At 71.2% G+C, this 115,343-nt stretch carries 94 protein-coding genes and 1 pseudogene (2 of these 95 cut by a window edge); 32 read left to right on the plus strand and 63 right to left on the minus strand.

Going from position 1 to position 115,343, the window contains the following annotated elements; translation table 11 throughout:
• Window positions 1-43 carry the start of a DHA2 family efflux MFS transporter permease subunit gene (locus ACO0E1_RS05225; RefSeq protein WP_422873220.1) on the minus strand. 1,592 nt of this gene lie to the left of the window's left edge, so 43 of the gene's 1,635 nt are visible here — the first part of the coding sequence; the start codon lies at window positions 41-43; its stop codon lies beyond the left edge, outside the window.
• Entirely contained in the window at window positions 40-651 is a 612-nt protein-coding gene (locus ACO0E1_RS05230) for a PadR family transcriptional regulator (protein WP_422873221.1), read from the minus strand. The genes ACO0E1_RS05225 and ACO0E1_RS05230 overlap by 4 nt, the downstream gene beginning before the upstream one ends.
• 145 nt (window positions 652-796) lie before the next feature.
• Between ACO0E1_RS05230 and purS the strand changes: the two genes are divergently transcribed.
• Genes purS through ACO0E1_RS05250 form a run of 4 tightly spaced genes read left to right on the plus strand, consistent with a single transcriptional unit; the run spans window position 797 to window position 5,154 of the window.
• Complete coding sequence (gene purS, locus ACO0E1_RS05235) at window positions 797-1,051, plus strand: phosphoribosylformylglycinamidine synthase subunit PurS (RefSeq protein WP_123654421.1); 255 nt, start codon at window positions 797-799, stop codon at window positions 1,049-1,051.
• A 5-nt stretch (window positions 1,052-1,056) separates the two neighbouring features.
• Window positions 1,057-1,752, plus strand: a complete 696-nt coding sequence (gene purQ, locus ACO0E1_RS05240; protein WP_422873222.1) for a phosphoribosylformylglycinamidine synthase subunit PurQ — start codon at window positions 1,057-1,059, stop codon at window positions 1,750-1,752.
• A 50-nt stretch (window positions 1,753-1,802) separates the two neighbouring features.
• Window positions 1,803-4,184, plus strand: a complete 2,382-nt coding sequence (gene purL, locus ACO0E1_RS05245; protein WP_422873458.1) for a phosphoribosylformylglycinamidine synthase subunit PurL — start codon at window positions 1,803-1,805, stop codon at window positions 4,182-4,184.
• 10 nt (window positions 4,185-4,194) lie between these two features.
• Window positions 4,195-5,154, plus strand: coding sequence for a 2-hydroxyacid dehydrogenase (locus tag ACO0E1_RS05250; RefSeq protein WP_422873223.1), 960 nt, complete (start codon window positions 4,195-4,197; stop codon window positions 5,152-5,154).
• Between the two features lie 15 nt (window positions 5,155-5,169).
• Here the strand turns inward: ACO0E1_RS05250 and ACO0E1_RS05255 are convergent, their stop codons facing one another.
• Together ACO0E1_RS05255 and ACO0E1_RS05260 are read right to left on the minus strand one after the other, a co-directional pair.
• Window positions 5,170-6,249 carry a lactonase family protein gene (locus ACO0E1_RS05255; protein WP_422873224.1) on the minus strand — a complete coding sequence of 360 codons (1,080 nt, stop codon included), beginning with the start codon at window positions 6,247-6,249 and terminating at the stop codon, window positions 5,170-5,172.
• Entirely contained in the window at window positions 6,246-6,551 is a 306-nt protein-coding gene (locus ACO0E1_RS05260) for a chorismate mutase (RefSeq protein WP_422873225.1), read from the minus strand. The genes ACO0E1_RS05255 and ACO0E1_RS05260 overlap by 4 nt, the downstream gene beginning before the upstream one ends.
• Window positions 6,552-6,629: 78 nt before the next feature.
• On the opposite strand from ACO0E1_RS05260, the gene ACO0E1_RS05265 reads away from it, so the two are divergent.
• A complete protein-coding gene (locus ACO0E1_RS05265) occupies window positions 6,630-7,034 on the plus strand; it encodes a DUF1304 domain-containing protein (RefSeq protein ID WP_422873226.1) in 405 nt (134 codons plus the stop codon).
• A 183-nt stretch (window positions 7,035-7,217) separates the two neighbouring features.
• Here the strand turns inward: ACO0E1_RS05265 and ACO0E1_RS05270 are convergent, their stop codons facing one another.
• The gene (locus ACO0E1_RS05270; RefSeq protein ID WP_422873227.1) at window positions 7,218-8,231 is read right to left on the minus strand and encodes an iron-siderophore ABC transporter substrate-binding protein; all 1,014 of its coding nucleotides are present in this window, start codon (window positions 8,229-8,231) and stop codon (window positions 7,218-7,220) included.
• Window positions 8,232-8,275: 44 nt separating this feature from the next.
• On the opposite strand from ACO0E1_RS05270, the gene ACO0E1_RS05275 reads away from it, so the two are divergent.
• Window positions 8,276-9,151, plus strand: coding sequence for a shikimate dehydrogenase family protein (locus ACO0E1_RS05275; RefSeq protein WP_422873228.1), 876 nt, complete (start codon window positions 8,276-8,278; stop codon window positions 9,149-9,151).
• Here the strand turns inward: ACO0E1_RS05275 and ACO0E1_RS05280 are convergent.
• Both ACO0E1_RS05280 and ACO0E1_RS05285 read right to left on the minus strand, forming a co-directional pair.
• Window positions 9,148-9,534 (minus strand): YchJ family protein, encoded by a 387-nt coding sequence (locus ACO0E1_RS05280; RefSeq protein WP_422873229.1) that lies wholly within the window; start codon window positions 9,532-9,534, stop codon window positions 9,148-9,150. The two genes, ACO0E1_RS05275 and ACO0E1_RS05280, sit on opposite strands and share 4 nt — an antisense overlap.
• A gap of 1 nt (window position 9,535) precedes the next feature.
• Complete coding sequence (locus ACO0E1_RS05285) at window positions 9,536-9,961, minus strand: organic hydroperoxide resistance protein (protein ID WP_422873230.1); 426 nt, start codon at window positions 9,959-9,961, stop codon at window positions 9,536-9,538.
• 131 nt (window positions 9,962-10,092) lie between these two features.
• Here ACO0E1_RS05285 and ACO0E1_RS05290 point away from each other — a divergent pair, with 131 nt between their 5' ends.
• The 3 genes from ACO0E1_RS05290 to ACO0E1_RS05300 all read left to right on the plus strand — a co-directional run bounded on the left by ACO0E1_RS05290 (window position 10,093) and on the right by ACO0E1_RS05300 (window position 12,295).
• Entirely contained in the window at window positions 10,093-10,707 is a 615-nt protein-coding gene (locus ACO0E1_RS05290; protein ID WP_422873231.1) for a hypothetical protein, read from the plus strand.
• A complete protein-coding gene (locus ACO0E1_RS05295) occupies window positions 10,704-11,375 on the plus strand; it encodes a hypothetical protein (protein WP_422873232.1) in 672 nt (223 codons plus the stop codon). Before ACO0E1_RS05290 ends, ACO0E1_RS05295 begins: the two co-directional genes overlap by 4 nt.
• Window positions 11,376-11,563: 188 nt before the next feature.
• Window positions 11,564-12,295 (plus strand): SOS response-associated peptidase, encoded by a 732-nt coding sequence (locus tag ACO0E1_RS05300; protein WP_422873233.1) that lies wholly within the window; start codon window positions 11,564-11,566, stop codon window positions 12,293-12,295.
• A 100-nt stretch (window positions 12,296-12,395) separates the two neighbouring features.
• On the opposite strand, the gene ACO0E1_RS05305 is transcribed toward ACO0E1_RS05300, so the two are convergent.
• Window positions 12,396-17,855 carry a beta strand repeat-containing protein gene (locus ACO0E1_RS05305; RefSeq protein WP_422873234.1) on the minus strand — a complete coding sequence of 1,820 codons (5,460 nt, stop codon included), beginning with the start codon at window positions 17,853-17,855 and terminating at the stop codon, window positions 12,396-12,398.
• A gap of 198 nt (window positions 17,856-18,053) precedes the next feature.
• Between ACO0E1_RS05305 and ACO0E1_RS05310 the strand changes: the two genes are divergently transcribed.
• Complete coding sequence (locus tag ACO0E1_RS05310) at window positions 18,054-18,920, plus strand: VanZ family protein (protein ID WP_422873235.1); 867 nt, start codon at window positions 18,054-18,056, stop codon at window positions 18,918-18,920.
• 234 nt (window positions 18,921-19,154) lie between these two features.
• On the opposite strand, the gene ACO0E1_RS05315 is transcribed toward ACO0E1_RS05310, so the two are convergent.
• The 12 genes from ACO0E1_RS05315 to ACO0E1_RS05370 all read right to left on the minus strand — a co-directional run bounded on the left by ACO0E1_RS05315 (window position 19,155) and on the right by ACO0E1_RS05370 (window position 33,472).
• Complete coding sequence (locus ACO0E1_RS05315; protein ID WP_422873236.1) at window positions 19,155-20,348, minus strand: acyltransferase family protein; 1,194 nt, start codon at window positions 20,346-20,348, stop codon at window positions 19,155-19,157.
• Window positions 20,349-20,451: 103 nt separating this feature from the next.
• Window positions 20,452-20,997: a sortase gene (locus ACO0E1_RS05320; protein ID WP_422873237.1), complete on the minus strand. Its 546-nt coding sequence runs from the start codon at window positions 20,995-20,997 to the stop codon at window positions 20,452-20,454.
• 79 nt (window positions 20,998-21,076) lie between these two features.
• Window positions 21,077-22,891: a DUF4012 domain-containing protein gene (locus ACO0E1_RS05325; RefSeq protein ID WP_422873238.1), complete on the minus strand. Its 1,815-nt coding sequence runs from the start codon at window positions 22,889-22,891 to the stop codon at window positions 21,077-21,079.
• Between the two features lie 9 nt (window positions 22,892-22,900).
• Entirely contained in the window at window positions 22,901-23,842 is a 942-nt protein-coding gene (locus tag ACO0E1_RS05330) for a hypothetical protein (protein WP_422873239.1), read from the minus strand.
• Window positions 23,843-24,138: 296 nt separating this feature from the next.
• Window positions 24,139-25,062 (minus strand): glycosyltransferase, encoded by a 924-nt coding sequence (locus ACO0E1_RS05335; protein ID WP_422873240.1) that lies wholly within the window; start codon window positions 25,060-25,062, stop codon window positions 24,139-24,141.
• Window positions 25,062-26,270, minus strand: coding sequence for a hypothetical protein (locus tag ACO0E1_RS05340; protein WP_422873241.1), 1,209 nt, complete (start codon window positions 26,268-26,270; stop codon window positions 25,062-25,064). Before ACO0E1_RS05340 ends, ACO0E1_RS05335 begins: the two co-directional genes overlap by 1 nt.
• Window positions 26,270-27,640 carry an oligosaccharide repeat unit polymerase gene (locus ACO0E1_RS05345; RefSeq protein WP_422873242.1) on the minus strand — a complete coding sequence of 457 codons (1,371 nt, stop codon included), beginning with the start codon at window positions 27,638-27,640 and terminating at the stop codon, window positions 26,270-26,272. The genes ACO0E1_RS05340 and ACO0E1_RS05345 overlap by 1 nt, the downstream gene beginning before the upstream one ends.
• The gene (locus ACO0E1_RS05350; protein ID WP_422873243.1) at window positions 27,532-28,497 is read right to left on the minus strand and encodes a glycosyltransferase family 4 protein; all 966 of its coding nucleotides are present in this window, start codon (window positions 28,495-28,497) and stop codon (window positions 27,532-27,534) included. Before ACO0E1_RS05350 ends, ACO0E1_RS05345 begins: the two co-directional genes overlap by 109 nt.
• A complete protein-coding gene (locus ACO0E1_RS05355) occupies window positions 28,494-29,603 on the minus strand; it encodes a glycosyltransferase (RefSeq protein WP_422873244.1) in 1,110 nt (369 codons plus the stop codon). Before ACO0E1_RS05355 ends, ACO0E1_RS05350 begins: the two co-directional genes overlap by 4 nt.
• Window positions 29,603-31,063, minus strand: coding sequence for a sugar transferase (locus ACO0E1_RS05360; RefSeq protein WP_422873459.1), 1,461 nt, complete (start codon window positions 31,061-31,063; stop codon window positions 29,603-29,605). The genes ACO0E1_RS05355 and ACO0E1_RS05360 overlap by 1 nt, the downstream gene beginning before the upstream one ends.
• Before the next feature lie 2 nt (window positions 31,064-31,065).
• Window positions 31,066-32,019, minus strand: coding sequence for a WD40/YVTN/BNR-like repeat-containing protein (locus tag ACO0E1_RS05365; RefSeq protein WP_422873245.1), 954 nt, complete (start codon window positions 32,017-32,019; stop codon window positions 31,066-31,068).
• A gap of 13 nt (window positions 32,020-32,032) precedes the next feature.
• Window positions 32,033-33,472: a tyrosine-protein kinase domain-containing protein gene (locus ACO0E1_RS05370; RefSeq protein WP_422873246.1), complete on the minus strand. Its 1,440-nt coding sequence runs from the start codon at window positions 33,470-33,472 to the stop codon at window positions 32,033-32,035.
• Window positions 33,473-33,632: 160 nt separating this feature from the next.
• Here ACO0E1_RS05370 and ACO0E1_RS05375 point away from each other — a divergent pair, with 160 nt between their 5' ends.
• On the plus strand, window positions 33,633-34,337 hold the full coding sequence (locus ACO0E1_RS05375) for a CPBP family intramembrane glutamic endopeptidase (protein ID WP_422873247.1): 705 nt from the start codon (window positions 33,633-33,635) through the stop codon (window positions 34,335-34,337).
• A 133-nt stretch (window positions 34,338-34,470) separates the two neighbouring features.
• Window positions 34,471-35,778 (plus strand): PP2C family protein-serine/threonine phosphatase, encoded by a 1,308-nt coding sequence (locus ACO0E1_RS05380; protein WP_422873248.1) that lies wholly within the window; start codon window positions 34,471-34,473, stop codon window positions 35,776-35,778.
• Between the two features lie 73 nt (window positions 35,779-35,851).
• On the opposite strand, the gene ACO0E1_RS05385 is transcribed toward ACO0E1_RS05380, so the two are convergent.
• The 4 genes from ACO0E1_RS05385 to ACO0E1_RS05400 all read right to left on the minus strand — a co-directional run bounded on the left by ACO0E1_RS05385 (window position 35,852) and on the right by ACO0E1_RS05400 (window position 38,006).
• Window positions 35,852-36,181, minus strand: coding sequence for a hypothetical protein (locus tag ACO0E1_RS05385; RefSeq protein WP_422873249.1), 330 nt, complete (start codon window positions 36,179-36,181; stop codon window positions 35,852-35,854).
• A gap of 41 nt (window positions 36,182-36,222) precedes the next feature.
• On the minus strand, window positions 36,223-36,555 hold the full coding sequence (locus ACO0E1_RS05390) for a hypothetical protein (protein ID WP_422873250.1): 333 nt from the start codon (window positions 36,553-36,555) through the stop codon (window positions 36,223-36,225).
• A 237-nt stretch (window positions 36,556-36,792) separates the two neighbouring features.
• A complete protein-coding gene (locus ACO0E1_RS05395; RefSeq protein WP_422873251.1) occupies window positions 36,793-37,218 on the minus strand; it encodes a hypothetical protein in 426 nt (141 codons plus the stop codon).
• Window positions 37,215-38,006 carry an AraC family transcriptional regulator gene (locus ACO0E1_RS05400; RefSeq protein ID WP_422873252.1) on the minus strand — a complete coding sequence of 264 codons (792 nt, stop codon included), beginning with the start codon at window positions 38,004-38,006 and terminating at the stop codon, window positions 37,215-37,217. Before ACO0E1_RS05400 ends, ACO0E1_RS05395 begins: the two co-directional genes overlap by 4 nt.
• Window positions 38,007-38,060: 54 nt before the next feature.
• Here ACO0E1_RS05400 and ACO0E1_RS05405 point away from each other — a divergent pair, with 54 nt between their 5' ends.
• Window positions 38,061-39,329, plus strand: a complete 1,269-nt coding sequence (locus ACO0E1_RS05405) for an MFS transporter (protein ID WP_422873253.1) — start codon at window positions 38,061-38,063, stop codon at window positions 39,327-39,329.
• Window positions 39,330-39,492: 163 nt separating this feature from the next.
• Here the strand turns inward: ACO0E1_RS05405 and ACO0E1_RS05410 are convergent, their stop codons facing one another.
• The 4 genes from ACO0E1_RS05410 to ACO0E1_RS05425 form a co-directional block, all read right to left on the minus strand.
• The gene (locus ACO0E1_RS05410; protein WP_422873254.1) at window positions 39,493-40,050 is read right to left on the minus strand and encodes an arsenate reductase/protein-tyrosine-phosphatase family protein; all 558 of its coding nucleotides are present in this window, start codon (window positions 40,048-40,050) and stop codon (window positions 39,493-39,495) included.
• Window positions 40,051-40,052: 2 nt separating this feature from the next.
• On the minus strand, window positions 40,053-41,351 hold the full coding sequence (locus ACO0E1_RS05415) for an adenylosuccinate synthase (protein ID WP_413602887.1): 1,299 nt from the start codon (window positions 41,349-41,351) through the stop codon (window positions 40,053-40,055).
• Window positions 41,352-41,597: 246 nt separating this feature from the next.
• Complete coding sequence (locus tag ACO0E1_RS05420) at window positions 41,598-41,762, minus strand: hypothetical protein (RefSeq protein ID WP_281266854.1); 165 nt, start codon at window positions 41,760-41,762, stop codon at window positions 41,598-41,600.
• A 145-nt stretch (window positions 41,763-41,907) separates the two neighbouring features.
• The gene (locus ACO0E1_RS05425) at window positions 41,908-45,450 is read right to left on the minus strand and encodes a S8 family serine peptidase (RefSeq protein ID WP_422873255.1); all 3,543 of its coding nucleotides are present in this window, start codon (window positions 45,448-45,450) and stop codon (window positions 41,908-41,910) included.
• Between the two features lie 206 nt (window positions 45,451-45,656).
• On the opposite strand from ACO0E1_RS05425, the gene ACO0E1_RS05430 reads away from it, so the two are divergent.
• The 3 genes from ACO0E1_RS05430 to ACO0E1_RS05440 are packed head-to-tail and all read left to right on the plus strand — an operon-like array spanning window position 45,657 to window position 49,089.
• Window positions 45,657-46,298, plus strand: coding sequence for a TetR/AcrR family transcriptional regulator (locus tag ACO0E1_RS05430; protein WP_422873256.1), 642 nt, complete (start codon window positions 45,657-45,659; stop codon window positions 46,296-46,298).
• Window positions 46,295-47,023, plus strand: a complete 729-nt coding sequence (locus ACO0E1_RS05435) for a P-loop NTPase family protein (protein ID WP_422873257.1) — start codon at window positions 46,295-46,297, stop codon at window positions 47,021-47,023. Before ACO0E1_RS05430 ends, ACO0E1_RS05435 begins: the two co-directional genes overlap by 4 nt.
• Entirely contained in the window at window positions 47,020-49,089 is a 2,070-nt protein-coding gene (locus ACO0E1_RS05440; protein WP_422873258.1) for a YhgE/Pip family protein, read from the plus strand. Before ACO0E1_RS05435 ends, ACO0E1_RS05440 begins: the two co-directional genes overlap by 4 nt.
• A 160-nt stretch (window positions 49,090-49,249) precedes the next feature.
• Here ACO0E1_RS05440 and ACO0E1_RS05445 read toward each other — a convergent pair whose 3' ends face one another.
• Together ACO0E1_RS05445 and ACO0E1_RS05450 are read right to left on the minus strand one after the other, a co-directional pair.
• Window positions 49,250-50,053: an NAD-dependent epimerase/dehydratase family protein gene (locus tag ACO0E1_RS05445; RefSeq protein WP_422873259.1), complete on the minus strand. Its 804-nt coding sequence runs from the start codon at window positions 50,051-50,053 to the stop codon at window positions 49,250-49,252.
• Window positions 50,054-50,063: 10 nt separating this feature from the next.
• Window positions 50,064-50,591 carry an endonuclease domain-containing protein gene (locus tag ACO0E1_RS05450; RefSeq protein WP_422873260.1) on the minus strand — a complete coding sequence of 176 codons (528 nt, stop codon included), beginning with the start codon at window positions 50,589-50,591 and terminating at the stop codon, window positions 50,064-50,066.
• 634 nt (window positions 50,592-51,225) lie between these two features.
• On the opposite strand from ACO0E1_RS05450, the gene ACO0E1_RS05455 reads away from it, so the two are divergent.
• Window positions 51,226-52,215, plus strand: a complete 990-nt coding sequence (locus tag ACO0E1_RS05455; protein WP_422873261.1) for a LacI family DNA-binding transcriptional regulator — start codon at window positions 51,226-51,228, stop codon at window positions 52,213-52,215.
• A 143-nt stretch (window positions 52,216-52,358) separates the two neighbouring features.
• Here the strand turns inward: ACO0E1_RS05455 and ACO0E1_RS05460 are convergent, their stop codons facing one another.
• The 6 genes from ACO0E1_RS05460 to ACO0E1_RS05485 all read right to left on the minus strand — a co-directional run bounded on the left by ACO0E1_RS05460 (window position 52,359) and on the right by ACO0E1_RS05485 (window position 73,301).
• The gene (locus ACO0E1_RS05460; RefSeq protein ID WP_422873262.1) at window positions 52,359-54,848 is read right to left on the minus strand and encodes a LuxR C-terminal-related transcriptional regulator; all 2,490 of its coding nucleotides are present in this window, start codon (window positions 54,846-54,848) and stop codon (window positions 52,359-52,361) included.
• A gap of 4 nt (window positions 54,849-54,852) precedes the next feature.
• Complete coding sequence (locus tag ACO0E1_RS05465; RefSeq protein ID WP_422873263.1) at window positions 54,853-55,317, minus strand: hypothetical protein; 465 nt, start codon at window positions 55,315-55,317, stop codon at window positions 54,853-54,855.
• A complete protein-coding gene (locus tag ACO0E1_RS05470; RefSeq protein ID WP_422873264.1) occupies window positions 55,314-70,418 on the minus strand; it encodes a DUF7507 domain-containing protein in 15,105 nt (5,034 codons plus the stop codon). Before ACO0E1_RS05470 ends, ACO0E1_RS05465 begins: the two co-directional genes overlap by 4 nt.
• Before the next feature lie 548 nt (window positions 70,419-70,966).
• Window positions 70,967-71,605 (minus strand): TrmH family RNA methyltransferase, encoded by a 639-nt coding sequence (locus ACO0E1_RS05475; RefSeq protein WP_422873265.1) that lies wholly within the window; start codon window positions 71,603-71,605, stop codon window positions 70,967-70,969.
• Window positions 71,606-71,630: 25 nt separating this feature from the next.
• Window positions 71,631-72,497, minus strand: a complete 867-nt coding sequence (locus ACO0E1_RS05480) for a hypothetical protein (protein WP_422873266.1) — start codon at window positions 72,495-72,497, stop codon at window positions 71,631-71,633.
• Window positions 72,498-72,623: 126 nt separating this feature from the next.
• Entirely contained in the window at window positions 72,624-73,301 is a 678-nt protein-coding gene (locus tag ACO0E1_RS05485; RefSeq protein WP_422873267.1) for a TetR/AcrR family transcriptional regulator, read from the minus strand.
• Between the two features lie 186 nt (window positions 73,302-73,487).
• Between ACO0E1_RS05485 and ACO0E1_RS05490 the strand changes: the two genes are divergently transcribed.
• Both ACO0E1_RS05490 and ACO0E1_RS05495 read left to right on the plus strand, forming a co-directional pair.
• Window positions 73,488-74,285 (plus strand): HAD-IIA family hydrolase, encoded by a 798-nt coding sequence (locus ACO0E1_RS05490; RefSeq protein WP_144756338.1) that lies wholly within the window; start codon window positions 73,488-73,490, stop codon window positions 74,283-74,285.
• Window positions 74,285-75,073 (plus strand): trans-aconitate 2-methyltransferase, encoded by a 789-nt coding sequence (locus ACO0E1_RS05495; RefSeq protein WP_422873268.1) that lies wholly within the window; start codon window positions 74,285-74,287, stop codon window positions 75,071-75,073. Before ACO0E1_RS05490 ends, ACO0E1_RS05495 begins: the two co-directional genes overlap by 1 nt.
• A gap of 25 nt (window positions 75,074-75,098) precedes the next feature.
• On the opposite strand, the gene ACO0E1_RS05500 is transcribed toward ACO0E1_RS05495, so the two are convergent.
• The 3 genes from ACO0E1_RS05500 to ACO0E1_RS05510 form a co-directional block, all read right to left on the minus strand.
• The gene (locus ACO0E1_RS05500) at window positions 75,099-75,965 is read right to left on the minus strand and encodes a L,D-transpeptidase (protein WP_422873269.1); all 867 of its coding nucleotides are present in this window, start codon (window positions 75,963-75,965) and stop codon (window positions 75,099-75,101) included.
• A 77-nt stretch (window positions 75,966-76,042) separates the two neighbouring features.
• Entirely contained in the window at window positions 76,043-77,827 is a 1,785-nt protein-coding gene (locus tag ACO0E1_RS05505) for a phosphatase PAP2 family protein (RefSeq protein WP_422873270.1), read from the minus strand.
• Window positions 77,828-77,944: 117 nt separating this feature from the next.
• Window positions 77,945-78,844, minus strand: coding sequence for a CPBP family glutamic-type intramembrane protease (locus ACO0E1_RS05510; RefSeq protein ID WP_422873271.1), 900 nt, complete (start codon window positions 78,842-78,844; stop codon window positions 77,945-77,947).
• 21 nt (window positions 78,845-78,865) lie between these two features.
• On the opposite strand from ACO0E1_RS05510, the gene ACO0E1_RS05515 reads away from it, so the two are divergent.
• On the plus strand, window positions 78,866-79,555 hold the full coding sequence (locus ACO0E1_RS05515) for a metal-dependent transcriptional regulator (RefSeq protein ID WP_422873272.1): 690 nt from the start codon (window positions 78,866-78,868) through the stop codon (window positions 79,553-79,555).
• A 15-nt stretch (window positions 79,556-79,570) separates the two neighbouring features.
• Here ACO0E1_RS05515 and ACO0E1_RS05520 read toward each other — a convergent pair whose 3' ends face one another.
• Window positions 79,571-80,863: a sodium:proton exchanger gene (locus ACO0E1_RS05520; RefSeq protein ID WP_422873273.1), complete on the minus strand. Its 1,293-nt coding sequence runs from the start codon at window positions 80,861-80,863 to the stop codon at window positions 79,571-79,573.
• A gap of 272 nt (window positions 80,864-81,135) precedes the next feature.
• Complete coding sequence (locus ACO0E1_RS05525; RefSeq protein WP_422873274.1) at window positions 81,136-81,777, minus strand: HEAT repeat domain-containing protein; 642 nt, start codon at window positions 81,775-81,777, stop codon at window positions 81,136-81,138.
• Between the two features lie 103 nt (window positions 81,778-81,880).
• Here ACO0E1_RS05525 and ACO0E1_RS05530 point away from each other — a divergent pair, with 103 nt between their 5' ends.
• Window positions 81,881-82,834 (plus strand): aldo/keto reductase, encoded by a 954-nt coding sequence (locus tag ACO0E1_RS05530; RefSeq protein ID WP_422873275.1) that lies wholly within the window; start codon window positions 81,881-81,883, stop codon window positions 82,832-82,834.
• A gap of 72 nt (window positions 82,835-82,906) precedes the next feature.
• Here ACO0E1_RS05530 and ACO0E1_RS05535 read toward each other — a convergent pair whose 3' ends face one another.
• Window positions 82,907-84,883 (minus strand): septum formation family protein, encoded by a 1,977-nt coding sequence (locus tag ACO0E1_RS05535; protein WP_422873276.1) that lies wholly within the window; start codon window positions 84,881-84,883, stop codon window positions 82,907-82,909.
• Window positions 84,880-85,431: an orotate phosphoribosyltransferase gene (gene pyrE / locus ACO0E1_RS05540; RefSeq protein ID WP_281266830.1), complete on the minus strand. Its 552-nt coding sequence runs from the start codon at window positions 85,429-85,431 to the stop codon at window positions 84,880-84,882. The genes ACO0E1_RS05535 and pyrE overlap by 4 nt, the downstream gene beginning before the upstream one ends.
• 105 nt (window positions 85,432-85,536) lie before the next feature.
• On the opposite strand from pyrE, the gene ACO0E1_RS05545 reads away from it, so the two are divergent.
• Both ACO0E1_RS05545 and ACO0E1_RS05550 read left to right on the plus strand, forming a co-directional pair.
• Window positions 85,537-87,192: a hypothetical protein gene (locus ACO0E1_RS05545; protein ID WP_422873277.1), complete on the plus strand. Its 1,656-nt coding sequence runs from the start codon at window positions 85,537-85,539 to the stop codon at window positions 87,190-87,192.
• A 67-nt stretch (window positions 87,193-87,259) separates the two neighbouring features.
• On the plus strand, window positions 87,260-88,606 hold the full coding sequence (locus ACO0E1_RS05550; protein ID WP_422873278.1) for a peptidoglycan DD-metalloendopeptidase family protein: 1,347 nt from the start codon (window positions 87,260-87,262) through the stop codon (window positions 88,604-88,606).
• 19 nt (window positions 88,607-88,625) lie between these two features.
• Here the strand turns inward: ACO0E1_RS05550 and ACO0E1_RS05555 are convergent, their stop codons facing one another.
• From ACO0E1_RS05555 to ACO0E1_RS05580, 6 genes are read right to left on the minus strand one after another with little or no spacing between them, the layout of a single operon-like run.
• On the minus strand, window positions 88,626-89,396 hold the full coding sequence (locus ACO0E1_RS05555) for a phosphotransferase (RefSeq protein WP_422873279.1): 771 nt from the start codon (window positions 89,394-89,396) through the stop codon (window positions 88,626-88,628).
• 2 nt (window positions 89,397-89,398) lie between these two features.
• Window positions 89,399-89,995, minus strand: a complete 597-nt coding sequence (locus tag ACO0E1_RS05560; RefSeq protein WP_422873280.1) for a hypothetical protein — start codon at window positions 89,993-89,995, stop codon at window positions 89,399-89,401.
• Entirely contained in the window at window positions 89,992-90,636 is a 645-nt protein-coding gene (locus tag ACO0E1_RS05565; protein ID WP_422873281.1) for a hypothetical protein, read from the minus strand. Before ACO0E1_RS05565 ends, ACO0E1_RS05560 begins: the two co-directional genes overlap by 4 nt.
• Entirely contained in the window at window positions 90,633-91,034 is a 402-nt protein-coding gene (locus ACO0E1_RS05570; RefSeq protein ID WP_422873282.1) for a hypothetical protein, read from the minus strand. The genes ACO0E1_RS05565 and ACO0E1_RS05570 overlap by 4 nt, the downstream gene beginning before the upstream one ends.
• Window positions 91,031-91,222: a DUF2273 domain-containing protein gene (locus ACO0E1_RS05575; protein ID WP_422873283.1), complete on the minus strand. Its 192-nt coding sequence runs from the start codon at window positions 91,220-91,222 to the stop codon at window positions 91,031-91,033. The genes ACO0E1_RS05570 and ACO0E1_RS05575 overlap by 4 nt, the downstream gene beginning before the upstream one ends.
• Window positions 91,219-91,665 carry an Asp23/Gls24 family envelope stress response protein gene (locus ACO0E1_RS05580; protein WP_422873284.1) on the minus strand — a complete coding sequence of 149 codons (447 nt, stop codon included), beginning with the start codon at window positions 91,663-91,665 and terminating at the stop codon, window positions 91,219-91,221. Before ACO0E1_RS05580 ends, ACO0E1_RS05575 begins: the two co-directional genes overlap by 4 nt.
• A gap of 166 nt (window positions 91,666-91,831) precedes the next feature.
• Between ACO0E1_RS05580 and ACO0E1_RS05585 the strand changes: the two genes are divergently transcribed.
• The gene (locus tag ACO0E1_RS05585) at window positions 91,832-92,668 is read left to right on the plus strand and encodes an exodeoxyribonuclease III (protein WP_422873285.1); all 837 of its coding nucleotides are present in this window, start codon (window positions 91,832-91,834) and stop codon (window positions 92,666-92,668) included.
• 200 nt (window positions 92,669-92,868) lie between these two features.
• On the opposite strand, the gene ACO0E1_RS05590 is transcribed toward ACO0E1_RS05585, so the two are convergent.
• Window positions 92,869-93,792 (minus strand): AEC family transporter, encoded by a 924-nt coding sequence (locus ACO0E1_RS05590; RefSeq protein ID WP_422873286.1) that lies wholly within the window; start codon window positions 93,790-93,792, stop codon window positions 92,869-92,871.
• Window positions 93,793-93,915: 123 nt separating this feature from the next.
• Here ACO0E1_RS05590 and ACO0E1_RS05595 point away from each other — a divergent pair, with 123 nt between their 5' ends.
• The 3 genes from ACO0E1_RS05595 to ACO0E1_RS05605 all read left to right on the plus strand — a co-directional run bounded on the left by ACO0E1_RS05595 (window position 93,916) and on the right by ACO0E1_RS05605 (window position 95,804).
• A complete protein-coding gene (locus tag ACO0E1_RS05595) occupies window positions 93,916-94,506 on the plus strand; it encodes a nitroreductase family protein (RefSeq protein ID WP_422873287.1) in 591 nt (196 codons plus the stop codon).
• A gap of 66 nt (window positions 94,507-94,572) precedes the next feature.
• On the plus strand, window positions 94,573-94,983 hold the full coding sequence (locus tag ACO0E1_RS05600) for an acyl-CoA thioesterase (RefSeq protein ID WP_422873288.1): 411 nt from the start codon (window positions 94,573-94,575) through the stop codon (window positions 94,981-94,983).
• 50 nt (window positions 94,984-95,033) lie between these two features.
• Entirely contained in the window at window positions 95,034-95,804 is a 771-nt protein-coding gene (locus ACO0E1_RS05605) for an HAD-IIB family hydrolase (RefSeq protein WP_422873289.1), read from the plus strand.
• Window positions 95,805-95,850: 46 nt separating this feature from the next.
• Here the strand turns inward: ACO0E1_RS05605 and ACO0E1_RS05610 are convergent, their stop codons facing one another.
• Both ACO0E1_RS05610 and ACO0E1_RS05615 read right to left on the minus strand, forming a co-directional pair.
• Window positions 95,851-96,474, minus strand: coding sequence for a phosphoribosylanthranilate isomerase (locus ACO0E1_RS05610; RefSeq protein ID WP_422873290.1), 624 nt, complete (start codon window positions 96,472-96,474; stop codon window positions 95,851-95,853).
• A gap of 49 nt (window positions 96,475-96,523) precedes the next feature.
• Entirely contained in the window at window positions 96,524-97,576 is a 1,053-nt protein-coding gene (locus ACO0E1_RS05615; RefSeq protein ID WP_422873291.1) for a serine/threonine-protein kinase, read from the minus strand.
• A 189-nt stretch (window positions 97,577-97,765) separates the two neighbouring features.
• On the opposite strand from ACO0E1_RS05615, the gene ACO0E1_RS05620 reads away from it, so the two are divergent.
• Complete coding sequence (locus ACO0E1_RS05620) at window positions 97,766-97,969, plus strand: hypervirulence associated TUDOR domain-containing protein (RefSeq protein WP_422873292.1); 204 nt, start codon at window positions 97,766-97,768, stop codon at window positions 97,967-97,969.
• A 6-nt stretch (window positions 97,970-97,975) separates the two neighbouring features.
• Here the strand turns inward: ACO0E1_RS05620 and ACO0E1_RS05625 are convergent, their stop codons facing one another.
• Complete coding sequence (locus ACO0E1_RS05625) at window positions 97,976-98,680, minus strand: DedA family protein (RefSeq protein WP_422873293.1); 705 nt, start codon at window positions 98,678-98,680, stop codon at window positions 97,976-97,978.
• Window positions 98,681-98,759: 79 nt separating this feature from the next.
• The gene (locus tag ACO0E1_RS05630) at window positions 98,760-99,884 is read right to left on the minus strand and encodes an ROK family transcriptional regulator (protein ID WP_422873294.1); all 1,125 of its coding nucleotides are present in this window, start codon (window positions 99,882-99,884) and stop codon (window positions 98,760-98,762) included.
• Between the two features lie 35 nt (window positions 99,885-99,919).
• Between ACO0E1_RS05630 and ACO0E1_RS05635 the strand changes: the two genes are divergently transcribed.
• Both ACO0E1_RS05635 and ACO0E1_RS05640 read left to right on the plus strand, forming a co-directional pair.
• Window positions 99,920-101,641 (plus strand): beta-N-acetylhexosaminidase, encoded by a 1,722-nt coding sequence (locus tag ACO0E1_RS05635; protein ID WP_422873295.1) that lies wholly within the window; start codon window positions 99,920-99,922, stop codon window positions 101,639-101,641.
• 78 nt (window positions 101,642-101,719) lie between these two features.
• Window positions 101,720-102,709 (plus strand): annotated as a pseudogene (locus ACO0E1_RS05640) (UDP-N-acetylglucosamine 4,6-dehydratase family protein); the annotation flags it as partial.
• A gap of 200 nt (window positions 102,710-102,909) precedes the next feature.
• Here ACO0E1_RS05640 and ACO0E1_RS05645 read toward each other — a convergent pair.
• From ACO0E1_RS05645 to ACO0E1_RS05670, 6 genes are all read right to left on the minus strand, one after another.
• On the minus strand, window positions 102,910-105,000 hold the full coding sequence (locus tag ACO0E1_RS05645) for a PTS fructose transporter subunit IIABC (RefSeq protein WP_422873296.1): 2,091 nt from the start codon (window positions 104,998-105,000) through the stop codon (window positions 102,910-102,912).
• A 95-nt stretch (window positions 105,001-105,095) separates the two neighbouring features.
• Window positions 105,096-106,097, minus strand: coding sequence for a 1-phosphofructokinase family hexose kinase (locus tag ACO0E1_RS05650; RefSeq protein ID WP_422873297.1), 1,002 nt, complete (start codon window positions 106,095-106,097; stop codon window positions 105,096-105,098).
• A complete protein-coding gene (locus ACO0E1_RS05655) occupies window positions 106,094-106,882 on the minus strand; it encodes a DeoR/GlpR family DNA-binding transcription regulator (RefSeq protein WP_422873298.1) in 789 nt (262 codons plus the stop codon). Before ACO0E1_RS05655 ends, ACO0E1_RS05650 begins: the two co-directional genes overlap by 4 nt.
• A gap of 210 nt (window positions 106,883-107,092) precedes the next feature.
• Window positions 107,093-107,926: a carbohydrate ABC transporter permease gene (locus tag ACO0E1_RS05660; RefSeq protein ID WP_422873299.1), complete on the minus strand. Its 834-nt coding sequence runs from the start codon at window positions 107,924-107,926 to the stop codon at window positions 107,093-107,095.
• Window positions 107,927-107,958: 32 nt separating this feature from the next.
• The gene (locus tag ACO0E1_RS05665) at window positions 107,959-108,996 is read right to left on the minus strand and encodes a carbohydrate ABC transporter permease (protein WP_422873300.1); all 1,038 of its coding nucleotides are present in this window, start codon (window positions 108,994-108,996) and stop codon (window positions 107,959-107,961) included.
• Between the two features lie 3 nt (window positions 108,997-108,999).
• Window positions 109,000-110,325, minus strand: coding sequence for a sugar ABC transporter substrate-binding protein (locus tag ACO0E1_RS05670; RefSeq protein ID WP_422873301.1), 1,326 nt, complete (start codon window positions 110,323-110,325; stop codon window positions 109,000-109,002).
• 233 nt (window positions 110,326-110,558) lie between these two features.
• Here ACO0E1_RS05670 and ACO0E1_RS05675 point away from each other — a divergent pair, with 233 nt between their 5' ends.
• Entirely contained in the window at window positions 110,559-111,314 is a 756-nt protein-coding gene (locus tag ACO0E1_RS05675; RefSeq protein WP_422873302.1) for a DUF2071 domain-containing protein, read from the plus strand.
• 96 nt (window positions 111,315-111,410) lie between these two features.
• Window positions 111,411-112,349 (plus strand): SGNH/GDSL hydrolase family protein, encoded by a 939-nt coding sequence (locus ACO0E1_RS05680; protein WP_422873303.1) that lies wholly within the window; start codon window positions 111,411-111,413, stop codon window positions 112,347-112,349.
• An 83-nt stretch (window positions 112,350-112,432) separates the two neighbouring features.
• Here the strand turns inward: ACO0E1_RS05680 and ACO0E1_RS05685 are convergent, their stop codons facing one another.
• The 3 genes in view from ACO0E1_RS05685 to ACO0E1_RS05695 are tightly spaced (each overlapping or abutting the next) and all read right to left on the minus strand, a layout consistent with a single transcriptional unit that may run on beyond the window.
• Window positions 112,433-113,623 (minus strand): ABC transporter permease, encoded by a 1,191-nt coding sequence (locus ACO0E1_RS05685; protein WP_422873304.1) that lies wholly within the window; start codon window positions 113,621-113,623, stop codon window positions 112,433-112,435.
• A complete protein-coding gene (locus ACO0E1_RS05690; protein ID WP_422873305.1) occupies window positions 113,620-114,342 on the minus strand; it encodes an ABC transporter ATP-binding protein in 723 nt (240 codons plus the stop codon). The genes ACO0E1_RS05685 and ACO0E1_RS05690 overlap by 4 nt, the downstream gene beginning before the upstream one ends.
• Window positions 114,339-115,343: the 3' portion of a peptidoglycan-binding protein gene (locus ACO0E1_RS05695; protein WP_422873306.1), read on the minus strand. Its footprint extends 51 nt past the window's final position; only the last 1,005 of its 1,056 coding nucleotides appear in the window; its start codon lies off the right edge, out of view; it ends in the stop codon at window positions 114,339-114,341. Before ACO0E1_RS05695 ends, ACO0E1_RS05690 begins: the two co-directional genes overlap by 4 nt.

Raw genomic sequence — 115,343 nt, forward strand, 5'->3', positions numbered from 1 at the left:
AGGGCTTCTTCTCGGTCGTGGGCGGGTTCGTTGCGGTGGTCATGCGGAGGGTTCCTTGCTGTGGGGGGAAGTCGTGTCGTCGGGATGGGCAGGGCCGTCCCAGGGGATGTCACCGCTCGCGATGCGTTCGACGGTGGCGGAGAGCCACTCGATCTGCGCGGTGAGCATGGCATGGACGTACGACACGTCCAGCCAGTAGCGCTCGGCCAGTTCACGTCCGTGGACGCGGGCGAGTGCCGTGTCGATGTCGTCGCGCTCGCGTTCGAGGGCGACGACACGGGCCCGCACGGCATCGACCGCCTCCGGGACCGGGAGGTTCTCGAGCTCGGCGAGCGCGAGGTGGAACTCCGGGTACTCGTCCGCGGGCTCCGCCACCATCTGCCGGAGTGATTCGGCGAGCGCGGCGCGGCCGGCGTCGGTGATGGCGTACGTGGTGCGCTCCGGACGGTTGCCCTCGCGCTCGGTCCCGACGGCCTCGGCGTAGCCGAGGTCGGTCAGTCGGCCGACCTGGTGGTAGAGGGTGCCGGGCCGGACCTTCACGTTCCGCTCGTCACCGCGGAAGGTCATGGTCTGGAACATCTCGTAGGGGTGCATCGGCCCCTCGTTGAGGAGCCCGAGCGCGGCGAACGCGAGGGGCGTGAGCGACGGCATCCGAGCCTCCAGACCGGTGTTCCATGCGGACTATTCGACTTGGAATATACGCCTTGGAGGAGTTCTCCACAACCCGGTCCGGCGCGCCGCGCGCGCCGCATAGACTGGTCGGGTCCCACCCGACCCCCCGTGCTGGAGTGAACACGTGCCAACGATCGTCGTCGAGGTCATGCCGAAGGCCGAGATCCTCGACCCCCAGGGCAAGGCGGTGGGCAACGCCCTCGCCCGCCTCGGCAAGAACGACCTCACCAACGTCCGCATCGGCAAGCGATTCGAGGTGACCGTCGACGGCCCCGTCGACGACGCCAAGCTCGCCGAGGTCCGCGAGATCGCGGCCGACATCTTCTCGAACGCCGTGATCGAAGACGTCGTCTCGGTCAGCGTCGCCGACGCGGAGTGACCTCCATGCGCATCGGAGTCATCACGTTCCCCGGTTCGCTCGACGACCGCGACGCCCAGCGCGCGGTCCGTCTCGCCGGAGCCGACCCCGTCGCGCTCTGGCACGGCGACCACGACCTGCAGGGCGTCGACGCCATCGTGCTCCCCGGCGGGTTCTCGTACGGCGACTACCTCCGTGCCGGCGCGATCGCGGCGAAGGCCCCGATCATGGCCGAGGTCATCGACGCCGCCGGCAAGGGCATGCCCGTGCTCGGCATCTGCAACGGCTTCCAGATGCTCGCCGAGGCCCGCCTGGTCCCCGGCGCGCACACGCGCAACGCGCACCAGCAGTTCATCCGTCGCGACCAGAAGCTCCGCGTCGTGAACGCGGACACCGCGTGGACGTCCGGCTTCGCCGCGCAGCAGGAGATCACCATCCCGCTGAAGAACGCCGACGGCCGCTTCGTCGCCGACGCCGACGAGATCAAGCGCATCGAGGACAACGGCCAGGTCGTGTTCCGCTACGTCGGCGTCAACCCGAACGGGTCCATCGACGACATCGCGGGCGTCTCCAACGAGCGCGGCAACGTCGTCGGCCTGATGCCCCACCCCGAGCACGCGGCGGAGCCCGGGTTCGGCCCGGACACCCCCGCGGCGATGGCCTCCGGCACGGACGGCCTCACCTTCTTCACCTCCGTGATCGAGTCGACGCTCGTCAAGTGACGGCACCGACCGACGTGACCGACTCCACTGCAGCAGGGAACGACAACACCGTGACGACCTTCGTGCGCCCCAAGCCCGACACCGTCCAGAACGCCGCCGCGACGCCGGACAAGGACCAGCCGTACGAGGCCCTCGGGCTCAAGGCGGACGAGTACGCCAAGATCCGCGAGATCCTCGGCCGCCGCCCCACCTCGGGTGAGCTGGCGATGTACTCCGTGATGTGGTCGGAGCACTGCTCGTACAAGTCGAGCAAGAACTACCTCCGGCAGTTCGGCAAGAAGGTCACGCCGGAGATGACCAAGAACCTGATGGTCGGCATGGGCGAGAACGCCGGGGTCGTCGACGTGGGCAACGGCTGGGCGGTGACCTTCAAGGTCGAGTCGCACAACCACCCGTCCTACGTGGAGCCCTACCAGGGCGCTGCCACCGGTGTCGGCGGCATCGTCCGCGACATCATCTCGATGGGTGCCCGTCCGGTCGCCGTCATGGACCAGCTCCGCTTCGGAGCCATCGAGCACGAGGACACGGCGCGCGTCGTGCACGGCGTCGTCGGCGGTATCTCGTTCTACGGCAACTGCCTCGGCCTGCCGAACATCGGCGGCGAGACCTACTTCGACTCCGTGTACCAGGGCAACCCGCTCGTCAACGCCCTCGCGGTCGGCGTCCTCCGGCACGAGGACCTGCACCTCGCGAACGCGTCGGGTGCCGGCAACAAGGTCGTCCTATTCGGTGCCCGCACGGGTGGCGACGGCATCGGCGGCGCGTCGATCCTGGCGTCCGACACCTTCACCGAGGGCGGTCCGACGAAGCGTCCGGCGGTCCAGGTGGGGGACCCGTTCGCCGAGAAGGTCCTCATCGAGTGCTGCCTCGAGCTGTTCCAGAAGGAGCTCGTCGAGGGCATCCAGGACCTCGGCGCCGCGGGCATCTCGTGCGCCACGTCCGAACTCGCCAGCAACGGCGACGGCGGCATGCACATCTCGCTCGACGACGTCCTGCTCCGCGACCCCACGCTCACGGCAGAGGAGATCCTCATGTCGGAGAGCCAGGAGCGCATGATGGCGGTCGTGACCCCCGAGAAGCTCGACGCCTTCCTGGCGGTCGTGGACAAGTGGGAGGTCGAGACCAGCGTCCTCGGCGAGGTCACCGGCACCGGCCGCCTGGTCATCGACTGGCAGGGCCAGGAGATCGTCAACGTCGACCCGCGCACCGTCGCGGTCGACGGCCCGGTCTACGACCGCCCGGTCGCGTACCCGACCTGGATCGACGCGCTGCAGGCCGACTCGGCGTCCGCGCTCGACCGCCCGGACACCGGGCCCGCGCTGAAGGCCCAGTTCCTGCAGCTCCTCGGCTCGCCGAACCTGTCCTCGAAGAACTGGGTCACCAACCAGTACGACACCTACGTGCTCGGCAACACCGCGCTCTCCTTCCCCGACGACGGTGGCATGATCCGCGTCGACGAGGAGACCGGGCTCGGTGTGGCCATCGCGACGGACGCCAACGGCCGCTACTGCCAGCTCGACCCGAAGCAGGGCGCCCGTCTGGCCCTCGCCGAGGCGTACCGGAACGTCGCGGTCACCGGCGCGGTGCCTGCTGCCGTCACCGACTGCCTGAACTTCGGCTCCCCGGAGAACCCCGAGGTCATGTGGCAGTTCTCCGAGGCGGTGGAGGGCCTGGCCGACGGCTGCATGGAGCTCGGCATCCCGGTCACCGGCGGCAACGTCTCGTTCTACAACCAGACCGGCACCACCCCGATCCACCCGACCCCGGTCGTCGGTGTCCTCGGGATCATCGACGACGTCGCGCTCCGCGTGCCGTCCGGCTGGCAGGACGACGGTCACAACATCTACCTGCTCGGCACCACGAGCCTCGAGCTCGACGGCTCCGCGTGGGCCGGCACGGTGCACGGACACCTCGGCGGACGTCCCCCCGCGGTCGACCTCGGCCGCGAGAAGGCCCTCGCCGAGCTCCTCCGCGCCGCCTCGGACGAGCAGCTGCTCACGAGCGCGCACGACCTGGCGGACGGCGGCCTCGGCCAGTCCCTCGCCGAGTCGGTGCTCCGCTTCGGCGTCGGTGCCCGGGTCGTGCTCGACGAGCTGCAGGAGCGCGACGGGGTCGACACCGCGACGGCGCTGTTCTCGGAGTCGACCGGTCGCGTCATCGTGACCGTCCGGCGCGAGGACGACGTCCGCTTCCAGGGCCTCTGCAACGGTCGGGGCTTCCCGGTCCTGCGCATCGGCGTGACGGACGGCGCCTCGCAGTCGCTCGAGGTCCAGGGCGCGTTCGAGGCTTCCGTGGACGAGCTCCGCGGCACGCACGGTGCGACCCTGCCGACCCGCTTCGGCGACGTGATCGAGGAGACCGTGACCGAAGGCGTCCTGGGCCGCGGCCCACTGGCGTCCGACGGCACCTTCTCGCCGCGCACCGACGGCTGATCCGCACGCCGTGAGCGCCGATCCGCACGCCGAGCACGCCGTACCCGGCAACCGCATCGTCACGCTGCCCTTCGCCGAGCTCGTCGACCGCTTCGGCCCCGTGCCGGACGGCATCGAGCTGGACGTGTGGGACCTGGAAGCGCCGTACCCCCGCGCGGACGAGGTCGCCATCACGTTCCTGCCGTTCTACTTCCAGGGACGGCACCGGTGGCAGTACGTCCACGACCTGCCGAACCTCGAACTGCTGCAGCTGCCGAGCGCCGGGTACGAGCACGCCGTGCCACACGTGCCCGGCCATGCCCTGCTGGCGAACGGTCGCGGGATCCACGACGACGAGACGGCAGAGCTCGCCGTCGGGCTGGCGCTGACGGCCCTGCGGGAGATCGGGCAGTTCCAGTTCGACCGCGCCAACGGCGTCTGGGACGCCCGGCAGACGCGGTCGTTGGCAGATCGACGCGTGACGGTCGTCGGCTACGGCGCCATCGGCAGCGCGATCGCGACCCGCTTCGAGGCGTTCAAGACCGACGTCACGGTGGTCGCCCGCACCGCCCGCGAGCAGGACGGCCGGCAGGTGCACGCCTTCGGCGACCTGCCGGAGATCGCCAGGACCACCGACGTCCTCGTGCTCATCGCCCCGCTGACCGACGAGACCGAACGGCTCGTCGACGCCGACCTGCTCGCAGCACTGCCGGACGGTGCACTCGTGGTCAACGTGGCACGGGGCAAGGTCGTCGACACCGACGCGCTGGTCGCCGAGCTCACGAGCGGCCGGCTGTCCGCCGGACTCGACGTCACCGACCCCGAGCCACTCCCCGAGGGGCACGCGCTCTGGACGACGCCGAACACGGTCCTCACGCCGCACGTCGGAGGCAACACGGACCTCAGCGTGCCGCGGTCGATCGAGCTCATGCGCCGTCAGGTGGCAGCGCTGGCCGAGGGCCGCACGTTCGAGAACCTCATCGAGGTCTGAGGCGCGGAGCGAGCGCTACAGCGGGATGATGCACGCGGGGCTGCCGACGGCGATCTGACCGGCGGGCTCCCCCACGACGCCGTCGTCGCCGAGTGGCAGGACGGCGATCGCGTCGGACATCTGGTTGGCGACGAGCAGGTACCCGGGCACCCGGGCGAAGTGTCGCGGCCAGACTCCGCCGCACGACCCCGACCCCACGACGGACAGGCCTCCGTCCGCCGCGGACAGCGTGACGATCAGGTCACGCCCGCGGACGGCGACGAGCACGAGACCCGACTCGTCGACCTCGATGTGGCTGAGGAGCGACTCCCCCACGTCCCCCTCGAACGTCGCGGCCGAGGCGATCACGCGGAACGACCCGGACTCGTCACGGCGCAGCCGGTGCACCGACGCGTCGAGCTCTCCGGCGACGATGAGGTCGCCGTCGTACCAGGCCATGTGCCGCGGGCCGACGCCGGGCGCCACGTGGTGCACCCGCACCAGATCCAGCGACAAGGAGGCGGACGCAGCCACCACCCGGAACTCGTGCAGGGCGTCCCCGCCGAGATCCGCGACGAGCAGCGTGCCGTCCGGCGTCGCGACCGACTGGTGGGCGTGCGGCCCTTCCTGGCGGTCCTCGACGGGCCCCGTGACGTCGGGCAGCACTGCGGTCGCGACGGCAGCGGACGGCACGACGACGGTGTCACCGGCTCCGTGGACCGCCGTCCCGACGACCCCGTCGCTCGCGAGCACGGACGCGGCGAGCGACTCGGCCGCGGCCAGGGACACCGCGGTCACGGTGCCGGAGACGTAGTTCGTGACGACGAGCGCACCGGACGGGTCGACCCGCACGTGGCACGGCGCGTCGCCACCGGACGGCGCGTCCCAGAGGTGCTCGAGCGTGCTCCCGGCGCGACGGAACGCACTGACGGACCCGTCGGCGGTCTCGGACACGGCGTAGACCCGGTCCCCCGAGACGGCGAGGAACGACGGGTCGTCGAGCACGGCGACGGTCGACGCCACACCGGACTCGACGAACGAGATCCCGGTCGCGGTGCCACCCCCGGTTGCCGTGTACGAGCCGACCAGCAGTGACGGGAGTCCGGGGACCGTCACGCCTCTTCCCCGGCGATCTGCTCGTGGTGGTGGATGACCTCGGCGACGATGAAGTTCAGGAACTTCTCCGCGAAGGCCGGGTCGAGGTGCGACTCCGCCGCGAGCGACCGCAGTCGTGCGACCTGGATCTGCTCGCGCGCCGGGTCGGCCGCCGGCATGCCGGCGCTGGCCTTGAGGTACCCCACGCGCTGCGTGTACTTGAAGCGTTCGGCGAGCATGTGGATGACGGCGGCGTCGATGTTGTCGATGCTCTGCCGGATGCTCTGCAGTTCAGCCACGGCCGCTTCGTCGTACTCGCTCATGTCCCGAGCCTAACGGCCGGACCCTGGCCACCAGGTGTCGGTTACGTCGGGAGCGCGGAGACTGGGACAATGGAGTCCATGTCGGTCCTCCTCGTCATCTCGTGCGTGTTCGCGATCCTCGCCGGACTGCTCCACGTCTACATCTTCTTCATGGAGTCGATCGCCTGGACGAGCCCCCGCGTCCGCAAGACGTTCGGCATCGCCTCGGACGCCGAGGCCCGGGCCACCCGCTCCCTCGCCTTCAACCAGGGCTTCTACAACCTGTTCCTGGCGATCGGCGCGATCCTCGGTGTCGTCTTCGCGTTCGCGGGCAACGACTCGACCGGGTGGACGCTCATCGTGTTCGCGACCGCGAGCATGCTCGGCGCCGCGGTGGTCCTCGTCGGGACCGGCCGCCGCTACCTCAACTCCGCGTTCGTGCAAGGGTCCTTCCCGCTCATCGCCCTGCTCTTCGCCTTCCTCGGCTCGATGTTCGCCGGCTGACCCCAGCAGCACCGGTCCGGCTGCCCCCAGCAGCGCCGGTCCGCCTGCCCCCGGCAGCACCGGTCCGGCAGACCGCCGGCCGCAACGCACTGGAGGCCCGACCCGCCATCCGCGGACCGCATGCGGTCTCGAGGTGGCGAGTCGGGCCTCCAGTCCGCTCGGCGCGGAGGCGCCAGCGGGAGATCAGCCCAGCTTTGACTCGAACTGGTCCGGCAGCCGCTTGAGCGCCCACTCGATGGCTGCGGTGGTCCCCATCGAGAACGCCGACGACACGTCCTTGTCGTCGAAGACGATGTAATGCCCGGCCTCGACCGACGGCACCTTCTGGAACAGCGGGTCGGACTCGGCAGCGGAGGCCTCGACGTAGATCGGCAGGATCACGGTCAGGTCGGCGTCGAGCAGGTCGAGGTTCTCGTTCGACAGGTGCACCGAGAACTCCTTGCCGGCTTCCTTGTCGATGCGGGCCGGGATCGTGAACCCGAGCTCCTGCATGAACTGCGCGCGGCTGTCGGCCGAGGCGTAGGCGCCGAAGCCCTCGGACGTGTACGCGCCGATGACGGCGGTCTTGCCCGCGAAGTCGGGGTGGGCCTTGCGTGCGGCGGCGTAGGCGGAGTCGACGCCGGCGAGCAGCTTCTTGCCCTCGGCCTCCTTGCCGAGCGCCTTCGCGATCATCGTGGTCTGCTGCTTGGTCGACGCCAGGTAGTTCGACGCGCCCTTCGGGATCGCCACGGTCGGCGCGATCGCGGACAGCTTGTCATACCGGTCCTTGTCGCCCGAGGACTTCACGTCGAGGATCACGTCCGGCTTGAGCTTGAGGATGTCCTCGTAGCTCGGCTCCAGCGTGTTGATGATCTTCGGGGACTTGTCGTACGCGCCCTTGAGCCACGGCCCGACACCGTCGCCGCCGAACGCCAGCCAGTCGCTCGCGCCGACGGGCTGCACGCCGAGCTCGAGTGCTGTCTCCGCGTCGCCCCAGCCGAGGGCGACGACGCGCTTCGGCTGCGACGTGATGGTCGTCGTGCCGAGGCCGGTCGTGATCGACACCGGGAAGGCGCCGTCGCCGGACGAGCCGGAGGAGGACGAGTCGGACGGGCTGCCGCCGGCGCATCCGGCGAGGACGAGCGAGGCGGCCACGACGGCACCGGCCGCGGCGAGGACGCGACGGAAGCGCTGCTTGGGGAGGGAGGATCGGATCACGTAGGTAAGGCTACCCTAATACGGCGCGACACTAGGCTGGCGATGTGGCTCTCTCGTTCCCCGACCCCGCCCGCACGCACCTCGCGGTGCTCGGCTCGCCGATCGCGCACTCCCTCTCGCCCACGTTGCACACAGCGGCCTACGACGTGCTCGGGGTGCCGTTCACGTACGGGAGGCACGAGGTCACGTCCGGCGGACTGGACGCGTTCGTCGCGGGGCTGGGTCCGGAGCAGCGCGGGCTGAGCCTGACGATGCCCCTCAAGCGCGAGGTCCTGCCGATGCTCGATCGCACGACGGCGCTCGTCGACGAGCTCGGCGTGGCGAACACCCTGGCGTTCCGGGAGGAGGGCGGCCGGGTCGTCCGCGCGGGTGCGAACACCGACGTCGAGGGGATCGTCCGCCCGGTCGAGGCGCTCGGGCACGTCCCCGGCGAGGCCACGATCCTCGGCGGCGGCGCCACCGCTGCGAGTGCGCTCACGGCGTCGTTGCGACTCGGTGCCCGGCTCGTCCGGGTGTTCCTCCGCGACACCGCAAGGGCGCGGGACCTCGTGGGACTCGCCACGCGACTCGGTGTCTCGCTCGAGGTCCACCCCCTGGCAGACCTGGACCAGGCGGGGCCGCTCGGCTTCGTCGTGTCGACGCTTCCCGGCGGTGCCGCGGATTCGTTGCCGCTCGTGCCGTCCGGTCCCGACGCGCTGCTGTTCGACGTCGCGTATGAGCCGTGGCCGACCGCTGCCGCGTCGCGCTGGGAGGCCGCCGGCGGTCGTGTGCTGAACGGCCTCGACATGCTGACGGAGCAGGCCATCGGCCAGATCCGGTTCTTCCTGACCGGGGACGAGGACGAGCTCCTGCCGTCCGAGGCACTCGTCCGGCGAGCGATGCGCACGGCGGTGGGCCTGCCGTCGACGATCGGGGCCTAGCCCCCGGCGATCACGCCGTCCACGTAGAACCAGCGGCCCTGCTCACGGACGAAGTCGCTGGCTTCCTCGAGCGTCCCGCGCTCGTGCTCGGAACGCCACCACGCGCGAAAGGTGACCTGTCCGCGGGAGTCGAACGGGCCTCCGTCCCGGGTCGACAGGATGTCGAGCCTGGTCCACCGCTGGTCCTCGTCGAGCTCGAGCGATCCCGGACGTGTGCTCGGGTGCCACGACAGGAGCAGGTACTCCGGCAGCCCGAGCGCGAAGGCGGAGAAGCGCGAGCGCATGAGTCGCTCGGCCGTCGGCGCTGCTGCACCTGCGTGCAGGGGTCCGCAGCACTCGCCGTAGGGGTTGCCGCTCAGGCACGGGCAGCGCGACTCATCCATGTCAGTCGACGAGGGAGAGCGTCACGGTGATGTTGCCGCGGGTGGCGTTCGAGTACGGGCAGATCTCGTGCGCCCGCTCCGCCAGTCGCTGCCGCGCGGCGCCGTCGACCGCCGGCGCGTAGATGTCGAGCTCCACCGCGAGCCCGAACCCGCCGCTCCCGTTCCCGCCGATGCCGACCTCGGCCGAGACCTCGGCGTCCGTGGTGTCGAGCGACAGCTCGCGACCCGCCGCGTGCAGCGCACCGAGGAAGCACGCCGCGTACCCGGCGGCGAAGAGCTGCTCCGGGTTGGTGCCCTCGCCGCTGCCGCCCATCTCCTTCGGCGGACGCGTGTCCAGGTCGAGCCGGTCGTCCTCGCTGCGGACGTGCCCGTCGCGGCCGCCCCCGGAGGCGTGGGCGACGGCGGTGTAGACGATGTCGAGACTCATGGCAGCAGGTGACCGCTCCAGTCTGGACGATTCCTGACGAGCGGCTCCACTCCGGGGACCGCACCCGTCGAGCGCGCGCCGACTCGGGCGTGTCCGAGCGATCCTCGGGGGCACCGAGTAGAACGGACGGCGTGTTCCGACTCGGATGGCAGGCTTACCGCGCCCACTTCGGTGACGCCGTGTCCGTCGTCAAGGTCCGTCGGGCGCTCGTGCTCGGTGCCGTCTCCACGGTCGTCGCCGCCGCGGTGATGACCGGGCTCGATCTCGCGTTCGACTGGACCGGCCCCGGTGCTGGTCGCGCGACGCTGGCTGTCGCGCTGCTGTCCCTCGGCGTCGGACTCGTCGCCGTAACCTGCTGCCCGATCGGCCGGCCGCTCGACCCCGCCGCGACGATCAACGGCCGGCAGGTCCGACCGGACACCGCTCGCACGGTCCGCGGCAGCGTCCAGCGGTACCTCGTCCGGACGATGCCCGCGATGCGTCCGGAGGACCGGGAGGCGGTGCTCACCGACACGCTGCTGTACCGCCGTGGCGTGATCAAGGACGTCGCCCAGTGGACACCGCTCGTCGTCATCGGGCTGCTCGCGAGCCTCGCTGCACTGCTGCTCGGGACGTTCTCCGAGGTCGTCCCGCTGTGGTTCGTCCTCTACGCGAGCAACATCGCCACTTGGCTGCACCGGCTGGGACGCGCCGAGCGTGCACGCGCGGTCGCCGAGACGCTCGCCCCGACCCGCGAGCCCGCATGAGCCCGCACTCCCTCGGGTGGTCGGTCTTCCGAGCGAACGTCGGTCGGGCGATCCCCGCGGACCGCCGCCGCCGGATGGTGCTCGTCGGCGTGCTGACCGCTGTGGCCGCATCGGCCGTGCTCGTCGTCGTCGGCTCGGTCGTCCCGTGGCCGAACCTCCACGGACCTCTTGCCTGGGTCGGCGCAGCGCTGCTCGCCCTCGCGGCAGGTGCCGTCGGCGCGGCAGTCGTCCCGCTCCGACCCCGAGCGGCCGACGGCACGCGCCTGTACTGGTCGGGGTCGCAGATGGCGGCTCCGGACCCGATCGAGCGGTACTTCCGCGCGAAGAGCGCTCCGACGATCGACCCGCGTGACCGGGACGGCGTGCTCCGTGACGCCGAGGCGGTGCGCGCCGGGATGGTGCCCGATGTGTTCCGCGGCCTGGTCCTCACGGCGGTGGCGGTGCTCGTGTTCGGAGCGCTCCTCCTGCTGGACGCCGCGGTGGTCTTCCCCGTCTGGCTCGGTGTCCTCAGCGCTGGCCGCACCGTGGCGAACGTCATCCGGCTCGGCAGGGTCGAGCGGGCCAGGGCCCTCGCGGCGACCCTCCCCGATGCCCCGCCCACCCCGGCGAAGCCGGCAGAGCGCCGACGCGCCCCGAACGGCTCGAAGATCCGTCTGCCCGGCGACTGACGTCCGCGGACGCAGGCATCGAGGGAACAGAAATCGTCGGGTGGGCGCGCCCGACCCGACGATTTCTGTTCCCTCGATGGGGAGGAGGGCGTGGGCGTGGGGGCGTGGGGGCGCGTGGGCGTGGGCGTGGGGGCGTGGGGGCGCGTGGGCGCGGGCGCACTGTCGGGGGCGCGGGGCAGACTGGGCGCATGTGTGGCCGCTTCGTCGTCTCCGACACCACCGCCGACCTGCTCCCCGAGCTCATCGGTGAGCTCGCCGATCGCACCGAACACGTCGACGAGGACACGGGCGTCGTCAGCACCGGGCTCGTCCCGAGCTGGAACGTCGCCCCGACCGACCCGGTCTTCGCGGTCCGGCAGCGCCACGGCGAACGCGAACTCCCGCAGATCAGCTGGGGCTTCGTGCCGAGCTGGGCGAAGGACTTCGTCAAGCAGCGCCCGAAGCCGATCAACGCCCGCATCGAGACGGTGGCGACGAGCGGGATGTTCAAGCGGGCGTTCGCCACGAACCGGTGCATCGTCCCCGCGCAGGGCTACTACGAGTGGGTCGTACGCGAGGACGGCAAGGAACCCCACTTCGTGCACGAACCCGGTGGCGCGCTGGCGATGGCCGGTGTCGTGAGCGCCTGGCCGGACCCGACCAAGCCCGAGGGCGACCCGGACAAGTGGAGGCTATCGCTGGCGATCATCACGCGGGACGCCCACGTGGCTCCTGGCGAGGTGCACGACCGCATGCCGGCGTTCCTCACGCCCGACGGCTACGACGACTGGCTCGGTGGCGACCTGCACACCGACGACCTGCTGTCGCTGCTCGACCACGAGTCGCTCGCGGTCGCGGCGGGCCTCGAGCAGTACGAGGTCTCGCGCACGGTCAACAGCGTGAAGAACAACGGCCCGGAGCTCATCGAGCCCGTCGCCTGACCGCAGCCGTCGCGCCCGGCGCGACCACGGACCACGCAACGGGAGGCCCGGATCACGTCCGCCGTGTGGCGGACGCGACCCGGGCCTCCCGTCCGGTGCGTCAGTCGGTTCCGCGGATCCGGCGGCGGACGATCAGCAGGACACCTGCCAGCAGCAGCGCGAGCGCTGCGAGCGACAGCCCGACCAGGCCGGTGGTGCCGGTGAAGGCGAGCTCGGCCGCGTGGACCTTCGCCGCGAGTCCGACCGGGTAGACCCCGGTGATCGTCGCGAGGACCTGCTGGCCGTCGCTGTCGACGATGCTGTAGCCGACCTGCACGGTGCCGGTGAAGCCCTCCACCGGGGTGAAGACGACCTTGCCGTCCCGGATCGTCCAGGTTCCCTTGCCGTCGACCGTGATGCTGTCGACGAGCGCGCCCTCCGGGTCGACCAGGTGGAGCGTGCCGCGGTCGAACGTCGCTCCGCTGGTCGGCTTGTCGTTCGTGAGCGGGTCGATCGTCACCGGCGTGTTCGCGGTGCCGGTGGCCTTGTCGTCCGTGGCGACGGCGTGGGCGAGGACGGTGATGGTCATGGTCATGGTCGCCGTCTGGCCGTCGGCGTCCGTCACGACGGCGGTGAACCGGTCGACCCCGGTGAAACCAGCCGCCGGGATGTAGGTCCAGGAGCCGTCCTTCCCCATGGTGACGCTGCCGTGAGCCGGCTTCTGACCCGCCTTCGTCCAGAGGCCGACGCCGCGGGCCCCGACCAGCGCACCGTTCGCGGCGTCACGGCCGACCGGAGTACCGGCCATCGTGGTCGCCGCGCCGTCCTTCGCCGTGACGCCCACGGTGATGGTGACCGTCGCGCTGGTGCGCTGCCCCGATGCGTCCTGCACCGTGTAGGTGACGTGGTCGGTGCCGGAGAAACCGGCGACCGGGGTGTAGACGAACGTGCCGTCGGCGGCGATCGTCGCGGTGCCGTGCTCGGGGGTGCCGGAGCCGACGACCGTGAGCTTCGTGCCGTGGTCGTTGCCGAGGACGCCGGGGCCCTTGACGGTGACGGTCTTGCCGGCCGGGGTGCTGGTCTTGTCGTCACCCGCGGTCGGGGTGACCGTGATCGTCACGACTCCCGTGGCGGTGTTGCCGTCGGTGTCCGTCGCCGTGTAGGTGAAGGTGTCCGTGCCCGACCAGTCCTTCGTCGGCGTGTAGGTGTAGCCACCCTTCGCGCCGAGCTCGACGTCGCCGTGCGTCGGCTTCCGGTCGAGCGTCGCCGTGAGACCGGTTCCGAGGTCGTTGCCGAGGACGCCGTTCGCCGTGGTCACGGTGAGCGTGCCGTTCGTCGTGGTCGTCCCGGAGTCCGGCGTGGCGACCGCACCGACGATGACGATGACCGTCGAGGTCGTCGTCTGGCCGCTGCTGTCGGTGGCCGTGTACGGGAACTCGTCCGTGCCGGAGAAGCCGGGCGCCGGCGTGTAGACGAGGCCGCCGTCGGTGCCGGTGGTCACGGCACCGTGCGCCGCGTCACCGTGACCGGTCACGGTGAGGCCGGAGCCGTCGTCGTTGGCCGTCAAGGTGGCGCTCGCGATCGGCAGCGGGGTGCCGGCCGGGGTCGTGACGAGGTCCTGCTTCGCGGTCGGGGACACCGTCACGGTGACCGTCGTGGGCTGCGTGCTGCCGCCCGTCGGGTCCTTCGCCGTGTAGGTGAACGTGTCCGTTCCGGAGAAGCCGTCCTTCGGCGTGTACGTCACCGTGCCGGGGCCGGTGATGACGACGGTGCCGTTCGTGCCGTTCGTGACGGTCGCCACGGTGAGCGTCGTGCCCGAGTCGTTCTTCGTGACGGGGACGTCGACCGGGGTGGAGGCCGGGGTCGAGGCGACGTCGGCGACGCCCTTCGGCAGGACCGTGATCGTCACGGTACCGGTGGCCGTGTTGCCGTCCTGGTCGGTCACCGTGTAGTCGAACGAGTCGGGGCCGGAGTAGCCGGGCTTCGGCGTGTAGGTGTAGCCACCCTTCTCGTCGACGGTCGCGTCGCCGTGCTGGGGCTGCGTGTTGCCGGTGACCTGCAAGCCGGTGCCGTCGGAGTCCTTCAGGACGCCGTCCTCGTCCGAGACCGTGACGGGTTCGTCCGTGGTGGCCGAGCCGGTGCTCGCCGCGACGACGGGGGGGACCGTCACGGTGACGGTGCCGGTGGCCTCGTTGCCGTGGGCATCGACGACCGTGTACGTGAAGGTGTCCGTGCCGGAGAACCCGGTGTGCGGCGTGTAGGTGACGGTGCCGTCGTCGGCGACCGACAGGTCACCGTCGGTGGCTCCCTGGGCGCCGATGACCTTCAGGCCGTCGCCGTGGTCGTTCTTCGTCAGCTCGCCCGAGGTCACGGAGACGGGCTGGCCCGCCTTCGTCGAGATCGCGTCCTTCTCGGTGCCCGGGTTCACCGTGATGGTGACGGTGCCCGTGGAGGTCCGGCCGGAGCCGTCCGTCAGCGTGTACGTGAAGGTGTCGGTCCCGGAGAAGCCGTCCTTCGGCGTGTAGGTGTACGAACCGTCGGTCGCGAGGTCGAGGTCGCCGTTCGCCGGCTTCTGGTCGACCGCGGCCTGCTTGTCCGTGCCCTTGTCGTTCGCGAGCACGCCGTCGTCCTTCGAGACGGTCAGGGTCTCGCCGGCCGTCGCGGTGGCGGTGTCCGGCGTGGCGGTCGGACCGACCACGATCGTGACGACGCCGGTGCTCTTCTGGCCGGAGGCGTCCGTGACCTCGTAGGTCACGGTGTCGGTGCCGGAGAAGCCGTCCTTCGGCGTGTAGGTCACGTCGCCGGTGGTCGGGTCGACCGAGACGTCGCCGTTCTTCGTGCTCGTCGCACCGGTGACCTCGAGCGTGGAGCCGACGTCGTTGCTGGTCAGGTCCGTCGCCGGGATGGTCAGCGTGTCGCCGGCCTTCGTGTTCGCCGTGTCCGGGTTCGCGACCGGGGTCACGGAGACGGTCACGGTCGCCGGCTGCGAGGTCTTGCCGGAGCCGTCCGTCACCGTGTAGGTGAAGGTGTCAGTCCCGGAGAAGCCGTCCTTCGGCATGTACTGCACGGTGCCGTCCGGCTGCGGGACGGCGCTGCCGTTCGCGGGCGTCGTCACGACGGTGGTGCCGAGGTCGGACCCGTGGTCGTTGTGCTGCACGTCGACCGTCACCGGGGTGTTCGCGGGCGTGGTCGCGGTGTCGTCGGCCACGGTCGGGGTGACCGTGATCCGCACGGTGGCGGTCGTCGGGTTCCCGGCCTCGTCCGTCGCCGTGTAGGTGAAGGAGTCCGAGCCCGAGAACCCGGCGTTCGGGGTGTACGAGTACGTCCCCGTCGCCTTGTCCACGGTCAGCGTGCCGTTCGTCGGCGCGGTGGTGCTGGTGATGGTGAGGCCGGTCCCGAGGTCGTTGCCGAGCAGCCCGGCCTCGCGGGTGGTCGTGGTCGCCGTGGAGCCCGCGCCGACCGTGATGGTGTCGTCGACGGCCTTCGGCAGCACGGTCACCGTGACCGTCACGGTGTCGGACTTCCCCGTGCCGTCGCCGTCGGTGACGGTGTAGTCGAAGGAGTCCTGGCCGGAGTACCCGGTCGTGGGCGTGTACGTGTACGAGCCGTCCGGGTTCACGGTGACGTCACCGTGCGCGGGCTTCGTGTTCCCGGTGACGACCAGGTCGGAGCCGAGGTCGTTGCCGAGCAGACCGGGGGCGGTCGCGCTCGTCGAGGAGCCGGAGGTCGCGGTGATCGTCTCGGTCTTCGCCGTCGGCAGGACCGTGATGGTCACGGTGCCCGTGATGGTCGAGCCCGCGGTGTCCTTCGCGGTGTAGGTGAACGAGTCCCCGCCCGAGAAGCCCGGCTCGGGCGTGTACGAGTAGGTGCCGTCCGCGTTCAGCGTCAGGGTGCCGTTCGTCGGGTCGGTGTGCTTCGTGACCGTCAGGCCGGTGCCGCGGTCGTTGCCGAGGACGCCGGTCTGCTTCGTCGTGGTGGTCGCGGTCGAGCCGGCGTGCACGCTGAACGCGTCGTCGACGGCCTTCGGCGCGACGGTGATCGTCACGGTGCTCGTCGAGGTCCGGCCACCGCCGTCCGTCGCGGTGTAGGTGAACTGGTCCGTGCCGGAGAAGCCGTCGTTCGGGACGTACGAGAAGCTCCCGTCCTTCGCGGTCATCGTGAGGGTGCCGTTCGCGGGGTCGGTGTGGCTCGTGACCGAGAGGCCGTCGCCGGTGTCGTTCGCGAGGACACCGGGGGCCGCAACGTCGAGCTTCGTGTCGACCGGGGTGGAGTACGTGTCCGCTGTCGTCGCGACGTGGACGCGCTGCAGCACGTTGGCGAAGGTCACGACGACGTCGGTGCCGTCGGAGGAGGTGGCGGTCGGGAACGTGAAGGTCGCGGTGTTCCCCGTACCCTTCGCGACCTCGGCACCGCTGTTGACGTTCACCGCCCGCCACGTGGTGGCGTAGTTCGCGAGGTTCGTGGTGCCCGCAGCGGTCTGGGTGACGGTGTAGTCCTTGCCCGGCGTGGTGAGCACGGCGCCGGCCTGCTGGTCCTGCACGCCGTTCTTCGAACCGCTGGTGGTCGCGGTGGTGCCGCTGTTGGTCGAGGAGATGCCGCCGCCGGTGACGGCGAGGCCGAACTGGTCGCCGGAGTTCCACCGGTCGTCGACGCTCGAGGCGCCGGTCACCGTGTCGGCGTAGTTGCAGGTCGCGAGGTCGCTCGCCCGGAAGGTGGCGTTGACGGCGAAGTTCCTGACCGGCTGCCCCGTCGTCGGGTCGAGCTGGTAGAGCGTCGTCGACTGGACCGACGTGTCCGCCGGCGACGACGAGAGGTAGAGGTAGCCGTCGGACGAGAACGCGATGCCGGGGCTGTTCGTGCCGCTCGGCAGCGTCGCGATCGCCGTCGTCGTGAGCGCCGTCGTCCCGGAGGCCGTCGGCAGCGTGGGGGTGTTCACGCGGTAGACGGTGTCGGCCGCGACGACGAAGAGCAGACCGCGCGAGCTGAACGCGAAGTCGCCGTTGCCCGCCTTGAGACCGTTGATCTGACCGACCTGACCGAGGTACTGCTTGGTGTTCGGGTTGTACGCGCCGAGCCAGCCGGTGTTGTCGCCGTAGTAGTAGATGCCGGTCGTCGGGTCCACCGCGCCTCGGATGACGGTGCGGGTCTTGTCCGTCGTGACGGTCGTCGAGGTCTCGGCGACGCCGTCCTTCGCCGGGACGTACTCCTTCAGCGTCGCGCTGTTGCCGTTCGACGTGGCGTACATCTTCAGGCCCTCGCGGGAGATACCGAGGCCGTTGTTCGCACCTGCGCCGAGGTTCGTGACGTCGGCCGTCGTGCCTGCGGTCGACGTCCCGTCCGCAGCGGGCTTCGTCACGTCGATCGCGATGACCTTGCCGGTCGAGTCCGTTGCGTAGACCGTGTTCTGGTCGCAGATGAACGCACCGTTCGCGGTCGCCGTGACGGCCGAGGCGGGAGCGGCGGTGACGACCGCGATGGTCGCGGTGATGCCGGCGCCCACGAGGAGCGTGGCGCCCACCATTGCGACGAGTCGGAGCCCCTGGCGGGCTCGGGGCACACGGGTGTCCAGGGAATGGCGCATCGGTCTCTTTCGGGTCGGGACGTGCTCGGCGACGGGACGCGCACCGCGCTCCGGTTGCGAGCTCGGGCGTCCTCCGCCGTCTCCGATACTGGCAGTTCGCCGCATGCCGATGGGGACATCGCGGTCCCCAATAGGGGGGACCCTCCCCGAACTGGTGTCACACAGCGGGAACGGTCCGGCACGGTAACGTCGGCCGACATGACCTCGGCATTCCGCACGGCGTCGGCGCGGACCTCGTTCGCCCGTGCGGTGCTGGCCGTCGGTACCGCGGTGCTGATCGCCCTGGCGTCGCTGCCGTGGGTCGCGATCGCGGCGGTGGAGGCGTTCCGCGCGGTGGTGGTCGTGCTCCGGGGAGCCGGACACGGCCTCCTGTCCGTCGAGGACGGCTTCGTCACGGCGATGGCCGTGACGGCGGTGACCATCCCGTTGCCCGCGCTCGTCGCCTCCGCGGTACCCACCGATGCCCGGCGGGCGACGGGCTGGGCTGCACTCGGATCGGCGGTGTTCGGTGGACTCCTGGCGCTCCGGTCCCCGGCACCAGGTGCGACGTGGGTGTCGGTCGTGGTCGTGCTTGTCGTCGGGCTGGCGCTCGGGTGGCTCGTGCTCGCCGCGGTGCGGGCGCCGCTCGTGCCGGCGACGCCGCGCAGCCGTCGGATCGCGGCGTGGGTGATCGGCGTCTACGGCGTCGGGGTGCTGTTCGTGGGGTTCGCCGGCTCCCCGGTGGACGCCGGGGCGCATCCGCTCATCATCCGGGTGCTCGACGCTGCGCACCGGGTCGGGGTGCCGGGGTGGTTCGGGTACGGGGCGCTCGAGTTCAGCGCGAACGTCGTCTTCTTCGTGCCGCTCGGGCTGCTCGTGGTGTTGCTCGTCGGCGCGCGACGGTGGTGGGTCGGCGCTGTGGCCGGGCTCGTCGTCAGCGCGTGCATCGAGACCGGGCAGGCGGTGTTCCTGCCGGCGCGGTTCGCGTCGTTGGACGACGTGCTGTCGAACACGAGTGGGGCGGTGATCGGCGCGCTGGTGGGGGTCGTGGTGTTCGGGTGGGTTGGGCGGCGCCGCGCTCGCTGAGGGTGCAGCACTGGGTGGTGGTGCCGGCCGCGCTGGGCGTGGTGGTGCCGGCCGACTTCGAACGACGGACTCGTTGTCGTACGACAGCGAGTCTGTCGCTGGCACGCGCGTGCAACTGTTGCAGGCGCGTTCGAACGACAGAACCGCTGTCGTACGACATCGACTTTGTCGCGTGCCCGGCCGGTGCCATGACGCCAGCGGGCATCAACCACCCGCCCGCGCGCGCAGAGCGGCTCAGCGCGAGGGGACGATGCGCGCCACCCACCGTGCCAGCTTGTGGCTCGGACGCTCGACCACCCAGAAGAACGCCGTCGCGATGGCGAGCGACACCGGGATGCCGACGAGGAAATCGATCGCCCGACTACCACCGAGGTAGTCGATCATCGCGATGATCGGGTCGTGCACGAGGTAGAGGCTGAACGACACGGTCCCGAGCAGCAGGACCACTCTGGCCTCCAAGGCGTGACGCAATCGTCGATCGAAGGTCACGACGAAGACCAGTCCGGCCGCACCGACGAGTTGCACCGTGTCGGTCATGTCGAGGAGGTGCTTGTTGCCAGTCGTGAGGAGCGCGAACCAGTAAGCGCAGAGACCGAGAAGACTGACCGCGAGGACGAGGGTCCAGACCAGGTTCGGTCGCCTGCTGCGGGCGATCTGTTCGGCCAGAGTCCGGAGGTCGTCGAGATGAGCCGCCATGAGGACCCCGACTGCGAACATCGACATGAAGAGGAGCAGGTTCCCGATCGGTGGGTGGGAACTGCGCAGGTAGGCGCCGACGGTCGTTGCGGCGAGGGATGCGGCGAGCTTCCAGCCCCAACCGATCCGGAACCGGACGATCACCAGGATGTACAGCGGAAGCAGCAGGGAGAAGAGCACCTCCCACACGATCGACCACAGCGGTCCGTTGTAGAAGTTCGAGTCGTGGAGGAAGATCGACCGCTCGATGAGCTGTCTGACGTCGATGGTCGTGCCACGTTCGCTGGTCCATGCCGCGCCCGCGGCAGGATCGATCGACCGGGTCAACAGGAACAAGCTCAATGCCCACGCGATCGCGACCCACACGGGCAGGTAGAGCCGAATGAGCCGTGCTGGGTAGTAGGCGATCCAGCGGAACCTCGCCGACCGGAGGACGGGGAGCGTCAGCACGAGGCCGCTCAACACGAAGAATACAAACACGGCCTCTCCTCCGGCCCACACGAGGTGGAGCGGCGTGTGCACCATCAGCCATGCAAGCGGATGGCCCGAAGGGACGGCTGCGGGCTCCGAGTAGGTGGACGTGTAGATCGGGAAGCGGAGCATGCAGTGATGGATCACGACGACCAGTGCGGCGATGCCTCGCAGCCCGAGCAACGAAGTGATACGTCCCGTGGTCGAGGGCATGCTCACGTCGGACAGCACGCCGTCTGGTGGCGAAGTGGTGTTGGTCATCGCCGCTCGTTTCGGTTGGGCAGGGCAGGCCACATGCGATCGTGATGACACCACAAGACCCCCGGAGCGGACGCTCCGAGGGCCTTGTGGTGTCGAGCAGAGATCAGGCAGCCGTGCGCTGGCGACGCACCGAGGTACGCACCGCGAGGAGGCCACCACCGAGGACGACAGCGCCACCGGCGACCCAGAGGGCGAGCGCGGAGATGGTGCCACCGGTGAAGGCGAGCGTGCCGTTGCCCGAGGCAGCGGTCGCAGCAGCGCCGTCGGCCGGGACGACCGTGAGCGCCGTGGTCGCGACGTTGCCGGAGGTGGCGCCGGTGGCGGTGAGCGAGTAGGTGCCCGAAGCGCCGGCCGGGAGCGTCACGCGGACGTTCGCCGCACCGGTCGAAGAGGCCACGTAGGTCTTCGAGACTGTCGTGGTCGGCAGCGCACCGAGCGTGGCAGCGCCAGCACCCGTGACGGAGACCGTGACGGTCTCGTCGGCGATGAAGGAGCCAGCTGCGAAGCCGACGGTCGCGGTGCCACCGGCGACGGCGGAACCGGAGACCGAGACGTTCGAGGCCGGGACGTAACCCGCAGCATTGGCGGCGGCCGGCGTGGCGATCAGGGCTGCCGAGGCAAGCACGATCGCAGCGATGATCTTCTTCATGGAGCTCCCCTGGTGACTGTGGCTTCGCAGAACGGTCGCAGCCTGCGTGGTGATTGCAGTCGCTATTGGCGAAGTTGTCTCAACCTACCGGGTCTTCACAGCCAATTGCCACGTGTTTCGTATCGTTCACGTTAATTCCTGGTGTGCTCGTGACGTCGACAGGGGTGCGCGCCGCATCGACCGGCCCGAGGAAGGCTACTTTCAGGGTGGTACTTTCCCCAGGTGAGAGCATGGTTTGGAACTGTGCGACCGGGTACTTGCCGTCCGTCGCGGTCTGTGGGGACGCGACCTTTCCGTCCTGCGAGGCCTGGACGTAGACACCCGAAGTGGGGGCGTACACGGCGACGTTTGTCCGGATCGCGCCGGGTGTGACGCCGTACTCTCCGCCCCCGGTCACGTACTCGGGCAGGCTCGTCGCCGCATCGGCAGGCGCGGTGTTCTTCAACGTGACCTCGACGACCCACGTCGGACGTCCGTCCTTCCGGCACACCTGGCTGCCCAGTCCCACCGTCTTGTCGAGGTAGTAGTCCATCTTCGCGCCGGTCGCGTCGTTGAGGTACACCCCGAAACGCTGCGTCTCCTTGTCGCTCGTCGGCAGGTCTCCCGACACCGCCGTGCCTGCGAGTTGCTCCTGCTCATCGGCGTTCGCACTCCAGAGGCGCACCCGTCCCTCGTCCACACCGGTCCCCAGCGCAGTGATGAACGCCTTCGGGTCGAAACCGCCCCCGGACACCTTCGAGAACACGGCACTCGCCGCCGACGCGAAGAACGCGTCCTGGATCTTCGGATCCGGGTACTTCGCGTACGCGTCGCTCAGCAGCAGCTGCACCGCGTTGTCCGACGTCAGGGTGTCACCCGTCGCGAGCTGCACCGGCCCCGTCGCCTTGAGGATGTAGCCGAGCGTCACCGGGTCGATCGCGAGGACACCGTCCACCGCTTCCCCGTACTTCTGCTTCCACATCTCGCGCGCGAGTCGCGCCGACGTCTCGAAGCGTGGCGTCAGGGTGACGTCCTGGATGTACTCCCCCGTGATCCCGCCGTACAGCCCCTGTGTGTCCGTCGCGAGCGGCAGCACCGGCTGGTCAGCGATCGCGAAGTCCGACGTCGACGCCTGTCGCCCGAGCGAGATCGCGCCGTCGTCGACCGTCAGCTCGGCGACGGCGCCGGGGATCCCACCGCCGGCGCGCAGCTCCGCGTTGTTCTGGAACAGCACCAGGTAGTGCTTGGCTCCGCCGTCGCCGAGCATGCTCGGCGCCAGCGCGACCGCGCGGTTCGCAGTGTCGGCCTGCGTCGAAACGCTCGAAAGAGAGGCTCGGAGCTGGTTGACCGCGTCGGTCACCGCCGACAGGGTGCCGCTCGTGTCGATGCGGTCGGCGTCGCGCGTCGCCGCGGCCAGCGTCGTGGTCGCCTTCGCCACCGCGGGCTGCGCCTTCACGAGGGGTGCGAGGTCGACTTTGCCGTTCGTCGGCTTGAATGCGTCGACGTCGACATCTCCGACGACGCCTGCGACCGGCCGGACTGCGTCCTTCGCGACCTTGTCGACGATCACCGAGACCTGGCGTACGGCGCTGAGGTTCGTCCCGACGAACGGCACGACCTCCGCTGCACGCCACACCGGATCGCCCGTGAGGGACCGCGCGCGCGCAGCGCTCTGCTCGAGTTCCGTTGCTGTCCGCTCGGCGCCAGCAGCGTCACCACTGCTCAGCTCGGTCTTCAACGAGTCGACCTCCGCGACGGACGTCTCGAGGGCGTTCCTCGCCATGACCCCGCGCACACCGACCCACGCCACAGCGAGCAGCAGCAAGAGGATCAGGGCGAGGACGCTCCACAGCACGTAGCGAGGTCGGGACCTCCGAGGCCGGGTGGCGCGTCGGGACTCGGGCAGGTCCGACATGGAGTCAGCTTAGGAGGGCGACGTCGGCGTGGTGACTACAGACACAGGGCCACGCGATTTCCGGACGAGCAAGACGCACTGCGGGATGAACGCGACGAGCTCGCCGACCGCGACAGCCACTGCGGCGCCGACGGCCCCGAACGACAGAGCCCCGACGATCACGAGTGGCACCGAGATCAGGCCTCCGACAAACGTGTAGCGCGCGAGCCGCCGTCCCTCCCCCAGCGCCAACAGGCACACCAATCCGACCACCTGCGCGGCCACCAAGAGGACCAGCACAACCGCGAACGCCGCGACGAGGCTTCCCGGAAGCCTGATCTGGCCATGGCTGAGGAGGTCCGCTGCCACGGGAGCAATGAGGACGAACGCGACAGAACCGACGACGACCAGCCCGAGGCCGACGAGTGCAGCCCGACGGACTCGCGGGCGCACGTCGTTCGGCCCGTTGCCGGGTACCCATCCCTGCAGGAACTGCACGAACGGCGACGCCGCGGTCGTCCCGAAGCGCAGGAGCTTGTCGGCGAGCGCGTACGCGGGAAGCGCCGTAGGGACGAGACTCGATACGAGGATGGCCGGGAGCGCGGCATTTGCTGCCGAGACCACAGCGAGAACCAGGCCGTCCGACTGCCCGCGGAGGACCACGATCGACCGTCGCGCATGAAGCCCTGCAAAGATCGCCCTTGCCCCTGCGATGGTGGCCGTTGATGCCGCGACCCCGACTGCGATGCCGAGGAGCTGGAGAGCGGGGTAGGAGTACAGGGGTGCGCCGACCGCCACGGCGAACACGCCCGCTGCGCCCCCGACGACCCGCGGTGCGGTGTCCAGGCCGATGAACCGATTCGGTTGGGCAGAACCGGTGAAGAACCACCCGGCAAGCAGCCCCGTACCGGCGTATGCGACACAGTTCAGCGCTGATTCCCACGGCGCAGAGGGAACGACGATGAACGTCACGAACGCCGCGACGATCGTGATCGGGAGCGCGAGCAGTAAGCGCGCTCGGTAGGACTCGAGGTACAACTTCGGACGATCCGGCACGGCGGCACGGGCGACGTCCGTCGGCCCGGTCGTGCCCCAGCCGAATCCGATGAGCACCGAGGCGCCAGTCCCAATCGACTGACCGGCGGCGAGGCCGCCCCAAGCGGCGGGCCCGGCGGCGCCGATCACGACCGGGATGCTCACGAGCGTGACGAGAGCCGAGACCAAGACCGAGGCCGCGTAGATGGAAACAGCACTGAGGTGCCGAGCCCTCATGAGCGCTTCCCATTCGCGCCGTCGAATGCCCGAACCAGCCAGTCGGCGGCCTTGCCTCGTCTCCCGACCACTCCGTCCACCAGGCCCGCAATCGTTGCGAACAGCTGCGCAGCCGGATCCCGGCCGAGGAGCAGACTCAACACGAGGGTCCTCGCTTCTGCCACGGTGTCTCGCAGGAGCCAGGCGGCGGCCACAGACCGGTAGCGTGGGTACACCAGGACGCGGTTGCGGGTGATGTAGTACCGACGCAATGCAGAGTGGTGCGAGAGCGTCCGCTTGCGCCCGGCGATCGTGATCGCTCGCCCACCGACCCTGATCGGGATCACGTCCCCGACCGGATGCCCCATCGAAGTGCCCCGAGCCAGGACGACGTGTTTCCCGAGCCGACGCGCCCGCAGACACCAGTCCGTCTCGACGACATCGATGACAAGCGACTCGTCGAAGAGCCCGACTTGCTCGAGACCCTGGCGAGAGAACACCATTCCCGACTGCGCTACATGCAGGGCGATGCGATGCCCCCGAACGTTGCCGATGAAAGCGGCCGGTTTCTCGTTGTGTCGCTCGGTGGCGGTAGCCGCGACATCGACGCCGTCACGCTGCGCAGCCGTGAACGCACGGAGGGACTGAGCAACGAACGATTCGTCGAGCAAAGAGTCCTGATCAACGGTCAGGACGTAGCCGCTGCTCGGCCGCGCCGCGAGAGCACGCCGGATACCGACGTTGAGAGCGCGCGCGATGCCTGCGTTCGGCTGGCGGATGACGGACATGTCGGTCTGCGAATCGGCCGCTACGAACGGCTCGTCCGACCCGTCATCCACCACCACGAGGAAGGCGACCTGACGACCAATGCGTTCAAGACGCTCGTGTACTCCAGCGTCGGGATTGTGAAGCGGCACAACCGCAACGACCTCCTCGCGCATCAACGTCGAATCCGGCCCGCGTTCAGCAGACGCGATCGCAGGGCACCGAACCCAGGCAGCCGCTTCTTCACAACGGCGAACTCGTCAGGGAACGAGTACTTCGCGGCGATTGACGCGTCGCCGAGCGTGATGCTCAGGCGCGATGCGAGCGCCCGACGTTTCCAGGCCCGGAACCGAGCGACTTCATGGCCGATGAACGGCGACGGCGGCCTGCGTCCCTCCGGGGCCTCCAAGAGTGCTTTGCGGTAGGCGCGACGCGTTCGCTTCGTCAGGGCAGCGCCCTCACCGTCACGGGCGAATCCGTATTCGGGGGACGGGCCGAGCATGCGCTGCGCGGCGTTGACCTTCGCCGCGTAGTCGTGGCTGACTTCCCGAAGGCTTGGGAACTCGTCACCGACTTCACGCAAGTCGACCGAGAGTCGAACGCTGATCGCTTCTGGGTCGGCTGGATCGAATCCGCTGAAGTGCATGAGGCGCAGCTCGTCCCCGGAGGCGGCGAGGCGGTATCCGTCGTCGGTCGCCTCGAAGCGACGCTCATGGAGGTTCCAGGGGCCGATGTTGTAGCCCGCGTGGCGCAGCGAGTGGGCTCCGAAGAAGTTCGCCCCGACGTCAACCCACTTCTGATCGACGAACACGCCGAGCAACGGGTAGATCAAGCACTCGCGTTCAAGGTGCGACCACCACCAGTCGAGGAACGGGATCGCCTTTCGTCCGACGGCGCAGAACCCGAGGTTGAAGATCCCGACCGTCAGGTCGTGTCCTTCGGTGATGTGCTCCGCCGTCCGCGGGATCGGCTGGAGGAAGTGCGGGGTCAGGACGATCCCGTGCTTTGCGACGAGGCTCTCGAGCTCGACGAGTGGAGTAACGACCATCATGTCCGGGTCGAGGTAGACAACAGTCTCGGCATCTTCGAGGAGCGCCTTGAAGAACAGCGGCTTCACTGAAGTCGAGAACTCCACCACGTCGTAGATGGCGGCCAGCTCAAGAACATCTCGCTTGGAAAGACCGAGGATCTCGGTCGTGACGACGCGGAGGCCTGGCCGGTCGGCTTCGAGATCACGGCGATCGCCGTCGACGACGAGGATCACGAGTTCTTTGTCGGGCTCGACGTTCCGGATGCTGTCGTACAGCGCCAAGGCTTGAGGGAGGTAGTTCTGCGCCACGACAGTGCAGTAGACGATGTTCGATCGACTGACCGAGCGTTCCATCAATGATCTCCAAGCGAGAATTGCCGCCCATTGGGCGACGGTAGGTCGGATCGACGCAGGCTGACGAGCAATCGCGCAGTCCATGCCGAAAGCAGGATGATCAGCACGAGGAAGACGACGTTGCCGGTGTTGAACAGGTATCCGCGCCAATATTCGAGAAATCCGTATCCCATCACCGCTGCAAGGACGGCCACAACGGATTGGTATCGCCGAAAGTGCGAGTAGATGGCTGCTGCTACCCCGAGCACGATCAACGTGTAAAAGAGCCCCCACCAGCCCCACTGAGCGTAGACGTCCGCAAAGGACGAATTTGCGTTGAGGTTCGGTGCGATGTCGACCTGGTAGGCGTACAGCCCAAGGTCGACGGCCGCCGACTTGTCTCCCTTAGTCGCCTGCAGGAACGTCGGGACGACCGCCTGCAGCGCTTGCAACGCCGAGACATTGACGGGGAATCGGCCGCCAACGATCGCGTCCGCCACTCCGACCGACACCTGCGACGGAGCGCCGACGTAGCTGAGTATCTGGTACACGTTCATCGCAATCGGATTGTCGACACCGAATGAACGGTAATAGTTCGCGTTCCGCGTGTAGTTGAAGACCGCCAGCAGGAGAAACAGCACGGTTCCTGCGCTGACCGCGATCCCCACCCTGAGACGCCCGTTCGGCCTGCGCTGGAAGTACAGGAACACAAACACGGCGGTCGCCATGATCAGCGAGAGGCGGGAACTGAGGAGGACGACAGACAAGAGCAGGATGACGTTGAGACCTGCAGACAGCCAACTGGCCTTCCGCTCGATTGCGAGTATCAGTCCGACCGGGGCTGCGACGGTGACCGCGTAACGAAGGGTTCCGACGGACGACCCGTCCAGTAGCGCTTGGGAGAGCAGGTTGGCCTGGTCGGATTGGATCGCCGCGAGAATCGAAAGCTCCCGGGAGATCAGGTAGTAGGCCCCGCCGACACCCACCAAGGCAAAGGCAGTGAGGGTTCGGTAAAAGTACTGCTCGAACGCCGCGTTCTGCTCGGCGGCCAGCAAGACGGGCGACTGCCGGATCGAGCGTCCGACCGCAGAGCCGAACGCCAACACCAGGACACACGCGAGGTACCAGGCACCGAGCGCGAAAGCCGCTGATGGCGAGAAGTCGCTTCGCACGGCGAAGCCCCGTAGGTAGGTCCCCTCTCCGGGCACGGCCCACGCGAGGAGACTCGCCAGGACTGGCAGCAGGAGGAACACCCACGGCTGAAACCATCGGTAGGGCCGGATCATCGGATGCCCGCGATTCGGTGCTCCACGATCCGGGCGACTCCGGCCCAGTGGCGATCGATTCGCGCGTTCGGATGAACCGCTGAAGCGCTCGTCGTCGCCAAGCATCGCAATGCAGCAGCCCACTCGTCGACGCGGTGAGCGTCGCCCACCGCGAGGCCGTTCGCACCGACGATCTCTGCGACGCTCTCACAGCCTCTCCAATAAGCGACCGGCCGGCCACAGGCCACGGCCTCGGCAGCGGGTAGACCGAAGCCCTCGTTCGTGGAGGGCATCAGAGCAGCAAGCGCTCCCCGGTAGGTCGCTGCGAGTTCGTCGTCGTCGACGCCACTTCGTATCTGCACGCGCCCACCCAATCCGCGGGCCGTCACGGCTCGGGTCGCGGCAACGACGTCCGACGTCACGATCACCAGGCCGAAGTCGTCTACGGCGTCAAGTGCGTCGAGGACGACGTCAACGTTCTTGTGCTCGCGCATGTTGCCGACGTAGACGAAGTAGTCGGACATGCCGAGCCATTTCGGGCCCTCTGGAGTGAATACCTCTGAAACTCCGTTCCCGGTGTTCACGATCTCGACGGAATCGTCGTCGAGCCACTCGGCGATGTGGGACTTGGAGGTCTCGGAGACCGTGAAGACGAGCCCGGCCTTCTTGACGGCCGGCTTGATGATCCGCTCGTAGTAGAGCGTCTTGAGCGCCGATCCCTCGGACGGAACCTGCAGGTGGATCAGGTCGTGAATCGTCAGCAGCTGTGTCGCACGGGTGATGCCCGCGTTGAAGCCCGGCGCGTACACGACGTCGTTCTTCGAGAGCGACATGCGCTTGGGGTTCAGCGCGTCGACCGGCAGCGGCTTGCGCAGACGGTGACCGAGGTCCGTCCACTCGAGGTCGAGCCGTGACACGACCTCTCGCGAGTAGCGGCCGATGCCGTGCATGCCGTCACGGCTGGTGTCGACGTAGAGGGTCATCGGGTGCGCTCCTCACGCGTGAGCTGCATCCAGTCGAGGAGCCGCGAGCGGAACTCGCGCTCTCCGAATCCCTTCTCGACCCGTTCAGGGACAGCGCTCATGTCGAATCCGACGGCGTCGCGGATTGCCCGCGCCAGGTGTCCCTCAGCCAATCGGTCGACGACGACTCCCCCGCCGACCATCTCGACACTCTCGCTCGCCCCGCCCTCGCGGTAGACGACGACCGGGGTGCCCGCGGCCATGGCCTCGACGGGCATGATGCCGAAGTCCTCGACGGCAGGGAAGACGAACACGCTCGCGCGGCGGTAGAGCTCGTGGAGTACGGCATCCGACGGCCGGTGCACGAAGTGCACCGGCACGCGAAGGCCACGTGCGGTGTCCTCCAGCTCGGCGCGCATCGGACCGCTACCGGCGAGGACGACCGGAAGGCCCGCCGTAGCACCGGCCCGGAGCACCAGGTCGAGGCGCTTGTAGGGCACGAAGCGAGAGGCACCCAGAACGAAGTCGCTCGGAAGGCCGTCGAGGACCTGCTGGTCAACGGCGTCGAATCCCGAGCCGCCGGCACGGATCGTGCGCACATCGACGGGCGGGTAGATGACGGTGGAGTCCTGTTCCCACACGTCCGCGATGCGCTGCTGGATGTACCGGCTGTTCGCGGCGTAGGTGATCTCCGAGGACACCTGGCGACGATCGGCTCTGCGGAACGCCGGTGCGAGCGAACGCACCAGCGGGTTCGCACCGCGGGTGTCCTGCTCCGGCGCCCAGATCGTCCGGGCAGGGGTGTGCACGTACGCGAACTTCCGTCGCGCGCGCCGACCGCCGACGTGATGCGCGAAGACGTGTGAGCTCGCCAGGACGAAGTCGTAGTCCTCGACGTCCGCCCGGCGCCACGCGGCGGACATGAACGGCAACGCCGCGGCCTTGCTCCGCCGCAGCGGGGACCGTGCGAGCCAGGTCTCGCGGACCGGATGCCCGTCGAACCGGCCGGGGGCGTCGTTCCAGAGCGCGAGCACGTCGGCGTCCGGGAACGCACGGGCCATGGCCTCGGCGACGTTCTCGGAACCGCCGTGTGGTGCGATCCACTCGTGTGCGATCAGCCCGACCATCAGTGCGCCTCGTTCCCCGGCGCGAGCACCGCACGAACGGTCTTCCAGAGGATCGTGACGTCCCCCGTGATCGACCAGTTCTCGACGTAGTACAGGTCGAGCCGGATGGCGTCCTCCCACGACAACGCGGAACGACCGCTGACCTGCCAGAGCCCACTCATCCCGGGCTTGAGGAGCAGACGACGGTGTGCGGCGTTGTCGTACAGCGCAACCTCGCCGGAGCGCTGGGGCCGAGGACCCACCAGGCTCATCGACCCGAGCAGCACGTTGAAGAGCTGCGGGAACTCGTCGAGTGAGTGTTTCCGGAGGAAGTGCCCGATCGAGGTCACCCGCGGGTCGTTCGAGACCTTGAACAGCGGCTTGTCAGACGATCCCTGCTGGGCCAGCAGCGCGGCGAGCTCGTCGTCGGCGTTCACCCGCATCGAGCGGAACTTGAGCATGTTGAACGGGTCGCCGTTGAGCCCCACGCGTTCTTGGCGGTACAGGACCGGGCCGGCACTGGTGCACTTCACGGCGAGGGCGAGCACGATCAGCACCGGCGAGAGCACGGCGATCAGCAGCCCGGATCCGGCGATGTCGAACGCACGCTTCAGGAAGAGCGTCGAACCCTCGTACCGCGGCATCTCGACGTGGATGAGCGGCAGGCCGGCGACCGGGCGCGTGTGGATGCGAGGACCGTTGATCTCGGTCAGGCTCGGCGCGACGATCAGGTGCTGTCGCCCGCCCTCGAGCCCCCAGCTGAGCTCGCGGACTGCCTGGGCTCCGAGTTCTTCGGAACCGGTCACGACGACGGTGTCGGCCCCGGACGGCCCCAGCGCCGAGAGTGCGTCTGGGATGCGACCGACGATCGGGATCTCCGTCCCCGGGAGTCGTCCACCGACCGAACCGGACGGCACGCATGCGGCCACCACCCGGTACCCCTCCTCCGGGTGCCGGGCGAGCTCGCGGGCGATGTGCTCGACGCTCTCCGTCGACCCGACGAGCAGCACCTGCGCGGAGTAGGCGCCGCCCTGCCGCTGGGCGTTGAGCCACTGCCGCCACATCCACCGGCTGAGCATGAGGACGAGGGTCCCGAGCGGGAAGGCGATGAAGATGTAGCCGCGGGCGAGGTCGATCTTGAACACGTAGGCGACGATCGCGACGAAGGCGAAGAGCCGGATCGACGCGTCGACGATGCGGCGGTACTCGGCCGAGCCGGTGCCGATGTACCGGTGGTCGCGGGTGTCGTAGAGGGCCAGAACGACAAGCCAGGCCGCGATGACGCACACGGACACCACCGTGTACCCGACCGCGAGGTCAGCAGTACTGCCGCTGACCGCGACCTTGGCGCTGTCGAGCCCGAACCAGGCGATCTGCACGCCGAACGCGACCCAGATCAGCACGAGGACGTCGGTGACGAGCACCCGCCGCGCGTAGCGCTTCGCCCACGGCACCGCCGCCGTCGTCTGCCGGCTGGTCATCGTCACCACGTGACACCACCGTCACCCGACACCCGCACCGAGTCACCGGCCCACAACCACACGTGCTGCCCGGCCCTGGCGATGGTGACCGCCCCGCTGGCGTCGGCATCCGCCGCACAGCCGAGCGCGGTGGCCTCGGTGGTGGCGGTGACCTTCGCCGCGGGCATGCTCGCGATCTGCACGCCGTCGCACGACGCGATGCCGGTGCGCGCGAGCGTGTAGGTGTTGCCGGCGTCGGCGAGGGACCGGACGCCGTCGATCGGCGCAGCGACCCACGCCCCGGTGCCGGATCGCCACTGGACCTCGCCGTCGCAGGTGACGGCGGTCGTGTAGGTGCCCTGGAAGACCTCGATCGGGTCCGGGCAGGGCGCGTCGACGGTGCCGCTCTTCAGGAGGAGACCGTCGGTCCCGATGGCGGCGCCGGCCGCTCCGTCCGGACCGTCCTTCCACGTGGCACCGTCGTCCGTGCTGGTGCGGACGGTGGGCGCGCAGTCGTCACCGGTGCCGGCGACGACGGCGACGCCGGTGGTGCTGGCGCGGAGCGCCAGCACGGTGCTCACACCGTCACCGAGACCGACGGAGGTCCACGATCTCCCGCCGTCCACGGTGTGCTGCAGCACCGCCTCGTCACCGCCACAGGTCCCACTGGAGGCTCGCCATGCCTCCAGACCGTTGGTGGCGGACAGCAGGTGGTGGCCGGGCGTGACCATCGCTGCGGTCCCGCTGGTGGCGGTTGGCTGCGGAGCAGCCGTGCCGGTCCCTGTCGGGATCGGGGTGCTGGAGAAGGTGGGGATGGGACCGGCGGTGCCGTTCGTCGAAGGCGCGGTGCGCGCGACGGCGAGACCGACCAGGACCACGTCGATCACCACGAGGGCGACGACGACGATCCCGACCCAGACGAGGGTGCGACGCGAGATCGCTCGGCCGAGGCTGCTGGATCCCCGGCGCGGGCTCACGTGGAGACCGCCCTCACCGCTCCGCCTTCCGGAGCGCTCCGACGCGACCGCGGCGAGCCTGCTTCGGCGGCTTCGGGGCGTCTTCCTCGTCGATGCCGTACCCGTAGGCGTAGCCGTACCGGCCGTAGCCGTAGGCCCCGGGTCCCCTGGTCGGCATCATCGTCATCACGAAGCCGGCGATCGGGGCCCCGACGTTCTGGAGCGACTGGACGGCGCCGGCGAGCTGGCCCTTCATGGTCCGTCCGGAGGCCACCACGACGATCGCGCCCGATGCCTTCTTCGACAGGATCGCGGCGTCCGTGACGGGGAGCAGCGGCGGGGCGTCGAACAGCACGTAGTCGAACTGCGCCTCGAGGCGCTCGATGAGCAGGCCCATTGCCTGCGAACCGAGGAGCTCGGACGGGTTCGGCGGGATCTCGCCGGCCGGCAGGACGACCATGTTGCCGCGGCCCCACGGGACGGCGACGTCCTCGAGTGCGGCACGGCCGATGAGGACGTCGGTCAAACCGGCGCCGCCCTCGAGGTCCATGTACTGGGCGACGCGGGGACGACGCAGGTCGGCGTCGATGAGGATGACCTTGTAGCCGGCGCTGTCGAGGGCGATCGCGAGGTTCGCGACGGTGGTGCTCTTGCCCTCGGACTGGACGGACGAGGTCATCACGAACGTGCGGGCGTCGCTGCCGATGTCGACGAACTGCAGGTTGGTGCGGAGCGTGCGGAAGGACTCGGCCCGGGGGCTGCGCGGGTCGACCTGCACGATGAGCGGCCGCTCCGAAGCCTTGTTGTCGAAGGCGATGCCACCGACGATCGGCTTGTCGCTGATCTTCTCGATATCCGCCTCGGTGCGCACCCGGTTGTCGAGGGTCTCGCGCAGGACGGCCAGGCCGACACCGAGCGCCAGGCCGACGAGCAGGCCGAGGACGACGTTGACGGGCACGTTCGGGCTGATCGGGGTGCTCGGGACCTGGGCTTCCTTGACCCGGGTGAGCTTCACCGTGCTGGCGCCGTTGGCGTCGGTGGCCTCGATGTTCTGCACGACGTTCGTCAGGCTCTGCGAGGTCGCGTTCGCGATGTCGGCGGCCTGGACGGGGTCGGTCTCGTTGACGGTGATGGCGATGAGCGTGGTGTTCGTCGGGGCATCGGCGGTGACGAGCTTCGCGAGCTCGTCCGCGCTCATGTCGAGCTTCAGGCTCGAGATCACCGGCAGCAGGACGATCGGTGTCGTGACGAGGTTCGAGTACGTCAGGACCCGCTGCTGCGTGAAGGTGTTGCCCTGTGCGAGGTCGCTCGCGCTGCCGCTCGTCTGCGTGGAGACGAACACCTGGGCCGAGGCGGAGTAGACCGGCTTCTTGAGCACCGAGAAGCCGGCAGCGGCGGCGACGCCGACCAGCGCCAGCACCAGGATGAGCACCCATCCCTTGCGCAGCACCGTGATGTAGTCGCGTAGCTCCACGCGCCTGCCTTTCCCCTGGAGATCGCCGGCCGTCGCGGTGTCCCGTCGCGAGCGAGCCGGGATTCTCCCAGCATTCGGCAGGGAAATACTGCCACACGCATGAGTCGCACTCGTGTCGGCTCGTGGTCGCACCGCGTTCCGTGTCCCGTACGGTGACACCATGCAGCCCGAACCGGATGTCCAGGCACCCGCGCGGGACCGCACGCTCATCGTCGTGTTCATCGCGATCGTCGTCGCGGTGGTCCTGACGCGGATCGTTGGTGCTGTCGCACGAACTGGGGGTCTGCCGAGCCCGGTCGCGCAGGTGCTGGCGAGCGATCTCGCCGTGTGGGTGCCGCTCGTGATCGGAGCGGTCGTCGCCCTGCGAGGGACGCGTGCCGTCCGCCCGCTCTTCCGGCTCGACCTGGCCGACGTGGTCGCGGCGATCGGCATCGTGGTCGTCTGCCGGGCCGTGGACGCCGGGATGTCGCTGTCGTTCTTCGGGACGACCGGCCTCACTCCGGCGCCAACCCTCGGGAACCTCTCCGTGGTCCTCCTGCTGGTGGCGGCGATCGGCACCTGCATCGTGAGCCCGGTCGTCGAGGAGCTCGTGTTCCGCGGGATCCTGCAGCGCCGACTCGCTGACGCGCTCACACCGCGGACGCGGTTCCTGGCGGTGGTCGTGACGGCGTTCGTGTTCGCGATCGTGCACGTGGTGATCGGTGCGGGCGGATCCACCCTCGGCGGCTTCGAGGTCTTCGTCACGACGTTCCTGCTCGGGCTGCTCACCGGCACGCTGGTGGCGATGACGGACCGGATCGGTGGAGCGATCCTGGCGCACGCCGTGTTCAACGCCGTGGCGGTCGTCGCCACCTGGCCGCGCTGATCGCCCCGTATTCTGGGGGTGCTGCGGCCCGGTGTCGCGACCTAGCGTTGATCGCGAGGACTCCGAACACCAGGTGTGTCCCGAACCAGGACACGACGGGCCCGGGATCAGGGCTGTGAGCGGAGGCGGCCCCATGCACACGACGACCCGGTTCCGGCAGCGCTGGTCGCTCAGCCCGCTCATGAAGCAGGCCCCGCTCGCCCTCCTCGTCGCGATGGCGACCGTCCTCTCCCTGACGCTCCCCGAGCTCAGGGTGACCGACGAGGGCGGGCTGTTCGCCGCGATCGCGTTGACGATCGTCGCCACGCTCTGGTCCGCGGTGGTCGGCGTCCGCGGCGGCTCGAACTCGCCGCTGGTCAACATCGTGCCGGCGATCGACTTCCTCGCGCTCGGGTTGTTGCGCTGGTCCACCGGTTCGTCGACGTCGGTGTTCACCGCGCTCGTCGTGCTCCCCGTGGTGTGGCTCGCCGCGCAGGAGGGCCGGCGATTCATCCTGTACTCCGCGCTCGGCACGGCGGTCGTGATCCTGACGCCGTTCCTCTTCGGTGGCGGCGCCGCCGACCCCACCACCGAGTTCGTCCGGCTCGGCGTGGTGCTCATCGCGTACGGCACGCTCGCGATCGTGGTCAACCAGCTCAGCCGCCTGCACGGCGCGCAGCTCCGGCGGTCGCGCGACCGGGAGGCAGTGGTCCAGGCCGAGATCGAGCGGGCTGCCGAGATCCAGCGTTCGCTGCTCCCCCGGTCGGTCGGGCAGGTCCCGGGTTACCGCGTGGCCGGGACGTGCCTGCCCGCCAGGAGCGTCGGCGGCGACTTCCTGGACTGGTACGAGACGGACGGCGGGCTCACGCTGACGCTCGGCGACGTGATGGGCAAGGGCGTCGGCTCCGCGCTCCTCGCGGCCGCGGTCCGCGCCGTGCTGCGCAGCGCCCGCACCGAACCGGATCCCGCTGCTGCGGTGCACCGGGCATCGCAGGGCCTCGCGGTCGATCCAGACCATGTGGAGACGACGGCCGGCTTCACGACGCTGTTCCATGCCCGGATCGACGGTGACGTGCTGCGGTGGGTCGACGCCGGCCACGGGCTGACGGTGATCGCGCGGCGGGACGGTTCGGCGGAGCGGCTCGCGTCTTCGTACCTGCCGATCGGCCTGGGGCTCGAGGAGGTGTGGACGACGGCGGAGACCCGACTCGGACCGGACGACGTGCTGGTGTGCATCAGCGACGGCGTGCTCGACCTGTTCGGTGGTGAGCTCGACACGATCGACCGCGTCGCCGCGATCGCACGCGAGGACACCAGCCCCGGAGCGATCGTCGAGCGCCTCATCGCACTCGCCCGGTCGATGGACCACGACGACGACGTCACCGTGGTGGCGCTGCGACGGGATGCCGTCGCAGTGGCACCGGAGCGGACCGGCGCGACGGGGCAGCTCGTCAGCGCATAGCGGTCAGTTCGAGGTCGGTGCTGCGCGGCCGGCTCGAGGTCGGTGCGGCGCGGTCAGCTCGAGGTCGGTGCGACTACCGGGCCGCGCGGATGACGTCCGGCAGCACCCGGCTGAGGCGGTCGGCGAGTGCGGCCTTGGCCTCGTCGAGCGTGCGGTAGTCGCCGACGTACTGCCCGAAGGTGTCGGACACGAAGTAGTGCGCGCCCTGCTGGTCGACGGTGCCGCCGTAGTACCCGCCGTAGTTCGCGGCCCACAGGCCGGTGTCCGGGCGCGACCAGATGATGCGCGCCTGGGTCGGGGTCGACGGCGTGACGACCTCTGCTTCGATCGCGGTGATGACCTCGATCGTCTCGGTGTCCAGCTTCGCCTCGGTGTCGGGGCGGTGGGACTCGGCGATGCTCATGGTTCCTTCCTCAGGACGTACAGGGGTGTGGTGCTCTTTGACTAGTCGACCGGGCGGATGACCGGCGGCAGCATGATGTGCAGCTGGTCGGCGAGGTGGCCCTGGGCGTCTTCGAGCGAGGTGAACTCGCCCACGACGAGGCCGAACGTGTCGGAGGCGACGTAGCGGCCGTCGCGCTTGTCGACCGAACCGCCGAAGTAGCCGCCGTAGTTGGCGATCCACTCGCCGGCGTCTTCCTGCGTCCAGGTGAGCTTGGCGCGAGCCGGCCGCGAGGCACTGACGGTCTCGGCTTCGAGGACGGCGATCGTGTCGACGGTGTCGGTGTCGAGGGTCACGTCACGCTGCGTCTTCGTGCTGCTGTCGGTCATGCTCATCGCGCTGCTCCTGTCACGTTCCGGGGTACATCCTGCGGTCCTCAAACCGTATGGCGCCGGCCCATCCGCTCGCCAGCTGCCCCCGTCGATTCACGGGTTCTGTTCATGCGGACCATCGTCAGTTCCCGGATTCGCGGGACGGTGCGACGCGTTTCCGGGGTACACGTCCCCCACCGGGGTACTCGCTCAGCGGACAGTCCACCGGGTCATCGGACCGGGCGCGATCCCGTCGCCTGGTCACGCATCATCGACAGACCGCCGGTACCGCTCGATCTCCGCATCGATCGCCCGCCGGGGGATGTACCGCTCCGCGAAGACCGCGGTCGCCGCACCGAAGGACAGGAGCACGATGCCGATCACCAGTCCGAGGAGCACGCCGTCCCGGTGCCAGGTGTCCGGCCAGAGCGCTGGGAGCACCAGCCCGAGTCCGATGAAGGTGACGGTGTACACGACCGTGAGGAGCCAGTGGGGTGCACGCCGCGGGAAGACCTGTCGAACCCGACGCTCGGCGACCACCACGAACACCCAGGCCGTGGCGACCCACAAGGTCGTCGGCATCCACCGGCCCACGAGTACCAAGACGCCGAACGTGACGACGATCCCGGCGGCGCACCAGCACAGCCAGGTCACGGTCCCGGCCCTGGCTCCGCGACGTCCGGTCATGCGCCGATCATCCCCACGTCTCGACGGTACGCCCCGGGGGTCATGCCGACCAGCGGGGAGAACTGCTCGATGCACTGGCTCGTCGTCGCCCAGCCGCACGCCGCCGCGGTGTCCGTCACCGACCACCCCTGCGCGAGCAGCACCAGCGCCCGGTGCACCCGGAGCTGCAGCCGCCACTGCCGGTACCCCATGCCCGTCTCGTCGCGGAACAGTCGTGTCAGCGTCCGCTCCCCGACGCCCGTCTGCCGCGCCAGGGCACCGAGCGACCACGGCGTGCTCAGGTCGCGTTCGACCAGGGCGACGACGCGGCGCAGCCGCACGTCGTGCGCCTCCGGCAGGTGCAGCGGCTGCTCCGGCGCGGACGCGACCTCGTCCACGATGACCGCCCGCAGGTGTGAACGCGCCGTCTCGGAACGCGGCACCTGCGCGGTGGCGGCGAGCAGGGCCTCCCGTGCGAGCGGGGTGACCGCCAGGACCGCGGGCCCGGACGGCAGGGACGCGGCCGCGTCCGCGTCGAGGTACACGACGCGCATGTCGGTCTCCCCGTGGGCGCGGTGCCGGTGCTCGGCGCCGGCCGGCACCCACGCGACGCGGTTGGGCGGGCCGATCCAGGCGCCGTCGTCGGTGATGAGCGACAGGACGCCGCTGGCGGCATGCACCAGGTGGCCGCGGGTGTGCGTGTGCGGGGTGGTCGTCTCCGCGTGGTCGAAGTGGAACGCCGCCTCGGCCCGGTCGTCGGTCAGCCGGACGTCGATCACCTGATCGGCAGGGAGGCGGGTTTTCGACATCAAACGGCAGTGTACGTGTTCCGGGCAAGGGGCGGCGGGTGGTCGGATGATGGCATGACCTCGACCGCTTCCGTCCCGCTCCCCGTGACCGTGCCTCCGCCCGCGCGGCGCCGTCGGGTGCTCGCCGCCTGGTACGTCGGCGCTGGGCTGCTGCTCATCGCGATCAACCTGCGCATGGGCGTCGCCTCGGTCGGGCCGGTGCTGACCGCCGTCGAGCGGTCGCTGCACCTCACCCCGTCGGCGGCGAGCCTGCTCACCACGATCCCGGTGTTCGCGTTCGGGGCGTTCGCGTTCCTGACGCCCGTGCTGACCAGGCGGGTGGGGCTGCACCGGCTGCTCGGACTCACGATGGCGGTGCTCGCGCTCGGCATCGCGCTCCGATTCGAGCCGCAGGGGTGGGCGCTGTACGGCGGAACGGTGCTCGCGGGGGCGGCGATCGCGGTCGCGAACGTGCTCATGCCGGCCGCGATCAAGAGCGACTTCGCCCACCGGGTCGGGCTGATGATGGGGCTCTACTCGACGATGCTGTTCCTCAGTGCCGCGGTCGCGTCGGCCACGGTCGTGCCCCTCATGGCGGCGTTCGGCGGGTCGTGGCGACCGGCGTTGGCGTTCTGGGCGCTCCCCGCGGTGCTGGCGTTCCTGGTGTGGCTACCGCGTGCGCTGCAGAACCCGGGGCACGTGCGCGTCGCAGGACAGACCCGCGCGGCCGATGCTCCGTCCGAGGCCGGCGAGCCCCGGATGACGGCACTCCTCCGCGATCCGGTGGCGATCGCCGTGACGGGGTTCATGGGGTTGCAGAGCCTGTCGTACTACGCGTTCTTGACCTGGGCACCGACGGTGTTGCAGGACGCCGGCGTCTCCGCGCACACGGCGGGGCTGATGCTGGCGTACTCGAGCCTGCCCGGGATCCTCACGGGCATCGCGGGGCCGGCGATCGCCCGGCGCATCCGGCCGTCGTGGGTGCCGGTGCTCGTGGTCGTCGTGCTCTGCATGGCGGGGTTCGTCGGGCTCGCGGTCGCACCGGCCACGGGGGCATGGGTGTGGATGACGCTGCTCGGCCTCGGGCAGGGCGGGGCGATCAGCCTGTCGCTCAGCTACATCGTGTGGCGCTCCCCCGATGCCAGGCACACGGCGCACGTGTCGACGATGGCGCAGGGCATCGGGTACCTGCTCGCCGGGCTCGGGCCGCTCGGGATCGGGCTGCTGCACACCGCGACGGGCGGGTGGACGGTGCCCATCGGGGTGCTGCTGGCGCTGCTCGTCGTCCAGGGGTTCGCCGGCGCTGCCGCCAGCCGCGACCGCCACGTGCTCGCCCGCCACTGAGCGCGCGGTGTCGAGCGCGCGCCAAGTCGAGCGCGAGCGGCCCCGCACGGCATCGAGGGAACAGAAAACGTCGGGTCTCCGCGGACGACCCGACGTTTTCTGTTCCCTCGATTACCGGCGGCCGACGCGGCAGCGTCAGGCCGCCCGCCGGGCTGCCCCCGCGCTACACGACCGCGCGCAAGGCGTCGGCGATCGTCGCCAGCGCCCGGTCGATCTCGTCGGCGACGCGGGCGTGCGTCGACTCCGAGCGACGGTAGGGGTCGTCGACGTCGTCGTCAGCGGGGTCGACCGGCGGCGCGACGGTGCCACGGAGTCGGGCGACCCGCTCGACGAGCGCCTCCGGGGAGTGCACGTCGGCGAGGTCGGACGGCTCGAGCCCGTCGAGCACCCGCGCGAACTGCTTGATCGTGAACGCACGCTTTGCGGCCCGCGGCGCGAGGCGGACGACGTCGGCCCGGTGCGAGCGCTCAGCGGTCAGCACGAGGTCGGCGCCGACGGCGATCGACTCCGTCAGGTAGCGCGACCGGTGTGCGGACGGGTCGCCGCCGAGCCGGACGGACTGCGCGGCGGCCGTGCCGTCCATGGCCATGTCGTCCTGGGCGATGGTGCCGGCCGACTCGATGACGTACGACGACGCCACCGAGCCGAGCCGAGCCTCCAGGACCTGTGCGCCCAGCGGTGACCGACAGATGTTGCCACTGCAGACGAACAGGATCCGCATCGTCAGGCCGCGTCCTGGCCGAGCAGGTCGTGACGGACGACGATCGCGTCACGACCGGGGCCGACGCCGATCGCCGAGATGCGTGCGCCGGACATCGCCTCGACCGCCAGGACGTACGCCTGGGCGTTCGCGGGGAGGTCCTCGAACGAACGGGCACCCGTGATGTCCTCGGTCCAACCGGGGAAGTCCTCGTAGATCGGCTTCGCGTGGTGGAAGTCCGACTGCGAGACGGGGACCTCGTCCACGCGTTCGCCGTCGACCTCGTACGCGACGCACACGGGGATGGTCTCCAGCCCGGTCAGCACGTCGAGCTTCGTGAGCACGAAGTCCGTCACGCCGTTGATGCGCGCCGTGTACCGGGCGATCGGGGCGTCGTACCAGCCACAGCGACGCGGACGACCGGTCGTGGTGCCGAACTCGAAGCCGTTCGCGCGGAGGAACTCCCCCGACTCGTCGAACAGCTCGGTCGGGAACGGTCCGGCGCCGACGCGGGTCGTGTACGCCTTGACGATGCCGATGACGCGCTGGATCTTTCCCGGGCCGATGCCCGAACCGGTCGCCGCGCCACCCGCGGTCGCCGACGAGGACGTGACGAACGGGTACGTGCCGTGGTCGACGTCGAGCATGGTCGCCTGGCCAGCCTCGAACAGGACGGTCTCACCGCGCTCGAGGGCACGGTGGATCTCGAGGGCCGTGTCCGCGACCATCGGGCGCAGGCGCTCGGCGAAGGACAGCAGCGACTCGACGACCTCTTCGGGGTCGATCGCGCGACGGTTGAAGACCTTCACCAGCAGGTGGTTCTTCTGGTCAAGGGCTGCTTCGACCTTCTGGCGCAGGATGTTCTCGTCGAAGATGTCCTGGATGCGGATGCCGACGCGGTTGATCTTGTCCGCGTAGCTCGGGCCGATGCCACGACCGGTGGTGCCGATCTGCCGCTTGCCGAGGAAGCGCTCCGTCACCTTGTCGATGGTGCGGTGGTAGTGGGTGATGACGTGGGCGTTCGCCGAGACGCGGAGCTTCGAGACGTCGACGCCGCGGGCCTTCAGCGCGTCGAGCTCCTGGAAGAGGACCTCGAGGTCGACGACGACGCCGTTGCCGATCACGGGCGTGACACCGGGGGTCAGGATGCCGGACGGCAGCAGGTGGAGCGCGTACTTCTCGCCGCCGACGACCACGGTGTGCCCGGCGTTGTTGCCGCCGTTGAACTTGACGACGTAGTCGATGCGGCTGCCGAGGAGGTCGGTCGCCTTCCCCTTGCCCTCGTCACCCCACTGGGCGCCGATGATGACTGCTGCGGGCATCTGGTTCTCCTCACGTTGGCGGAGGACCTCACGCGACCGTCGGGCCGGTGGTCCACCCGAGTCTATCGGACGGCCACTTCCTCGCTACCTGCGCCGAGGCACCGGAACCGACGTAGCCGACGGCCGCATCGGCCGACGCGACCGCAGGAACGACCAGGAGGCACGGTGCCAGCTGGCACCGTGCCTCCCGTCGCTCTCATCCACGGCCGCGACCCGATCGCGTCCGCGCGTCTCTTCTGCCGGGGATCAGGACCGGAAGAAGTCTGCGTAACTCGGGTTCGTCATCGGGGCGTTGTGGCCCGGCTCGGCGAGCCGTTCGTTGACCATCGCCTGGATCACGTCCGGCGGGGTCAGGCCACGACGGCGCCACTCGACTGGGTTCTGCCGGAGCTGCGACAACGTGTTCTGCATGGTCACCACCGTGCCACCGATTTACTAGTTTGTCTAACTACATATCCGCGACACGCATCCCGGCCGATCGAGGGAACAGAAGACGTCGGGCTGGATGACCCGACCCGACGTCTTCTGTTCCCTCAGTGGGGCGCGCGGCGCACCCCTACTTGCGCGTCACCTTCGCGGTGGACGCCGAGGTCGCGGTGCCGTCCTGGTACCCCTTCGCCGACGCGGTCACCCGCACCTGGAAGCGGTGCCCGACGTCACCGGTGCCCAGCTTGTACTTCGCGCCGTCCGCGCCCGAGACGACCTCGCCGTCACGCAGCCACTCGTAGGAGTAGCTGACGCCGCGGGCGTTCCAGGAGCCGTGCTGCGCGGTCAGCTTCTTGCCGACCTTCGGCGTGCCGGACACCGTGACCGCGCTGCCCTCGCGGAGCGCCAGCTTCGGCGCAGCGACCGTCGCCGACACCGTGTCCACCTGGTCACCGACCGCGTTGTGCAGGTGCAGCAGCAGGACGCTCGCGGACGAGGTACCGGCGGAGCGGGTCACCGGGATCGAGCCGCTGTCCGGGAAGAGGACTCCCCCGAACGACAGCGCCGGTGCGGACGGGTCGAACGTCGCGGACTTGGTGTCGTCGACCACGTACGAGCCGCTCGTCGCGAGTGCCGGTGCGTACGCCGACTCGGTGAGCACCGAGTAGTCGAACGCGCCGGTGACACCGATCGCCTCCTGCGAGACGGTCAGCACCTTCACCGCGCTGTCGAACGTGTTGACGTCATGACCCGGTGCCCCGCCGTTGAGCGGCTGCGAGTCGAGCGTCTCGCCCGTGGCGAGGTCGATCGTCGTCGCGAACGTGGCGTCCACCGTGGCCGACTTGGCGTCGTACACCAGGTAGTCCGGCGTGCCGTCACGGTCGGCGTCGATGAGCACCTCGACGTTGGTCACGGCGCCGGGGTTCGCGTCGGGACCGGTCGTCTGGACGCCGAACGCCAGCGTGCCGTCCGACGCGTTCGCGCCGTAGGCCCTGATGTCCGCCGCCTGGAGCGACTGCTTCGCCGAACCGTCCGGGAACGACTCCTGCGGGTCGGTCCCGCCGAGGACGAACGGGGCCACGAGGGCGCCGGTCACACCGCGGCCGGCCAGGGCGATCGACGACTCGGCCGAGTCGCTCTCGAAGGACACGTCCGAACCGTGCACGGCGCTCACGGGCTTCGGCGCGGCGTAGGTGCCGATCCGCAGCGGGTTGAACTTCTTGTCGGTCGGCGTGAACGTGACGAGACCGGTCGCAGCGGAGACGAACTCGCGCTGGTACCCGAGCGTCGTCGACTCCTGGGTCGGGTCGATGGTGCGCCCGACCTTCGTCGGGTCGGCGATCGTCATCGTCAGGGTGACGGTGGCGGTGCCGTGCGGCACGACCGTGACGCGCTGCTTGTCGATCGAGAACGCGACGCCGGCCTGCGCGACGCGGGACTCGTAGGCCACGTCGTACGTGTGCGGCCGACCGTCGGTGTTCTTGATCTGCAGCGTGCGCTTCTCGGTGGTCGGCGAGGCGACCTCGACGACACCGAACGACGCCGTGACGAGCTGGTCGTTCTCGACGCTGCGCACCGTGGTGCCGGCGGTGACCGCCTGCAGCGCGTCGACACGGCCGGTCCCCTGCCGCAGCAGGGTCGCGTTCCCGTCGCCGTCCCGCACGTCGTGCGTCGCGGTGTTCATGATCGTCGCCTTCACGTCCGGCGCCGACCACGTCGGGTGCGACTCGAACGTCAGCGCGGCGATGCCCGCCACGTCCGGCGTCGCCATCGAGGTGCCGCTCATCGACATGCGGCCATCACCGGTGCCGTTGGCCGCGGAGATCACGTTGACCCCGGGGCCGGCGACGTCCGGCTTGACGATGTCGTCGAACGACCCGTGGACACCACGGCTGGTGAACTGCGCGAGCGTGTTCACGGCATCGGCGTCGGTTGCGAGCTGGAAGCCCTTGAGCTCGTCGGCGAACTTCACGTGCAGGGTCCCGGCCTGGGCAGCGGACTGGAGGCTCGCAGCACTGTCCGCCGTCAGCTCGGCACCCGGGATGGTCGCGTTCCCCGCGATCCCGCTGTCGAAGGTGTTGATCGTCCCGGCGAGCAGGACGCCGACGCCGCCGGCTGCCTGCACGTTGTTGAAGCGGACACCGGAGCCGCACTCGAGCGCACCGTCCGTCCACTTCAGCGAGACGACCTTGCCCTTGACCTTCGCGGCCTCGTCCGCGCTGAACGCGGCGCAGCCGTCGACGTTCGTGGTCGGGACGACGACGTCGCCCTCGACCGGCAGCGCGCCCTGGTAGTTCTGCGAGTACTGCGCACGGTAGGTCTTCGCGACGTCAGCGGGAGCGGTCGCCTGGACGCCGTCGTAGAGGCTCTGGCCGGTGGCGCTCGCGGCGACCGTCAGGGCTCCTTCGGCGTTGCCCGGCGAGCCACCGATGTCGGTGAAGTCGTCGGCGTTGCCCGAGGCGATCACCGGCAGCACACCGCGGGCGGTGAGCGCGTCGATCTTGGCGTTGTCGGGGTCGTCCGGTGCACCGTAGTCGGAGCCGAGCGACAGGTTGAGGACGTTGATGTCCTTGCCCTCGGTCAGTGCCTGGCCGACCCAGTCGAGCGCGGCACCGGTGACGTCGGTCGAACCGCCGCCGTCACCGAAGACCTTGAGGGCGTAGAGCCCGGCCTCCGGTGCGGTGCCGGGGCCGATCCACATGTCCTGCACGGACTGCGTGGTCAGCTTCTTGTAGTCCCCCTCGAAGGTCTTCTTGTCGGCGTCGAGGCCGTACCCGGCGATGGTGCCGGAGACGTGGGTGCCGTGGTCGCCGCCCTTGCCGTCGATCGGGTTGTCGTCGGGCTTCGGGGTCGGGTCGTAGGCCGGGGAGGCCGGGTCCGCGTTGTACGTGGGGCCGGCGAAGTCGTAGCCGCCGAGGAACTTCTTCGCGTCGAACCAGCTCGGGTCCGGCGCGCTCGAGCTCGCGAGCGCCTGCTCGTACGCCTCCGTCGTGCCGGGGCCGCCGAAGTCCGCCTGCGTGTAGTCGAGGCCGGTGTCGAGCACGGCGACGTTCACGCCCTTGCCGGTGTGGCCGGTCTGCTGCCAGGCGTCGAGGGCGCGCGTGTAGACGTCGCTCGCCGCGTTCTTCGGGCTGACGCCGTCGGCGCCGGGCTTGACGGCGTCGGGGTCGACGCCGCTCGGAGCCGCGTCGGCGCGCTCGCTGACGGTCGGGTCGACGATCTTCTTCGGCGTGAGCGGGATGACGCTCTCGACGTCGGAGCGTTCCGCGACCTTGCGGAGCGCTGCCACGTCGGCCACGACGGCGACACCGGGGACGGTGTACTCGGTCGTGTAGAGCTCGGTCGCATCGGCGTCGGCGGACTGCACGGCGTCGCGGACGTCCTCGGTCGTCGACTTGATCGCCGACAGCCGCTGCTTCGCGGCGCCGGACGGGCTCTTCGACTGCGTGAGGTCACCGCCCTTCGCCTTGGCGTCCACGGCGAGCGCCCCCTCGCCGGTCGTCCGCACGAAGGCGGCGATCGTCGTCTGGGGCTTCGCGCTCCGCAGCGGTGCCGACAGCTTGAGGTCGGCCGATGCGACGCCGGCCGGCGCGGCAGACGCCGTGCCACCGACGGCGAGACCGCCGCAGGCGAGGGCTCCGGCCGCGACGAGTGCGGTGACGACTCGGGTCATGCGTCTCGGGTTGGGGGTGTTCGGGTCCTGTGTTGCACGGTTCACTGGGCGCACTCCTGGCTCCGTCCGTGTTGCTGGGGAATTGCTCAGAAGCTATGTGCTGCTGCTCAGGTGCGGGAGTCGGCACTTTGGGGGACGTCCCCCGTTCGGGGGTACCCCTTCCTGCGATCTTGCACAGTGGTGTGCAAGTTATTACGATGGGCGGCGTGACCAGTCCTGACGCCCCAGTCCGCGCTCCGCGCCGCGATGCGACCGAGAACCGGGCCGCACTGCTCGACGCCGCGAAGACCGCCCTGCAGCGGGACCCGGACGCCTCGATCGAGTCGATCGCAGCCGTCGCCGGGCTCTCCCGCCGTGCGGTCTACGGACATTTCCCCTCCCGCGACGACCTCGTCCGCGCCGTCGTCACCGCCGGGGCGTCCCGGATCGCCGCCGCGATGCCGACCTCCTCGGACCTCCGCGACCTGCCCCCTGCCGCCCGCATCGCCGCCATCGCGGTCACCCTCTGGTCCGAGGTCTCGCACGTCCGCTCGATGGCCCGCATCGCCGTCAGGAGCCCGTTCGGCGAGTCCGTCGCCGAGGTGTTCGCACCGCTCCGGGCGCAGGTCCGCGATGCGTGCGCGCTCGGGATCGCCGAGGGCTCGATGCGCGACGACGTCGACGCCGCCACGCTCGGCCGGCTGGTCGAGGGGGCCTGCATCGCCGTCCTCGACGAAGCCACCCGTTCCGCCACCCCGGACGACGAGGGGCGCAGGATGGTCGTCATCTCGGCACTCGGGATGGCCGGCATCGACTGGCGCACCGCACTCCTCACCGAACCCATCAGCTCCGAAGAGGACCTCGCATGACCACGCTCGAGATCGACCACGCCGGCATCGGCGAGGAACCGGGCGCAGCCCTCCCCGTCGTGTCCGCCGTCGCCGGACCCCACCGTCCGGGCATCGTCGCCGTCGAGACCGAGCAGGCGCCCGTGCTGGCGTCCCTCGTCGCCGGCGGCCGCATGAAGCCCGAGACGGGCCGGGTGCTCGTCGACGGACACGACGATCCCGCGGCGATCCGACGGGCGTTCGCGCTCGTGGACACCCCCGGGATCGCCGAGCCCTTCCCCGTGATGACGCTTCGCCGGATCGTGCGCGAAGAGCTCGCGTTCGCCGAGCGTCGTCCCTCCCGCGAGCACGTCGACACCGTGCTCGACGAACTCGGCATGACCGCCTACGCCGACACCCACGTGCAGCGCGTCCCCACCGACGTCCGCGTGCGGCTGCTCGTCGAGCTCGCACTGCTCCGCGACGGCGTCACCGGCCTCGTGATCACCTCCCCGGAGCGCCACGGCGGCTCCGTCGAGGGCTGGTTCGCCGTCGTGCGGGACGTCGCGATGCGCGGCGTCACCGTCCTGCTCGTCACCTCGAAGGCCGCGGCGGCCACCGCCGAGCGCCTCCTGGCGACCATCCCCGTACCCACAGAAGACGTGCCCGCGGAAGGCACGACCGAAACCGACGGTCCCGATGACGCGACCCGGACCGACGGAGGCGAGCCGAGCCTCCCGTCCGACCACATGGAGACCCGCTCGTGACCACCACCTCGCTCATCCGCGCGGAACTCGCGCGACTCACCGCGACCCCGCTCGCACGGCTCGCGTTCATCGCGCTCATGGTCGTGCCGCTGCTCTACGGCGGCGCATACCTGTGGGCGAACCGCGACCCCTACGCCAAGCTCGACCAGGTCCCGGCCGCGATCGTCAACCAGGACGCCGGTGCCACGCTCGACGGTGACACCGTGAACTACGGCAAGGACGTCACCAAGCGCGCCATCGACGGCGGCGACTTCAAGTGGTCGAAGACGTCTGCGGCCGACGCCCGGTCCGGCGTCCGGAACGGCACCTACGACTTCGTCGTGACGATCCCGCACGACTTCTCGGAGTCCCTGGTGTCGGCGCAGTCGAACGACCCGAAGCGTGCCGAGCTCGTGATGACGACGGCGGACACGAACTCGTACCTCGCCTCGACGATCGCGGAGCAGGCGGGCAAGACCATGCGCACGGCCGTGGCCGAGCAGGTCGGCAAGAAGGCCGCGAAGACGCTGCTCGTCGGGCTCGCCGACGTGCGCGACAGCCTCGGGGACGCGGTCGACGGCGCCGGGCAGCTCGCCTCCGGTGCGACCACGGCGAGCTCCGGCGCTGATCAGCTCGCTTCGGGCACGTCGCAACTGAAGGACGGTGCGTCACAGCTCGCATCGGGCACCGCCTCGCTCCCCGCCCAGACGGCGAAGCTGAACGACGGGGCGCAGCAGGTCGCGTCGGGTGCCGGATCCTTGTCATCGGGGCTGCAGTCCGCGAAGGACCAGACCGCCGCCCTGCCGTCACAGACCGCGGCACTCGCCGACGGTGCCGCGAAGGTCGCCGCCGGCAACAAGACGCTGGCGGACGCCACCGACCCGGCGCTCGCGTTCCTCGACGACGTGTCCGCGCAGAAGGTCGTCGACGCGATCGCAGCACGTGCCGCCGAGCAGGGTGTGACGATCACGCCGGAGGTGCAGGCGGTCCTGGAGGCAGGTGTCCAGCAGCAGCTCGACGACCCGAAGGTGCAGGCCGACCTCGCGACCGCGAAGACCCAGCTCCAGCAGGTCGACCAGCTGCGGGACGGCTCGCAGCAGGTGTCCGACGGCGCGTCGCAGCTCGCTGCCGCGGCACCCACCCTGAGCTCCGGGATCGCGACCGCCGCGTCCGGTGCGTCGACGTTGTCGGGCGGGGCGTCGCAGGTCGCTTCCGGGACCTCGGCACTGGCCGCCGCTGCGCCGACGCTGTCGAACGGCGCAGCGACCCTGGCGTCCGGCACCGCGACCGCGGACGACGGCGCGCAGTCCCTGGCGACGGGGCTGCACTCGCTGCGGGACGGCGCATCGACGCTGGCGTCCCAGCTCGACGAGGGCCGGACGAAGATCCCGGCGTCGAACGCGTCCGAGCGTGAGTCGCAGGCGTCGGTCATCTCCGACCCGGTGAAGGTCGGCGACGACAACGTGGCGGCGGCGGACAACTACGGTGCCGGACTGGCCCCGTTCTTCATCTCGCTGGCGGCGTGGATCGGCATGTACGCGCTGTTCCTCATCCTCAAGCCGATCTCCAAGCGGGCGATCACGGCGGTGCGGAAGCCGCTGCAGATCGTCCTCGGCGGGTGGCTCACGCCCGTGGTGCTCGGGGTCGTGCAGATGGTGGCGCTGTTCTTCATCGTGCGGTTCGCGCTCGACCTGAACGTGGTGCACGCCGGGGCGACGATCGGGGTGATGGTGCTGGCGTCGGCGACGTTCGCCGCGATCCTGATGGCACTCAACGTGCTGCTCGGGTCCGTCGGGCAGTTCCTCGGGCTGGTGCTCATGCTCGTGCAGCTCGTCACAGCGGGCGGCACGTTCCCCTGGCAGACGCTCCCCGGGCCGTTGGCGGCGCTCCACTTCGCGCTGCCGATGACGTACTCGGTCGACGCACTCCGGCAGACGATGTACGGCGGGTCGATGGGTGCGGCGTGGTCGGACGCGGGGACGCTGGCGTGCTGGCTCGTCGGTGCGCTGCTCGTCACCTTCGTGGTCGCTGCCCGCCAGGGACGATCCCGGACGCTGCGCGACCTGCGCCCGAGCCTGATCGGGTAGGGGGTGGGGGCCGGGGTCGCCCGGCCCCGCCGCGCTCCCGTGGCGCGCCCGAGCGAGCATCGAGGGAACAGAAAACGTCGGGTCGACAGGCGCTACCCGACGTTTTCTGTTCCCTCGACGGCACGGCGGAGGGGGGCGCGGCGCGGGGCGCGGGAGCGGGTCAGGAGTGGGGGCGGCGGCCGAGCGGAGTGGTCGCCAGGGAACCGCCGAGCCACCGGGCGTCTTCGTCTGGGAGATCGTCGATCGCGTCTGCGTCGAGCACGGCGCCCGCGTCGTCGCGCGGGTGGAAGCCGATGGCCTCGCCCGCGCCGAGGTCTGCCGGAGATCCCGAGTTCCTCGACAGCGCCCAGACGACGTGGTGCCCGGGCTCGGTGAGGTCGACGGCCGCGAGGACGAGCCGGACGAGGTCATCGGGCGAGGTCCACATGAGCAGCGCCCGTCGCGACGAGGGCTGCTCTCCGAACGCACCGATCCGCGCGGAGACGATCGACATCCCGTACCGGTCGGCGAACAGACTGCCGAGGAGCTCCATACCGGCCTTCGTCACGCCGTAGAACGAATCCGGCCGTGGGACTCGGTCACCGGGCACGCTTGCGATGGGCACGTCCTCGGAGACCCGGCCGACGGCGTGGATCGAGCTCGCCTGCACGACTCGCAGGACGCCGTTCGCCGCTGCCCGCTCGAGGACGTTCTTCGTGCCGGTGAGGTTCGCTGCGACCAGCGAGTCCCAGTCGGCCTCGGTGGGTATCCCGGCGAGGTGCACGACCGTGTCCACGCCGACGAGGGCGTTCTCGAGTGCGTCCTCGTCGTTGACCGACCCCGGTACGAACCGCTCCCCGTCGACGACCGCGTCGACGGGCACCCGTTCGTCGAGGAGCACGAGGTCGTGACCGGCAGCACGCAGGCGAGGACGGAGACTCGAACCGATCCTGCCTGCGGCCCCGGTGATGAGCAGCGTCGCCATGCACCGGACGCTACCCGCGCTTGCCCAGCAGTGCGGCGAGGTGCGCCAGGATCGCCGACCCGTGCACGGTCAGGTCGGACTTCGTCCAGCGCAGCACCGTCCAGCCCAACCGCTCGAGCTCCCGGTACCGGCGGATGTCCGCCGCCCACTGCCCTGGGTCGGTGCGGTGGTGGTCCCCCTCGTACTCGATCGCGATGCGCCGCTCCGGGTACGCCATGTCGACGCGCCCGACGAAGTACCCGCGTTCGTCGAAGACGTCGACCTGCAGGTCGGGCTCCGGAAGCCCGGCCCGGACGATGAGCAGGCGGCACCGGGTCTCTTGCGGTGAGCCGGGTCCGACCCGGATGAGCTCGAGCGCCGCACGGAGCCGTTGCGCGCCGCGACAGGACCCGTGCAGCGCGAGCACCCGTCGCAGTTCCGCTGCTGTCGTCGCGCACCGGGGTTCCGTGACGATCGCGTCGCCGAGGGCCACGAGGTCGTCCAGGCCGAGCAACGATCCGCACTCGACCCAGCAGGAAGCCGGAGTGCTGGACGGCATGCCCCACCGCTGCCGGACCTGTGCTCGTTCGGGAGTGGCGCGGTGCCCGACGACCCCGCTACGGCGCATCTGCCCCGCCGGTCGGATGCTGCTGATGTGGACGCGATCGTCGAGGCCGCGTGGAAGCGGGAGCTCCCACAACGTTGCGGCCGAGACGTGACTGACGAATTGTCCGTGAAGGAGCACGGGGCGGAACGCCCTGATGCGTTCGACACCCTGCGGCGGAGCAGCGCTGTGCCACCGGACGGAGCGGGTCGGACGTTCGAGGTCGAGTCGGCGGAGTCGTTCGCGCGACACCCCCGCACGGTCGGCGGCGTGCACGTCGAACGACCGCGTACGGAGCGGTGGTGGAAGCGGTCGTGGGCGCATCCCGCCACCGTTGCGCAGCTCCGGACGCACCATCCGCCGGAAGTGCGACTCCGTGGAGAACCGGCGCCGAGCCTCCCGTGTGGAGAACTCGCCACCCACCCAGCGCACGCCTCCCTGGGATCGAGGGAACAGAAATCGTCGGGTGGTGGATGCCGACTCGACGATTTCTGTTCCCTCGATCCCGCCCTGGAGGAGACAGGAGGGAGCGACAGCGCGTCGGACACCGATACGATCGCAGGACGCAAGCCGGAGGTCGATGCTGACTATGGGAGACGCGAAACCCGCGACCATCTACGACGTCGCTGCCCGGGCGGGGGTGTCGAAGTCGCTCGTCTCGCTCGTGCTGCAGCGCTCCCCTCGGGTGAGCGACGGACGACGAGCCGCCGTGCTCAAGGCCATCCAGGAGCTCGACTACCGTCCCTCCACCGCGGCCGTGTCGCTCGCGGGGACCCGCAGCCGCACGATCGGCGTCGTGCTGGACGACTTCCGCAACCAGTGGTTCGTGGACCTGCTCACCGGCCTCCGCGAGTCGCTGCAGGACCAGGGGCACCGCCTCGTCGTGGCCGACCGGTTCCTCAACACCGGACTCGACGCCTCCCCGGTGGAGGGGTTCCTGTCCATGCGCGTCGAGGGCATCGTCATCGCCGGCGAACCGGACACCGACCTCGCGATCCCCGCATCGACCCCGCTCGTCATCGCCGGCGGCCGGGTCTCGATCCCGCGCGCCGACACCGTGGCGAACGACGACCGTGCCGGCGGACGGATGGCCGCCGAACACCTCGTCGGCCTCGGGCACACCCGACTCGGGTTCGTCGGAGCCCGTTCGGCGGCCGCGACCGAACGCCTCGCGGGGTTCCGCGACGGCGTCGGCGAGGCAGCCATCGTGCACGTGTCGACCCTGCCGGAGGAACTCACCGAGGACGCCGGCTTCCGTGCCGCCACCGCGCTCTTCGACGAGCACCCCGACGTGACGGCGGTGTTCGGCGCGAACGACGTGATGGCGCTCGGCGCGATGTCGTCCCTCGCCGAGCGCGGACTCCGCGTTCCCGAGGACGTCTCCGTCATCGGCTACGACGACACCCCCGTCGCGGCGACGCGGTACGTGGGCCTGACGAGCATCGACGACCGCAGCGTCGAGATCGGCCGAGGCGCCGGCGAACGCCTGCTCGCCCGCATCGCCGACCCGTCGCTGGCCGCGACGGAACTGCTGGTGGAGCCCCGCCTGGTCGCCCGCCGCACCACCGCCGAGCGCTGACACGGCCCGTCCGCGGCCCGTCCACGGCCGTGAGATCGCACTCCGTGTCGGTATCGCCGCGGCGGTACCGACACGGAGTGCGATCTCACCGAACGGGCGCGGCGCGGCGCGGCGCGACGCGGCGCGTCCACGCGGCGCGGGCGTCAGCGCCCGAGGAGGCCGAGGCCGTGCGCCTGCTCCACGGCCTCGCGGCGGCCGGAGACCCCGAGCTTCCGGTACACGCTCCTGACCTGGGTCTTCACGGTGTTCACCGACACGTGCAGCTCCGCCGCGACCTCCGGCAGGCTGAGCGGCTCCGCCAGCAACCCGAGCACGACCGACTCCCGCCCCGACAGCGTCACGGCGATGTCCGGCCCCGGCATCACCGACGTGAGCCCGAGCAGCGGCTCCAGGTAGGCACGCCCACGCGGGTCGTCCGAGGCCTCGACGAGCTGCAGGACGTCGTCCCGCGGCGGCGTCAGGAGCTCGCCGCGCATGCCGTGTCGTTCGAACAGGTCGAGCGCCTCGCGGAAGGACGCCACGGCACCGAGCACGTCCCCGGTCCGCCGGAGCGCGACGGCCCGGAAGAGGACGAGCACCGCGGACGTCCTGGCCTCGTACCCGGACCGCACCGACACCGCGGTGACGACGCGCAGCGCCCGGTCCGGCTCGTCACGGGCGAGCGCGAGCCCGACGTGCTCTGCCGCCGTCCACGCCCGCACCGGCCCGAGCGCGTCGAGGGAGCGCTCCGCCTGCCGCAGCTGCCCCGCCGCGAGCTGCAGGCGGATCCGGGAGCGCGCGAGCAACCGTGCCGCGACCCCGGTCGCCGCGCTCCGGAGCCGGAAGCGCTGCACCTCGGCGTCGTGCACCGCGAGCTGGTCCGCCGGAGGCACCCGTCCGGAGATGGTCGTCGCGCGGGCGCGGAGGGCGAGCACGATCGGCCAGTGCTCGAACGCCCCGAAGAGTGGATCGATCCGCCGCAGCAGCCCGGTGACACGGTCCGGGTCGCCGTCCTCGAGCGCGACGACGGCGCTCGCGAGGACCCCGGTGGGCACGTCGAGCGCGTCGCCGGACTCGAGCAGGCGTCGTGCGACGTCGACCTCGCCGGCGAGGGCGTGCACGAAGGCGGTGAGCCCGTCGACGGCGGCCTGCTGCAGCGGTCCGTCCGGTCCCGGTGCCGGCTCGATCCCGGCGAGCGTCGCCAGGGCACCCTCGGTGTCGCCGTCCATCAGCGCGGTCGCGGCGACCTGCTGCAGGACGTACGGGAGGCGCGGTGCCAGTTCCGTGAGCCCGTCACCGTCGAGCACGGCGAGGGCCCGGCCCACGGTCGCCGCGGCACGGCGGGCGCCACGGTCGTCGCCGGCGATGCGTCGCGCCTGGGCGTCGACGGCCGCGAGGAACGGCAGTTCGTGGCCGGGGAGGTCGGACATCCGCGCGGCGATCGCGGGCAGCACCGCGGCGTTCACGCGGGACGCTCGTGCGTGGTGCCGATCGGCGGCCGCCTCGGCGCGGGCGATCGCGGCGAGCACCACCGGGTGGTCGGCTGCTCGGCGCGGCTGGATCGGATCGAGGATGCGGGCGATGGCCGGTGCGCCCGGTCCGGTGATGCGGGTCCAGTTCCGGACGAGGACGTCGGAGAGGACGTCGAGCTCGCCGAGCTGCACGGCGGCGTCGATCGCCGGGACGGTCGCCTCGTGCCGGAGTGACCACGCCACCGCCTGCTCGGCGCGGGCCCTGACCCCCTCGGGGTCACGACGGGCGGCGGAATGACGGAGTGCGACGGCGACCGCAGGGTGCCACGTGAACGCGTCGGTGTCGTCGGCGTCGCCCGTTCCAGCGACGCCCGGCCCGGCGACGCCGAGTCCGGCGACGGCAGCGGCTCGGTACGGCGCGACGAGGTCCCGCACACCGGTCAGGTGCCGGACGAGGTCGGCCGGGGCGTGCGCGGCGGTCGCGGCACGTTCGGCGAAGTCCTGGAGCCCCGCGTCGTCGAGCGTCGCCTCGACCCATTCCGCTGCGGCTCGGTCGGTCGCTCGGCGGAACCGGGCGGACACGTCGACGGGAGGACGGTCCTCGGCGGCGAGGAGCCCGCTCGCGGCGGCCAGCACCCCGGCGTTGCCCGCGGCGGACTCCGTCGCCCGTGCGACGACCTCGGGCGCCACGACCACGCCGACCGCACGGCCGACCAGGGTGGCGGTCTCCGCGGCGTCGAGGGCGAGGTCGCCCGGCCCGATCCGCACCGCCTCGGGGATCCCGTCGGGGACCGGCATCCTGCCCGCGAGCACCAGCGCACCGTGCGCGGCGAACCCGGCCACGGCGACGGAGCCGGCCGTGGTGAGCAGGTGGGCGTCGTCGACGAGGAGGGCGTGCCTCCCGTCCGGATCACCGGCGGCGGCGACCGCCACCGCGGACGTGACCGCGTCGTCACCCGCGCTCGCCGAGACGACCACCACCGTGCGTCGTGTCCGGTCCGCCCAGTCCTCGACGAGCGTCGTGACGCCCGCTCGTGGCGTCCCCTCGACGACGACCGGGCACCCGTCGTCGAGCGCCCGCTCGATGCGGTCGACCAGTCGCGGGCGGTGCACGACGAGCGCGCCGACACGACGGACCACCGGTCCGGTCGTGCCGACCTGCGTGCGCGGGAGCGGGGTCACTGCGTCAAGCGGCGAACCGCTCCACGCGGAGGACGCACGACAGGCCGCTCTCCGACGTGTCGATGGTGGTGTCCCAGTCCTTCGAGGCCTTGGCGTCCACGCCGTCGACGTCGACCTCCTTGACGGCACGGGTGTCCGACGCACCCTTCAGGAGCGAGACGTAGATGCGGTAGCTCTGCGCGCTGTCCTCGGGGTTCTCGGCCGTCCCCTTCACGGACCACGTCGACCCGTCGCGCTTGCACGAGGTGACCTGGACGTCCTTGACCGCGCCGACGTAGTCGCCCTCACCGCCTGCCGGGGTCTGCACCTCGGTGATCGCCGGCTGCTCGGTGGCGGAGGCCGACGCCGACGCCGACGCTTTGCCGTCCGGGGCGTCACCGGAGCACCCGGCGAGGCCGAGCCCCAGTGCGGCGACCCCGGCGAGGGCGAGCAGTCGGACGGAGACGGAGCGCGTGGGGCGCAGGGTCATCGGTGTTCCTTCCTGGAGCGGCGGCGGTTCCCGACGACCGCCAGTGCGAGGCCGAGCAGCACCATCAGGGCGGCTGCGGCCAGTGCCGGGGCGGGGTCCGCCCCGGTGAACGCGAGGGCAGGGACCCCCGCAGCGGGTCGGGTGGTGATCCGGACGCTGTCGGGCGCGGACACGACCGGGGCGTCGCCGGGCACGGCCCCCGGTGGCGGCGTCCCGATCGCCGTCGCGCTGTTGACAACCGTACCCGCGGCGCCGTCGGACTGACCGACCGTGTACGTGGCGGTCGCGGTGACGCGCTCCCCCGGCTCGAGCACACCGGGCGTCCCGGGCCACTGGCCGTAGACGACGGTGCCGAGCCCGGGAAGCCGGTCGTCGACGTGCACGTCGTGCAGCGTGACGGTCCCGGTGTTCACGAGCGTGAAACCGTACTGCAGCTGCTGGCCCACGGTACCGTCGGTGCCCTCGGCGTACTGCACGGTCTTCGTGATCGTCAGGTCGCCGACCGCCCCGGCGTCCCCGACCGGCACGGTCGCACCGGACGGGGAACTCACGACGACGGTGCCGGTCGGGCCCGTGCCGGACGCGGTCGCGGTGTTCACGACCGTGCCGGCGTCGACGTCGTCCTGCGTGACCGTGTACCTCGCGGTACCGGTGGCGGTCTGGCCGATGTCGAGTCGTCCGGGAGTTCCCGGCCACGTCCACGTGACGCCGGAGAGCCCGGCCATCGGGTCGTCGAGTCGGACGCCCGTCAGGGTCGCGTTGCCGTCGTTCGTGACGCGGAACGTGTAGTCCACGGTGTCGCCGACCGCGCCGGAGTCGCCGTCCGACAGCGTGCCGGTCTTCACGAGCGTCAGGTGCGGCGCCGTCGGCAGGCTGATCCCGGCGTTCGAGGAGTCGGCCACCGGCACGCCGTCCGGGGCGTACCCGGTGGCCGTCGCGGGCGAGGTCACGAGACCCGCGTCCACGTCGGCCTGCGTCAGCACGTACGTGGCGTCCGCCGTGACGGACTGTCCGGGCGTCAGCACGCCGCTGGTGCCCGGCCACTGGTAGGTGATGGCGGAGACGCCGGCCTGGGCGTCGCGGACCGAGACGCCGTAGAGGGTCTGGTCCCCGCCGTTCGTCACGACGTAGTGGAAGCGCACGGTGTCCCCCGCGACGCCGGTGGCACCGGGTGCGAGCTGTGCGGTCTTCACGATCGTGATGCCCGGCGTGGCGCTCGGCGTCGGCACGGTGGCGGATCCGCCGGCCGATGCCGAGGTCCCGTCCGGCGCGGTGCCCGTGGCGCGCGCGGTGTTCACGACCCCGCCAGCGTCGACGTCGGCCTGCGTGAGGACCGAGGTCCCGGTGACCCGCACGGTCTGCCCGGGCGCGAGGACACCAGCGCCGCCCGGCCAGGTCGTGCCCGTCGTGGTGAACCCGTCGAGGTCGTCCGTGACCGTGACGTCGGTGAGGGTCACCGCGCCGGAGTTCCGCACGTCGATCGCCCACCGGACGGTGCTGCCGGCGGAGCCGTTGCCCGCGAGGGTCCCCGACTTCACCACGGACAGCCCCGGGGTCCCGGAGATCGTCGTGGCGCCGTCGTCGGACGACCGCACGGTGGCCCCGGCGGCACTCGTGCCCGAGGTCGTCGCCGTGGACGCGATCCGCCCGCGGTCGACGTCTGCCTGCGTCAGCGTGTAGGTCGCGGTCGCCGTGGCGGACTGCCCGGGTCGGAGGACCCCCGGTGCGCCCGGCCACTGCACGCTGACCGCGCCGAGCCCCTGCTGGCCGTCGGCGACCGTGACACCGGAGAGCGTCGCCGAGCCGGTGTTCGTGACGGTGAACGTGTACGTCACCCGGTCGCCCGCTCGCCCCGCGGCCCCGTCGGCGAGCTGCTGGGTCTTGTCGATGGTGATCCCGGCGGCGGCAGCGGCGAGTCCGACGGTCGCCGAACCGGAGGCCGTCGCCGGCGCACCCGTCGGCGGGTTCGCCGTGGCGGTCGCGGTGTTCACCACGCTGCCGGCGTCGACGTCGTCCTGGGTCACCGTGTACGCGGCGGTCGCCGTGGCGGCGGCACCCGGTGCGAGCGTGCCGTCGAACGAGTCGGCGAAGCGCAGCGCGCCGAGCCCCGGCAGCGGGTCCGTCGCCGCGACGTCGTGGAGCGTCGTGGTCCCGGAGTTCCGCACGGTGACGGTGTAGTCGACGGTGTCGCCGACCGATCCGGTGGCGCCGTCGCGGAGCACGCCGGCCTTCGTCACGTCGAGCGACGGCGATCCCGGCAGCACCACGGTCGCGTCGGCGGTCGCGTCGACGGACGGGCCGGTCGGCGGGGTGCCGGTGGCGGTCGCCGTGCTGCCGAGGGATCCGCGGTCGACGTCCTGCTGGGTGAGCGCGACCGTCGCGGTCGCCGTGACGGTCTGCCCCGGAGCGAGGACCCCGGCGGCACCCGGCCACTCGTACGACACCGTGCCGACGCCGTCCTGCGCGTCGGTGACCGCGACGCCGTCCAGCGTCGAGGTGCCGGTGTTCGTCACGCGGTAGGTGAACGTCACGACGTCACCGGCCCGCGGGGCGGTGTCGCCGTCCGGCAGTGCCGCGGTCTTCGTGATGCCGATGCGGGCATCGGCGGGACCGGTCGCCACGGTCGCGGAGGCGTCGGCCGTCGCGGTCTGGCCGTCGGGCGCCGTCGCCGTGACGGTTGCCGGGTTGGCGACGCTGCCGCGGTCGAAGTCGGCCTGCGTGATGGTCGAGGTCGCGGTGGCGGTGACGACCTGCCCCGGTGCGAGCACGCCGTCGGCCCCCGGCCACGGCCCGAACGCCACGTCGCCGAGCTGCGCGCGGAGCGCTGCCTGGTCGAGCGTCACGGTGCCGGTGTTCGTCACGGTGAACGTCCACAGCACGGTGTCGCCCACGGCACCGGTCGCGCCCGGTGCCAGGGCGCCCTGCTCGGACAGCGCGATCGCGGGTTCCGGCGCGATGGTCACGGCGGCCGAGTCGGTCGCGGTGACGGTCCCGCCGCCGGGTCCGGTGCCGGTCGCGGTCACACGGGAGGCCTGGCTCCCGGCATCGACGTCGGCCTGCGTGAGCGCGGTGGAGGCCACAGCCCCTGCGGACTCCCCGGGTGCCAGCACCCCGGCGCGTCCCGGCCAGTCGACCGTGATGGTCGAGACCCCGGCACGGTCGTCGGCGAGGGTGACGCCGGTGAGCGTGGCGGTCCCGGTGTTCGTCACGACGTAGCCGAACTCGACGGTGTCGCCGGTGGCCCCGGTGGAGCCGTCCGCGAGGCGCGCGGACTTCGTGACGTCGATGCGCTGCTCGGCGGAGCGGAGCACGACGGTGGCGCTGTCGTCCTGCGCGCCGGGATCCGTGACGCCGTCGGGTGTGGCTGCCGTCGCGGTCGCGCGGTTGACCACGCTGCCCGCGTCGACGTCGGTCTGCGTGACGGCCGAGCGTGCCGTGGCGGTGACGGACTGTCCGGGCAGCAGGGTGCCGGCGGTGCCGTTCGGCCACGCGGACACCGTGGGGTCGGAGACACCCGGAAGGGTGTCCGCGACGTCGACGTCGGTCAGCGTGACCGTGCCGGTGTTCGTGATGCGGTAGGTCCAGTCGATCCGGTCGCCGAGGACTCCCCGGGCGCCGTCGGCGAGCGCACCGCGCTTGTCGATCGTCCACGCACCGGTGCGGACCGTGTCGACCCCACCCGTCGCGGTGTCGCGCACGACGTCCCCGGCCGGGGTCGTCGCGGTCGTGGTCGCCGTGCTCTCGATCGAGCCGCGGTCGACGTCCGCCTGGGTCAGCACGTACGTCGCCGAGGCCGTGACGGACTGCCCGGGTGCGAGCCGTCCGGCGCGTTCCGGCCACGACCCGAAGGTCACGGTGCCGAGCCGGGCCTGGTCGTCGTCGAGCGTGACGCCGTCGAGGGTCCGGTTGCCGGTGTTCGCGATCGTGAAGCTGAACGTGACGGTGTCGCCGGCCACACCCGTGCCGCGCGTCACCCGCTCGTCCTTGACCAGCGCGATGCCGTCGGTCGGGGCCGCGGTGCGCACGGTGGTGCCGTCCGTGCCCGTGACCGGCGCCCCGGTCGGCGGGTTGCCGGTCGCGGTGGCGGCGTTCACGATGCTGCCCGCGTCGACGTCGGCCTGGGTGACCGTGTACTCCGCCGTCGCCGTCACGGTCTGCGACGGCGCGAGGGTGCCGGCGGTCCCCGGCCAGTCCGCGTCGATCGCGGACAGCCCGGCGAGGCGGTCCGACAGCGTCACCCCGGAGAGCGTGACGGTGCCGGTGTTCGTCGCCGTGAGCGTGTAGCGGACGGTGTCGCCGACGCGGCCGAGGCCACCGTCGGTGTACGCGGCGGACTTCGAGAACGCCAGCGCGGCGTCGGGGACGATCACGACGGTCGCGGCGTCCGTGGCGCGGACACGGTCACCGGTCGGCGCGTTGCCGGTCGCGGTGACGGTGCTCGTCAGGGAGCCGCGGTCCACCTCGGCCTGCGTCAGCACGTGCGAGGCGGTCGCCGTCACGGTCTGTCCGGGGGCGAGGCGTCCGGCGGTGCCCGGCCAGGTGCCGTAGGCGATCGTGGAGACGTCGTCCTGGTCGTCCGCCGCGGTCACCCCGGTGAGGGTGACGTTGCCGGAGTTCGTGATCGTGTACCGGTACTCGACCCGGTCACCGGCGGCACCGGTGGCACCGTCCGCGAGGGTCGCCGACTTCACGACGCCGATCCGCGGGCCGGACGCGGCGGTCTGGACGGTCGCGGTGTCGGAGTCGTCCACGACGGAGCCGTCCGGCGCGGTGCCGGAGACGGTCGCGGAGTTCGTGACGGACCCGGCGTCGACGTCGGACTGTGCGATCGTCGACGCCGCGGTCGCCGTGACGGTCTGCCCCGGCGCCAGGACACCGGTCGCGCCGGGCCAGGTGCCGACGGTCGGGTCGGAGATCCCGGCCAGGCCGTCCGCGACGGAGACGCCCGTCAGCGTGACGTTGCCCGTGTTGGCGATGGTGAACGTCCAGCGGATGCCTTCGCCGGCAGCGCCGGTGGCACCCGGCGCGAGCCGCCCCGCCTTGGTGACCCGGAGCCCTGGAGCCGCCTGCAGGTCGACGCCGGCGGTGTCGGTGGCGCGCACCGAGCCTCCCGTCGGGGCGGACCCGGTGGCGGTGGCGGCACTCGCGACGCGACCGGCGTCGATGTCCGCCTGGGTGAGGGCGTAGGTCGTCGTCGCGGTGACGGACTCACCGGGGGCGAGGCGACCGGCCGCACCGGGCCAGGTGCCGTAGGCGACGACGCCGACGCCCTGCTGCTCGTCGGCGACCCGGACGCCGGTGAGCGTCTGGTTGCCGGTGTTCGTGATCGTGTAGCCGAGCCGCACGGTGTCGCCGACCGCCGGCGTCCCGGTGCCGGTACGCTCCTCGGTCTTGGTGAGTGCGATCGCCGGAGCGCCGTCGGACGTGCGGATCGTGGCGCTGTCGGACGCGGTGACGTCGTCGCCGCGGGCCGGCGTCGCGGTGACCGTCGCACGGTTCACGACGGACCCGGCGTCGACGTCGGACTGGGTCACGGTGTAGGTGGCCTTCGCGGTCAGCGTCTGCCCGGGGGCGAGCGTGCCGTCGCCGTTCGGACCGGCGGCGACCGTGACCGGACCGAGGCCGGCGAGCTCGTCGGCGACGCGGCTCGCGGTCAGCGTGACCTGTCCGGTGTTCGTGATCGTGAACGTGTAGCCCACGACGTCACCGACCCGGCCCGTGCCGCCACCGAGGTACTCGGCCCGCTTCTGGACCGAGACGTCCGCCGGGGCCGTCAGCGCGACGCTGCCACGGGCGGTGTCGGAGACGGTGGTGCCACGAGGGGCGGTTCCCGTCGTCTCGGCGGTGCTGGCGAGGGAACCGCGGTCGACGTCCGCCTGGGTCAGTGTGACCGTCGCGGTCGCGGTGACCGACTGTCCGGGAGCGAGCGTCCCGACCGCGGCCGGCCAGCCGCCGAACGCGATGTCGGACAGCCCGGGCTGTGCGTCGGTGAGCGTGACGCCGGACAGCGTCGCCGTGCCGGTGTTCGTGACCGTGAAGCCGAGCCGCACGGTGTCGCCCGCGACGCCGGCTGCCCCGTCGGCGAGCCGCTCCGTCTTGTCGATCCGGATCCCCGGCGCTGCTGCGGCGAGCGGCACGGTCGCTGCGTCGCTCGCGGTGACGGTGTCGCCTGCGGGCGTGGTGCCGGACGCGGTGGCGTCGTTCGCGACGCTCCCCGCGTCGACGTCGGCCTGGGTGACCCGGTACGTCGCGGTGCCGGTGACGACCTGTCCCGGTGCGAGTCGGCCGGTCGTCGACGGCCAGTCGGCGATCGTCACGGCGGACAGCCCGTTCAGGACGTCGTCGATGCCGACGCCCGTGAGCGTGACGTTGCCGGTGTTCACGACGCGGAAGCCGTACCGGACGGTGTCGCCGACGGCACCGGTCGCCCCGGCGAGGGTCGCGGTCTTGTCGACGGTGAGCGACCCGCGCGGTGCGACGGTCGCGCTGCCGTCGTCGGAGTCGGACACGGCGGCACCTCGCGGCGGGGTGCCGGTCGTGATCGCGGTGCTCGAGACCGAGCCGCGGTCGACGTCGGCCTGCGTGAGCGTGTACGTGGCGTGGGCGACGACGGACTGCCCGGGGGCGAGTCGGCCGGTCGTGGACGGCCAGGCGTCGAAGCGGACGCCGGAGACGCCCTGCTGCGAGTCGCTGACCCCGACGCCGGTGAGGGTCACGTCGCCGGTGTTCGTGACCGTGAAGGTCATGTCGACGGTGTCGCCGGCCACCCCGGTGGCGCCGTCGGTCAGTCGTTCGTCCTTGACGATGCGGATGCCGGGCGCGCCGCTCGTCGTGACGACGGTCCGGGTGCCGCTGCCGGACACGCTGGTGCCTGCGGGGGTGGACGCGGTCGTCGTGGCCGTGTTCGCGATGGACCCGGCGTCGACGTCGTCCTGCGTGACCGTGCGGTCCGCGGTGACGACCACGGCCTGCCCGGGTGCGAGCGTGCCCGCGGTGGCGTTCGGCCACGTGGTGGTCGGGGTGCCGAGCCCGGCGATCGGGTCGGCGACCGCGACGTCGGTGAGCGTGGTCTGTCCGGTGTTCGTCGCCGTGACGGTGTACCGGACGACGTCGCCGACCTGCACGGCGCGGACGTCGCCGCCGCCGACCGTCGCCGCGGTCTTCCTGGTGGCGACCGAGCTCGACGGGTCGAGCACGACCCGACCGCCGGACGTGGCGCTCACCGGCGCACCGGTGCGGCGGTCGGTGGCGGTCGTCGTCGCGGCGCTCGAGAGCGACACGTTGCCGTCGGTGTCGGCTGCCGCGCGGTCGACGTCGGCCTGGGTGAGCCGGTACGTCGCCGTCGCCGTGACGGACTGCCCCGGCGCGAGCGTGCCGGTGGTCCCGGACGGCCACGCGCCGAACGCGACACCGGACAGGCCCTGCTGCTCGTCGGTCAGGCCGACCCCGGTCAGGGTCGTCTTCCCGGTGTTCGTGACGGTGTACCCGAACCGTACGACGTCCCCGGCGACGCCGACGGACCCGTCGGTCAGGGCCTCGGTCTTGTCGAGCGTGATCGTCGGCGCCGGTGCGTCGGTCGCGGTGGTCGACGCTGCGGTCTTCGTGATCGCGGCACCGGTCGGCGGGCTGGCGACCGCGTTCGCGGTGTTCACCACGCTGCCGGCGTCGACGTCCGCCTGGCTCACCGTGTACGTCGCGGTCGCCGTCGCCTGCTGCCCCGGGAGGACCGTTCCGGGCTTCGACGGGTCCGGCCAGGTGTACGACAGGACGCCGACGCCCTGCAGCTGGTCGGTCATCTGGAGCAGGTCGAGGGTCGTGTTGCCGGTGTTCGCGGCGGTCAGCGTGAAGCGGAGCTCGTCGCCCGCGCCGGCACCGCTGCCCGTCGGGACGCCCGTCTTGCTGAACGAGAACGTGTTGACCTGCGTGATCGGCACCGTGCGGTAGCTCGTCGCCGTGACCGCTGCGCCGCTCGCGGGCGTGCCCGTGGTGGTCGCGGGGCTCGAGACGTACCCGGCGTCGATGTCCGCCTGGGTCAGGGTGTGCACGGCGGTCGCGGTGACGGTCTGGCCGGGGGTCAGGCGTCCGGCGGTACCCGAGGGCCAGGTCCCGACCGTGATGCCGTCGCTGTTCGCGCCGGTGTCGCGGATCGCCACGCCGGTCAGCGTGAAGTCACCGGTGTTCGTCACGGTGTACCCGAGGTCCACCGGGTCGCCGGGCTTCGGCGTGCCCGCGCCCGGGACCGTCGCGGTCTTGACGATGCCGATCGCCGCCGTGTTGTCGGCGTCGGTCGCGATCGTGACGGTGGCGTCGCCGGACGTGGTGGTACCCGTCGGCGTGGTGCCGCTGATGGTCGCGGCGTTCGTGATCGAGCCGGCGTCGACGTCGGCCTGGGTGACGGTGTACCGGGCGACGGCGCGGACGCGCTCCCCGGGTGCGAGCGACCCGGCGGAGCCGCCCGACCACTCGACGTTCGTCAGGGTCGGCGTGCCGGTGACCGGGGTCGCCGAGGCGAGGCCGACGAGCTGGTCGCGGAGCGCGATGCCGTCGAGCGTGACCGAGCCGGTGTTCGTCGCGAGGAACGAGAAGACGACGGTGTCGCCGACCTTCCCGCTCTGCACGGCCCCGTTCGACCCGACGTCGTAGCGCGCGGTCTTCGTCAGGGACACCGCCGGGGTCGGGGTGATCGTGACCCCGGCGCTCGCGGTCGCGGTGACCCGGGTGCCCGCGGGGGTCGTGCCGAACGCCGTCGCGACGGAGCTGATCCCGCCGGCGTCGACGTCGGACTGGCTCAGCGTGTAGGTGGCCGTGGCGGTGGCGCTGCGGCCGGGAGCGAGCGTGATCGTGGTGTCGCCGTCGGCGAAGACGACGCTCGAGATGCCGCGCTGGGCGTCCTGCACGCCGACGATGGTCAGCGTGACGTTGCCCGAGTTCGTGATGCGGTAGCGCATGTCGACCTGGTCACGGGCGACGGCGGCGCGGGTGGTCGAGCCGTCCGCGGCGAAGGTCTCGGCCTTCGTGACGGTCAGGCCGGGGGCGGCGTCGTTCGTCGTCACGGTGGCCGACGCCGTCGCGGTGACGGTCGCGGGGTCGACGCCCGTGGGGGCGGTCCCGGTGACGGACGACGAGTCGATGAGGGATCCGGCGTCGACGTCGTCCTGCGTGATCGTGGAGGTGGTGGTCGCGGTGACGGACTGTCCGGGGGCGAGGGTGTTCGGCGCGTTCGGCCAGGCGTAGGTCACGGTGCCGCCGAGCGCGTGCACGATCTCCGGCACGGACAGGGTCACGGTGCCGGTGTTCGTCGCGCGGTACGTCCATGTCACGACGGACCCCACGCCGCCGGTGCCGCTCGTGACGGTGCCGCTCTCGGTGAGGGCGACCGCGGGCGAGCGGTTCGTCGCGACCGAGCCGGTGTCGGTGTCCCGCACGGTCGTCCCGCCCGGCGAGACACCCGTCGTCGTCGCGGTGCTCGAGATCGTTCCCGCATCGACGTCCGCCTGGGTCAGGGCGTAGGTCGCCGTGACGGTGACCGACTGCCCGGGGGCGAGCCGTCCGGCGGTGCCGGAGGGCCATGCGCCGTAGGTGAACGCGGAGATCCCGGACTGCGCGTCGGTGAGGGTGACGTTCGACAGGGTCTGGTTGCCGGAGTTCGTGATCGTGTAGCCGAGCCGCACGGTGTCACCCGCGACACCGGTGGCGGTCGTGCCGAGCCGCTCGGTCTTCGCGAGGTCGATCGCGGGCGCACCACCGGCCGGCGTCACGGTCGTGGAACCGGTGCCGCGCACGGCGGAGCCGCCCGGAGTCGTGCCCGTCGTGGTCGCGGTGTTGACGATGCTGCCGGCGTCGATGTCCGCCTGGGTGATCGTGTACGTCGCGGTTCCGCGGACGGTCTGCCCCGGCGCGAGCGTGCCGGAGGTGCCGGAGGGCCACGTGCCGTACGAGATCGCCGACAGCCCGGACAGCGGGTCGGTGACGCCGACGCCGGCCAGGGTCGTGGTGCCGGTGTTCGACACGGCGAAGCGGTACGTCACGGTGTCACCGGCCCGGCCGGTCCCGCCGACGACGGCGCTCTTCGCGACCGCGATGCCGGGCGCCGCGGTGATCGCCGCCGATGCCGACGCGGGAGTCGTCACGGCGGTGCCGGAGGGCGTCGTCGCCGAGGCCGTCGCCCGGTTCGCGACGGCGCCCGCGTCGACGTCGGCCTGCGTCAGCGTGTACGACGCGGTCGCGGTGGCCGACTGTCCAGGAGCGAGGCGACCCGAGGTCCCCGGCCACGTGTACGTCATCGCGCCGAGCCCGGCGTGCGGGTCGGTGATCGCGACGTTCGTGAGCGTCTGGTTGCCCGAGTTCGTCACCCGGAACGTGTAGACGAGGGTGTCGCCGGCCTTGCCCATGTACCCGCTGCCCGTCGCCACGCTCTTCGTGAAGCCGAGCGCCGGTGAACCCGCGAGCGGGATCGTGCCGGAGCCCTGCGCCGTCGCCGTCGTCGTGCCCGACGGGCCGGACCCGGTCGCGGTCGCGGTGTTCGTCACCGAGCCGGCGTCGATGTCCGCCTGGGTCACGGTGCCGGACGCCGTCGCGGTCGCGGACTGCCCCGGTGCGAGGGTCCCGGCGGTCCCCGGCCAGGTGTAGGTCAACGAGGAGATCCCGGCGAGCGAGTCCGTCGCGGCGACGGACGTCAGCGTCGTGTTGCCGGTGTTCGTGATGCGGAGCGTCCAGTCGGCGCGGTCGCCGGCTGTCCCCGTCGAGCCGGCGGCGAGCGAGCCGGTCTTCGCCACGGTGATCGACGCCGTGCGGTCGATCGACACGCTGGCAGCGGTGGCCTGGGACACGACGGTGTTCGACGGGGTCGTGCCGGCGATCGTCGCGGTGTTCCGGACGGTGCCCGCGTCGACCTGCGCCTGCGTCAGCGTCGACGTGGCGGTCGCGGTGACGGTCTGCCCGGGGGCGAGTCGCCCGGTGGCCCCCGGCCATGAGTACGTGATGGCGGAGAGCCCCGCGAGCTGGTCCGTGATGGTGACACCGGTGAGGGTCACGTTGCCGGTGTTCCGCGCGGTGAAGGTCCAGCTCACGGTCGACCCGGCCGATGCACCCGACGGCGCCGTGCCCGTCTTCGTGAAGGACAGCGTGCCGGACGCCGGCACGACGAGCGTCGAGGGGGACGACGCGGTGACGGCCGTGCCCGCGGGCGAACGTCCCGACGACTGCGCGGTGTTCACGACACTGCCCGCGTCGACGTCCGCCTGGGTCAGCGTGTACGTCGCGGTCGCGGTGACGGTCTGCCCCGGTGCGAGGGTCCCCGCGGTTCCGGACGGCCACGTGCCGTACGCGATCGTGGAGACGCCGGCGAGCGCGTCGGACACGGTGACGCCGGTCAGCGTCTGGTTGCCGGTGTTCCGCGCCGTGAACGTGTAGTCCACGGTGTCACCGGCCTTGCCCGTCGCACCGGCGGCGAGCGCCCCGGTCTTCGCGACGGCGATCCCCGGTGCCGTCGGCACCGTTGTGCGCGCTGATGCGGAGTTGGTCGCAGTGCTGCCGTCGGGCGCGGTCCCGGTCGCGGTGGCCGTGTTCGTCACGACCCCGGCGTCGACGTCCTTCTGGGTCAGCTTGTAGGTCGCCGTCGCGGTGGCGGACTGCCCGGGGGTCAGGCGGCCGGAGGTGCCCGGCCACGAGTACGTCAGCGAGGACAGCCCGGCCAGCGGGTCGCTCACGGTGACCCCGGTGAGGGTCTGGTTGCCCGAGTTCCGGACGGTGAACGTGTAGTTCACGGTGTCCCCGACCGCACCGGTCGAGCCCGAGGCGAGCGCCCCGGACTTCGCGATGGCGATGCCGGGCGCACGGGTCACGGAGACCGCCGCGGAGCCCGTCGACGACGCCGGCTGTCCGGTGCCGTCGGCGCGGGTGTTCCCGGAGGCCGTCGCGGTGTTCACGACGCTGCCGGCGTCGACATCCGCCTGCGTCAGCTTGTACGTCGCCGTCGCGGTCACCGTCTGGTTCGGGGCGAGCTGGCCGCTGGTCGCCGGCCACGTGTACGTCAGCGCCGAGATGCCGGAGAGCCCGTCCGCGATCGCGACCCCGTACAGCGTGGTGTTGCCGGTGTTCGTCGCACTGAACTGCCAGTTCACGGTGTCGCCGACCCCACCGGTCGCCCCGGAGGCGAGCGAACCGGTCTTCGTGACGGCGATCTTCTGCGCCGCGGCCACGTTGACCGTCTTCGTGGTCTGGCCGCTCGTCACGGCCGTGCCCGACGGGTTCGTGCCGTTCGCGGTCGCGGTGTTCGTGATCGACCCGGCGTCGACCTGCGCCTGCGTCAGCGTCGACGTGGCGGTCGCGGTGACGGACTGCCCCGGTGCGAGCTTGCCGGTGGTCCCGGACGCCCAGGTGCCGTAGGAGATCGCGGACAGCCCGGCCAGCGGGTCGGCGATCGCGACACCGCTGAGGGTGCGGTTGCCGCCGTTGGCCACCCGGAACGTCCAGTTCACGGTGTCCCCGGCACGTCCGGTCGCGCCGGACGCCAGGCTCCCGTCCTTGACGATGGTCAGACTGGAGGCATCGGTCACCCGGACCGTCGCCGTCGCGTCGGTCGCGGTGACGGTCCCACCGGTGGCGGCCGTCGCGGACGCACCGGCGGTGTTCACGACGCTGCCGGCGTCGACGTCGGTCTGCGTGAGCGCGTACGTCGCGGTCCCGGTCACGGACTGCCCGGGGGCGAGCGTGCCGCTCGTGCCGGACGGCCAGGTGCCGAACGTGATCGCGGACACTCCCGCGAGCCGGTCGGTGATGCTCGCGGACGTGACGGTCTGGTTGCCCGAGTTGGTCAGCGTGAACGACCAGGTCACGCCGTCGCCGGCCTTGCCGGTCGAGCCGGCGGCGATCGCTCCGGTCTTGGCGAGCGTCAGCACGTTCGCGGCGGGGATCGCGACGGTCGCCGTCGCGGTCGGTGCGGTGACGGCGCTGCCGGTGGCGCTGCGTCCGGAGGCGGTGGCCGTGTTCGTCAGCGAACCGGCATCGACCTGCGCCTGGGTCAGCGTCGAGGTCGCGGTGGCCGTGACGGACTGACCCGGCCCGAGCCTCCCGGCCGTGCCCTGCGGCCACGTGCCGTACGCGACGGACGAGACGCCGGCGAGCTGGTCGGTGATCGTCGCACCGGTGATCGTCTGGGCACCGGAGTTCGTCAGTCGGAACGACCAGTTCACGGTGTCGCCGGCCTTGCCGGTCGCACCGGATGCCAGCGCACCGGACTTCGTCAGGGTGAGCGCGTTCGCGGCGCCGAGCGGCTGCGTGCGCGACGCGGTCGCGGTGGGCTTGGGGCCGCCGTCCGGGTCGGTGCCCGTGACCGTGGCGGTGTTCGTGACGGTGCCGGCGTCGACGTCGTTCTGCGTCAGCGTGTACGTGCCGGTGGCCGTGACGGACTGCCCGGCGGCGAGCGTCCCCGCCGTCCCGGACGGCCAAGAGCCGTAGGTCAGCGCGGAGAGCCCGGCGAGCGGGTCCGTGATCGCGACGCCGGACAGCGGGCCGGTGCCGGTGTTCGTCGCGGTGAAGGTGTAGTTCACGGTGTCGCCGGCCTTGCCGGTCGCACCGTTCGCCAGGGCGGACGTCTTCGTCAGGCCGAGGGCGGAGAGGTACGTGTTCGTGGAGGCGGTGTCGGTCACGGACACCGTGGTGTCGCTCGCGACCTGGCCGGTCGCGGTCACCGAGCTGGTGGTCGACGCGGCCGTGGGCGGCGGACCGGTGCACTGGACCGTGGCCGTCGCGCCCGACGCCAACGGTCCGGCGATGGTGGACGACGGCGTGCAGGTCTCGGTGTCCGGGAACGTCAGGCGGATGTTCGACAGGGCGACCGACCCGTTGTTCGTCACCGTGATCGTGTAGGCCGTGTTCTCCGAGGCGATCCGGTACTGGTCGTTGGTCGAGCCGTCGAGGGTCTTCGACACGCTGAGCGCCGCCGTCGGCACCGACAGCACGGCGTTCTGCAGCAGGTAGGAGTCACCGCTCGTGCCGACCGTCAGGGTCATCGACGTGTCGCCCTTGTTGACGCCGGAGAGCGTCTGGGTGTGCACGTCGACGCTCTGGTTCGTGAACGCGCTGGTGTCGCTCGTCTGCGTGTACCTCGCCGAGCCGTCCGCCTGCCCGACGCCGATGTTGCCGCTCGCGCCCTTGGTGTTCAGGACCTCGGTCGCGGTGCCGCCCTGCGGGGTGTACCGCATGTAGTCACCGGTGATGCCGCGGTCGCCCTCGTAGAGCGTGTACCCGAACTTCACGCCGGACTGCAGCGCCGAGAAGCCCGTGAAGTTCACGGTCAGGGGGCTGTCCGACGCAGCCTCGCGCACGTGGCCCTGGTAGTAGATGACCTTGTGCGGGGCGCTCGCGGCGTTGCCGGGGATGTACTTGCCGTAGTCGTACACCACCGTCAGGGACCAGCCCGCGTAGCAGCCGGCGCCGACGGCGGCCCAGATGTTCCCGGCGCTGACGTTCAGCGCGGAGCCGGTCGTCGCGTTCGCGAAGGCGCTCGTCACGTCGGCGCTCGCCGAGTAGTACAGCGCGCTCGCCTGGCTCGTCGGGTCCTCGAGGAGGGCGTCGGGCGACACCGTCCGGATCGCACCCGTGCCGACCTTGAGCTGCACGCCCTGTGTCCGGTAGCCGTTCGCCGCGTCCGGTCGCGTGGCGTACCACTGCGAGCCGTTCGCGGAGTTCCCCGAGCAGGTCACGTTGCCGGAGCCGGTGAACACGCCCGTGTTCGCGCTCCAGTCGAGGTACGCCTTCGTCACGGTGGCGCCGGACGGGATCGTCACGCTGCCGGTCGACGAGTTCGTGGTGAACCCGGACACCGTGTTCGAGTTCACCATCTTGAAGTAGTCGTTGTACGACGTCGTGACACCGGTGCCCGGGTTGTTCGCGTGCAGGTCGGTGCAGCTGCCGCTCGTGGTCGTCGCGGTGAGCGCGGTGCCCGAGCACGCCAGGACGCCGTTGCCCGTCATGGTGAAGTCGCCGTTGACGGTCGCCTGGTAGTTCGGGGACTGATCGGCCCCGCTCCCCCACTGCACCACGGCCGCCTGCGCCACCCCGGTGGTGCCCAGGGCGACGCCGGTGGTCGGGATGAGCACGGCGAGGACCAACGCGATCCCGCGGAACCACCGGGGACGCGCGACGGATTCCGACCGATGCCGAGGGGAACGGGGCGCGAGCAGCACGTGTGTGGCCTTCCGGACACGACGAGGAGACCCCCTCGTGTGGTCGGGTCCACGCGTGCAGGTCAGTTTGATCAGGGATTCCTGACCGCCTCAATGGTCAGTACTTCTGATCTTGGGGTGCGGAAAGGTCGAGGACCCCTCGTTCGGGGGTTTTTCACCCCGCCGTTCACCCTGTTCGGGGGACAGGTGTCGGCCGTCGCGTCCGGATGGTGGGGGCGGGGCTGCGGCGGTCGTGCCGCTCGTGCCGCACGTGCCGGACGTGCGGCACGTGCGGGATCCGGATCGAGTGCGCAGACGTCGTCAGCGCATCACCCCGGACGTCACCATTTCTGCGCACTCGATCGCGGGAGCTGGCATCCGCCGCCCCGGCCCGGATCGAGTGCGCAGACGTCGTCAGGGACCGGCCCTGGACATCGCCACTTCTGCGCACTCGGCCGCGGGGCGCGGGGCGCGGAACGGGTTCAGCGCGGGGGCGTGGCGTGCCGGACGATCCACGCGTGCATGACGATCGCGGCGGCCGCGGACGCATTGATGCTCCGCGTGGAGCCGTACTGCGCGATCTCGAGGTGCCCGTCCGCGCCGGCGACGGCTTCGTCGGTGAGCCCCGGCCCCTCCTGCCCGAACAGGAACACGCAGCGCTCCGGGACGTCCGCGGTCTCGAGCATCGCTGCGCCAGGGGTGTTGTCGATCGCGATGACCGGGCGTCCCTCGTCACGCATCGCGTGCAGGAAGGACTCCACGTCGGGGTGGTTCCGCACGTGCTGGTACCGGTCGGTGACCATCGCCCCGCGACGGTTCCAGCGCCGGCGCCCGATGATGTGCACCGTGCCCGCGAGGAACGCGTTCGCCGACCGGACGATCGACCCGATGTTCAGGTCGTGCTGCCAGTTCTCGATCGCGACGTCGAACCCGTGTCGACGGGTGTCGAGATCAGCGACGATCGCCTCCATCGACCAGTACCGGTAGGCGTCGACGACGTTGCGCGTGTCCCCGTGCTCGAGCAGCTCCGGGTCGAGCCGGGGATCGTCCGGCCACGGCCGCGGGTGCGGCCCGACCCCGTGCGTCGTGCGCTCATGGGTCGGCGCGGGCTCGTCGGTCACGGCTCCAGGGTACGGGCGAGCCCCGTCACTGCATGCCCGGGCGGAGGAAGTCCGCCGGCTCCGTCCCACCGCGCGTCGCCGCGAAGATGCGCTTCCGGTCACTCGGCCGGGTGGGGTCGAACACGACCACGACGGCGGATCCGAGCACCGGTCCTGTCCCGTCGCGGAACCCCTCGGTGCGGTCGACCCACCGCTGCTGTCCCTGCAGGTCCGTGAACGTGAAGGTCCAGCGGATCAGCGTGAAGCTGGCGTCGTGGGCGGTCGATCCACTGACCGCCGTGACGACCCCGTCGACCCGACGACCGTCGCGCAGGAGCTGTTCGAGCCGGGCGCGTCGACCGCCCTGACCGCGGCGTGCGACCGCCCCACCGATCAGTGCGGCCACCGCCAGCGCGGAGACGAGCCCGGGGATCCACCACGCGGCGGTGTACCAGATCCAGCCGCCGACACCCCAGGGCTCGTCGCGGCCGAACACCGGGTCGACGGCCGTCCCGACCTGGTCGACGGGCGCCCACTGCGTCGACGTCGTCCACCAGAGCCCGGCGGCGGCACCGACGAGCCAGATGCTCACAGGCCCCACACCGACGAACTCGGACGCGCGTCCCGACCAGCGGTGGTTCCACGTGGAGTACATGCCGAACGCGACGATCGACCCGAGGACCGCGACGGGCATCGCCCACCACGGGTGCTCCGGGTCCGGGGTGTCCGAGAACACGCTGTTGACGGTCATGTCCCGGAACGCCTCGAGCACCGACCCGAGCGCGAACCCGACCACGACGCCGACGCCGAGCAGGAGCACCGCCCACACGATGGTCATGGCGAGTGCGCGAGTGCTGCCCTGCTGGGCCGCTGCCTCGGCGCGACGGGCGGCGGCGGGATCGGTGGTGCTCATGCTGGACGCTCCCGGACGGTCAGGACGACGACGGGACGGGAGCGTATGGCTGCGGAGACTTGTGGTGAGTTGACATCGCGAAAGACGGTATCTCGCATGGTTTTTCGTTGGGAACCGTGTCGGAATTCAGTGGACGCGCGACTCGATCCCTGCGAGCAGGATGTCCAACCCGAGCGAGAACCGGTCGTCGTACGAGTGCGACCCGAGGATCTCCCCGACGAGCGCGTGCCGCTCCGGGCGCCCGGCCTCGGCGTCCCCGCGACCGACCTGCACCCCCGCATGCCCCACGACGAAGTCGTACACGACGAAGAACGCGTACATCGCCTCGGTGTCGGACAGCCCGGCGACGCGGAGCGCGCCGACGACCTTCGCGACGACCGCGTCCGACTCGCTCGACACCAGCGGCGCCCGGCTGCTGTGCGACTCGAGCACGAGCGGGTGGGTGCGTAGGAGGTCTCGGAAGGTGGTGGCGAACACGCGGACGATCTCCCGCCAGTCCGTCGGCCACACGAACGTCGCGGTGAACTCGTCCACGGTCCGCCGCACGAGCTCGGCGTGCAGGTCGTCGAGCCCGCCGATCGTCCGGTGCACCGTCATCGGCGCGACCCCGAGCCGAGCGCCGAGCGCACGGAACGACAGCCGCTCGAGACCGTCCTCGTTCGCGATCGCCGTCGCAGCGTCGATGACCTGCTCGCGGCTCAGCACGTTCGGCCGCCCCCGACGTCGTCGCGGAGCCGCCGGCACGACGGCGTCACCGGCCGTCGGTCGTGGGGTGGCGGACGGGCTTCCGGGTTCGACGAGCACGGCTGGTTCTCCTGGTTCGGGACGGGTCCCGCAGTTTCGGTACGGGCCTCGAAAAAGCGTACGGCAAAGCCGAACGGTATTCGGTGTCTCGACCATCTCGGGTCCGCGAGCGGCGCGCAAGAGCCGATCCGAGCCTCCCGGCTCTTTCGGAGAGCGCCGCGACCGGCGCGCACTAGGGTGAGGAACATGGCAACCCGCGACGAGGTCGAGTGCTGGCTGACGGACATGGACGGCGTCCTCGTCCACGAGAACCAGGCGCTCCCCGGCGCCCCGGAACTCATCCAGCAGTGGCTCGACGAGGGCACGGAGTTCCTCGTCCTCACGAACAACTCGATCTTCACGCCCCGCGACCTCAGCGCCCGCCTTCGGTGGTCCGGCATCGACGTGCCGGAGGACCGGATCTGGACGAGTGCCCTCGCGACGGCGGACTTCTGCAAGTCGCAGATGCCCGGCGGCTCCGCGTTCGTCATCGGCGAGGCCGGCATGACCACGGCCCTGCACGAGGCCGGCTTCATCATGACCGAGACCGCCCCCGACTACGTCGTCGTCGGCGAGACCCGCAACTACTCGTTCGAGGCGATCACGAAGGCCGTCCGCCTGATCCGCGACGGCGCCCGCTTCATCGTCACGAACCCCGACGCGACGGGCCCGAGCGCCGAGGGCGTCCTGCCCGCGACGGGTGCCATCGCCGCGATGATCGAGAAGGCCACCGGCAAGCAGCCCTACGTGGTCGGCAAGCCGAACCCGATGATGTTCCGCTCCGCGATGAACCGGATCGGCGCGCACTCCGAGAACACCGGCATGATCGGCGACCGCATGGACACCGACGTGCAGGCCGGCATCGAAGCGGGGCTCCACACGGTCCTCGTCATGACGGGCATCAGCGACCAGGCCGAGATCGACCGCTACCCGTTCCGCCCGAGCGAGGTCATCTCCGGCGTCCACGAACTCGTGCGCACCGAGCCCATCGAAGTCGAGATGTAGTGCGCTGGGACCCGGCCCGCTACGCGGCCTTCCGCGACCAGCGGTCGCGTCCGTTCCACGACCTGGTCGCCCGGATCGGACGGGAGGCTCCCCGTCGCGTCGTCGACCTGGGTTGCGGTCCCGGGGCCCTCACGGCCACCCTCGCGGAACGCTGGCCGTCGGCTCGCGTCGTCGGGATGGACTCCTCGGCGGAGATGCTCGCCGACGCGGCGAGCGTCGCGTCCGCGCACCCGAACCTGTCGTTCGAGCAGCGTGCCATCGAAGACTGGTCCCCCACCGCGGAGGACGACGTCGTCGTCACGAACGCCGCACTGCAGTGGGTCCCGTCGCACGTGTCACTGCTGCCCGGGTGGCTCGCCGCGATGCCGTCCGGGTCGTGGTTCGCGATGCAGGTCCCCGGGAACTTCGACTCCCCCTCGCACGCGCTGATGCGGGCGGTCGCGGCCGACGGGCCGTGGGCGAGCGCGCTCGACGGCGTCCTGCGCGCCGATCCGGTGCTCGGCCCCGCCGGGTACCTCGAGCTGTTCGAGTCGAACGGGTTCCGCGCAGACGCGTGGGAGACGACCTACACGCAGCTCCTGCAGGGCCCGGATCCCGTGCTCGAGTGGGTCCGCGGGACGGGGCTCCGTCCGGCGCTGGCCGCCCTCGACGCCGCCGATCCGTCCGGCGCAGTGTCCAGTGCGTACGAGTCCGAGTACGCGGCCCGACTGCGGCAGGCGTACCCGGAGGGCCCGCACGGAACGGTCTACCCCTTCCGCCGCGTCTTCGCCGTCGCCCACAAGCCCTGACGACCGCACCTCCTGACGACGGGCGCTACTGCACGGTGACGAGGGTGCCGAGCGGCAGCGCGTTCAGGGCTGCGACGGCGTCGGCGTCGAGGCGGACGCACCCGTGCGACACCGCCCCGGAGGTCTCGGCGTTCCAGTGCATGCCGATGAGTCCGCCGTCGTGTCCGCCGTAGGGCTCGTCAGCCGCGGCGGAGTGGAGCGAGGTGAGCTGGATGGGGTGGTCGCCGGTGCCCTGGGACGGGTCGACGTAGCGCTGCTCGAGGTATCCCGTGACGCCGGTCGGCGTCGGGGTGTCCGTCGTGCCGACCCCGGCCGAGAAGCGCTGCTGCACGGCGCCCGACGCGGAGACGATCGAGACGCTCTGGTCCTTCGTCGAGATCACGACGCGGGACGTCGGCGTCGACACCTTCGTCAGCGACGCGACCGGCACCCACGCCGAGGTCTGCGCCGCCGCAGCTCCCCCGGCGGCGGAGGGCAGCTGCTGCCGAGCGGGGGTGAGCACGAGTTCCCACGGACCCTCGCGGCGGAGCCCCACGACGGTCGTCGGCTGCCGCAGGAAGTCCGTCGCGGCGAACCGGGCGACGGGCTCCGTGCGGTCCGAGCCGAACAGCGGCGCGTCCGCTCGCAGCCGGAAGACCGTGTCCGTCGTGACGGTGTCCCGCACGGGCATCAGCCCGCCGATGACCGCGGAGTACTGCGCCTCCGGGAGCGCCGCGAGCGCGAAGTCGCTCACGGCCGGCACGGCGGGGGCGGAGGCCACTGGCCGGACGGACGCCGACGTTGTGGAGGACGGCGCGGGCGTGCCGCCGAGGAGCGGGATCGTGACGGCGCCCGCGGCGACGACGGCCGCCGCCGCGATGCCGACGGTGGCCCAGATGGTGCGCTTGCGCATGGGGTGGACGTGCCTTCCTGTGGAGGCCGGCGCGGCGTCGGGTCGCCGCGCCGGGCCTCCGGTCCGGTCGCTGTGGATCAGCCGCTGACGACGGGCAGGTGGATGCCGGTCGTCACCGGGGTGGTGCCGGTACCGGTCCCGCCTGCCGCAGCGGGAGCCGCCGTGACGGTGATCGCCAGCGGGTCGGTGAGCACCGACGCACCGGACGCGTCCACGACGTCGATCGTGTGCGAGCCCGCAGCGGTGCCCGCCGGGATGACGACGCTGCCGGTGACGGCGCCGGAGGCGTCGGGCGTGAGCGTGCCGACGACGACCGGGTCGCTGTGCAGCACGACGCGGTAGGACTCGCCTGCCGTGAAGCCGGTCCCGGCGAGCGCGAGCGACGAGCCCGCCTGCACCGACGTGCCCTTCGGCGCGGTGAGGTGCGCGGTCAGGACCGATGCCTGCCCACCGGTGGCGACCACCTTGACGGAGCCGTCGTCCGCGACCGCGACCGTGGCGCTCGTCGCGGCGGCGAGGTCGAGCCGCTCCCACGAGCCGTTCGCGGTGCCGCTCTGGTCGAGCGGGTCACCCGACGCGATCTCGGTCTGCGCGAGCACCGAGGTGCGCTGGGCGTCGGTGAGGGTCGGGAACGCGGTGAGGAGCAGGTTCTCCGCACCGGTCGGGACGCTCGGGGCGAGACCCGTCGTGCCCGTCGCGGCGAAGCCGTAGTCGAGGCGCTCGTGGTAGACCTTCACGGCCGACGCACGGTCGGTGACGATCTGGGACGTGCCGCCGGGGATGGCCTTGCCGCCGTAGGGGTCGTTCTCGTACGGCTTCTCCGCGGCGATGCAGTTCGCCAGGGTGTCGCCGCACTTCGACTCGAGGTACGCGGTGAGCTCGGCCCGGGCCGGCTCGAGGACCTGCGTGCGGTACTGGGTGTCCGACCAGCGGGCCGCGAGCGCGGCCTCGCCGTCGATGCGCCCACCCATGATGTCGAGCGGGTAGTGCACGCCGAGGACGATGCGGTCGTTGCCGGCCTCCGACGTGCGGGCGAGGATCTCCGGCGCGAGCTCGGGGACGAGCGTCGCGAGGGTTATGCCGGCCTGGTACGCCGTCGTCGTGTGGCCGCTCGGGTACGAGCCGCCGGTGCAGATGCCCTTCGTGCCGTAGCCGGCGTCGAGCACGACGTCGTTCGGCGAGAACTCCTTCGTCGTGTCGGTCTGCGGCGCGACGCGGGTGATGTCGAGCGTGCCGTCGGCGCTGGCCCACGCCTTGCCGACGCGGTTCGGCGTCACGGACGAGGCGTTCACGGTGGCCGGGGCGCAGCCCGTCTGGTCGTCGCCGGCCGGGAGCGTGGCCGTCGTGGTGCCGGGCAGGTACGGACGCGGGTAGCTGTAGTGCGCCTTGGCGTCTCCGGTGCTGACGTAGGCGCCCGTGGTGCCGTTCGAGCTGTTGATGAGCGCCTGTGTCAACGGCAGCGCACCGGAGTTCGTGCCGTCGACGTAGATCTTCTCGAGCGCGGCGCCGAGCCCCTGCGACACCGTGAGCGACTGGTCGTAGGCCGTCTTCGTGGCGTTGTTGTACTCGGAGTCCTGCAGCGCCGTGAACTGCTGCGCCTTCGTGGCGTTCTGGTTGATCCACGAGGTCAGCTCGTCGTTCTTCGCGAGCGTCGCCGGGTCGACGACGGTGCCGTGCAGGTCGTTGACGCCGCTGGACTTCCAGAACGAGTCGTAGCCGCTGAGCAGCGAGACGAGGTCCGGCTTCGTGGTGTCGCTCGGGTAGCTCGCGGCGGAGGCCGTGAGGGGGTTGCCGATGACCAGGGCCGTCGCAACGCCCGCGACGATCACCCCCGTGGCCATGGCGCGTGCGGATGTGCGCATGCGTGGTTGCCGTCCGGAGCCGGACGGCGCTCCTCTCTGTGGACCGACGGCGTCGGTGTCGACTGGGATCGACGTGACGGTAAGGAGGCTCGGTGTCGGTCCGAGGAACGGCCGGGGTCAGGCAGGTGAACCGGTCGGAGTGTCTGTGCGGCTTCGCAGGTCGTACCACTCCGGTACGTCTTGGCGCTGCCCCGAACCCGGGTTCGGTGGCACGTCGCGCCACCGTCGTCGGAGCCTGCGCGGGGCGTCATCACGCCAGGCGATCAGTCCACCGGCTACGATCCCGAGGACCAGCACCGCGAAGGCGCCGATCCCGATGACGCCGGCGACGGCCGTCGTGCCGAGGTCGCCCCGCGCCGTCGCCGACACCGCGATCGACCCGAAGTCCCAGAACGCGTGCAGCAGGACGGGCAGCAGCAGACCGCCCGAGAGCCGTCGGGCGACGTACAGCACGGAGCCGAACGACGCCGCGAACACGACCTGGATCAGCGTCGGGCCGATACCCGCGCCGGCGAGCGCGTTGAGCAGGTGCAGCAGGCCGAAGAGCACGCACGAGACGATCCACACGCCGAACTCGGGCAGCCGACGCCGGAGCCCCACGAGCAGCACGCCGCGGGTCATCAGCTCCTCGAAGACCCCGACGAACAGCACGCCGATACCGAGCAGCAGGAAGTAGTGCCACGGGAGCGCCGTCCAGTCGACGAGCGGCAGCCGGACCAGGCAGACGACGAGGATGAGCGCCGGGGCGATCCACGTCCAGCGCAGCGGGGTCCTGGTCGTGTCGACCGTCGCGATGCGCCACCAGCCGAGCGCCGTCACGACGACGGCGAGTGCCAGCGCGGCGATGCCCTCCGGGACGACGAGCGCCCGGACCACGCTGTCGACCGTCTCGCCGAGGGAGGGGTAGTCGTCGCTCGGTCGGGACCGCCAGGCGCTGATGCCGGCGAACACCACGAGGGGTGCGAGGCCGACCAGGAGCGACGGCGGGACGGGCCAGCGCCGTCGTTCGGATGCCATGCCTGTTTGTACCATTGCGGTATGCGACTCCCTTCTCTGTCCACGATGGCGGAGGACTACGTCAAGCTCATCTGGAAGGCCCGCGAGCGCGGGGACACCGGCATCGCCACCCGGGACATCGCCGCGTCCCTGAAGGTCTCCGCGTCGACCGTCTCCGGCAACCTCCGGAAGCTCGACCGCGACGGCCTCATCGAGCACACCCCGTACTACGGCGTCGTGCTCACGCCCCTCGGGCAGCAGGTCGCCGTTGCGATGGTCCGGCGGCACCGCCTGATCGAGTCGTTCCTGGTGTCACGGCTGGGCTACACGTGGGACGAGGTGCACACGGAGGCGGAGGCGCTCGAGCACGCGGTGTCGGAGACGTTCCTCGACCGCGTCGACGCCGACCTCGGGCACCCGACGCACGACCCGCACGGCGACCCGATCCCGCGCGCGGACGGCACGCTGCCGGACTCCCCCGGGGCGCTCCTCGGCACGATCGCGCCGGGCGCCTGCGGGACCGTCGGCCGGGTGTCGGACGACGACCCCTCACTGCTGCGCTACTTCGACGAGCTCGGTGTCGGGCTCGGCACCCACCTCCGCGTGGAGCAGGTCCGGGACTACGCGGGGGTCATCGCGGTGTCCCGGCGCTCGGCGGACGGCACGGAGTCACTCGTCGACCTGCCCGCCGCTGCCGCCGGCGCGATCTGGCTCGCCCCCGACGCCGACTGACCGGTCGCGCCTGCGTCAGTCGCGGAGGGCCGGGGACGACGGGCGCCGGAACGGGGCCGCGATCGTCGGCAGGATGTCGCGACGGTTGATTAAGAACACCACGAGGGCCGCGACGAGGTGCACGATGCTCAGCACCCAGCGCCCGTTGGTGTCCGTCACGAAGAACTGCACCGCGAACAGCGCCGCCAGCGCGATCGCCGACCAGCGGTGGAAGCGCAGCGCGATGATGATCGCGACGCCGAGCAGGGTCTGCGACGCGGTCAGCATGAACTCCTCGACCTGCCGGGAGTCGAGCGGCAGCCCGCCGGTCGTGCCACCGCCGAGGACGTGCGCGATCGGCAGCGACCCGACGAGCAGCGACCACTGGTTCACCTTCGACGCGATCAGCGTGCCGATCGCCGCCCCGCCCATGCCCCGCAGCGCGAACAGCGCCGCGACGATGAACTCCGGCGCCTCGGTCGCGAGCGGCGCGAGCCACTGCACGAGGAAGTAGCTGTCGATGCCGAGCGCGCTGCCCGACTCGACGAGGGCGTCGGCGAACGGCTCCGCCGAGGACAGGATGACGGCGGCGGCGACGACGAACAGCGCCGCGATCGTCCAGCGCCGGGCGCGCTGGGGCATCGACGCGATGTTCCCGGCCATGCCGACGATCTCCTCGTCCTCACCGTCGTCGTCCGACACCTTCGACGCGCGCCACAGGTACACGACGAACGCCGCGAGCAGCACGAACCCGAACCACATCGGGATGGAGCCCATCAGCGGGATGAGGAACGCGATGACGGCGAGGAGCGCCAGGAACCCGATGTCCACGCGCGACGACCGCGACAGCTCGAGCACCCGGGTGGCGGAGGCGGGCAGCGACCCGACGCGGACGAAGCGCCGTGCGACGAGCAGCGAGATGATCACCACGAGCGGCCACCCGAACCCGAGCAGCAGCCGGTTCGAGCCGGTCATGTTGGCGGCGGCGAACTGCTCGTACGACGGGTCGTACCCGGAGCGGAACGCGTAGTACAGGTCGACGGCGTACTCGGGCAGCACGGCGATGAGCGCCAGGATCGCGATGGCCAGTGCGCCGGCGATGTCCTTCTGTGCAGCTTCGGCAGCCCAGGCGAGCAGGAACGACGCGGCGACAACGGCGGCACCGAAGACCAGCAGGTCGACGACGGGGTTCGGCGCGAACCCACCGATCCGGAAGACGACGGCGGGCAGGGCGATGGCGATGCAGATCGCGATGCGACCCCAGGCACTCGCGCCCATCCGGGACACCGGCAGATCGCGCGCCGGTGCAGGAGACAGGGTGTTCGTCATGGTGGTCCTCGTGGTCGAGCCATGACGCAGCCCACGGGAGCGGCTTCGGCCATGGCGGAACGGCCGAAGGTCTCGCTCGCCCCGACCGGAGTCGAAGGTGGTGCACCGGGCCGATCGTCGTGATGGCCAGTGTGTCGATGCACGCGCTGGGAGCTACTCCCCTTCGACACCCACTCTGGCGCGCCCCGATCCGCATGTGCAAGCCGATCGACCCTGTTCGGCACCCCGAATCCGGGACTTGGTGCGCCCGCCCCGGAACGGCGCGGACGCCCTCAGCCCTTGGCGGAACGCGTCCGACCGAGCGCCACCTCGCGCCGAGCCCGCTCGAGCGCCAGCGACGACCCCGCGGAGGGGTCGTGCAGCAGCCGCACGGTGTCCGCGACGTGCGTCCGGACGGCCTCGCCGCGACCGGCCGCGTCCTCGAGGACCGGCTCCACGACGTCCGCGCCGAGTCCGACGAGCGCGCGACTCAGCGCGAGGCGCGTCTCACGGTCCCCCTGGCCGAGCTGCACCGCGAGTCGGCGCGCCAGTTCGGCACGTCCGTCGTCGGGCACGAGCACGACCGCGGCACGCCAGGCGGTGCGGACGACGCCGGGGTCGACGTCCCCGAGCCGATCGGTCACCTGCGGGTACACCGAACGGTCCCCGATCTTCGAGAGCGTGTGCAACGCCTGGCTCCGCGCCTGGGCCTCCGGGCGCTCGAGTTCCGGGAGCACCCGCGGCACGACGAGCTCCGCCGGGAGCCGGATGAGCGCCCACGTGAGCATCTCCCGGACCTGGAAGTCCGGCTCGACGGCGCACTGCGCCACGAGCACCTCGAGGTCGGCCGGATCAGGTGTCGTCCCCGCTGCCATGACCGCCCGGAGTCGAGCGGACGCGGTGCCGGTGGCGAGGACGTCGGACAGCGTGGTCATGCCCCCAGTCTGCCGACTGCCACCGACCCCGGACCCCGAGTCGCTCGCGGGACCCGAGGCCTACGGTGGAGCGGTCGACCAGTTCCACCACGAAAGGACCCCCATGCCCCGCATCGGATCAAGCGACCTCACCGTGTTCCCGCTCGCCCTCGGCGGCAACGTCTTCGGCTGGACCGCCGACGAGTCGACCTCCCACCAGGTCCTCGACGCCTACACCGCGGCTGGCGGCGACTTCATCGACACCGCCGACGTCTACTCCGCCTGGGCACCCGGCAACTCGGGCGGCGAGTCCGAGACCGTGATCGGCTCGTGGCTCGCGAAGTCCGGCAAGCGCGACGACGTCGTCATCGCGACGAAGGGCTCGCAGCACCCCGAGTTCCAGGGTCTCGGCGCCGACACCGTCGCGAAGGCCGCCCGCGCGAGCCTCCAGCGCCTCGGCACGGACCGCATCGACCTCTACTACGCGCACTTCGATGACCAGGACACCCCGCTCGAGGAGACCGTCCGCGCGTTCGACCAGCTCGTGCGCGACGGCATCGTCCGCTACACCGCGATCTCGAACTACTCGAAGGACCGCGCCGCGGAGTGGATCCGCATCGCGGACGAGCACGGCCTCGCGAAGCCCGTCGCGATCCAGCCGCACTACAACCTCGTGACGCGCGAGCCCTACGAGTCCGAGATCGCGCCGCTCGCCCACGAGCACGGCCTCGGCGTCGTGCCGTACTTCTCGCTCGCCGCCGGGTTCCTGACGGGCAAGTACCGCACGAAGGAGGACTTCGCCGGCAAGGACCGCGAGGGCCAGGTCTCCGGGTACTTCACCGACGCCGGCCTCGAGGTCGTCGACTCCCTGTCGACCATCGCGACCGCACACGACACCGAGATCGCCACGGTCGCGCTCGCCTGGCTGCAGGCGCAGCCCGACGTGGTCGCACCGATCGCCTCGGCGCGGAACCTCCAGCAGCTGCCGGCGCTCCTCGCCTCCGCCGAGCTCGAGCTCACGACGGACGAGCTGCAGACGCTCTCGGACGCCTCCGCGAAGGTGCCGACCACGGCCTGAGACTGCACCACGCGGCGGACGGGAGGCTCCCCACCGGTCCGGTGGGGAGCCTCCCGTCCGCCGCGTGGCCGGCTACGCGCTCGGCGCGAGCGATCCCGTCAACGCACCGCCGCCGGAACGGGTGACGAAGCAGGACCAGAAACGGTCGCCCTTGTCCCAGGCCGCCTGGTCCGGCGGGTAGACGCCCTGCACCTGGACGTCGCCGAACCGGGCGGCAGCGGTCAGGTCGAGTCCCGCGGCGGACTGGCACTGCGTCGCCGCCTGGGTCTTCACGGCATCGACGCCGGGGTAGGCGTCACCGTCGATCGTCCCGCGCGCCGTGAGCTGCGCGGTGTGCTCCGCGCCGCAGTCCACGACGGTGAAGTCCTCGGCCCAGGCGCTGTCGAACGGCGTCAGGCACTCCCCGCCGGCCAGCTCGTACCAGGGGTGCTGGCCGGGTGCCGCGGTGGAGGACGCGAAGGTGATCGTCGGCGCCGCGGCAGCCGTCGCGGGCGCTGACGGCTTCGTCGACGAACCGGTCGTCACCTGAGCCGATGCCGCGGCGGGCGACTTCGTCGGCGGAACGGTCTTCTCCTCGATGTTGTTGCCGAGGATCCAGGAGGCCAACAGGAACACCGCGATGAGCATCACGACGATGATCGCGATCGCACCGCCGAAGAGCAGGAGCTTGCCGCGCTTGCCCTCGCCACGGAGCCGCGCGAAGCCCTCGTTGATGAAGTTGCCGCTGTCCGCGTCCGACGGCACGGGCGGGCCTGCCGTGTACTGGGCACGGCCGGGCGCCGGTGCATGGGCCGGCGCACCCATCGCGGGCATCATGCGGGTACCGGTGTCGTGCGGGTCGTAGCCGGTCTTGCCGAGCTGGTCGACGGCCTGCGTGCCGAAGAGGTCCTTGATGGCGCTCGTGTCGCTGGTCTCGCGCCCGTCCCACTCGGACTGGTCGAGGTCCTGCTCGACGGCCGGCGGGAGGTGCGCGGGGTACTCGTCGGCCCGCGGCGCCGGAACTGCCGGCTCGACGAGGGGCGGTGGTGCGATCGGGGCCGCGTCGTCGACGGCGTCGTCCACCGTGTCGCCGGGGAAGACCTCGCCGGTGCGTGCGGCCTCGTCGGCGAGGGACCAGCTGCCGCTGTCGACGGGGGCGGGTTCGGGGGTGGTCGGCGCCTCGCCGGAGACCACGTCGTCCTCGGTGTCGTCCGCCAGGTGCCAGGAGCCGGCGCCGAGCGCGGTGGTGTCGAACGAGTTCGTGGTCAGGGTCGTCGGGACCTCGCCGGTCTCGTCGTCGTTGACGGCCCAGTCGAAGGGACGATCGACGCTCGGACGTTCCGAGGCGTCCGAGCCCTGGATGCGGAGCAGGTCGGTGAAGCTCGGGGGCTCCTGGGACGACGGGAGCGTGTTCTCCACGCCGACGGGCTGCTGGACGACGGGGCCGGTCGGGGTCGGCGTCGACCCGGTGGCACGGCCGAGCCAGTCGACGTCGTCACGGCCCTCGCCGCGGGGGTCCGTCCGGCGTCGTTCGTCCTCGATCGCCCGGGTCTCGGCGGCACGTTGCTCGCGGTTCGCCTGCGCGGTCGGCAGCTGGATCGAGCTCGGGTGCGGCGCGGTCGGCGTCGGGGGCACGGCGGCGGCCGGCGGGATGCGGCTCCCGAGGAGCGAGCGGTCCGGGTCGGACGTCGGCGGAGCGGGCCGGGACGGCGCCGCGAGCTGCTCCGGCATCGAGATCGCCTGGGTGGCGTCCTCGTCGTACGGCACCGGCGGGGTGGCCGGGACTGGCTCGGCCGGCGCGGGCTCGGCCGGCGCCGGTTCCTCGGGCGTGAAGGGCTCCGGCAGCGGCGCACCGGTCTCGGCGGCGGCGCGCTCCGCCTCGCGACGCTCGCGTCGTGAGGGCCACTCGTCGGCCTTCCGCGGCGCACCGAAGATGTCGGCGGCACTGCGGAGCCCTGTGAAGCGAGCGTCCGGGGCGGACGCGGGACGAGCCTCCTGGCCGTCTGCCCCGGTGTCGGGGCCGCCGGTCTGGTCGGGCTCGCGCGCGTCGTCCGGACGCTCCTCGGTCACGCGGACAACCCCAGGTCGGCCAGTCCGATCGCGGCGAAGTACGGGTACCCGGCCGCCTCGATCTTCTCCTTCGCGCCGGTGTCGCGGTCGACGACGACGGCCACGGCTGCGACGATCGCGCCCTCGCGCTCGAGCGCCTCGGCGGCCTTGAGCGGCGAGCCGCCGGTGGTGGAGGTGTCCTCGAGGACGATGACGCGCTTGCCGCGGAGGTCGGGGCCCTCGACCTGCTTGCCGCGACCGTGGTCCTTCGGCTCCTTGCGGACGACGAAGGCGTCGTACGTACCACCGCGGGCGGCCGCCTGGTGGAGCACGGCGCTCGCGATCGGGTCGGCGCCCATGGTGAGGCCGCCGACCGCGGAGACGTCGGGGACCTCGGCGATGAGGTCCGTCATCACCTGTCCGATGAGCGGTGCCACCCGGTGGTCGAGGCTCACCTTGCGGAGGTCGATGTAGTACGTCGCCTTCTTCCCGCTGGTCAGGGTGAAGTCGCCGTGGAACACCGCCTCGGCCGTGATGTGGTCGATCAACTGCTCGCGCGCGTCCGTCACAGCGCACAAGGGTAGCCCGTCCGGGCCGCGCAGCGCTCATCCAGCCTGCGCGGACGGTCAGGCGCCCGCCCGTTCGTGCAGGGTCGGCGTCGGTACGATCCGGGTATGTCCCTCGATGCACCGTCGCGCCGAGCGGTCGGGGCATCCCGGTTCCGCGGCCTCGCCGGTGCGCTCGGGCGCGAGGCGATCGGGGCGCTCGTCGCGGTCGCGCTCGCCCTGATCGCGCTGCGGCACGTCCTGTCGACGGCCAGGGTCACGCTGCTCTGGTACGACGGCGACTCGGTGCTCCTGCCGATGGTGGTCCGGTCGATGCAGCTCGGCCAGCCGTTCGAGTGGGCGATGTCCCCGGCACTGTTCTTCTTCCCGGAGCTGCCGGTCTACCTGCTCTGTTCCGCCGTCACCGCGACCCCGCAGCAGGCGCTGGCCCTGAACGGCGTGCTCGTCCTCGTGGGCGTCTACGCGCTCATGCGGGCGGTGGCGAACGAGCTCATGCCGTCCGCGCGACGTTCGGCACGCATCGCGGTGTCGACGCTCGCGGTCGGTTTCCTGACGCTGCACGTGCTCACCGAGTCCTCGGGGTCCGCGACGTCGCTCGAGCTCGCGTCCCTGCTGCTCACGACCACGTACTACTACGGGGTCGTCCTCGCGCTCCTCGCCACGGCGGCGCTCGCGCTCCGGACGATCCGGGTCGGCCGGGCGTCCGTCGCCGTGCTCGTGACGCTCGGACTCGTCGCCGCGTGCACCACCGCGTCGAACCCGCTGTACGTCCCGTGGTCGGGTGCCCCGCTGGTCGTCACGCTGCTGCTCCTCGGTGTCGCCCGTCGGGTGCCGTGGCGTCCGGCCCTGTGGCTGTCCGGGGTCGTCGTCGCGGGCTCCGTCGTCGGGTACCTCCTGCGGATCCCGCTGCGACCCTTCGTCTCGCTCGACCCCTCGACGTACGTGCACCCCGAGCGCGCGGCGACGACGCTCGGGTTCTTCGCGTCGCTCACCGACGCCCGTGCGGCGACCGCGGTCGGCGACGCCGGGCTCGTCCTGATGCTCGTCGGGGTGCTGCTCGCCGTCGGTGGCACGGTCTGGGCCTGGCGGGTGCGGACCTCGCGCACCGTGCTCGTCGCGTCGCTCCTGCCGCTCGTGACGATCGTGGCCGTGTCCGTCGGGGTCGTCGTCGCCGGGTCGGAGACCCCGCGCTACCTGGAGCCCGTCGTCGTCGCCCCGCTCCTGGCACTCGTCGCGGTCTGCGAGCTGACGCGGACCGCGGTCAGACGGACCCGGGTGCACCAGCCGCTCCGTGGCGTCCGCGTGACGCTCGCCATCGGCGCGGCGATCGTCATCGCCGCGGGTGTGGCGATGGCGCCGTCGACGCTCCGGGGGGTGCGCACCGCGGCGTACGACCCGGCGACCTGCCTGGACCACTGGGCCGGTGGACGGGACGTCGTCGGCGTCGGGCAGTTCTGGACCGTGCGTCCGCTCGCCGCCTACTCGTCGGAGAACGTCGGGCTGCTCCAGGTCCGCGACACGTTCCAGACCTACCCCTGGCTCGTCGACCTCGGCGCATACCGCGATGCGCAGCCGACCTTCGTCGTCGTGGGATCCGGGGACGTCTGGTCCACCCCGGTGGAGGACTCCCTCGGACCGCCGGTGTCGGTGACGCACTGCACCGGCTTCGACATCTGGGACTACGCCGGCACGGCCGGTGCGACGACCCTGCAGCAGGACGTCGTCGGGAGTGCCGAGACGATCCTGCGCGACCGCGGGTTCTGACGAGAGTTCTCCACAGCGGTGCGTCGGCTTCGCGTCATCCCTGTACGGATGTATAGGCTCGCCTTCGATGACTCGTCCCGCCCCACGCCCCACGCACGCCCGCACCGCCCTGCGTCTGCGCTCGGCGGTGACCGGGCCCGCCCTGCGTCTGCGCCTGGCGGTGACCGGTTTCGCCCTGCTCGGCCTGACCGGCACGCTCGTCCTCGACGCTCCTCCGGCCAGCGCGGCGACCTACCCCTCGTGGGACGACGTCCTCGCCGCCCGCGGGCAGGAGTCGGCGAAGAACGGCCAGATCGCCGACATCCAGGACCTGATCGGGCAGCTCGGGGCGAAGGCCGACGCCGCCGTCGCCGAAGCCGAAGCACGCGGCAACGAGTACTCGGTCGCGCAGCGGAAGGCCCAGCGCGCCGCCGAGAAGGAACAGACGCTCCGCGCGGACGCCGAAGAGCACGCTGAGATCGCCGAGCAGAGCGCCGCGCAGGCCGGGCAGTTCGCCGCGCAGATGGCCAGGTCCGGGGGTGCGGACGTCACGACGAGCGTGCTCACCGGTGGCGAGGACGCCCGTGACCTGCTGTACGACCTCGGCGCGCTGAGCAAGCTCTCCGAGCAGGCCGAGCGCGTCGAAGCCGCTGCCACCGCCGACGCCGCCGTCGCCCGGGCACTCTCCGGGCAGGCCGACCGTGCCGCGCTGGCGCTGGCCGACCTCGCGAAGGCGGCAGAGGAGCGCATGGCCGAGGCGCAGGCGGCGTCCGACCGTGCCCAGGTGGCCTACGACGAGCAGCAGGACAACAAGGCGCGACTCGAAGCACAGCTCGCGACGCTGAAGTCCGGTCGCGTCCGCACCGAAGCCGAGTTCGCCAAGGGCGAGGCGGCGCGCAAGGCAGCTGCGGAGCGCGCGGCCCGTGAAGCCGCGGCGGCAGCGGCACGTGCGGCAGCCGCGGCGAACAGCGGCGGCGGGTCGAGCGGTGGCGGTGGCGGCAGCGGGGCCGTCGGCTCGGGCTCCGGCAGCGGGTGGGTCCGTCCCGCCGGCGGCTGGATCACGAGCTCGTACGGCACGCGTGTGCACCCGATCACCGGTGCGACGAGCTTCCACGACGGCATCGACCTCGGCAGCGGCTGCTCGACGGCGATCGTCGCCGCGTCGGCCGGCACGGTCGAGTACGTCGGGTGGTACGGCGGGTACGGCAACTACGTGCGGATCAACCACGGCAACGGCGTCAAGAGCGCGTACGGCCACATCGTCAGCGGTGGGTTCCGGGTGTCTCCCGGGCAGCAGGTCGCCGCGGGGACCCTCGTCGCGCTCGTCGGGTCCACGGGCAACTCGACCGGGTGCCACCTGCACTACGAGACCCACGTGGGCGGCGGCACCACCAACCCGGTGCCGTTCATGGCTGCGCGCGGGGTCGGCTTCTAGCGGTCCGGACGCCGCGAGGTCAGACCTCGTCCTCGTCGAGGTTCCAGAGGGCGCGGTACCAGGCCGTCCGTTCCGCGTCGAAGGGGATGCCGTAGGCCTCGTGGAACAGCGACTCCCACCCGGGACCGTGGTTCCACCCGAGCGCCATCGTGGCGACGGCGATGTCGGCCCAGCGGTCGGCGACGCCCAGGGAACCGAGGTCGACGTGCCCGTACCAGCGCCGGTCGGCCCCGATGAGGGTGTTCGGCGTGCAGGGGTCGCCGTGGCACACCACCGTGCGGTCCGACGCCGGCTCGGGCCCGAGTGCCTCGGGGTCGGACCCGGCCGCACGCGCCCGCGCCGTCCGGTCGGCCGTCGACCACGCGAAGGGGCAGTCGGCGACCGGCAGCGTGTCGTGCATCGCCCGGAGGCCCTCCCCCACGGCGATCACCGCGGTCCGGGGTTCGTCGCGCCAGCGAGGGTCCACGGCGCTCCACCCCGGTAGCGCACGGGTCCGGAGCCAGGCACCGTGCTCGTCCGCGTCGTGCTCGACGACCTCTGGCACGCGGAGCCACCGGCCGGCCCAGGTCAGGCGCGCCGCTTCGGACGCGATCCAGGCCGCGTAGTGGGTCGGGACCCACTTGACGTACTCCTCGGCGGACCCGACGCTCCCGTCACCCCCGATGCGGAACGTCATCCCGCCGATCTCGTTCACCCACACGGGAACCGCCCGTCGGTCGCCGACGATCCGGGCGACGGGGTCCGGCACCGTGACGGGGGCGTCGGGGATCTGCGATCCGAGGGAGCTCATCGTCAGTGCACGCGGTCCGGCCGGGACGACCCCGATCCCCCGCGCGCGATCTGCAGGAGGACGGGCAGCCGCTCGCCGAGCAGGGCGTCGAGGTCGGTGACGATGTCCTCGACCCGGTCGGCGATCTCCCGCGGCGATGCGCCCTTCCGCGGGCGGACCTTGATGCGCAGCGCGCGGCGGCGACGCACACGGTAGACGTCGACCGCGAGCGAGGCGACCTGCGGGAGTTCCCCGATAGCCGACGAGAGAGCGTGCTGGACGGCAGCGGCGTCGATGCGGACCTCGCCGGGGAGCCCCTCCGCGGCCCCGTCGTCCTCGACCACGGTGCCGACACGGCCACCACCGAGCGTCGTGAGGACGATCAGCACGAGCACGCCGAGCACGACGGCCCCGCCGAGCACCCACGCCCATGCGGCGATCGAGGCGTCGCGGGATGCGTCCGTACCGAGGTCGCCGAGCGACGCGCGGGCCGCCTGGTGCCAGAGATCGGCGGCCTGCGGGACCGTCTGCACGAGCACGGCGCCGAGTCCCCCGACGAGCAGTGCCAGCCCGACGACGACCAGGGCGATGCGTCCGAGCGCCCGGTTCGTGGCGTTCATCCGTCCACCCGTCCGGTCGGCTGGACACGGACCCGGGTGGTGATCGACGGCGTGGTGTCGATCTCCGCGAACTCGCGCTCGACGGCCTCGGTCGCAGCGACTGCCGGCACGTCAGCACCGGCAGCGGGACGGAGGACGACCTCCACGGTGCGACGGCCGACGGTTCCCACGGCCGCGTCGGGTCCGAGTCGCGTGGCGCTCCGGGCAGCGCGTGCCGCGGCGGAGGCGAGGACCTCGTCGTCCACGACGATCGCGAGCCGCCTGGACGACATCGTGTGGCGGGGGCGTCGCTGCGGCAGGATCCCCTGCAGCAGGAACACCAGGCCGATGACCGCGACGACGGCACCGGTGACGACCACGATCGCGTCGACGAGTCCGCGTGGTGCACGGGCGGCACCGTCGACGACGGCACGGGGATCGACGCCGAGGACGTTCTGGTCGAGGAACACCAGCGCAGCGGCGAACACGGCGGCTGCGGCGACGACCAGTGCGACCAGGACGGCGACGACCACGCTGCCCGACCGCGAGACGTGGGTCTCGCGGCGCAGGACGCGGCGGTACACGGCGTCGTGCTCCCCCGGTGCCGGCGCAGACGTCGGCGACGACCCCGACGGTGAAGCCGGCGGCTGGATCGAGCTCATCGGACCCTCCTCGGGGCGTCGACGACCGACGACGCGAACGTGATGGTGACCCGCTCGACCTGCCGCCCGGTGATGGTGTCCAGGCGCTCGGCGATGGTCGCCCGGGCCCGGTGCGCCGTGCGGACCACCGGTTCGTCGGGCACCGCGTGGGAACCGAGCACCGGAACCGCGAGCGGGGCGGTGATCTCGACCGCCAGCGATCCGCGACCGTCGTCGGCGACCCGGGCACGGACCTCCCGGACGGGTGTGCGGAGCGCTTCGGCCGCGACTGCCTGCGCGGTCCGGACCAGCGCCGTCGTGCCGATGCGGTCGTACCCGGCGACACGCGGCGCCGCGGCCGCACGGGACGGCGCGCTACCGGACGGGGCGATCGGCGGCACGTCGGCCGCCGGACTCACGACGAGCTCCGGCGTCCGCGCAGCACGTCGAGCAGTCGTCGGAAGTCGATGTCCCCGGTGACGATCCGCGCCACGATCCCGCCGACGATCATGAAGACGGCCACGACGACGAACGCCCAGAAGCCGAGCGTGACGGCGACGATGGCCAGCAGGGCGCCGACCCCCATCCCGATGACGGTGGCGTTCACCGGACGCGACCCTCGGCCTCGTCGGGTGCGCCGTTGAGTGCCGGGATGTTGACGTCGTTGATCGCGATGTTGACCTCGGTGACCTCGAGGCCGACGAGCTCGGTGACGGCCTTCGTCACGGACGCGCGGACGGCGGACGCGACCTCCATCATCGGCGTCGGGTAGTCGACCACGATCGTCAGGTCCACGGCGACCTGGGTCTCGCCGACCTCGACGCGGACGCCCTGACCGAGGGCGCTGGAACCGATGGCGTCGCGGATGGCACCGAAGGCACGCGCGGCGTTGCCACCGAGGGCGTAGACACCCGGGACGTCACGGGCGGCGATGCCCGCGATCTTCGCGACGACCTGGTCGTCGATGATGGTCTTGCCGGCGCTGGTCACCTGCGTGGTGACGCTCCCGGTGGTCGGGTTCCCGTCGACGCGGTTCGTCGTCGATGCCATGGTCGTGCTCCTCACGCTCCGGGCGATGTCCTGCTCCCAGGGAACACCATCGTGCCGCACGCCGCCCGACCAGCGGTGCCGCCCGGACCGGCCACGCGGCACCGACCATCGGCACGCCCGCGTCGCCCGCACCGCGCCGTCGGTCGCGACCGGTAGGTTCGACTCCATGCGCGTCGCGACCTGGAACGTGAACTCCGTCCGCACCCGAGTCGGCCGTGTCGTCGACTGGCTCGTCCGCGAAGACGTCGACGTGCTCGGCATGCAGGAGATCAAGTGCAAGCCGGAGCAGTTCCCGGTCGAGGCGTTCGAGGCCGCCGGCTACCAGGTCGAGGCGCACGGCCTGAACCAGTGGAACGGCGTCGCCTTCGCCAGCCGCCTGCCGATGGCCGACGTCACCCGCGACTTCCCCGGCCAGCCCGGCTTCCTCAAGGGACACGAGGGTCCCGACCTCCCCGTCGAGGCCCGCGCGATCGGCGTCACCGTCGACGACGTCCGGCTCTGGAGCCTGTACGTCCCGAACGGCCGCGAGGTCGGAGACCCGCACTACGCGTACAAGCTCGACTGGCTCGCGCAGCTCGCCGACCGCACCACCGAGTGGCTGCAGGCCGACCCGGACCTCAAGCTCGCGCTGATGGGCGACTGGAACGTCGCGCCGCTCGACTCCGACGTCTGGGACGTCTCCGTCTTCGAGGGGCACACCCACGTCACCGAGCCGGAGCGCGCCGCCTTCCGCGCGTTCGAGGAACGGGGGCTGCAGGACGTCGTCCGCCCCCTGGTGCCGTCCGGTTACACCTACTGGGACTACAAGCAGCTGCGGTTCCCGCGCGGCGAGGGCATGCGCATCGACTTCGTCATGGGGTCGCAGGGGTTCGCCGACGTCGTCACGGGTGCGTCCATCCACCGGGACGAGCGGAAGGGCGACGCCCCGAGCGACCACGTGCCGGTCGTGGTGGACCTCGACCTCGAGACGTCCCTCGACGACGACCGCCCGATGATCTTCTGACGCGCGCGGCGCGCTCGCGCCGTGCCGTCCGCACACCCACCGGCCTGGAGGCGCCCACCGGCCCCGCCACGAGCCTCCCGTCCGCCCCTCCCCGCGCGCACCGCCACCGGTGAGATCGCAGTCCGTGTCGCTTTACGCGAGCCGTACCGACACGGAGTGCGATCTCACGGGCGCGCCGAAGGCAGCGCGCGGCCGGCGCGCTACGGGTGCAGGAGTGCGGCGATCGCGACGAGCACCGGGACGGCGCCGAGCGTCGAGATGAGCACCACGTCACGGGCGACGGGCACCGCCGCGTCGTAGCGCTGCGCGTAGTTGAACACGTTCTGCGCCGCGGGCAACGCCCCGAGCGTCGTCAGGACGAACACCTGCTGGTCGTCGAGCCCGAACACGAACCGGGCGAGCACGAACGCCACCGCCGGCATCACGACGAGCTTGATCGACGACGCCACGATGACGTCCGTCCGGATCGCCGGGTCGCGGAGGGGTGCCGCGCCGTGCAGGCTCATCCCGAACGACAGCAGCACGAGGGGCACGGCGGCGGCACCGACGAGCGAGAACGGCTCCAGTACCGGGTCCGGCAGCTCGATCCGGAAGGCGGAGAACACCAGCCCCGTCAGCGAGGCGATGATCAGCGGGTTCGTCACCGGCCCGAGCACCCGGCGCTTCCACCCGCCCCCTGATGCCGTCGCGGTGTCGAGCACGGTCAGCGCGATCGGCGCCATCACGACGAGCTGCAGCAGGATGACGGGCACGACGGCGGTGGCCTGCCCGAGCACGTACACGGCGACCGGCAGGCCGATGTTGTTCGCGTTGACGTAGCTGGCAGCGAGCGCCCCGACGGTGGTCGTCGTGACCGAGCGCCGCAGCACCAGGGCGAACACGAGCGCCGTGCCGAGGGCCACCAACACCGCGCTGAGCAGCGACACCCAGAGCATCGGCGACACCAGCGACGCGATGTCCGCGGTGGCGATCGTGTGGAAGAGCAGGCACGGCATCAGCACGAAGAACGCCAGTCGGCTGATCACGAACTGGGCGTGTGGCCCGAGGAGCCCGATGCGCCCGACGACGTACCCGGCCGCGATGATCGCGCCGATGATCGCGAAGCCGATCAGAACGCCACTCATCACCCCCATCCTGTCAGTCCCGCGGCAGCCCCGCACCGGGCGCGGCAACGAGCGCGGCGCCGCTCGACATGTGACGTCGTACAGGCCGGAAATGCGAACGCATCGAATACCGTTGACGGCATCATGACCAACGCCACGACGCTCACCCGATCGACCGACTCGAGCCAGCCGCTCGTCCCGCTCCTCGAGGAACGGTGGAGCCCCCGCTCCTACGACGAGAGCGCGACGATCTCCGACGAGCAGCTCGACGCCGTGCTCGAGGCCGCTCGCTGGGCGCCGTCGGCCATGAACCTGCAGCCGCGCCGGTTCGTCGCAGCGCGCCGTGGCACGGACGCGTTCCGGAAGATCACGGACAACCTGCTCGGCTTCAACGCCGCATGGGCGTTCCGCGCGAGCGCACTCGTCGTCGGCATCCTCGAGACGACGAACGAGCAGGGCGAACCGCTCCGCTACGCCGAGTACGACCTCGGTCAGTCCCTCGCGGCGCTGACCGTCCAGGCGCACGCCGAAGACCTCCACGTGCACCAGATGGCCGGTATCGACGCCGCCGGCCTCGCCGCTGCGTTCGACCTGCCGGAGCGCTTCGTGCCCTTCACCGTCACGGCGATCGGCACCGTCGCGGACCCGTCGCAGCTCGACGAGAAGGCCGCCGAGCGCGAGGTCGCTCCACGCACCCGCATCGCGCTCGACGAGGTCGTCCTCGTCAAGGAGTAGCCCCACCAGCAGCACGACCGCGGCCGGGATCCTCACGAGGATCCCGGCCGCGTAGTATGTACAGACATGCAGCCCGAGATGAACTTCTACACCCGCAAATGGGTCCGGCCGGAGGACCTCAACGCGAACGGCACGCTCTTCGGCGGCAGCCTGCTCCGTTGGATCGACGAAGAAGCCGCGGTGTACGCGATCATCCAGCTCGGCAACGGCAAGGTCGTCACCAAGTACATGTCCGAGATCGAGTTCGTCTCCTCGGCGAAGGAGGGCGACATCGTCGAGATCGGCCTCGTCGCGACCCGGTTCGGCCGGACCTCGCTGACGATGCGGGCCGAGGCGCGGAACCTCTTCACGCACCGCAGCATCCTCACGATCGACGAGGTCGTGTTCGTCAACCTGGACGTCGACGGCAACCCGGTCCCGCACGGCTACACGGAGATCACGTACGCCCGCGACCGGGTTCCCGCAACGATCCACTGATCCCCGCAGCGCTGAGGATCGGGGACATGTCGCATGACAGAATCGACGGCATGACCGCACCACGTCTCGTCGCGTTCGACCTGGACGACACCCTCGCCCCGTCGAAGTCCGCGCTCGACCCGCGCATGCTCGACACCTTCGCCGCCCTGCTGGACGTGGTCCCGGTCGCGGTGATCAGCGGCGGCAACTTCCACCAGTTCGAGCAGCAGCTCGTGACGCCCCTGCGACACCGTGACGGTCTCACGCTCGACGACCTGCACCTGCTCCCCACCTGCGGCACCCGGTACTATCGCTGGTCCGACGACGACTGGGCGCTGCAGTACGCCGAGGACCTCACCGACGCCCAGAAGCAGCAGGCGCTCGTCGCGGTCGAGACGCAGGCGAAGGCCGCCGGCTACTGGGAGTCCGAGACCTGGGGCGCCATCCTCGAAGACCGCGGTTCGCAGATCACGTTCTCCGCGCTCGGCCAGGCCGCGCCGGTCGCCGAGAAAAAGGCGTGGGACCCGACGGGCGCCAAGAAGGACGACCTCCGGCGCCGCGTGCAGGCCGAGCTCCCCGATCTCGAGGTCCGGTCCGGCGGTTCCACCAGCATCGACATCACCCGCAAGGGCATCGACAAGGCGTACGGCATGCAGCGCCTGGCCGAGCTCACCGGCATCGCGCTCGACGACATGTTGTTCGTCGGGGACCGCCTCGACCCAGAGGGCAACGACTACCCGGTGAAGGCGCTCGGCGTCCCCTGCCACGCGGTCGAGGGCTGGGAGGACACCGACGCGTTCCTCACGGACCTGATCCCGACGCTCGGTCCCGCCCGCGCCTGACGGCGCGGCCCGTCCCGGCCCGGACAGGAGGCACGGGTCGGCCCCGTCAGGACAGGCTGCGGACCGCCTCGACGAACGCCCGGATCTTCGCCGGGTCCTTGACGCCGCGCTGGGACTCGACACCGCTCGACACGTCGACGCCGTCGGGGTCCAGACTCTCGACCGCAGCGACGACGTTCGCCGGCGTGAGACCGCCCGCGAGGATCCACGCTTCGTCGACCTTGCCGGTGACGGACGCAGGATCGATCAGCCGTCCACTCCCGGGCACCGCGGCGTCGAGCAGTAGCAGGTCGTGGTCGTACGACGCCCGTTGTTCGTCGGACTCGGCGAGGTAGGCCTCCGCCGACACCGCCCGGATCGTGAAGAACCCGGCGTCCCGGGCACGGGCGAAGTCCGTCGCCGACTCGCCGCCGTGCAGCTGCAGCGTCGTGAGGCCCACCGCCGACGCGATCCCGACAATCTCGTCGATCTCCTGGTCGCGGAAGACCCCGACGGCGTCGATCCCGTCCGGCACCCGCTCGACGAGCTCCTTCGCGAGGTCGGCGGTCACGGTCCGGGGGCTGCCCGCCGCGAAGACGAACCCGACCGCGTCGGCGCCGGCGTCGATGGCGGCGTCCACGGTCTCGGGCGTCGACAGGCCGCAGATCTTGATCCAGCGCTGGTCGGTCATGCAGTCCATCCTGCACGATACGACAGCCGTGCGGGTGCGCCGACGGCGATCAGTGGAGCGTACCGGCGACGTAGCTCAGGCCACACGCGAGCAGCACCGCGACGGCCGCGAACGATCCGGTCAGGATGTTCCGCCGGCGCCACCGATTGACGGCCACGAACGTGCCGCGCTTGGCGTGCCGGTGCGCTGCCCGGTGCATCCGGTGGTCGCGCTTGTGGGCGGTGCGGGTCGGGCCGAGCGGCACGGGCCCGGTGACCTGCACCGATCCGCCTCGGAGCGCGCGGGCGACGGCGACGGCGGTCGGTCGACGAGCAGGGTCGCGGTCGGTCATGCGCAGGAGCAGTTCGCGCCACTCCGGTCCGACGGACTCCGGGACCTCCGGGCTGTTCCGGAGTCGAGCGAGTGCTGCCTCGACGAGGGTGCCGGAGTACTCCTGGTGCCCGGTCAGGGCCTCGAGCAGGACGAGCCCGAGGGAGTACACGTCCGTCGCGAAGCTGATCGGCTCGCCGGCGACCTGCTCGGGGCTGAGGTACGCCGCCGTGCCGATGATGGTGCCGTCGTTCGTCAGGCGCGATCCGTCGACGAAGTGCGCGACGCCGAAGTCCGTCAGCTTGACCGTGCGGGCGAACCCGGACGAGCCCTCGTCGCTGATGAGGATGTTGGCGGGCTTCACGTCGCGGTGCACGATTCCGCGGGAGTGCACGTACGCCAGCGCGTCGGCGAGCTGCGCGCCGAGGTCGGCGACCTCGTAGTTGTGCAGCGCGCCCTCGGCCAGTCGGCGGAGCAGGGTCGTGTCGGCGATGAGCTCCATCACGATGTACCGGTGCGGACCATCCGAGAACTCGTGCGTCCCGGCGTCGTAGAGCGGGATCAGGCCGGGGTGCGACAGCATGCTGAGCAGCCGGATCTCGCGCTCCTGGCGGACCCGATCGGCCGTCGTCATGGCCTGCGGCGTCGCGAAGAGCTTCACGGCGACCAGTCGGTAGGTGTGCTCGTCGCGGGCTTCGTACACGGATCCCATGCCGCCCGTACCGATGAGCCGGGACAGCCGGTAGCGGCCGGAGAGGATGGTCTCCGTCCGTCCGTTGTCGACAAGGGTCATCGTGCGGTTCGATCCGTCGGGAGCCAAGGGAAGCGAAGGTTGCTCGCGAGGTGACTCGGGCACTACGGTACGCGCGAACGGCGTCGAAAGTGCGGCTGTTATGACTTCGTGACGAGGGGTACATCCCTGAGTTCATGCGGATGCATCGGGGTCTACGCTCTGCGGGACATCACCTAGGAAGGACCTGTCATGGCGCTGTCGAAGGGCGACGAGGTGCACTGGAACACCTCGCAGGGGAAGACCACCGGAACGCTCGTCCAGAAGCGGGTGAGCGACTTCGAGTTCGACGGGCAGCACTTCAAGCCGACGGACGACGACCCGTACTGGATCGTGGAGTCCGAGAAGACCGGCAAGCGCGCTGCACACAAGGAGTCGGCGCTCACGAAGGCCTGACGCGGTTCAGTCCCCTGCGGGCTCGGCGCGACGACGGCCACGCTCGGTACCGGCGGTGCGAGCGGCACGGCCCCGGCGGATCCGCCGCACGACGAACACGACGACGACCCCGGCGATCGCCGCGTACATCCCGCGGTCGATCCACTCGGTGTAGCCCTCGATCCGCTCGTACTGCGTGCCGAGCGCCGCACCGCCGAGCACCAGCAGGCTGTTCCAGACACCGGAGCCGATGATCGTGAACAGCGAGAACGACCAGAGGTTCATCCGGTCGGCCCCCGCCGGCAGCGAGATCAGGCTGCGCACGATCGGGACGAGCCGCCCGAACAGGACGGCGCTGCGACCGTGCCGGTGGAACCACGCGGCGGCCTTGCGGAAGTCGTCCTCGTCGACGAGCGGGAGCTTGCCCAGCCAGCGGACGGTCCGGTCGAACCCGATCACCCGGCCGAGCCAGTAGAGCACCAGTGCCCCGACGTAGGAACCGAGCGTCGCGAGGACCAGGACCAGCACCAGGTTCATCCGCCCGGCACCGGCGAGGAACCCCGCGAGCGGCAGGATGACCTCCGACGGGATCGGCGGGAAGACGGTCTCGACGAAGAGCATCAGCGCGACGCCCCACTCGCCGAGCATGTCGATGAGCTGGAGCACCATCCCCGACAGCCCGCCCATCTCGGAGTCAGGAGAGGACGTGGCGGCGGCGAGGGCAGTCGTCATACCGCCATGTTCCCTGAGTGCCCTGACAGGGAGCAGGACGTGACCTGCGGATCAGCCCAACCCGGTCAGCCCAACCCGGTCAGCCCAGGCCCATGTGCGACGCCCGCACGTGCGTCAACGACCGGGCCAGCGCACCCCTGGCGACCGCGTCCCGACCGACCGTCGACGGCACGATCTCCACCGGGTGCCGGAGCTGCGGCCCGACGGCCTCCGCGAGCGCCGCGCAGAACACCGCCGCAGCAGGCAGGACCTCGCCGCCCACGACCACGACCTCCGGATCGATCGTCGCGACGAGCTGCGCGACCCCCGTCGCGACGTCCGCGGCGAGCGCCCGCACGATCTCGGCGGCAGCCGGGTCACCGTGCCCGGCCGACTCCATGACCGACTCGAGGTCTGCGCCGGACGGGATCCGGGCCTCCAGTCGGGCCGGCGCGCCGGGCCAGCCGGTCGATGCCAGGCCGCCCACCTCGCCCGCCGCCCCCCTGGCGCCGCGTGCCAGCGTGCCGTCGACGAGGTAGGCCGCGCCGATCTGCCGACCCATCACCAGGTAGAGCGCGTCGCGCACACCGGTGAACCGACCCCACATCGTCTCGGCGGTCGCGGCCAGCTTCGCATCGTTGTCGAAGAACGTGGGGGCCGTCGGGAAGAGGTCCTGGATGCGGCCGGGCATCCGGCCCTCGACCCACTGCGGAACGGCGATCGTGTAGTCGATGGCGCCATCGCGGTCGACGACCGCGGGAACGCCGAACGTCGCGGCGAGGAGGCGACCGGCTCCCGGTGTCGAGGTCAGGCGGTGCACGACGTCCTGCACGCTCGTCCAGGCTTGGTCCGCCGACGCGAGGTCCGGGTACACCTCTTCCACCCGGGCGATCTCGTTGCCGCGGAGGTCGGCGAGGAGCCCGACGATGCCGTGCAGCCCGAGGTCCACGCCGAGCACCGATCCGGCGCCGGCGTCGGCGCGGAACCGCTTGGCCCGCCGCCCGGCCTTGTTCGGGGTGACGATCGCGTCGGCCTCCCGCGCCCAGCCCTCGGCGACGAGATCGGCGAGCGATGCCTCGACCGTCGGCCGCGAGAGCCCCACGGTGCGCCCCAGCTCGGTGACGGTGACGGACGCGTCGCTGCGGAACAGTTCGTCGAGGATGGCGCGCGAGTTCACCAGGCGCAGGGCACCCGGCGTGCTCATCGTTGACAGGGTCTCGTTCACGGCCATAGCCTCATATTACGAAAGATCATTGAGGAATGGTGGACTCCGACATGCTCATCCCCCGCCCGCGCCTGTCGACCCCCGGTGTCGGCTCGTTCGAGATCACCCCGACGACCCGCATCGCCGCAGACGCCGCGAGCGAGTCCGTGCGGCTGTACCTGCAGCAGACGCTGCGGGGGTCGACCGGCCTGCCGGTGCGCGATGCCGAGACCCCGGCGGCCGACGTGATCAGCCTGCGCGTGGCGGACGACACGCAGGCAACAGGCGACGCGGACGCGGCGCTCCCGACCGGCCCCGCCGGGTCCACCGCCGAGTCGTTCCGCCTCACCGTGACGCCGGACGGCATCGACGTCCTCGGCGGCAGCGCTGCCGGCGTGTTCTACGGCGTGCAGGCCCTCCTCCAGCTGCTCCCCGCCGACGTGTACCGCAAGGGCCGGGTCGGCACCGGGCCCTGGACCGTGCAGGTGCAGACCGTCGAGGACGCTCCGGCCTTCGCTTGGCGCGGCGTCATGCTCGACGTCGTCCGGCACTTCCGCACCAAGGCCGAGGTCCTCCGCGTCATCGACCAGCTCGCGGCCCACCGGATCAACACGCTGCACTTCCACCTCACGGACGACCAGGGCTGGCGCATCGAGATCCGGAAGTACCCGCGCCTGACCGAGATCGGCTCGTGGCGCCGCGAGTCCCAGGTCGGCGCGCACGTCCCGGACGCAGACGGGGTCATGCGACCGCAGGGCTTCGACGGCAGGCCGCACGGCGGCTACTACACGCAGGACGACATCCGCGAGATCATCGCGTACGCGGCCGACCGGTTCGTCACGGTGGTCCCGGAGATCGAGACCCCCGGGCACGTCCGGGCCGCACTGGCCGCGTACCCGGAACTCGGCGTGCACCCGGAGTCCGGGGTCGAGGTCTGGACGGAGTGGGGCATCGCCGAGGACGTCCTGAACGCCGACGACGCGACGATCGACTTCTTCAAGGACGTCTTCGACGAGGTCGTCGACCTGTTCCCGAGCGCGTACATCGGCCTCGGTGGCGACGAGTGCCCGAAGGTGCAGTGGGAGCAGGACCCCCGCACGCAGGAGCGCATCCGGTCACTCGGGCTCGCGGACGAGGAACAGCTCCAGGCCTGGATCATCGGGCAGCTCGCGGCGCACATCGAGTCGAAGGGCCGTCGGGCGTTCGGCTGGGACGAGATCCTCGAGGGCGGGACGCTCTCGGAGTCGGCCACCGTCGTGTCGTGGCGGGGACTCCGCGGCGCGTCCACGGCTGCGAAGCGGGGGCACGACGTCATCTCCTCGCCCGACGACCAGGTGTACCTGGACTACCGCCAGAGCGACCTGCCGAACGAGCCGATCCCGGTGTCGATCGTGCTGACCGTGGACGACGTCTTCGCGTTCGACCCGGTGCCGGCCGACCTGACCGACGACGAGCGTGCGCACGTCATCGGCGGCCAGGGGAACATGTGGTGCGAGCACGTGGACACCGTCCGGAAGCTCGACTACCAGCTCTTCCCGCGGGTCGCGGCGCTGTCCGAGGCACTCTGGTCCGCAGACGTCACCGGGCCCCGAGACCTCGCGGACTTCCGCGGGCGGCTGGCGGAGCACCTCGCGCGGCTCGAGGCGATGGGCATCGAGTACCGCCACGAGACCGGCCCGTTCCCGTGGCAGGAGCGCCCCGGCGTCCCCGGTCGTCCCGGCACGCGCGAGGAGCGTGCCGCGTACATCGACGCGATCACGGCGAACATCGCTGACTGACGTTGCACATACCAGATTCCAGCCGATAGGTTGGTGTCCATGGACACGTGCACTCTGTCGACCACCGACGGGTTCGACCTCGACGCGCTGATCGGCCGGCATCCGGCCGACCACGAGCTCGAGCTGCCGATCGACTTCGTCCGCGGCAGGACCGTGCTCGTCACCGGCGCTGGTGGGTCGATCGGCAGCGAACTCTGCCGGCAGCTGATGCGCTCGGATCCAGCCGAGGTGATCATGCTCGACCGCGACGAGACGGCCCTCCAGCAGGTGCAGGTGTCGGTCGCGGGGCACGGGCTGCTCGACACGAAGGACGTCGTGCTCGCCGACATCCGCGACGCGTCGACGATCCGGCAGGTGCTCCTGGACCGCCGTCCCGACGTGGTCTTCCACGCCGCGGCGCTCAAGCACCTCCCGATGCTCGAGCAGTACCCGGACGAAGGATGGAAGACGAACGTCCTCGGCACACGCAACGTGCTGGCCGCCGCGGTCGAGTCCGGCGTGCAGACGCTCGTGAACATCTCCACGGACAAGGCGGCGAACCCGACGAGCGTCCTCGGGCAGACCAAGCGCCTGGCCGAACGGCTGACGGCTTGGACCGCGGCGGAGACGGGTCGCGACTACGTGTCCGTCCGGTTCGGCAACGTCCTCGGCAGTCGCGGATCGATGCTGCCGCTCTTCGCCGATCTGATCCGCGCAGGTCGTCCCGTCACGGTGACGCACCCGGACGCCACCCGGTACTTCATGACCATCCCCGAGGCGTGCCACCTCGTCATCCAGGCCGCCGCCATCGCCAGGCCCGGCGAGGTCCTGGTGCTCGACATGGGCGATCCCGTGCGTGTCCTCGACATCGCCCGTCGGATGATCGCCGCGATGGGCGGCACCTCGGACATCGTGTTCACGGGGCTCCGTGCTGGCGAGAAGCTGCACGAGGACCTCATCGGGCAGGGCGAGACCGAGCGACGACCCGTGCACCCGAAGATCTCGCACGCGTCGGTCCCCGCGTTGGATCCCGCCACCTTCGACGGGCCACTGCGCGCCGACACCGCTCCGCTCCTGCTCGCCGCCTGACGCGGGTGACGCGCACCGACGACGGACGGGAGGCCCGGTGCCAGCTGGCACCGAGCCTCCCGTCCGTCCCGTGGTGACGTCCGTCCGGTCGTGGCGTCCGTCCGGTCGTGGCGTCCGTCCGGTCGTGACGTCCGTCCGGTCGTGACGTCCGTCCGGTCGTGGCGTCCGTCCGGTCGTGACGTCCGTCCGGTCGTGGCGTCCTACGCGGCGACCGCGACCCGATCGTCGGCCGGCACGCTGACCGCCGCGGCGTCAGCCGCCGGCGCCCGACGCACCCACTTCTTCAGGCCGACCAGCACCAGCGCCGAGACGACGGTGCCCGCCAGGATCGCGACGATGAACATCGCGACGTCCCCGATGGCGAAGAACACGAAGATCCCACCGTGCGGCGCCCGCGAGGTCACACCGGCAGCCATCGAGATCGCACCGGTGACAGCGGCACCGACCATCGACGCCGGGATGACACGCAGCGGGTCGGCGGCGGCGAAGGGGATCGCCCCCTCGGAGATGAACGACGCACCGAGCAGCCACGCAGCCTTGCCGTTCTCGCGCTCGGGCTTCGTGAACCCCTTGCGGTAGAGGACGGTCGACGCGAGCGCCAGGGCCAGCGGCGGGACCATGCCGGCCGCCATGACCGCGGCCATGATCTCGAACGGCACGACGTTGGTGGCCGATCCGGCACCGAGGCCCGCGACGGCGAACGCGTACGCCACCTTGTTCACGGGGCCGCCGAGGTCGAACGCCATCATGAGGCCGAGGATGATGCCGAGCAGGATCGCCGAGGCGCCGCTCAGCGAGTTCAGCCAGGTGGTGAGCTGCGTCATCACCCAGGCGATCGGACCGCCCAGCACCAGGAGCAGCAGACCGGAGGCGATGATCGACGCGAACAGCGGGATGATCACGACCGGCATCAAGCCGCGGAGCCAGCGCCAGACCGGGATACGCCCGATCCAGTAGGCGGCGGCACCGGCGATGAGACCGCCGACCAGACCGCCGAGGAACCCGGCGTTCATGAACACCGCGATCGACCCGGCGACGAAGCCCGGCGCGATGCCGGGGCGGTCGGCCATGGCGTACGCGATGTACCCGGCGAGGGCTGCGACGAGGAACCCGAGCGACACGCCACCGATCTGGAACGCGGCGGCACCGAGGTAGTACGCCAGGCCCTCCGGCGGCAGGTTCAGCAGCGTGTAGTGCGTCAGCGTGTACACGGCGTTGTTCTGCCCGGAGTCGCCGTGGGCCAGCGCGATGCCGTAGCCGGCGAGCAGGAAGCCGAGCGCGATGAGCAGACCACCGCCGGCGACGAACGGGATCATGTAGGAGACGCCGGTGAGGAGCCAGCGCTTCAGCGACTGCCCGAAGTGCTCGTCCTTCGCGGTGCTGCTGCCGGCCTCGGCCGCGGATCCGGAGACCCGTGCGGCGTTCGGGTCGTCGGCGGCACGGAGCGCCTCGGCGATCATCGCGTCCGGTTCGTCCACGCCGCGCTTGACCGGCCCGGACACGAGGGGCTTACCGGCGAAGCGCGAACGGTCGCGGACGTCGACGTCGACCGCGAAGACGACGGCGTCGGCCCGGGCGATGAGCGCCGGGTCGAGCGGCTCGACCTGCGAGGACCCCTGCGTCTCGACGTGCATCTCGGCGCCGGCGCGCTGGGCGGCGGCGACGAGGGCGTCGGCCGCCATGTAGGTGTGCGCGATGCCGGTCGGGCAGGCGGTGACCCCCACGATGACCTTCCGGCCGGCGGCCGCTGCCGTGGTCGGCGCGGCCGGACTGGAGGCTCGGGGTGCGCCCGTGACGCCGGCGTCGGCGACCTCGCCGGTCACCTCGCGGTCCACCAGGTCGACGATCTCCTGCTGTGTGGTCGCGGCGCGGAGGGCGGCCGTGAAGTCCTCGCGGATGAGCGCCCGGGCCAGGGTCGAGAGGACGGTGAGGTGGTCCTTGTCGGCCCCCTCGGGCACGGCGATCATGAAGACCAGGTCGGCGTCGCCGTCCGGAGCGCCGAACGGCACCTTCCGGGCGAGCCTGCTCATCGCGAGTGTCGGTTCGGTGACCGACGCCGACCGGGCGTGCGGGATGGCGATGCCACCGGGGACGCCGGTGCCGACGCTCGCCTCACGCTTGACGGCGTCCGCCGCGAGGGCGCTTCCGTCGGCCGCGCGGCCGGTCGCAGCGACGCGGTCGGCGAGGACGCGGATGACGTCGGACGAGGTGGCGCCGAGGTCTTCGTCGAGGCCGACGAGGGCGACGCTGATGAGGCCGGGACTCGTGTCCGAGCTGCGCGCAGCGGTCATGGTGTGCTCCTTTGCAGTGGCGCGGTGGCGCTGGGTTCGCTGTGGTTCGGGTTGCGGTGGGGTTCGTTGCGGTGGGGTTCGTTGCGGTGGGGCGGTCAGGCGGCGGGGGCCGCGGTCTGACGGAGGCGGGTGACGGTGACGGCACCCGGGTCGGTGTGGTCGAGAGCCGGGACGTCGCTCCCCGGGAGTGCGGCTGCCGCGGCCCCCGTCGCGACGGCCTGCGCGAGTCGCTCCTCCGGCGGACGACCGGCGACCTCGGCGAGCAGGTAACCAGCCAGGGAGGAGTCGCCCGCACCCACGGTCGAGCGGGCGACGATGCGGGGTGCCGCCGCGGCGAACGAGCCCTCCGGCCCGATCAGGATCGCGCCGGCGCTGCCGAGGGTGAGCAGGACGGTGTCCACCCCACGGTCGCGGAGCCGTTCGGCTGCCGCTGCCGCGAGTTCGTGGTCGCGTTCGTACTCGTCCGGGTCCCCGCCGACGATCTCGGCGAGCTCCTCGGCGTTCGGCTTAACCAGGTCGATCCGTTCGCCGGACTGCAGCAGCGCGGTGAACGGAACGCCCGAGGAGTCGACGGCGATCCGGACGTCGTCCCCGTGCCGCTCGCGGACGGCCCGCACGAGGACGGCGAGTGCGTCGTCCGGCAGGCCGGGCGGGAGCGATCCGGCGAAGACGACCCACCGGGCACGGGGGCCGGTGGCGGTGACGTCCGCGGTGTCGGCGACCAGCGCGGCGAGCTCGTCGAGGCGGCCCGCGAGGGACGGCCCCGGCTCATTGAGCTTCGTCGTGGTGCCGGTCGGCTCGGTGACGGTGACGTTGGATCGGAGCGGTGCGCCGATCGGCAGCGCAGCGGTCGGGATGCCGCGGGTGGCGAGACCGAGCAGGACCGGGTCGAGCTCGTCCCCGGGCAGGACGGCGATCGTGTCCCCACCGCTGGCGACCACGACACGGGAGACGTTGACGCCCTTGCCGCCCGGCTCCGCGGTCGACCGGGTGGCGCGCTGCACCGAGCCGCGCTGCAGTTCCCCGGCGAGCTCGATCGTGCGGTCGAGCGACGGGTTCGGCGTCACCGTGACGATGCGCGTGCTGGACTCGTTCATGCCACGACCACCTCGACGTCGGCGTCGGTGAGCGCTCCGGCGAGGTCAGCCAGGGGCTGTTCGTCGGTGACGATCGTGTCGACCTCGTCGAGCCGGGCGAACCGCATGAGCGCCTCGACGCCGTGCTTCGCGGCGTCTGCGAGGACGACGCTCCGACGTGCGGCGAGCACGTAGGCGGCCTTCACGGCGGCCTCGTACTCGTCCGGGGTGCTCAGGCCGAACCCGGCGGAGAGCCCGTTCGTGCCGACGAAGGCGATGTCGGGACGCAGCGCGCCGATCTGCTCGACGGTGGCGGTCCCCACCGCGGCGCTCGTCACCCCGCGCACCCGGCCGCCGAGCAGGTGCAGCTCGACGTGCTCGCTGTGCTGCAGGGTCGCGGCGATGGGGACGGAGTTCGTGATGACGGTGATCGTCGCGCCGGGCTCCGCGGGCTCCCACCGTGCGAGTTCGGTCGCCACGGCGGCGCAGGTCGTGCCAGCGTCGAGGGCGATGGACCCGGTGAAGGTCGGCGGCACGAGGCGCATCGCGGCCCGGGCGATCGCGGACTTGGCGGAGCCGTGCTGCCCCTCGCGCTCGGCGACGGTGAGTTCGACCACGCTGGAGCGTCCGACCGGCACAGCTCCCCCGTGCACCCGGCGGAGGACCCCTGCCGACTCGAGTGTGTCGAGGTCACGCCGGACGGTCTCGGTCGTGACGTCGAAGTGCTCGGCGAGGTCGGCGACGGAGACCCGCCCTGCCGACTGCAGCTCGGCGGCGATGGCGTCGTGCCGCTCGGTTGCGTACATGCCCGAACTCCTTCGTTCGCGTTGGTTTCAGGAACTGTACGTCCATACCCAACACAAACGCAAGTGCCCGCTGCCCAATCCCACACGCCCGAAAACGATCAAAAGACGACGAGATCGCACTTCGTGTCGGAACCTCCCGGTGGGAAGCGACACGAAGTGCGATCTCGGCGTCATGCGCGCGGCGCGGCGCGGCGCAGGGCGCGTCCGGCGCTACCCCTTCACAGCGCCGGCCGTCATGCCGCTGACCAGACGGCGTTGCACGATGAGGAAGAACACGACCACCGGCAGGCTGAACAGCACGCTCGCCGCCATGAGTCCGCCGAAGTCCGTCCCCTTGTTCGTCGAGAAGCCCGCGAGCCAGACCGGCAGCGTGTACATCGACTGGTCCTTGAGCATCACGTACGCGGTCAGGTAGTCGTTCCACGCCGCGATGAACGCGAACACGCTCGTCGCGATGACCCCGGGCATCACGAGCGGGAACAGCACGCTCCACAGGATGCGGAACGTGCCGGCACCGTCGGTCTTCGCTGCCTCTTCGATCTCCACCGGGACCGCGACGAAGAACCCACGCATGACCCAGATCGAGAACGGCAGCACGCTCGCGACGTACGCCAGGATCAGCCCGATGTAGCTGTTCAGCAGCCCGAGCGACTGGAACGACAGGAACAGCGGGATGAGGAGCGCCCCTGACGGGATCATCTGCACGAAGAGGATGCCCACCAGGATCGCGCGACGCCCCTTGAACCGGAACCGGGACAGCGCTGCCGAGGCGAGGAAGCCGACCACGATCGACAGCAGCACGGCGGCCACCACGACGATCGCCGAGTTCCGGAGGTAGCCCAGGAAGCCCTCTTGCGTGAGTGCCCTGGTGAAGTTCTCGAACGTCGGGTGGAGCGGCGCCCAGATCGGCGTGAGGGTCGTGACCTCGTCCGCTGGCTTGAACGCGGTGTTCACCATCCAGTAGATCGGGAACACCCACACCAGGCAGAACAGCACCGCGATCGTGTTGGCGAGCACACGCGGCTTGCGCTTGCGCTGGCGCACCTGGCGCGCTTCGGGTCGAACAGCAGGAGCCGTCACAGGTCTTCCTCCCCGCTCCGGATGAGCCGGCGGATGTAGTAGCTGGTGAGCACGCCGAGGATCGCCGTCGAGATGACCGCGATCGCCGCGCCCTGCCCGTAGGCGTTCGAGACGAAGGACTTCACGAAGGTCCAGACGCCGAGCGTGAGCGTCGCGTCCTCCGGCCCGCCCCTGGTGAGGAGCCAGATCTGGTTGAACACGTTGAAGTCCCAGATCACGGACAGGATCGTCACGAGGAGCAGCGTCGGCGCGAGTGCCGGCAGGGTGATCGCGCGGTACATCGACCACGCCGAGGCGCCGTCGAGCGAACCTGCTTCGTAGTACTCGGGCGCGATCTGCGACTGCGCCGCGTAGAGCGTCAGGGCGACGAACGGCACCGCCTGCCAGATCACGAGCGTCAGCACGATCGTGTACGCCTGCCCGGGGTGCGACGCCCAGTTGTCCTGGGTGTGGTCGCCGAAGACCCGCATCTGCGTGATGAGCCAGTTGAGCACGCCGTAGAACGGCTGGAAGAGCCACTGCCAGACGAGGCTCGAGGCCACGTTCGGCATCGCCCACGCCAGCACGAGCACGACGCTGACGACCGTCCGCATCACGACACCGAGCCGTGTGAGGAGCTGCGAGACGGCCATGCCGATGACGAGCGTCCCGATGACCATCGACGCGGTGACGACGATCGTGCGGAGGATCACGGGCCAGAAGCTGCCGTCGGTGAGGACGTTCGTGTAGTTCGTGAGTCCGGCGAACCCGGCCTGCCCGGTGAAGATCGCCCGCAGGCCGTACTCCTGGAAGGAGATGACGACCAGCCGGACGAGCGGGTAGACCACGAGCGCCAGCAGGAGCACCGCGGCCGGCGCGAGCAGCACGAGCGGCGCACGCGAGGCCCCGACGGAACGCCGGCGGGTGCGGGGCGGACGCCCGGACCGACCGGGACGGCCGGAGCGGGGGACCCGTCCGGCCACCGGCGGTTGCCCGGCGCCGGCGACCGGCCCGGCAGGTGCCGAGCCGGTCGCCGTGTCAGCGGTCGACGTCATCGACTACAGGCTCGCGTTGAGCGCCGAGGTGAGGTGCTTCGAGAAGTCCTTCGCGGATTCCTCTGGTGTCTTCCGGCCGGTCGCGATGTCCGCGAACATCGACTGGAAGGACGAGTCGCCCTCGATCGTCGCCCAGCCGGGGGTGGCCGGGGTCGGGCGGCTGGTGCCGGCTGCGGCGAAGTACGGCTTGTGGAGTTCGTCCACGTCCGCCGCCACCGAGTCGAGCAGCTGCGTGGAGTTCGGCTCCCACCCGTCGACTCCGAAGACCTGGTCCTGCTGGAACTTCTTCGAGGTCAGGATCTTCATGTAGTACAGCGCGAGGTCCTGGTTCGCCGACTTCGACGGGATGCCGAGGTCGGAGCCACCGAGGAACACCGGCTGCGTCTTGCCAGCGGTGGCCGAGGGCATCGCGAACGTCCCGATCTGGTCCTTCAGCTCCGGCTTCGCCGTGGTGATCGAGCCGATCTCCCACGCCGAACCGAGGATCGCGGAGGTGTTGCCCTGCGCGAAGACGTCGGACTCGGCCGGCTTGTCGGTGTTGATGTCCTGCGTGGACTTCGCCGAGTAGGCGTTCTGGAAGTCCTTCCACGCGGTCAGGCCCTTGACGGCGTCGGCGGAGTCGATCGCCCCGGTCCACTTGCCGCCCTTCTCGGTGGCGATCTGTCCGCCGGCGTCCCACACCCACTGCAGGCCGCCGTACCAGTACTGCCCGGGCATGTAGAACGCCGAGAAGTCCGCGGCGGGGTTCTTCGCCTTGACCTTGTCGAGGTCGGCGGTGAGCTCCGCGTACGACTTCGGCGTCCCGGTCACCCCGGCGTCCGCCCAGGTCTTCTTGTTGTAGATGACCGCACGGTTGCCTGCGAAGAGCGGAGCGCCGTAGAGCTTGCCGTCGACGGTCGCGGGCCCTTCGAGCCCGGAGAGCCAGGTCTGGCCGTCGGCGAGTTCCTTCTTGTAGGGGCTGAGGTCCATCAGGCCACCCGTCGCGGCGTAGACCGGCACCTGCGTGTTGCCGAGGTCGACGATGTCCGGGGCGTCCTTCTGGGCGAGGGCGGTGGTCAGCTTCGTGGTGATGCCGTCCCACTGCTGCAGCTGGAGCTTCACCTTGGCGCCGGTGGCCTTCGTGAACTGCTTCTCGGCGACGTCGAGGATCTTCGGGCTGAGGTCGCCGTTCATGATCCAGACGTTGAGGGTCTTGCCCTTGCCATCGGGTGTGCCGATGGACTTCGTTCCGCTGTCGGAAGCTCCGTTGCTTCCAGCAGAGCACCCGGCGAGGGCGAGCGCGGCCGCCAGGCCGAGCGCACCGAGTGCGGCGAATCGCGTGCGTGTCACGTTGACTCCCTTGGTCCGACCTTTATGAAAGGACGTTGCGTAATGGCAATGAAAGACCCTCGCGGCGGGGTTGTCAACCATCGATTCTGCGACTGTGGACAGCCGTGATCCGCATGTTTCCGGGGGATAACGGATATCGAACGAATCCTGCCGATTGCTTGACGAACTGGTCATGACCAGGCACCATTCCACCCCCCTGGTGCTCGCCCGGTGCGGGGTCTAGCATCCGACGGGTGACCACCGCAGCACACAAGGCGTCGACGAGGCCGCGCACGACGACACCGTCCGGCGCTGGCATCGTCGCCCGCATCGACCGCCGGCTCCTCGTGAACTTCCGGGTCGAACCGACCGCGCTCCGCCGCGTACTGCCGGACGGCCTCCGCCCGCAGCTCGTCGACGGCTCGGCGGTCGCCGGGGTCTGCCTGCTGCGCATGGCCGGGCTCCGACCACGCTGGGTTCCTCGCGGGATCGCGTGGGGCGCCGAGAACGCCGCACACCGCATCGCCGTGGAGTGGGACGGACCGACCGGCGTCCGCCGCGGTGTGTACATCCCGAAGCGGTACAGCGCGTCGTGGGTGCCGGTCGCACTCGGTGGACGGGTGATGCCCGGCGTGCACGAGCACGCCCGCTTCGACGTCGACGAGGACGGGGAGCGGTTCCGTGTCGGCTTCGACGCCGCCGACGCCGAGGTCGACGTCGACGCCGAACGCGTCCCGGTCGGCCGCTGGTCGAGCAGCATCTTCCGAGACGTCGACCAGGCGTCCGAGTTCTTCCGCGCCGGGAGCACCGGCTGGTCCCCCGACCACAGCGGCGCGCTCGAGGGCCTCGAGCTCCACACGGACGCCTGGCAGGTCTCCGCGGCCAGGGCACACCGCGTCCACTCGTCGTTCATCGACGCACTCCCCCGCGACAGCGCCGAGTTCTCGGACGTGCTGCTGATGCAGGACGTGCCGGTGACGTGGGGCACGGAGCGCTGGCCCGCGGCCTGATCCCGAAAGGTCGATATCACGTTGACTCCCGGAAACGTGGGGTGTTACATACCACACGTCAGTCGTCGCAACGGTGCGACGACGAAAGGAGACGTGATGCACAAGTCCTTCGCCCTCGCCACGACCACCGCCCTCCTCGGCGCGAGCCTCCTCACCGGGGGCACCGCAGCAACAGCCGCGGAGCCCGCAGCAGCCGCTGAACCCGGGGAGTGGGCGGTCCTCGGCGATTCGTACACCGCCGGGTACTTCGCCGGGGAGCAGCTCGAGCCCCGTGACGGTTGCCTCCGCACGAGCGACTCGTACCCGGTCGTCGCACACGCCGCAGCCCGGCCGGACCTCGTCCTCCGCAACGTGTCCTGCGTCGGCGCCGAGACCAAGCACGTGTGGGAGTCCCAGGTCCCACCAGCCGGCACGGACCCGGTCGCCCCGCAGCTCGAGGCACTGTCCGACCGCACCGAGATCGTCACGATCGGACTTTCGGGCAACTCCCTGGGCTTCGGCACGATCCTCGGTACCTGCCTCGCAGTCGGCGGCATCGGTTCGGAGCGTCCGGGCACCCCGTGCACGACCTTCTACGATGCGGACGTCGAGAGCGGCCGACTCGGCACGACACTCGAGACGAAGCTCACCGACGTCCTGTCCGAGTACGGCGACATGCTCGAAGCGGTCCGGGCCGCGGCCCCGAACGCGACGATCGTCACCGTCGGCTACCCGCAACTCGCGCCGACCGACCCGCAGCAGTGCACGTGGAACGAGCCGACGCAGTTCTCCCGCGTGGCCCGCGCCGACCTGCCGTTCTTCCGCCTGGCCGAGGAACGCCTCAACATCGGTATCGGCGCACAGAGCGTCGCGCACGGCGCCGTGTTCGTCGACCCGACGGACGCCAGCGCGGACCACGACGTCTGCAGCGACCCAGACACCCGCTGGATCGAGGGCATCCAGGGCACGGACGGCACCGACACGCTGGTCCACCCGAACACCCGCGGCCACGCCGGGATGGCAGACCTGGTGGCGAGCGCCGTCGGAGCCGGCTGACGGATCTGGACGCGACCAGCCTGGAGGCCCGGTGCCGGTCCGTCGGACCGGCACCGGGCCTCCAGGCCGTCACGTCCACTGCCCTACACGGCTGCCAGCGCCGAGGTCGGCGGGATGCGCGCTGCGCGCGCCGCCGGGTAGAGCCCCGAGACACCGCCGATGACGACGGTCGCTCCGAGCCCCCCGGCGACCGCCCAGATCGGGATGGCAACCGGCCACCCCTGCCCGAGCGCGAAGGCGACCGTCACCCCGACGCCGATCACCACACCGGCCACACCACCGACGAAGGACAGCAGCAGCGACTCCACGAGGAACTGGTCGCGGATGTTCCGCCGTCTGGCACCCAGCGCACGACGAACCCCGACCTCGGCCCGCCGTTCGAGCACGGTGATCACCATCGTGTTCGCGACACCGATGCCGCCGACGAGGAGCGCAACCCCGCCGATGCCGACGAGCAGCCCGGTGAACGAGTCGTCCGTGGCGTTCTTCGCCGCGAGCGCGTCCGACGGTCGCGTGACACCCACGTCCTGCGGCGAACCGGGGCTGATCGCTCCGGCGAGGACGTCGCGCGACTGCTCGACGCGCTCGGGGTCGACCCGGGTGTACACGGCCGTCGGTGAGCCGTCGAACCCCAGCTGCTGCGCCAGCCCGCGCGGCACGAACACCTGGTTGTCGAGGTCCTCGGCGAGCGCCATCGGCTGCAGGATCCCGACGACCTGCACCCACTGGCCGCCGATCCACACGCGGGTGTCCGGCCCAACGACGTCGATGCCGAGCGACTTTGCCGCCTCCGCGCCGAGCACGGCCTGCGGCGGCGCGTCGGCACGGTCGTCGATCCAGTGTCCGGACGCGAACTTCCCGCCGAGCACTCCTGGAACGTCACCCCACGCCGCGAGCAGACCGATGCCCTTCGTCTCGGCCTCCGGGATGTAGGCGTTCCGGTAGACGTGTCCGTCCGCCACCGTCCCCACCGCAGCGGCCTCCTCGACATCGTCCTGACGGAGCACCGACTCCAGGGCCGTGCCGGGCAGCGGCGGGGTCTCGCCGAACCCCTGGGCCTTCGTGGCGGTGAGCACGTTGGTGCCGAGCGCATCGAGCACCTGGTCGAGCTTCGCCTTGCTCGACGAGGAGATCCCCACGACGGCGATCATCGCCGCGATGCCGATCGCGATCCCGAGCGCCGAGAGGACGACCCGGCCCGGACGGGTGCGGAGCCCGAACACCCCGAGTCGCAGCAGGTCGCCCGGCCCGAGGCGCGACCGCACGGCGCTCATCGCGCGCCGCCGATCGCCACGGCGAGATCCGCCGCCGACGCGCTCGGAGCACCGGCCGAGTCGTGCTCCACCAGCCCGTCCCGCATCCGCACCTGTCTGGGCAGTGACGCCGCGAGCTCGAGATCGTGCGTGATCACCAGGACCGTCGTCCCGGCTGCGTTCAGCTCGCGCAGGAGCGCCAGGATCGCGGCGCCCGAGCTCGAATCGAGGGCTCCGGTGGGTTCGTCGGCGAGCAGGATGGTCGGCTCGCCGACGATCGCACGTGCGATGGCCACCCGCTGCTTCTCACCGCCGGACAACTGGTCCGGCCGGTGGTCCGCGCGGTGCCCGAGCCCGACCCGCTCGAGGGCGTCGACGGCTCGCCGGCCCCGCTCGCGTCGACCGCAGCCGGTGTAGAGGAGCCCGTCGGCGACGTTCTCCGCCGCCGTCGCCCCGGCCTGCAGGTGGAAGTGCTGGAACACGAATCCGATGTGGTCGGCGCGGAGCATCGAGAGCGCGTCGTCCGACATGGATGCGACGTCGTTGCCGGCGATCGTCACCGTCCCCGACGTCGGCCGGTCGAGCGTGCCGACGATGTTGAGCATCGTCGACTTGCCCGACCCTGACGGCCCGACGACCGCGACGAACTCCCCTTCGGCCACCTCGAGGGACACCCCGCGGAGCGCGCCGACGTCCTCGTAGGTCTTGCTGACGTCGCGGAGCGCGAGGACCGCGGTCATCCCGGCACCACGACCTCGTCACCCGCACTGACGGCGCCGGTGACGGCGACTCGCCCGTCGGCCGTGAACCCGGGCTCGACCCGCACCCGCTTCGTGGTCCCGTCGCGCTGCACGACGTCGACGGCGTACGTACCGCCGTCGAGCGCGACGAGCGCGGCGACCGGCACCGACAGCACGTCCCGCTCGGTCGTGCCCCTTGCGTCGAGCTGCGCCGATGCTGCCGTGGTGAGCTGCCGGTTCCCCGGATCGAACGACACGGAGACGTCCACCTTGTTCCCGCCGCCCTCCGACGCGCTCGGCTGGACGTCGATGACCTCGCCGGTCATCGGGTCTCCGGCACCGTTCACGCGGACGTCGACCTTCGTGCCGACGGCGAGGCGTTCAGCGTCCCGTTGCGAGATCGTCGCCTTCACGACGCGTTTGGTGCTCGTGACCGAGATCACGTCACCGCCGGCCGGTTGCCCGAGCTTGCCGTCGACCACGCTCACACGGACGTCGCCGTCCACGAATGCGATGTCGTTCACGGTCAAGCTGCCCGTGACCTCCAGCCCGCGGTCCTTCTGCCACTTCCACACCGCCCGCTGTGTGCGCGGTCCGAACGTGTCGTCCTGCGCGACGTCGTAGCCGAGGGCCGCGAGGTTCTCGTTGAGCTGCCGGACGTCGGTGCCCTGCAGCCCGCGCTCGAGCGAACGCCAGAGCGGCACCGTGCCGTACATGGAGCGGACGCCGCGCTCGTCGACCGCGTAGAGGAACTCGTCTCGGTGGATGACCTGCCCGGGCTTCGGCAGCCAGGTCAGCGTGCCCTGCGCCGCACCCGGGACCCCCATCGAGGTCCCGTAGCCGAGAGTCCCCGCGAACACCCTCGAATCGGTCAGATCGCCCTTCGTGACCGGGGACGCGGCCCGCTTCGACGTCTTCGTCTGCTCGGCGGAGGCGGTCGGCGTCGTCCGCAGGTCGACGAGCGCCCATGCCCCCGTTCCGACTCCGAGAACCGCGACGAG

This window comes from Curtobacterium guangdongense (assembly GCF_049341845.1).
Lineage (GTDB): Bacteria > Actinomycetota > Actinomycetes > Actinomycetales > Microbacteriaceae > Curtobacterium > Curtobacterium guangdongense.

Coding starts and splice junctions, on each gene's coding strand:
- ACO0E1_RS05230 (WP_422873221.1), bottom strand. CDS start 651: ATGCCGTCGCTCACGCCCCTCGCGTTCGCCGCGCTCGGGCTCCTCAAC.
- purQ (WP_422873222.1), top strand. CDS start 1,057: ATGCGCATCGGAGTCATCACGTTCCCCGGTTCGCTCGACGACCGCGAC.
- ACO0E1_RS05260 (WP_422873225.1), bottom strand. CDS start 6,551: ATGAGCGAGTACGACGAAGCGGCCGTGGCTGAACTGCAGAGCATCCGG.
- ACO0E1_RS05265 (WP_422873226.1), top strand. CDS start 6,630: ATGTCGGTCCTCCTCGTCATCTCGTGCGTGTTCGCGATCCTCGCCGGA.
- ACO0E1_RS05280 (WP_422873229.1), bottom strand. CDS start 9,534: ATGGATGAGTCGCGCTGCCCGTGCCTGAGCGGCAACCCCTACGGCGAG.
- ACO0E1_RS05285 (WP_422873230.1), bottom strand. CDS start 9,961: ATGAGTCTCGACATCGTCTACACCGCCGTCGCCCACGCCTCCGGGGGC.
- ACO0E1_RS05295 (WP_422873232.1), top strand. CDS start 10,704: ATGAGCCCGCACTCCCTCGGGTGGTCGGTCTTCCGAGCGAACGTCGGT.
- ACO0E1_RS05300 (WP_422873233.1), top strand. CDS start 11,564: ATGTGTGGCCGCTTCGTCGTCTCCGACACCACCGCCGACCTGCTCCCC.
- ACO0E1_RS05305 (WP_422873234.1), bottom strand. CDS start 17,855: ATGCGCCATTCCCTGGACACCCGTGTGCCCCGAGCCCGCCAGGGGCTC.
- ACO0E1_RS05310 (WP_422873235.1), top strand. CDS start 18,054: ATGACCTCGGCATTCCGCACGGCGTCGGCGCGGACCTCGTTCGCCCGT.
- ACO0E1_RS05315 (WP_422873236.1), bottom strand. CDS start 20,348: ATGACCAACACCACTTCGCCACCAGACGGCGTGCTGTCCGACGTGAGC.
- ACO0E1_RS05320 (WP_422873237.1), bottom strand. CDS start 20,997: ATGAAGAAGATCATCGCTGCGATCGTGCTTGCCTCGGCAGCCCTGATC.
- ACO0E1_RS05325 (WP_422873238.1), bottom strand. CDS start 22,891: ATGTCGGACCTGCCCGAGTCCCGACGCGCCACCCGGCCTCGGAGGTCC.
- ACO0E1_RS05335 (WP_422873240.1), bottom strand. CDS start 25,062: ATGCGCGAGGAGGTCGTTGCGGTTGTGCCGCTTCACAATCCCGACGCT.
- ACO0E1_RS05340 (WP_422873241.1), bottom strand. CDS start 26,270: ATGGAACGCTCGGTCAGTCGATCGAACATCGTCTACTGCACTGTCGTG.
- ACO0E1_RS05345 (WP_422873242.1), bottom strand. CDS start 27,640: ATGCTTGGCGACGACGAGCGCTTCAGCGGTTCATCCGAACGCGCGAAT.
- ACO0E1_RS05350 (WP_422873243.1), bottom strand. CDS start 28,497: ATGACCCTCTACGTCGACACCAGCCGTGACGGCATGCACGGCATCGGC.
- ACO0E1_RS05355 (WP_422873244.1), bottom strand. CDS start 29,603: ATGGTCGGGCTGATCGCACACGAGTGGATCGCACCACACGGCGGTTCC.
- ACO0E1_RS05360 (WP_422873459.1), bottom strand. CDS start 31,063: ATGACCAGCCGGCAGACGACGGCGGCGGTGCCGTGGGCGAAGCGCTAC.
- ACO0E1_RS05375 (WP_422873247.1), top strand. CDS start 33,633: ATGCAGCCCGAACCGGATGTCCAGGCACCCGCGCGGGACCGCACGCTC.
- ACO0E1_RS05380 (WP_422873248.1), top strand. CDS start 34,471: ATGCACACGACGACCCGGTTCCGGCAGCGCTGGTCGCTCAGCCCGCTC.
- ACO0E1_RS05385 (WP_422873249.1), bottom strand. CDS start 36,181: ATGAGCATCGCCGAGTCCCACCGCCCCGACACCGAGGCGAAGCTGGAC.
- ACO0E1_RS05390 (WP_422873250.1), bottom strand. CDS start 36,555: ATGAGCATGACCGACAGCAGCACGAAGACGCAGCGTGACGTGACCCTC.
- ACO0E1_RS05395 (WP_422873251.1), bottom strand. CDS start 37,218: ATGACCGGACGTCGCGGAGCCAGGGCCGGGACCGTGACCTGGCTGTGC.
- ACO0E1_RS05400 (WP_422873252.1), bottom strand. CDS start 38,006: ATGTCGAAAACCCGCCTCCCTGCCGATCAGGTGATCGACGTCCGGCTG.
- ACO0E1_RS05405 (WP_422873253.1), top strand. CDS start 38,061: ATGACCTCGACCGCTTCCGTCCCGCTCCCCGTGACCGTGCCTCCGCCC.
- ACO0E1_RS05410 (WP_422873254.1), bottom strand. CDS start 40,050: ATGCGGATCCTGTTCGTCTGCAGTGGCAACATCTGTCGGTCACCGCTG.
- ACO0E1_RS05415 (WP_413602887.1), bottom strand. CDS start 41,351: ATGCCCGCAGCAGTCATCATCGGCGCCCAGTGGGGTGACGAGGGCAAG.
- ACO0E1_RS05420 (WP_281266854.1), bottom strand. CDS start 41,762: ATGCAGAACACGTTGTCGCAGCTCCGGCAGAACCCAGTCGAGTGGCGC.
- ACO0E1_RS05425 (WP_422873255.1), bottom strand. CDS start 45,450: ATGACCCGAGTCGTCACCGCACTCGTCGCGGCCGGAGCCCTCGCCTGC.
- ACO0E1_RS05435 (WP_422873257.1), top strand. CDS start 46,295: ATGACCACGCTCGAGATCGACCACGCCGGCATCGGCGAGGAACCGGGC.
- ACO0E1_RS05445 (WP_422873259.1), bottom strand. CDS start 50,053: ATGGCGACGCTGCTCATCACCGGGGCCGCAGGCAGGATCGGTTCGAGT.
- ACO0E1_RS05450 (WP_422873260.1), bottom strand. CDS start 50,591: ATGCCGTCCAGCACTCCGGCTTCCTGCTGGGTCGAGTGCGGATCGTTG.
- ACO0E1_RS05455 (WP_422873261.1), top strand. CDS start 51,226: ATGGGAGACGCGAAACCCGCGACCATCTACGACGTCGCTGCCCGGGCG.
- ACO0E1_RS05465 (WP_422873263.1), bottom strand. CDS start 55,317: ATGACCCTGCGCCCCACGCGCTCCGTCTCCGTCCGACTGCTCGCCCTC.
- ACO0E1_RS05480 (WP_422873266.1), bottom strand. CDS start 72,497: ATGAGCACCACCGATCCCGCCGCCGCCCGTCGCGCCGAGGCAGCGGCC.
- ACO0E1_RS05490 (WP_144756338.1), top strand. CDS start 73,488: ATGGCAACCCGCGACGAGGTCGAGTGCTGGCTGACGGACATGGACGGC.
- ACO0E1_RS05500 (WP_422873269.1), bottom strand. CDS start 75,965: ATGCGCAAGCGCACCATCTGGGCCACCGTCGGCATCGCGGCGGCGGCC.
- ACO0E1_RS05505 (WP_422873270.1), bottom strand. CDS start 77,827: ATGCGCACATCCGCACGCGCCATGGCCACGGGGGTGATCGTCGCGGGC.
- ACO0E1_RS05510 (WP_422873271.1), bottom strand. CDS start 78,844: ATGGCATCCGAACGACGGCGCTGGCCCGTCCCGCCGTCGCTCCTGGTC.
- ACO0E1_RS05515 (WP_422873272.1), top strand. CDS start 78,866: ATGCGACTCCCTTCTCTGTCCACGATGGCGGAGGACTACGTCAAGCTC.
- ACO0E1_RS05520 (WP_422873273.1), bottom strand. CDS start 80,863: ATGACGAACACCCTGTCTCCTGCACCGGCGCGCGATCTGCCGGTGTCC.
- ACO0E1_RS05525 (WP_422873274.1), bottom strand. CDS start 81,777: ATGACCACGCTGTCCGACGTCCTCGCCACCGGCACCGCGTCCGCTCGA.
- ACO0E1_RS05530 (WP_422873275.1), top strand. CDS start 81,881: ATGCCCCGCATCGGATCAAGCGACCTCACCGTGTTCCCGCTCGCCCTC.
- ACO0E1_RS05545 (WP_422873277.1), top strand. CDS start 85,537: ATGTCCCTCGATGCACCGTCGCGCCGAGCGGTCGGGGCATCCCGGTTC.
- ACO0E1_RS05550 (WP_422873278.1), top strand. CDS start 87,260: ATGACTCGTCCCGCCCCACGCCCCACGCACGCCCGCACCGCCCTGCGT.
- ACO0E1_RS05555 (WP_422873279.1), bottom strand. CDS start 89,396: ATGAGCTCCCTCGGATCGCAGATCCCCGACGCCCCCGTCACGGTGCCG.
- ACO0E1_RS05560 (WP_422873280.1), bottom strand. CDS start 89,995: ATGAACGCCACGAACCGGGCGCTCGGACGCATCGCCCTGGTCGTCGTC.
- ACO0E1_RS05565 (WP_422873281.1), bottom strand. CDS start 90,636: ATGAGCTCGATCCAGCCGCCGGCTTCACCGTCGGGGTCGTCGCCGACG.
- ACO0E1_RS05580 (WP_422873284.1), bottom strand. CDS start 91,665: ATGGCATCGACGACGAACCGCGTCGACGGGAACCCGACCACCGGGAGC.
- ACO0E1_RS05585 (WP_422873285.1), top strand. CDS start 91,832: ATGCGCGTCGCGACCTGGAACGTGAACTCCGTCCGCACCCGAGTCGGC.
- ACO0E1_RS05590 (WP_422873286.1), bottom strand. CDS start 93,792: ATGAGTGGCGTTCTGATCGGCTTCGCGATCATCGGCGCGATCATCGCG.
- ACO0E1_RS05595 (WP_422873287.1), top strand. CDS start 93,916: ATGACCAACGCCACGACGCTCACCCGATCGACCGACTCGAGCCAGCCG.
- ACO0E1_RS05600 (WP_422873288.1), top strand. CDS start 94,573: ATGCAGCCCGAGATGAACTTCTACACCCGCAAATGGGTCCGGCCGGAG.
- ACO0E1_RS05605 (WP_422873289.1), top strand. CDS start 95,034: ATGACCGCACCACGTCTCGTCGCGTTCGACCTGGACGACACCCTCGCC.
- ACO0E1_RS05610 (WP_422873290.1), bottom strand. CDS start 96,474: ATGACCGACCAGCGCTGGATCAAGATCTGCGGCCTGTCGACGCCCGAG.
- ACO0E1_RS05615 (WP_422873291.1), bottom strand. CDS start 97,576: ATGACCCTTGTCGACAACGGACGGACGGAGACCATCCTCTCCGGCCGC.
- ACO0E1_RS05620 (WP_422873292.1), top strand. CDS start 97,766: ATGGCGCTGTCGAAGGGCGACGAGGTGCACTGGAACACCTCGCAGGGG.
- ACO0E1_RS05625 (WP_422873293.1), bottom strand. CDS start 98,680: ATGACGACTGCCCTCGCCGCCGCCACGTCCTCTCCTGACTCCGAGATG.
- ACO0E1_RS05635 (WP_422873295.1), top strand. CDS start 99,920: ATGGTGGACTCCGACATGCTCATCCCCCGCCCGCGCCTGTCGACCCCC.
- ACO0E1_RS05645 (WP_422873296.1), bottom strand. CDS start 105,000: ATGACCGCTGCGCGCAGCTCGGACACGAGTCCCGGCCTCATCAGCGTC.
- ACO0E1_RS05650 (WP_422873297.1), bottom strand. CDS start 106,097: ATGAACGAGTCCAGCACGCGCATCGTCACGGTGACGCCGAACCCGTCG.
- ACO0E1_RS05655 (WP_422873298.1), bottom strand. CDS start 106,882: ATGTACGCAACCGAGCGGCACGACGCCATCGCCGCCGAGCTGCAGTCG.
- ACO0E1_RS05665 (WP_422873300.1), bottom strand. CDS start 108,996: ATGACGTCGACCGCTGACACGGCGACCGGCTCGGCACCTGCCGGGCCG.
- ACO0E1_RS05680 (WP_422873303.1), top strand. CDS start 111,411: ATGCACAAGTCCTTCGCCCTCGCCACGACCACCGCCCTCCTCGGCGCG.
- ACO0E1_RS05685 (WP_422873304.1), bottom strand. CDS start 113,623: ATGAGCGCCGTGCGGTCGCGCCTCGGGCCGGGCGACCTGCTGCGACTC.
- ACO0E1_RS05690 (WP_422873305.1), bottom strand. CDS start 114,342: ATGACCGCGGTCCTCGCGCTCCGCGACGTCAGCAAGACCTACGAGGAC.